This window comes from Ethanoligenens harbinense YUAN-3 (genome assembly GCF_000178115.2).
Lineage (GTDB): Bacteria > Bacillota > Clostridia > Oscillospirales > Ethanoligenentaceae > Ethanoligenens > Ethanoligenens harbinense.
Genome location: NC_014828.1, coordinates 2,883,619 through 2,980,000 on the forward strand (window position 1 = coordinate 2,883,619; position 96,382 = coordinate 2,980,000).

Annotated in this window: 80 protein-coding genes, 1 tRNA gene and 1 rRNA gene; 47 read left to right on the forward strand and 35 right to left on the reverse strand. The window is 59.0% G+C overall.

Translation table 11 applies throughout. The features are described 5' to 3' along the window. The first annotated feature begins 169 nt into the window (after positions 1–169). Positions 170–688 carry a DUF2127 domain-containing protein gene (locus ETHHA_RS13585; protein ID WP_013486532.1) on the forward strand — a complete coding sequence of 173 codons (519 nt, stop codon included), beginning with the start codon at positions 170–172 and terminating at the stop codon, positions 686–688. 5 nt (positions 689–693) lie between these two features. On the opposite strand, the gene ETHHA_RS13590 is transcribed toward ETHHA_RS13585, so the two are convergent. Together ETHHA_RS13590 and ETHHA_RS13595 are read right to left on the reverse strand one after the other, a co-directional pair. Continuing rightward, on the reverse strand, positions 694–1,101 hold the full coding sequence (locus ETHHA_RS13590) for a VOC family protein (protein ID WP_013486533.1): 408 nt from the start codon (positions 1,099–1,101) through the stop codon (positions 694–696). A 60-nt stretch (positions 1,102–1,161) separates the two neighbouring features. Further along, positions 1,162–1,665 carry an acyl-CoA thioesterase gene (locus tag ETHHA_RS13595; RefSeq protein WP_013486534.1) on the reverse strand — a complete coding sequence of 168 codons (504 nt, stop codon included), beginning with the start codon at positions 1,663–1,665 and terminating at the stop codon, positions 1,162–1,164. Positions 1,666–2,084: 419 nt separating this feature from the next. Between ETHHA_RS13595 and gltB the strand changes: the two genes are divergently transcribed. The 5 genes from gltB to ETHHA_RS13620 all read left to right on the forward strand — a co-directional run bounded on the left by gltB (position 2,085) and on the right by ETHHA_RS13620 (position 9,233). Next, a complete protein-coding gene (gene gltB / locus ETHHA_RS13600; RefSeq protein ID WP_041686915.1) occupies positions 2,085–6,662 on the forward strand; it encodes a glutamate synthase large subunit in 4,578 nt (1,525 codons plus the stop codon). A gap of 13 nt (positions 6,663–6,675) precedes the next feature. Continuing rightward, positions 6,676–8,160, forward strand: coding sequence for a glutamate synthase subunit beta (locus ETHHA_RS13605; RefSeq protein ID WP_013486536.1), 1,485 nt, complete (start codon positions 6,676–6,678; stop codon positions 8,158–8,160). Between the two features lie 38 nt (positions 8,161–8,198). Then, entirely contained in the window at positions 8,199–8,399 is a 201-nt protein-coding gene (locus ETHHA_RS13610; protein WP_013486537.1) for a hypothetical protein, read from the forward strand. 80 nt (positions 8,400–8,479) lie between these two features. Then, complete coding sequence (locus tag ETHHA_RS13615) at positions 8,480–8,683, forward strand: hypothetical protein (RefSeq protein ID WP_013486538.1); 204 nt, start codon at positions 8,480–8,482, stop codon at positions 8,681–8,683. A gap of 172 nt (positions 8,684–8,855) precedes the next feature. Continuing rightward, the gene (locus ETHHA_RS13620; RefSeq protein ID WP_013486539.1) at positions 8,856–9,233 is read left to right on the forward strand and encodes a desulfoferrodoxin; all 378 of its coding nucleotides are present in this window, start codon (positions 8,856–8,858) and stop codon (positions 9,231–9,233) included. Positions 9,234–9,374: 141 nt separating this feature from the next. Here ETHHA_RS13620 and ETHHA_RS13625 read toward each other — a convergent pair whose 3' ends face one another. Continuing rightward, the gene (locus ETHHA_RS13625) at positions 9,375–10,634 is read right to left on the reverse strand and encodes an Nramp family divalent metal transporter (protein WP_013486540.1); all 1,260 of its coding nucleotides are present in this window, start codon (positions 10,632–10,634) and stop codon (positions 9,375–9,377) included. Positions 10,635–10,901: 267 nt separating this feature from the next. Here ETHHA_RS13625 and ETHHA_RS13630 point away from each other — a divergent pair, with 267 nt between their 5' ends. From ETHHA_RS13630 to fba, 3 genes are all read left to right on the forward strand, one after another. Then, positions 10,902–11,852 carry an L-lactate dehydrogenase gene (locus ETHHA_RS13630; protein ID WP_013486541.1) on the forward strand — a complete coding sequence of 317 codons (951 nt, stop codon included), beginning with the start codon at positions 10,902–10,904 and terminating at the stop codon, positions 11,850–11,852. 33 nt (positions 11,853–11,885) lie between these two features. Then, entirely contained in the window at positions 11,886–12,908 is a 1,023-nt protein-coding gene (namA, locus tag ETHHA_RS13635) for an NADPH dehydrogenase NamA (protein WP_041686917.1), read from the forward strand. Positions 12,909–13,053: 145 nt separating this feature from the next. Then, positions 13,054–13,920 carry a class II fructose-1,6-bisphosphate aldolase gene (gene fba / locus ETHHA_RS13640; protein ID WP_013486543.1) on the forward strand — a complete coding sequence of 289 codons (867 nt, stop codon included), beginning with the start codon at positions 13,054–13,056 and terminating at the stop codon, positions 13,918–13,920. A 261-nt stretch (positions 13,921–14,181) separates the two neighbouring features. Here the strand turns inward: fba and ETHHA_RS13645 are convergent, their stop codons facing one another. The 3 genes from ETHHA_RS13645 to ETHHA_RS13655 all read right to left on the reverse strand — a co-directional run bounded on the left by ETHHA_RS13645 (position 14,182) and on the right by ETHHA_RS13655 (position 16,402). Next, positions 14,182–15,273 (reverse strand): hypothetical protein, encoded by a 1,092-nt coding sequence (locus ETHHA_RS13645; protein ID WP_013486544.1) that lies wholly within the window; start codon positions 15,271–15,273, stop codon positions 14,182–14,184. Between the two features lie 62 nt (positions 15,274–15,335). Beyond that, positions 15,336–15,803, reverse strand: coding sequence for a PH domain-containing protein (locus tag ETHHA_RS13650; RefSeq protein WP_159033382.1), 468 nt, complete (start codon positions 15,801–15,803; stop codon positions 15,336–15,338). Positions 15,804–15,823: 20 nt separating this feature from the next. Then, positions 15,824–16,402: a uracil-DNA glycosylase gene (locus ETHHA_RS13655; RefSeq protein ID WP_013486546.1), complete on the reverse strand. Its 579-nt coding sequence runs from the start codon at positions 16,400–16,402 to the stop codon at positions 15,824–15,826. 160 nt (positions 16,403–16,562) lie between these two features. Here ETHHA_RS13655 and pta point away from each other — a divergent pair, with 160 nt between their 5' ends. Then, entirely contained in the window at positions 16,563–17,537 is a 975-nt protein-coding gene (gene pta, locus ETHHA_RS13660) for a phosphate acetyltransferase (RefSeq protein WP_013486547.1), read from the forward strand. Positions 17,538–17,601: 64 nt separating this feature from the next. After that, a complete protein-coding gene (locus tag ETHHA_RS13665; protein WP_013486548.1) occupies positions 17,602–18,177 on the forward strand; it encodes a PduL/EutD family phosphate acyltransferase in 576 nt (191 codons plus the stop codon). 90 nt (positions 18,178–18,267) lie between these two features. Here the strand turns inward: ETHHA_RS13665 and ETHHA_RS13670 are convergent, their stop codons facing one another. Next, complete coding sequence (locus tag ETHHA_RS13670) at positions 18,268–19,218, reverse strand: S1 RNA-binding domain-containing protein (RefSeq protein ID WP_013486549.1); 951 nt, start codon at positions 19,216–19,218, stop codon at positions 18,268–18,270. A gap of 139 nt (positions 19,219–19,357) precedes the next feature. Next, a complete protein-coding gene (locus ETHHA_RS13675; protein WP_013486550.1) occupies positions 19,358–19,723 on the reverse strand; it encodes a hypothetical protein in 366 nt (121 codons plus the stop codon). A gap of 197 nt (positions 19,724–19,920) precedes the next feature. Here ETHHA_RS13675 and ETHHA_RS13680 point away from each other — a divergent pair, with 197 nt between their 5' ends. From ETHHA_RS13680 to ETHHA_RS13725, 10 genes are all read left to right on the forward strand, one after another. Further along, positions 19,921–20,106, forward strand: coding sequence for a DUF951 domain-containing protein (locus tag ETHHA_RS13680; RefSeq protein WP_013486551.1), 186 nt, complete (start codon positions 19,921–19,923; stop codon positions 20,104–20,106). Between the two features lie 48 nt (positions 20,107–20,154). Next, a complete protein-coding gene (prfA, locus tag ETHHA_RS13685) occupies positions 20,155–21,225 on the forward strand; it encodes a peptide chain release factor 1 (protein ID WP_013486552.1) in 1,071 nt (356 codons plus the stop codon). Between the two features lie 13 nt (positions 21,226–21,238). Continuing rightward, a complete protein-coding gene (locus ETHHA_RS13690) occupies positions 21,239–22,270 on the forward strand; it encodes an L-threonylcarbamoyladenylate synthase (RefSeq protein WP_013486553.1) in 1,032 nt (343 codons plus the stop codon). A 15-nt stretch (positions 22,271–22,285) separates the two neighbouring features. Next, positions 22,286–22,915, forward strand: coding sequence for a dephospho-CoA kinase (gene coaE / locus ETHHA_RS13695; RefSeq protein ID WP_013486554.1), 630 nt, complete (start codon positions 22,286–22,288; stop codon positions 22,913–22,915). After that, positions 22,900–23,475 (forward strand): lytic transglycosylase domain-containing protein, encoded by a 576-nt coding sequence (locus ETHHA_RS13700; protein ID WP_013486555.1) that lies wholly within the window; start codon positions 22,900–22,902, stop codon positions 23,473–23,475. Before coaE ends, ETHHA_RS13700 begins: the two co-directional genes overlap by 16 nt. Before the next feature lie 107 nt (positions 23,476–23,582). After that, on the forward strand, positions 23,583–24,986 hold the full coding sequence (locus ETHHA_RS13705; protein WP_013486556.1) for an aminopeptidase: 1,404 nt from the start codon (positions 23,583–23,585) through the stop codon (positions 24,984–24,986). A gap of 131 nt (positions 24,987–25,117) precedes the next feature. Next, the gene (locus ETHHA_RS13710; RefSeq protein ID WP_013486557.1) at positions 25,118–25,990 is read left to right on the forward strand and encodes a VIT1/CCC1 transporter family protein; all 873 of its coding nucleotides are present in this window, start codon (positions 25,118–25,120) and stop codon (positions 25,988–25,990) included. A gap of 276 nt (positions 25,991–26,266) precedes the next feature. After that, the gene (locus ETHHA_RS13715) at positions 26,267–26,611 is read left to right on the forward strand and encodes a phenylpyruvate tautomerase MIF-related protein (protein WP_013486558.1); all 345 of its coding nucleotides are present in this window, start codon (positions 26,267–26,269) and stop codon (positions 26,609–26,611) included. 134 nt (positions 26,612–26,745) lie between these two features. Further along, entirely contained in the window at positions 26,746–27,828 is a 1,083-nt protein-coding gene (locus tag ETHHA_RS14835) for a GGDEF domain-containing protein (RefSeq protein ID WP_013486559.1), read from the forward strand. Positions 27,829–27,952: 124 nt separating this feature from the next. After that, on the forward strand, positions 27,953–28,480 hold the full coding sequence (locus ETHHA_RS13725) for a TIGR04002 family protein (RefSeq protein WP_013486560.1): 528 nt from the start codon (positions 27,953–27,955) through the stop codon (positions 28,478–28,480). A 187-nt stretch (positions 28,481–28,667) separates the two neighbouring features. Here the strand turns inward: ETHHA_RS13725 and ETHHA_RS13730 are convergent, their stop codons facing one another. The 3 genes from ETHHA_RS13730 to ETHHA_RS13740 all read right to left on the reverse strand — a co-directional run bounded on the left by ETHHA_RS13730 (position 28,668) and on the right by ETHHA_RS13740 (position 32,261). Beyond that, a complete protein-coding gene (locus ETHHA_RS13730) occupies positions 28,668–30,806 on the reverse strand; it encodes a heavy metal translocating P-type ATPase (protein ID WP_013486561.1) in 2,139 nt (712 codons plus the stop codon). Between the two features lie 6 nt (positions 30,807–30,812). Then, positions 30,813–31,190, reverse strand: a complete 378-nt coding sequence (locus tag ETHHA_RS13735) for an ArsR/SmtB family transcription factor (RefSeq protein WP_013486562.1) — start codon at positions 31,188–31,190, stop codon at positions 30,813–30,815. Positions 31,191–31,490: 300 nt separating this feature from the next. Next, positions 31,491–32,261, reverse strand: a complete 771-nt coding sequence (locus ETHHA_RS13740) for an IS256 family transposase (RefSeq protein ID WP_013486563.1) — start codon at positions 32,259–32,261, stop codon at positions 31,491–31,493. 353 nt (positions 32,262–32,614) lie between these two features. Between ETHHA_RS13740 and ETHHA_RS13745 the strand changes: the two genes are divergently transcribed. From ETHHA_RS13745 to hemL, 3 genes are all read left to right on the forward strand, one after another. Further along, on the forward strand, positions 32,615–33,328 hold the full coding sequence (locus ETHHA_RS13745) for an LbetaH domain-containing protein (RefSeq protein WP_013486564.1): 714 nt from the start codon (positions 32,615–32,617) through the stop codon (positions 33,326–33,328). Positions 33,329–33,348: 20 nt separating this feature from the next. Then, the gene (locus tag ETHHA_RS13750) at positions 33,349–33,771 is read left to right on the forward strand and encodes a GNAT family N-acetyltransferase (RefSeq protein ID WP_013486565.1); all 423 of its coding nucleotides are present in this window, start codon (positions 33,349–33,351) and stop codon (positions 33,769–33,771) included. A gap of 503 nt (positions 33,772–34,274) precedes the next feature. Next, positions 34,275–35,573 (forward strand): glutamate-1-semialdehyde 2,1-aminomutase, encoded by a 1,299-nt coding sequence (gene hemL, locus ETHHA_RS13760; RefSeq protein ID WP_013486566.1) that lies wholly within the window; start codon positions 34,275–34,277, stop codon positions 35,571–35,573. Positions 35,574–35,862: 289 nt separating this feature from the next. Here hemL and ETHHA_RS13765 read toward each other — a convergent pair whose 3' ends face one another. Both ETHHA_RS13765 and nifJ read right to left on the reverse strand, forming a co-directional pair. Further along, the gene (locus ETHHA_RS13765) at positions 35,863–36,468 is read right to left on the reverse strand and encodes a GNAT family N-acetyltransferase (protein WP_013486567.1); all 606 of its coding nucleotides are present in this window, start codon (positions 36,466–36,468) and stop codon (positions 35,863–35,865) included. A 113-nt stretch (positions 36,469–36,581) separates the two neighbouring features. After that, complete coding sequence (gene nifJ / locus ETHHA_RS13770; RefSeq protein WP_013486568.1) at positions 36,582–40,124, reverse strand: pyruvate:ferredoxin (flavodoxin) oxidoreductase; 3,543 nt, start codon at positions 40,122–40,124, stop codon at positions 36,582–36,584. A 430-nt stretch (positions 40,125–40,554) separates the two neighbouring features. Here nifJ and ETHHA_RS13775 point away from each other — a divergent pair, with 430 nt between their 5' ends. The 4 genes from ETHHA_RS13775 (at position 40,555) to ETHHA_RS13790 (ending at position 45,502) form a co-directional block, all read left to right on the forward strand. Beyond that, positions 40,555–41,922, forward strand: coding sequence for a hemolysin family protein (locus tag ETHHA_RS13775; protein ID WP_013486569.1), 1,368 nt, complete (start codon positions 40,555–40,557; stop codon positions 41,920–41,922). Between the two features lie 29 nt (positions 41,923–41,951). Next, positions 41,952–42,722 carry an exodeoxyribonuclease III gene (locus ETHHA_RS13780; RefSeq protein WP_013486570.1) on the forward strand — a complete coding sequence of 257 codons (771 nt, stop codon included), beginning with the start codon at positions 41,952–41,954 and terminating at the stop codon, positions 42,720–42,722. 363 nt (positions 42,723–43,085) lie between these two features. Then, entirely contained in the window at positions 43,086–44,132 is a 1,047-nt protein-coding gene (locus tag ETHHA_RS13785) for a phosphodiester glycosidase family protein (RefSeq protein WP_013486571.1), read from the forward strand. Between the two features lie 47 nt (positions 44,133–44,179). Beyond that, positions 44,180–45,502 (forward strand): hypothetical protein, encoded by a 1,323-nt coding sequence (locus ETHHA_RS13790; RefSeq protein WP_013486572.1) that lies wholly within the window; start codon positions 44,180–44,182, stop codon positions 45,500–45,502. A 74-nt stretch (positions 45,503–45,576) separates the two neighbouring features. Here the strand turns inward: ETHHA_RS13790 and ETHHA_RS13795 are convergent, their stop codons facing one another. From ETHHA_RS13795 to ETHHA_RS13830, 8 genes are all read right to left on the reverse strand, one after another. After that, on the reverse strand, positions 45,577–47,298 hold the full coding sequence (locus ETHHA_RS13795) for a phospho-sugar mutase (RefSeq protein WP_013486573.1): 1,722 nt from the start codon (positions 47,296–47,298) through the stop codon (positions 45,577–45,579). Positions 47,299–47,386: 88 nt separating this feature from the next. Next, positions 47,387–48,040 carry a hypothetical protein gene (locus tag ETHHA_RS13800; protein ID WP_013486574.1) on the reverse strand — a complete coding sequence of 218 codons (654 nt, stop codon included), beginning with the start codon at positions 48,038–48,040 and terminating at the stop codon, positions 47,387–47,389. A 74-nt stretch (positions 48,041–48,114) separates the two neighbouring features. After that, entirely contained in the window at positions 48,115–48,411 is a 297-nt protein-coding gene (locus ETHHA_RS13805) for a TIGR03905 family TSCPD domain-containing protein (RefSeq protein ID WP_013486575.1), read from the reverse strand. A gap of 44 nt (positions 48,412–48,455) precedes the next feature. After that, complete coding sequence (locus tag ETHHA_RS13810; RefSeq protein ID WP_013486576.1) at positions 48,456–49,343, reverse strand: PHP domain-containing protein; 888 nt, start codon at positions 49,341–49,343, stop codon at positions 48,456–48,458. Between the two features lie 173 nt (positions 49,344–49,516). Beyond that, the gene (locus ETHHA_RS13815; protein ID WP_013486577.1) at positions 49,517–50,275 is read right to left on the reverse strand and encodes an ABC transporter permease; all 759 of its coding nucleotides are present in this window, start codon (positions 50,273–50,275) and stop codon (positions 49,517–49,519) included. Then, on the reverse strand, positions 50,272–51,252 hold the full coding sequence (locus tag ETHHA_RS13820) for an ATP-binding cassette domain-containing protein (RefSeq protein ID WP_013486578.1): 981 nt from the start codon (positions 51,250–51,252) through the stop codon (positions 50,272–50,274). Before ETHHA_RS13820 ends, ETHHA_RS13815 begins: the two co-directional genes overlap by 4 nt. Positions 51,253–51,278: 26 nt before the next feature. Beyond that, positions 51,279–52,064, reverse strand: a complete 786-nt coding sequence (locus ETHHA_RS13825; RefSeq protein ID WP_013486579.1) for a polymer-forming cytoskeletal protein — start codon at positions 52,062–52,064, stop codon at positions 51,279–51,281. 22 nt (positions 52,065–52,086) lie between these two features. Further along, positions 52,087–52,716, reverse strand: coding sequence for a YhbD family protein (locus ETHHA_RS13830; RefSeq protein WP_013486580.1), 630 nt, complete (start codon positions 52,714–52,716; stop codon positions 52,087–52,089). Positions 52,717–52,927: 211 nt separating this feature from the next. Between ETHHA_RS13830 and ETHHA_RS13835 the strand changes: the two genes are divergently transcribed. From ETHHA_RS13835 to ETHHA_RS13845, 3 genes are all read left to right on the forward strand, one after another. Further along, positions 52,928–53,539: a TetR/AcrR family transcriptional regulator gene (locus tag ETHHA_RS13835; protein WP_013486581.1), complete on the forward strand. Its 612-nt coding sequence runs from the start codon at positions 52,928–52,930 to the stop codon at positions 53,537–53,539. A gap of 36 nt (positions 53,540–53,575) precedes the next feature. Continuing rightward, a complete protein-coding gene (locus tag ETHHA_RS13840; protein WP_041686925.1) occupies positions 53,576–56,578 on the forward strand; it encodes a YhgE/Pip domain-containing protein in 3,003 nt (1,000 codons plus the stop codon). Positions 56,579–56,834: 256 nt separating this feature from the next. Beyond that, positions 56,835–59,147 (forward strand): SpoIIE family protein phosphatase, encoded by a 2,313-nt coding sequence (locus ETHHA_RS13845; protein ID WP_137143926.1) that lies wholly within the window; start codon positions 56,835–56,837, stop codon positions 59,145–59,147. Positions 59,148–59,196: 49 nt separating this feature from the next. Here the strand turns inward: ETHHA_RS13845 and ETHHA_RS13850 are convergent, their stop codons facing one another. Then, the gene (locus ETHHA_RS13850; protein ID WP_013486584.1) at positions 59,197–59,790 is read right to left on the reverse strand and encodes an amidase domain-containing protein; all 594 of its coding nucleotides are present in this window, start codon (positions 59,788–59,790) and stop codon (positions 59,197–59,199) included. Positions 59,791–60,080: 290 nt separating this feature from the next. Here ETHHA_RS13850 and ETHHA_RS13855 point away from each other — a divergent pair, with 290 nt between their 5' ends. Then, positions 60,081–60,887 carry a glycoside hydrolase family 25 protein gene (locus ETHHA_RS13855; protein WP_013486585.1) on the forward strand — a complete coding sequence of 269 codons (807 nt, stop codon included), beginning with the start codon at positions 60,081–60,083 and terminating at the stop codon, positions 60,885–60,887. Positions 60,888–60,974: 87 nt separating this feature from the next. Here the strand turns inward: ETHHA_RS13855 and ETHHA_RS13860 are convergent, their stop codons facing one another. The 3 genes from ETHHA_RS13860 to ETHHA_RS13870 all read right to left on the reverse strand — a co-directional run bounded on the left by ETHHA_RS13860 (position 60,975) and on the right by ETHHA_RS13870 (position 72,267). Further along, positions 60,975–63,014: a transglycosylase domain-containing protein gene (locus tag ETHHA_RS13860; RefSeq protein ID WP_013486586.1), complete on the reverse strand. Its 2,040-nt coding sequence runs from the start codon at positions 63,012–63,014 to the stop codon at positions 60,975–60,977. Positions 63,015–63,241: 227 nt separating this feature from the next. Beyond that, positions 63,242–70,855, reverse strand: a complete 7,614-nt coding sequence (locus ETHHA_RS13865; protein WP_013486587.1) for a SpaA isopeptide-forming pilin-related protein — start codon at positions 70,853–70,855, stop codon at positions 63,242–63,244. 260 nt (positions 70,856–71,115) lie between these two features. Beyond that, the gene (locus ETHHA_RS13870) at positions 71,116–72,267 is read right to left on the reverse strand and encodes a response regulator (protein ID WP_013486588.1); all 1,152 of its coding nucleotides are present in this window, start codon (positions 72,265–72,267) and stop codon (positions 71,116–71,118) included. Between the two features lie 603 nt (positions 72,268–72,870). Between ETHHA_RS13870 and ETHHA_RS13875 the strand changes: the two genes are divergently transcribed. From ETHHA_RS13875 to ETHHA_RS13895, 5 genes are all read left to right on the forward strand, one after another. Then, complete coding sequence (locus tag ETHHA_RS13875) at positions 72,871–74,634, forward strand: PTS mannitol transporter subunit IIBC (RefSeq protein ID WP_013486589.1); 1,764 nt, start codon at positions 72,871–72,873, stop codon at positions 74,632–74,634. 106 nt (positions 74,635–74,740) lie between these two features. Next, complete coding sequence (locus ETHHA_RS13880) at positions 74,741–76,792, forward strand: BglG family transcription antiterminator (RefSeq protein WP_041686931.1); 2,052 nt, start codon at positions 74,741–74,743, stop codon at positions 76,790–76,792. A 47-nt stretch (positions 76,793–76,839) separates the two neighbouring features. Next, positions 76,840–77,280, forward strand: coding sequence for a PTS mannitol transporter subunit IIA (locus ETHHA_RS13885; RefSeq protein ID WP_013486591.1), 441 nt, complete (start codon positions 76,840–76,842; stop codon positions 77,278–77,280). Continuing rightward, positions 77,280–78,476, forward strand: coding sequence for a mannitol-1-phosphate 5-dehydrogenase (locus ETHHA_RS13890; protein WP_013486592.1), 1,197 nt, complete (start codon positions 77,280–77,282; stop codon positions 78,474–78,476). Before ETHHA_RS13885 ends, ETHHA_RS13890 begins: the two co-directional genes overlap by 1 nt. Positions 78,477–78,497: 21 nt before the next feature. Beyond that, on the forward strand, positions 78,498–78,767 hold the full coding sequence (locus ETHHA_RS13895) for an HPr family phosphocarrier protein (RefSeq protein ID WP_013486593.1): 270 nt from the start codon (positions 78,498–78,500) through the stop codon (positions 78,765–78,767). A gap of 303 nt (positions 78,768–79,070) precedes the next feature. On the opposite strand, the gene sigK is transcribed toward ETHHA_RS13895, so the two are convergent. Continuing rightward, on the reverse strand, positions 79,071–79,757 hold the full coding sequence (sigK, locus tag ETHHA_RS13900) for an RNA polymerase sporulation sigma factor SigK (RefSeq protein ID WP_013486594.1): 687 nt from the start codon (positions 79,755–79,757) through the stop codon (positions 79,071–79,073). 442 nt (positions 79,758–80,199) lie between these two features. Between sigK and ETHHA_RS13910 the strand changes: the two genes are divergently transcribed. The 5 genes from ETHHA_RS13910 to ETHHA_RS13930 all read left to right on the forward strand — a co-directional run bounded on the left by ETHHA_RS13910 (position 80,200) and on the right by ETHHA_RS13930 (position 83,752). Beyond that, positions 80,200–81,585 carry an MATE family efflux transporter gene (locus tag ETHHA_RS13910; RefSeq protein ID WP_013486595.1) on the forward strand — a complete coding sequence of 462 codons (1,386 nt, stop codon included), beginning with the start codon at positions 80,200–80,202 and terminating at the stop codon, positions 81,583–81,585. A gap of 83 nt (positions 81,586–81,668) precedes the next feature. Next, positions 81,669–82,265: a DedA family protein gene (locus ETHHA_RS13915; protein WP_013486596.1), complete on the forward strand. Its 597-nt coding sequence runs from the start codon at positions 81,669–81,671 to the stop codon at positions 82,263–82,265. Between the two features lies 1 nt (position 82,266). After that, positions 82,267–82,848: a 5'-deoxynucleotidase gene (gene yfbR, locus ETHHA_RS13920; RefSeq protein WP_013486597.1), complete on the forward strand. Its 582-nt coding sequence runs from the start codon at positions 82,267–82,269 to the stop codon at positions 82,846–82,848. Positions 82,849–83,019: 171 nt separating this feature from the next. Next, a complete protein-coding gene (gene gloA2, locus ETHHA_RS13925; protein WP_013486598.1) occupies positions 83,020–83,412 on the forward strand; it encodes an SMU1112c/YaeR family gloxylase I-like metalloprotein in 393 nt (130 codons plus the stop codon). A gap of 112 nt (positions 83,413–83,524) precedes the next feature. After that, positions 83,525–83,752, forward strand: a complete 228-nt coding sequence (locus tag ETHHA_RS13930; RefSeq protein WP_013486599.1) for an RDAC family protein — start codon at positions 83,525–83,527, stop codon at positions 83,750–83,752. 216 nt (positions 83,753–83,968) lie between these two features. On the opposite strand, the gene ETHHA_RS13935 is transcribed toward ETHHA_RS13930, so the two are convergent. The 4 genes from ETHHA_RS13935 to ETHHA_RS13950 form a co-directional block, all read right to left on the reverse strand. After that, the gene (locus tag ETHHA_RS13935; protein ID WP_013486600.1) at positions 83,969–85,180 is read right to left on the reverse strand and encodes an aspartate kinase; all 1,212 of its coding nucleotides are present in this window, start codon (positions 85,178–85,180) and stop codon (positions 83,969–83,971) included. A 200-nt stretch (positions 85,181–85,380) separates the two neighbouring features. Continuing rightward, on the reverse strand, positions 85,381–86,277 hold the full coding sequence (gene thrB, locus ETHHA_RS13940; protein WP_013486601.1) for a homoserine kinase: 897 nt from the start codon (positions 86,275–86,277) through the stop codon (positions 85,381–85,383). A 13-nt stretch (positions 86,278–86,290) separates the two neighbouring features. Continuing rightward, the gene (locus ETHHA_RS13945; RefSeq protein WP_013486602.1) at positions 86,291–87,532 is read right to left on the reverse strand and encodes a homoserine dehydrogenase; all 1,242 of its coding nucleotides are present in this window, start codon (positions 87,530–87,532) and stop codon (positions 86,291–86,293) included. A gap of 60 nt (positions 87,533–87,592) precedes the next feature. Beyond that, positions 87,593–88,036 carry an ACT domain-containing protein gene (locus ETHHA_RS13950; protein ID WP_013486603.1) on the reverse strand — a complete coding sequence of 148 codons (444 nt, stop codon included), beginning with the start codon at positions 88,034–88,036 and terminating at the stop codon, positions 87,593–87,595. 307 nt (positions 88,037–88,343) lie between these two features. Between ETHHA_RS13950 and ytvI the strand changes: the two genes are divergently transcribed. Next, positions 88,344–89,417 carry a sporulation integral membrane protein YtvI gene (gene ytvI / locus ETHHA_RS13955; RefSeq protein ID WP_013486604.1) on the forward strand — a complete coding sequence of 358 codons (1,074 nt, stop codon included), beginning with the start codon at positions 88,344–88,346 and terminating at the stop codon, positions 89,415–89,417. A 43-nt stretch (positions 89,418–89,460) separates the two neighbouring features. On the opposite strand, the gene ETHHA_RS13960 is transcribed toward ytvI, so the two are convergent. Continuing rightward, positions 89,461–90,108 carry an HAD family hydrolase gene (locus ETHHA_RS13960; protein ID WP_013486605.1) on the reverse strand — a complete coding sequence of 216 codons (648 nt, stop codon included), beginning with the start codon at positions 90,106–90,108 and terminating at the stop codon, positions 89,461–89,463. A 320-nt stretch (positions 90,109–90,428) separates the two neighbouring features. On the opposite strand from ETHHA_RS13960, the gene ETHHA_RS13965 reads away from it, so the two are divergent. After that, positions 90,429–91,319, forward strand: coding sequence for a DivIVA domain-containing protein (locus ETHHA_RS13965; RefSeq protein WP_013486606.1), 891 nt, complete (start codon positions 90,429–90,431; stop codon positions 91,317–91,319). Positions 91,320–91,425: 106 nt separating this feature from the next. Here the strand turns inward: ETHHA_RS13965 and ETHHA_RS13970 are convergent, their stop codons facing one another. After that, the gene (locus ETHHA_RS13970) at positions 91,426–91,971 is read right to left on the reverse strand and encodes a glutathione peroxidase (protein WP_013486607.1); all 546 of its coding nucleotides are present in this window, start codon (positions 91,969–91,971) and stop codon (positions 91,426–91,428) included. Positions 91,972–92,175: 204 nt separating this feature from the next. On the opposite strand from ETHHA_RS13970, the gene ETHHA_RS15950 reads away from it, so the two are divergent. The 3 genes from ETHHA_RS15950 to dcd all read left to right on the forward strand — a co-directional run bounded on the left by ETHHA_RS15950 (position 92,176) and on the right by dcd (position 95,413). Next, a complete protein-coding gene (locus tag ETHHA_RS15950) occupies positions 92,176–92,349 on the forward strand; it encodes a hypothetical protein (protein WP_013486608.1) in 174 nt (57 codons plus the stop codon). A gap of 158 nt (positions 92,350–92,507) precedes the next feature. Next, complete coding sequence (locus ETHHA_RS13975; RefSeq protein WP_013486609.1) at positions 92,508–94,886, forward strand: YfhO family protein; 2,379 nt, start codon at positions 92,508–92,510, stop codon at positions 94,884–94,886. After that, positions 94,883–95,413, forward strand: coding sequence for a dCTP deaminase (dcd, locus tag ETHHA_RS13980; RefSeq protein ID WP_013486610.1), 531 nt, complete (start codon positions 94,883–94,885; stop codon positions 95,411–95,413). Before ETHHA_RS13975 ends, dcd begins: the two co-directional genes overlap by 4 nt. 50 nt (positions 95,414–95,463) lie before the next feature. On the opposite strand, the gene ETHHA_RS13985 is transcribed toward dcd, so the two are convergent. From ETHHA_RS13985 to rrf, 3 genes are all read right to left on the reverse strand, one after another. Further along, a complete protein-coding gene (locus ETHHA_RS13985; RefSeq protein WP_137143928.1) occupies positions 95,464–95,805 on the reverse strand; it encodes a hypothetical protein in 342 nt (113 codons plus the stop codon). Between the two features lie 184 nt (positions 95,806–95,989). After that, positions 95,990–96,065 (reverse strand) — tRNA-Asn (locus ETHHA_RS13990). Positions 96,066–96,112: 47 nt separating this feature from the next. After that, positions 96,113–96,229 (reverse strand): 5S ribosomal RNA (rrf, locus tag ETHHA_RS13995). Positions 96,230–96,382 lie beyond the last annotated feature (153 nt).

Genomic DNA, 96,382 nt, shown 5'->3' on the forward strand with positions numbered 1-96,382 from the left:
AGTATAACAAGCGCCGCGGTCCTCTGTAAAGTGCATGGAAAACTTCTCCGTACAAAAGAAACTATATCCATTGTAATATGGCTTTATGCGGCACGCGCGCCGCAGTTGACAGGGTGGGCGGCGCGGCGTAACATGAAGGGAAACCAGCAGGACAGGAGGGGGCATCTGTTTGGCAAACCGAATCGGAAAATATGGCGAATCGCTGCCGGCCGGCGATTTTGTGGATGTGGGGTTCCACATCGCGGTACTGTGCAAAGGACTCGGCGGCCTGTTTGAGCTTGTCGGCAGCGTGCTGCTGCTTTTTTTGAATCCCGCACGGATGGGCCGCCTGCTCACATTCGTGGCGCGCCGCGTGCTGTGGTCGTGGAAACCTGTGAGCGGCCTGCTGCTGCAGTTCGGCGCGCATTTTTCCACCGGCGCGCAGCTCTTTGGGATGCTCTACCTGCTTTCGCACGGGGCCATCAAATGCATGTTGATGGTACTTTTATGGAAGAAAAAGCTTTGGGCCTATCCACTTGCCGTCCTGTCCATCCTCCTGTTCATCGGCTACCAGGTCTACCGGATTGCTGTGCACCCCACATTTATGATGATAGCGCTCACGGTGTTTGATGCCGCCATGATCGCGCTGACCGTGGCGGAATACTTACGGGTGCGCCGGACATTCGCCGCGCAGAAGCAGCGCGCCTGACTGGTTTATTCCGACAGGCAGAGGCAGAACGGATGCCCCGCCGGGTCGAACAGCGTAATCCACTGTTTCGGGTTATACTGTTTGGCGCTTTTGACCGCGCCAAGGCTTACGGCATAAGCCGCAGCTTTATCCAGATCGTCCACGGTAAAGTCCAGATGCATCCCCTTCTGCTGTCTGCCGGGCTCTTCCGGCCAGACGGGCGGCACATAGCCTTCATCCTCGCTGATGAGCAGCCGGAACGAAGACGCGCCCCCACTCACGCAGTAAAGGCCGTCGAACCCTTTTTCAGCCTGCCATCCGAGCAGTGCGGCATAAAAATCCGCCAGTTCACCGGCATTCGTACAGTCGATCACCACACTTCTCGGGCGAATGAGCCATTCGGTGGCCTGCGGGGCACTTTTTTCCTGTTCCATATTATATGTAACATCCTTTTGTGGCGCGCCGCCGGGTCTCTGCATCCTGCGGGCGACGGCTCATTTGCGTTTGCGCGCCTCGTATTTTTCCTGCTCGTGTTCAAAATCCTTTTTTTCCTGTTCGGTCTGCGGCAGCAGCGGCGGCACCATGACCGGGCGATCGGTCTCATCCAGCGCCACAAAAGTGAAATACGCCGTGTTGGTCAGCTTGGACTGGTGCGTCTTGAAATCCTCGGTGCCCACCACGATGCGCACTTTCATGGACGTGCGCCCCACCCAGACGAGCTTGGACGTCACGGTGACAACCTCCCCCACATGGATGGGGTAACGGAACTCGATGCGATCCACCGTTACAGTAGCGACCTCATGGCCGGAATGACGGCGGCAGGTGAGCGCGCCTGCGATATCCATGTAATGCATAAGCTGCCCGCCCTGCAGGTTGCCCAGCAGGTTGGCCTGTGCGGGCAGAATCAATTCGGTCATTATGGCCATAGACTCCGAGGGGGTGCGGCCCGCGAGGGCGGCTTTCTCCTGCGTTCCCGATGTGACGGCTGTGTTTTCCATAATCTGTTGCATCTCCTTTTTCACGCGGCGGCGGGGCAGCCCGTCCTCCGACAGGGATCGGTCTTCGTTTTATGCCTATAAGTATACCAAAACACTGTCACTATTGCAAGTTTTACATGCATTTTATGCAAATTTTACACGTTTGCGCAGGCATTTCTTTTGCGTAATTCCTTGCATATGCGCACGCGGGATGCTATAATGAAAAAACAACGCAACAGCCATGTCCCTGTTTCGCCACAGTCTGCCGCCCTCCGCCGGAGGATGCGCGGCCTGTGGCCGTCGGCGACTGCGCGCGCGGCTGCATACCGGCGGCCTGCGGCACACGTCCTGCAAAGCGCGCAATTCGCGGTTACAGATAAAAAACGATATGCCCGCCCCGGCGGGGGAGGAACGGTTTGTAAATGAGGGATGCAAGTCACATGAAAAATTTCATCAACATTCAAAAGCAGGGCCTGTATGACCCCGCTTTTGAGCATGACGCCTGCGGCATCGGCCTGCTTGCCAACATCAAGGGCAAAAAGTCCAACGAGCTGCTGCGCCAGTCGCTCTCCGTGCTGTGCAACCTTGCGCACCGCGGCGGGGTGGGCAGCGAGCCGAACTCGGGCGACGGCGCGGGCGTGTTGCTGCAACTGCCGCACGCCTTTTTCAAAAAGGTCTGCACCGGGTTCGAGCTTCCCGCCGCCGGTGATTACGGCGTGGGCATGCTCTTCATGCCGCGCGACGTGGAGACCCAAAAGGGCATCTCGGGGCGGTTTGAGACCATCACGGCCGAGGAAGGGCTTTCCCTCCTTGGCTGGCGCGACGTGCCGGTGGACCCCTCCACGCTGGGCGAAACGGCCGTAGCCAGCATGCCGTTCATGCGGCAGGTGTTCGTGGCGCGCGGAAAGGTCGCGCCGGGCATGGCGTTTGAGCGCGCGCTCTACATCGCCCGCCGCCGCCTGGAGAAGGACGCCGCGGCGGCTTATCCCGGCCAGGGCTTCTATGTGGCCAGCTTTTCCTCCGCCACCATCGTGTATAAGGGCATGCTCACGCCCGAGCAGGTGGGCGCGTTCTACCCCGACCTGCACGACGACGCGATGGAGACCGCCATCGCCCTCGTCCACTCGCGCTACAGCACCAACACCTTCCCCAGCTGGAACCGCGCACATCCCAACCGTTACCTCATCCACAACGGCGAGATCAACACCCTCTGCGGCAACGTCAACTTCATGAACGCGCGCGAGTCCATGCTCCAATCGGACGTGTACGGCGGCGCGCTGCCCAAGGTGCTGCCGATTATCAACCCCGACGGCAGCGACTCCGCCATGTTCGACAACACGGTGGAGTTTCTGCACATGGGCGGCATGCCGCTGCACCGCATCATGATGCTGATGATTCCCGAACCGTGGGACGGCCATGAAAGCATGAGCGCTGAGAAAAAGGCGTTTTACGAATACCAGAGCTGCCTGATGGAACCGTGGGACGGCCCGGTGGCCATGGGCTTTACCGACGGCGTGCGTGTGGGCGCGGTGCTCGACCGCAACGGCCTGCGCCCGGCGCGCTACACCGTCACCACCGACGATTTCATCGTGCTTTCCTCCGAGACCGGCGTGCTCGACATCCCGCCCGAAAAGGTGGTCAAAAAAGAGCGCCTGCATCCGGGCCGCATGCTGCTCATCGACACGGAGGCCGGCCGCATCCTCACCGACGAGGAGATTAAAAACGAGGCCGCGCGCGAAAAACCCTACGCCGAGATCCTCGCGGAAAACCTCGTGAAGCAGGACGCGCTGCCCAAAGCGGAGACCTCCCCGCAGGCGCTGCGCTTTCCGCTGGAACAACTGCAAAAAGCATTCGGCTATACCTATGAGGACCTGCGCACCATCATCACCCCGCTCGCGCGGGACGGTGCCGATCCCGTGGGCGCCATGGGCAACGATATTCCGCTGGCGGTGCTCTCCGAAAAGCCTCAGCTTTTATATGAATATTTCAAACAGCTCTTTGCGCAGGTGACCAACCCGCCGATCGACGCGCTGCGCGAGGCGGTCATCACCTCTTCGAAGGTGCTGCTCGGCTCGGAAGGCAACCTGCTCGACCCGACACCCGCCAGCGCCCGACGCGTGCAGCTTGATTCCCCGTTCATCGACAACGCTGCGCTGGCTTCGCTGCGTGAGCTTTCGGTGGACGGCCTGCGGGCCGTCACGCTGCCGATCGTGTTCCACGCGGCCGAGGGCGGCGCGGGCTTGAAAACAGCGATGGACAACCTCTGCGAAGTGGCCAAAGACGCCGTGCGCAAGGGTGTAAACATTCTCATCCTCAGCGACCGCGGCGTGAATAAAAAGCACGCCGCCATCCCGGCGTTGCTGGCCGTAGCCGGCCTGCACCACTTCCTCGTGCGGGAAAAACTGCGCTGCAACACCAGCATTGTGCTGGAGTCGGGCGAGCCGCATGAGGTACACCACTTCGCCACGCTGCTCGGCTACGGCGTGAGCGCCGTCAACCCCTATCTGGCGCTTGAGTCGGTCGCCCATCTGGTGGAAAGCGGCTTCCTCACCGGCAAAACGGTGGAAGAAGCGCAGGCCAAATACCTCAAGGGCGTGACCAAGGGTGTCATCAAGGTGCTCTCCAAAATGGGCATCTCCACCATCCAAAGCTATCAGGGCGCGCAGATCTTTGAGGCACTCGGTCTGGAAAAACCGTTCATCGACCAATATTTCACCGGCACCCCCTCCCGCGTGGGCGGCATCGGGCTGGACGGTGTGGCCACCGAGGCGGCCGCACGGCACGCGTTCGGCTTCCCGGCGGGCGGCGTGCCCGACGACGGGCTGGAAAGCGGCGGCAAGTACCAGTACCGCCATGACGGTGAATACCACTTGTATAATCCTCTCACCATCCACGCGTTGCAGGAAGCCTGCCGCGCGGGCGATTTCAAGAAGTTCAAGGAATATACCGCACTCATCAACGGCGAGGCGGAAAAACTCTGCACCCTGCGCGGGCTGCTCAAATTCAAGCCCGGCAAACCCATCCCGCTCGACGAAGTGGAATCGGTCGAGTCGCTCTGCGCCCGCTTCAAGACCGGCGCGATGTCGTTTGGCTCCATCAGCAAAGAGGCGCATGAAGCCATGGCCGTCGCCATGAACCGCATCGGCGGCAAAAGCAACACCGGCGAGGGCGGCGAGAACCCGGCCCGCTTTATCCCGGAAGCAAACGGCGATTCCCGCTGCTCCGCCATCAAACAGGTGGCGTCCGGCCGGTTCGGCGTGACCAGCAACTACCTTGTGCATGCTCAGGAGATCCAGATCAAGATGGCACAGGGCGCCAAGCCCGGTGAGGGCGGACAGCTCCCCGGCCGCAAGGTCTACCCGTGGGTCGCCAAGGTGCGCTATTCCACACCGGGCGTGGGCCTTATCTCCCCGCCTCCGCACCATGACATCTACTCCATCGAGGACCTGAAAGAACTGATTCACGACCTCAAGAACGCCAATCCGGACGCCCGCATCAGCGTCAAGCTGGTGGCCGAGACCGGCGTGGGCACCGTGGCCGCCGGCGTGGCCAAGGCCCTGGCCGACGTCATCCTCATCAGCGGCTACGACGGCGGTACCGGCGCCTCGCCCCGCACCAGCACCCGCCACGCGGGCCTGCCGTGGGAACTGGGCCTTGCCGAAACGCACCAGACGCTGGTGCTCAACGACCTGCGCAGCCGCGTGGTCGTTGAGACCGACGGCAAGCTGATGACCGGGCGGGACGTGGCCATCGCCGCGCTGCTGGGCGCCGAGGAATTCGGTTTTGCCACCGCGCCGCTGGTCACGCTCGGCTGCGTGATGATGCGCGTGTGCAACCTGGACACCTGCCCCGTGGGCGTGGCCACCCAGAACCCGCGCCTGCGCGCCAAGTTTGCCGGCGACCCGCAGCATGTGGTCAACTTCATGCGCTTTATGGCAGAAGACCTGCGCGAGATCATGGCGTCGCTCGGCTTCCGCACCATCGAGGAAATGGTCGGGCGCACCGACATGCTGGAAATGGACCAGACGCGCGGCAACTGGAAGACCCGGAACCTTGATTACGACGCCATCCTTTTCCGCCCGAAAGTGGATGAGAGCGTGGGCGTTTATCATCAGATGAATCAGGATCACGGCCTGGATGAATCGCTCGACCGCCGCAAGTTGCTGGCGCTCTGCGCGCCCGCCATTGAAAAGGGTGAGAAAGTGGACGTGCGGGTGGCGATTCAAAACATCGACCGCGCGGCCTGCACCATCCTCGGCAGCGAGATCACCAAAGCGCACGGCGGCGAGGGCCTGCCGGACGACACCGTGACCATCCATCTGAACGGCTCCACCGGGCTGAGCTTCGGCGCGTTTGTGCCGCACGGCGTCACGCTCGACCTGGAAGGCGACGCGAACGACTACATCGGCAAGGGCCTCTCGGGCGGCAAGATCATCGTGCGCAAGCCCGACGCGGCCACTTTTGTGCCGGAAGAAAACATCATCATTGGCAACGTGGCCTTCTACGGCGCAACCAGCGGCGAAGCCTATATCGGCGGCGTGGCGGGCGAACGCTTCTGCGTGCGCAACAGCGGCGTGACCGCCGTGGTGGAAGCGGTGGGCGACCACGGCTGCGAATATATGACCGGCGGCCGGGTGGCCGTGCTGGGCAAGACCGGGCGCAACTTCGCGGCGGGCATGTCCGGCGGCGTGGCCTATGTTTATGATGAAAACGGCGGCTTTCCGGCACGGTGCAACACCGAAATGGTGGACCTCGGCCCGGTGGAGGGCGAGGACGCCGATACCCTGCGCGGCATGCTCGAAAAACACGCAGCCTTCACCGGCAGCGCCCGTGCCAAAGCCATGCTGGCCGACTGGGATGTGGCGCTTGCCAAATTTGTGCGCGTGATGCCGCGCGACTACGAGCGCATTCTGCTCGCCATCAAGAAAGCGGAGGCCGACGGTCTTTCCGGCGACGACGCAATGATGGCCGCTTTTGAAGCCAATTTTAAAGCCCCCGCAAAAGCGGGCGTGAAATAAGGGGGAAGCACACATGGCCAAACCGACTGGATTTCTGGAATACGAACGGGCCCTTTCCCCCGATCGCGCGCCGCTTACGCGCATCAAGGACTGGGAAGAGTTCCACACCGCTTTTTCGGCCGAGGAGCAGCGGGTGCAGGCCGCGCGCTGCATGGACTGCGGCACGCCGTTCTGCCACTCCGGGCTGATGATCGGCGGCGGCGCTTCGGGCTGCCCCATCAACAACCTCATCCCCGAATGGAATGAGCTGGTTTATCGCGGGCTGTGGAAGGACGCCATCGCCCGTCTGCTCAAAACCAACAATTTTCCCGAATTCACCGGGCGGGTCTGCCCCGCGCCGTGCGAAGGCTCCTGCACATTGGGGCTGATCGACCCGTCGGTTTCCATCAAGGCAGACGAGTGCAAGATCATCGACTATGCGTTTGAGCAGGGCTGGATCAAACCCTGCCCGCCCGAATCGCGCACCGGCAAAAGAGTGGCGGTCGTCGGCTCCGGCCCGTCCGGCCTCGCCTGCGCCGCCCAGCTCAACTATGCCGGGCACAGCGTCACCGTGTTCGAGCGGGCGGACCGCCCCGGCGGCCTGCTGATGTACGGCATCCCCAACATGAAGCTGGACAAAACGCGCGTCGTGCTGCGGCGCATTAAACTCATGGAGGAAGAAGGCGTCGTCTTCCAAACCGGCGTGGAGGTCGGCAAAGACAAAGATGCTCAGTCCCTGCTCGCGAATTTTGACGCGGTGGTGCTCTGCACCGGCGCGACCTTGCCGCGCGACCTTGCCGCCGAAGGGCGCGAGGGAGCGGACGGCATCCACTTCGCAGTGGATTTCCTCCACGCCAACACCAAGAGCCTGCTGGATTCCAAACTGACCGACGGCAGCTATATCTCCGCCAAAGACAAGCACGTCATCGTCATCGGCGGCGGCGACACCGGCACCGACTGCGTGGCCACCTCCGTGCGGCACGGCTGCAAGAGCATCACGCAGTTTGAGATCATGCCCAAGCCGCCCAAATCGCGCACGCCGGGCAATCCGTGGCCTGAATGGCCGAAGATCTTCCGCACCGACTACGGTCAGGAAGAAGCGGAGGCCGTGTTCGGCCATGATCCGCGCGCCTACGGCGTGATGACCACGCAGGTGGAAAAGGACGAAGCCGGACATGTGCGCGCCCTGCACACCGTGCAGGTGGAATGGAAAAAGGACGCAAAAAGCGGCCGCTTCGCCCCGATGCCCGTCGCCGGCAGCAAAAAGATCTGGCCAGCCGATCTGGTGCTCATCGCCATGGGCTTTCTCGGGCCGGAGCAGGCGCTACTCGACGATTTCGGCATCGAGCGCACCGCACGCAGTAACATCGCCGCCTCCGAGACCGACTATGCCACCAACATCCCCGGCGTGTTTGCGGCCGGCGACGCGCGCCGCGGCCAGAGCCTGGTGGTGTGGGGCATCCACGAAGGGCGCGCCGCCGCCGCCGCCTGCGACCGCTATCTGATGCAGACCGCCTGATTTCTCTCGTTTTGACCGTCTGACAGAGGGACAGCGCCATGAAACCGCCGCGTAAATATTCTGTTGTGCTCTCTTTTATCTATGTCGGAATCATGACCGGGTGCGCGCTGACTGAGTTCTTTGTGCAGCACAGTACACTTACCGGCGTTTTGTGGGGTATTGCCGCTTTGATCTGGCTCATAAAGGGACTGGTGAACCTGCACCGCTGGCATGCATTCTCCAAAAAGGAAGACGCATAAACGGATTGTGTGGTTGATAAAAGCGCAGAAAAAACGCCTGGCTTTTCATCTTTTGACCGTCTGACGGAGGGATAAGCGCAATGAAAAAGCCGATCCATATATTCAACATCGTATTTGAATTTATACTCACCGGCTTATTCGGCATTTGGGCTGTCTACTATTTTGTGACCGGCCATAGCCTCCCGGATGTCTTGCTGATGGCAGGAGTAGCCTCTCTGTCTCTTTTTCTGGGCATCTTTGCTCTTTGCAGGCGACATGCTTTTCTCAAAAACAGCAGGCCCTGAAGCCTTTTACGTTTGCAAAACCTGCCGGAACGTCTTTTTTCGGCAGGTTTTTTTAGCCGTTTTAAATATACCTATTTTATCTACTTGACAAAATGCAAAAATGCGGTATTATGGATATGGTACATGCAGGACTATAGAAAAAACCAGTTGCAAAACGAAAGGCGGATTGTTTATGAGCGAGAGCATCTTTTACCGTTGTTCAAAATGCGGCAATGTCGTCGCGCTGTTCAAAAGGGGCGGCGGAACGCTCGCCTGCTGCGGGCAGGACATGGATAATCTGGTTGCCAACTCCACCGACGCGGCGCAGGAGAAACACGTGCCGGTCGTCACCCGCGACGGCGATACGCTCACCGTCAAAGTCGGCGCGGTGCCGCATCCGATGCTGGAAGAGCACTACATCGAGTGGATCGCCATCGTGACGGGCGGCCAGGTCGTCATCAAATACCTCAAGCCCGGCGATGCTCCGGAAAAGACCTTCTCTATTTCCTGCAAATCCGGCACGGCATATGCATACTGCAATCTGCATGGACTCTGGAAAGCAGATTTTTAAGGAACCGCGGATTCCCACGTCCACGCGGGATCTGGCATCGGCTCCCTAAGACTCCGGACTATACGTAGAAACACGTTCCATTCTCACAAAAACAGACGGCCGGCAGCGGGTCTTCCCCACTGCCGGCCGTCTGTTTTCCGCTCACATCACCGTGGTGACCAGCAGTGCAATATTCAGCACGGTGACAATGATGCCGATGGCCCAGAGCATGACCCTGTCCGCCGCAGAGTTGGCGTATTTGCCCATCACCTTTTCGGACGAAGTGAGATAGATCTGCGTGAAAACGGTGATCGGCAGTTGGATGCTTAACAGCATCTGCGAATAGACCAGCCCGTCGAACGGCGAAGAAACGAAGAAGATGGCGGCCACCCCGGCCAGCAGCGTGATGAGCACGCCGGCGCAGGTGTGGCTGTCTTTAATGTCGTACGGTTCGCCGAAGATGCCGGCAAAAATGCTGCCACCCGCCATCCCGGCCGTCACGCTTGAAGAAAGCCCCGAAAACAACAGCGCCACCGCGAAAATGAGCGCCGCACCGTTGCCCAGCAGCGGCCGCAGCATCTGCTCGGCCTGCGACAATTCGCTCACCTGCACATGGCGGGTGAAAAAGGTGGCCGCCGCCACCAGAATCATAGCGCTGTTAATGCCCCAGCCGATGATCATGGAAAACAGTGTATCCGCAAATTCATATTTGAGCTGCCGCTTGATGACGGCATCGTCCTCCAGGTTCCATTGGCGGCTCTGGATGATCTCGGAATGCAAAAACAGGTTGTGCGGCATCACCACCGCGCCCAACACGCTCATGATGATCGGCAGCGAGCCGTGCGGTATCACTGGGGCGACCCACGACACGGCGGCCGTGTGCCAGTCCACATGCACCAGCGTGAGCTCGAGCACAAACGCGATGCCGATGACCGATACAAAGCCGATGATCCATTTCTCGATGTGGCGGTAAGAATTGGAGAACAGCATCCAGATGTCGGCCGCCAGCACGATGAGCGCCCCTACCCGCAGCGGCAGGCGGAAGAGCATGTTCAGCGCGATGGCTCCGCCCAGCAGCTCGGCCATGGCGGTGGCTACACTGGCCGCCATGGCGCTGCCGAGGATGACCCAGCGCGGCACGACACGCGTATATTGACTGGTGGCCTCCGAGAGGCAAAGCCCCGTGGCGATGCCCAGATGCGCCGCGTTGTGCTGGAGGATGATGAGCATAATGGTGGAGAGCGTGACCATCCAGAGCAGCACGTAACCATACCCCGCGCCGGCCGAAAGGTTGGACGCCCAGTTACCCGGGTCGATGAACCCCACGGTCACGATCATGCCCGGGCCGATGTATTTGACGAAATCCAGCGCAGCAAAACGCGGGTGATGCACCGTTCCACCCCGCTTGATCAATGGCTCCATATGTAAACCGCCTTTTTCCGATAGAATGCCGGAGAAACCGGCGGACACGCCGCCTGCCCCCTCTGGTATTATAAAGTGCCCGGCGTTTTTTTTCCAGTGCCTTGCTTTTTTTACGGAAAGTCTTGTCTTAACAATACCAAAATGGTATAATTAAAGCAAGGATAATCTCCCCTGCCCGTGCGGATACTAAGGCGTGTGCACAGCCGGGCGGGAGGCACACGCGATTCGTATTGATTTGACAACAACCAAACAAAAGGAGCGATCTTTATGTGCACCGACAACCGCAAAGTCGTGCTGGTAGGCACCGGACTGGTGGGCATGAGTTTTGCCTACGCCCTGCTCAACCAGCACGCATGTGACGAACTGGTCCTCATTGATATCAACAAACAGCGTGCTGAGGGCGAAGCGATGGACCTCAACCATGGTCTGGCGTTTTCCGGCACCAACATGAAAATCTACGCGGGCGATTACAAGGACTGCGCCGACGCCGACATCGTGGCCATCTGCGCGGGCGTGGCGCAGAAACCGGGCGAGAGCCGGATGGATCTGCTGCAGCGCAACACCGCCGTGTTCAAATCCATCGTGGAGCCGGTGGTGGCTTCGGGATTTTCCGGCGTGTTTCTTGTGGCCACCAATCCGGTGGACATCATGTCCTACGTCACATACAGGTTGTCCGGCTTTGCAAAAGGCCGCATCGTGGGCACCGGCACCACGCTGGACACCGCCCGCCTGCGCTACCTGCTGGGCGACTATTTCAAGGTGGACCCGCGCAACGTGCATGCTTATGTGATGGGCGAGCACGGCGACAGTGAGTTTGTGCCGTGGTCGCAGGCGCTTATAGCCACCCGCCCGGTGATGGAGCTTTGCGTGGAAAACCACGGCCCGGACTATAAAGCCGGCATGCTCCACATCGGTGAGGAAGTCCGCACCGCTGCCTACCGCATCATCGAAGCCAAAAAAGCCACCTATTACGGGATCGGCATGGCCATGGTGCGCGTGGCCCGCGCCATTCTCGGCGGCGAAAACAGCGTGCTCACCGTTTCCTCGCTGCTCGACGACGACTACGGCACCCCCAAGGTCTATGCCGGCGTGCCGTCCATCGTCAGCCGGCGGGGCGTCAGCCGTATCATTCGGCTTTCGCTCACACCGGAAGAAAATCAGCTGATGCAAGATTCCTGTGCCAAACTGGAGCAGGCCGTCTCCGGGTTGACATTTTAACAATGGCCGATCTTTGTCTGTGAGGTGTTGATGATGAAACTGTTCGAACCGTTCAACATCCGGGAGCTCACGCTGAAAAACCGCATCGTGATGCCGCCGATGTGTATGTATCAGGCAGGCGGCGACGGGTTGGCCACCCCGTTCCATGTGCTGCACTACGGTACGCGCGCGCAGGGCGGCGCGGGGCTGGTCATCGTGGAATCCACCGGCGTGCTGCCCGAAGGGCGCATCAGCGACCACGACCTCGGCCTGTGGAACGACACGCAGGCAGATGCGCTGCGCGAAGTGGCCGACGCCGTCCACCAAAACGGGGCAAAGATCGCGGTGCAGCTCGGCCACGCGGGCCGCAAAAGCACCTGCGCCGTACCCGAAATCGTCGCCCCCAGCGCCCTTGCATTCAATGAGAAAAGCCGCACCCCGGCGGAGCTGACCGTCGAACAGATTCACGGCGTGGCTGACGCGTTCGCGGCGGCGACCAAGCGCGCCGCAGACGCGGGGTTTGATGCCGTGGAGGTCCACGCGGCGCACGGCTATCTGCTGCACGAATTTCTCTCCCCACTGACCAACCGGCGCGAGGACGCATACGGCGGCACCGACGAAAACCGTGTGCGCCTGCTGCGCGAAGTGCTGGCGGCCGTGCGGGAAGTCTGGGGCGGCCGCCCGCTGTGGATGCGAGTTTCCGCCTTCGACTACGCGGACGGCGGCATTGACGGGAATCTCATGGTTATCTATGTGAACGCGGTGCGCGACCTCGTCGATCTGGTGCATGTGAGCACCGGTGGGCTGCTGCCCGTGCCGGTGCGGGATTATCCGGGGTATCAGGTGCCGTTCGCGGAGCGGATCCGAGCCGCGAGCGGGCTGCCCACTATCGCGGTGGGAAAGATCACCACGGCGGACATGGCCGAGGAAATTTTGCAGAACGGCCGCGCCGATCTGGTGGCAATCGGGCGGGAGCTTCTTCGCAACCCGTACTGGCCCGTTTACACCGCGCAGACGCACGGCGTGGAGGGCTATGTGCCCGAGCCTTATGCGCGCGCGTTTCCCCGGCATACATAATACGGCTACCGGCAAGCAAAGCGGTCGCGGGCTCTTAAATTTGACAAAACAACTTCCATTTTTATGCGATATCGCTTATAATAAAGATTGTCAAGGCTGTGACAATCAGCCCTTTCGTTCTGAAACAATTATTGGAGGTAATGTTATGTCTTTGGTTTCCGCAGCAGAAATGACCAAAAAAGCACTTGCCGGCAAATATGCCGTCGGCCAGTTCAACATCAACAATCTGGAGTGGACAAAGTCGATCCTTCTCACCGCGCAGGAACTGAAATCGCCGGTTATCCTCGGCGTTTCGGAAGGCGCCGGCAAATATATGACCGGTTATAAAACGGTCACCGCCATGGTCAAAGCCATGATCGAAGAACTGGGCATCACCGTGCCGGTGGCTCTGCACCTCGACCACGGCTCCTATGAAGGCGCTTACAAAGCCATCGAAGCCGGCTTCTCCTCCATCATGTTCGACGGCTCCCACTATCCCATCGAAGAGAACGTCGCCAAAACCAAAGAGCTCGTTGAGAAGACCCACAGCATGGGCCTCTCGCTGGAAGCCGAAGTCGGCGCCATCGGCGGCGAGGAAGACGGCGTGATCGGCGGCGGCGAAGTGGCCGACCCGGCCGAGTGCAAACGCATCGCCGACCTGGGCGTGGACATTCTGGCCGCCGGCATCGGCAATATCCACGGCGTGTATCCGGCCAACTGGCAGGGCCTGCGCTTCGACGTGCTCGCCAAGATCAAAGAGATCGTCGGCGACAAGCCCCTCGTGCTGCACGGCGGCACCGGCATCCCCGAAGACCAGATCAAAAAGGCCATTTCGCTGGGCGTTTCCAAGATCAACGTGAACACCGAGTGCCAGCTGTCTTTTGCAGCCGCCACCCGTAAATACATCGAAGAAGGCAAAGACAAGCAGGGCAAAGGCTTCGATCCCCGCAAGCTGCTCGCCCCGGGCGCGGAAGCCATCAAAGAGACCGTGCGCGAGAAGATCGCCCTCTTCGGTTCCGCCAACAAAGCCTAAGGTGGGCACAACCCACATCTCGGTTCAAACAAGTTTGAACTGAAACCTTGGGTGCATGGCCTGAACGGTGGGCACAGCCCGCGTTTCGGCTCATTAGCCTACACGATTCACGCACAGCCTGAAAAAGGGAACCTGCACCGCAGTCCCTTTTTCAGGCTGTGTGTTTCTTATGTCTTGAAAATCTGCCGGAACAGAACGCCGGGCTGTTTACCCGACAAGGCTGTGCGGCCTGCCCAAACAGAAACTGAGCCGCGCCCGGCTTTATTCCGGGTTGTGCCGGGCGGACAGAATCTCTGCGGCCATGTGCTCGGCCAGCGCGTCCAGCACATGGGGCTTGATCGCCGCGCTGTAAAGTTCCTCCACCATGCGGCGGTTTTCACGTGCCTCCGCAAGCAGCAGCGACGCCTGCTTGATGAGTTCGCGCGCAGCCTTGCGGTTGAACGACGCCCGCACGCGGCCCTTGGCCAGAACCGTATTGTCCAGAAAACGGCGGATATGGATATGGCGGTAGCCTTCCACCGGATGGAACCGACAGGATGTGAAAAACGCCGTGGAAACCCCCGGCAAAAGCAGATGCTCCGGTCGGTCCTGCGAAAACAGCGGACACGGACAGGAAACCACATTCTGCCCGGCCTTGAGGGCGGCGTCCCGCAGGCGGCCCAGAAACAGACTGCCGACCCCGTATTCATCCTCGAGAATATACACATTGGAAAACGGCTCCGCCGTCTGCGCGCAGAAACTTCGGATTCCGTCCGCAGTGACTGCCGTGAGCAACCGCACGCTCTCCTTCCCCTGCCGGCGGCCCTGTGGAAACAGGCGATGCGCCAGCCGGGCCGCGCTGGCATCCATTTTCTGCAGGTCCACGCATTCCAGCGCAAGGCGGGTGTTGTCGGTGAGAAGGTCGCCCGCCGCCGTCAGAAACCGGCTCGCCCGGTCTTCAGCCGCCAGCCGCCTGGCGTGGAAAATCAGCACGCGCGCACGGTATGGCGCCAGTTTTTCGGTATCCAGTGCATCGTCCAGCCCGACCACCCGCTCCCCAATGCCCGGGCAGGCGGGCAGATAGCCGCCAAAACGCAGGCCATCCAGCACGCAGGCGCGCAGGCCGGGCGCGCGCAGGCCGTCCAGGCAGTCGTCGCCCGGCGTGCTGACAGCCGTCTCAATCGGCTCGCCTGCCGCTTCCAGCGCCTCACCGATCTGCCGGAGCAAGACGGTCTTCATGCCGGATGTCCCGCCTGCAAGAATGTACGCAGTCCAGCCGTCCTGTATGTCGTAAAACCCTTCCGCCTGCGACCCGTTCTCGCCCGGCAGGCCCGGACGCCGGAAAAATGAAGATACCCCGCCGCTTTTCTGCACAGAAATCCCCTCCCGTTTTTTGGATGACAACACGCTATCCTATGCCGGAAGGGGATTTTGCGTTACGCGCGCTTTTTGCGCCGTTTAATTTGGATGGTGGGGTTGTGCGCTTGCAATGTTTTCAAAAATCCGTCTTTATCGCGCACTGCGATGAAGACATCATCTTTTGTAAAGTCGCGGCGGTATTCGATACCCAGCCGGTCGAACGACAGCGCCCCTCTGTTCTTGCAGCCGGGTGATTCCTGCACGGATAAAATCGCTTCATATTGTATATGTATGGAAGACAAGCCCAGGTGAATATAGATTGCGTCGCTTTCCAATATGACGTAGCTATTGAAAACGGCGGGCAACAACCATACGAGAACCAACCCCGTCGTCCCAATACTGATAAGCAAAGGCGCGGGGCTGTGCTGGGTGATACCGACATACGCCGTCTGCATCATCCCCACAAAAAGACCGCCAGCAACAAATAGACCCACCAGTCCACTTTTGCGCGAAAACGGAGGCCCTTGTTCTGTTCCATCCGTCAAGCCCTCTTCGCCGTCGCGTGTCATTCGTCGATAGGCGTATGCGTGCAGATTTCCTTGATTTTATCCCGCAGCGCGAGGAAATCCTTGAACGCCTCGGGTTTTTGGTTGGGGTTGCGCAGCAGCGCCGCCGGGTGCAGCGTGGCCATCATGAGTACATGGCCGCGCTGGAACCACTGGCCGTGCTCTCTGGTGATCTTCAGGTCGGGCTTCATCAGCTTCATCCCCGCGATACGCCCCACGCAGATGATGATCTTCGGCGCCAGCAGCTTCGTCTGCGCACGCAGCCACGGCAAGCAGGCATCTTGCTCCTCCGGCAGGGGATCGCGGTTCTGCGGCGGGCGGCATTTGACGATGTTGGCAATGTAGATCTTGCTGCGGTCGAGCCCCACCGCCACCAGCATCTTATCCAGCAGCTGCCCCGCGCGCCCCACAAACGGCTCGCCTTTCAGGTCTTCCTGCTGCCCCGGCCCCTCGCCGATAAACAGCACCTCCGCCTCACGGCTGCCTGTGCCGAACACCACCTGTGTGCGTTTTTCCGCCAGCCCGCAGGCCGTGCAGGCCTTACAGGCGGCCTCCAGTTCGTCCCAACTTTCCGGCATATTCGATCCCCTCCGTCACGCCTTCGGCGATAATCTCCACACAATTATACCATAATGCCGTCCTGCTTTCCCGCATTTGTTGATTTCTGCGGTGGATTGGTTTATACTTTACTGTGGCTTTGGAAATCCAACATTACTTTACATAGCGGAGGGAACCAACGTGTTTGAGAACATGATCGAACTGCTGAAATCCGGCCCGAAACGCAAGCTCGTCTTCACCGAGGGCGCCGAGCCCCGCATCCTGGAAGCCGCCAGCCGTCTCTACCGTGACAATCTGCTCACGCCCGTGCTGTTGGGCAACCCCGATGAGATCAAGGCCGCGGCGGCCGCGCACGGCCAGCCCATCGACGGCTGCGAGATCGTCGATCCGCTCGCCTATCCCGACATCGAGGCCATGGTGATCAAGATGGTCGAAGTACGCAAAGGCAAAATGACGGCGGACGAATGCCGCGCGGCCTTGAAAAAATCCAACTACTTCGGCACCATGCTGGTGAAAATGGGCGGCGCGGACGGCCTGCTCGGCGGCGCCACCTACTCCACCGCCGATACCGTGCGCCCCGCGCTCCAGATCATCAAGTGCAAACCCGGCAGCAAAATCGTTTCCAGCAGCTTCATCATGCGGCGCGCCACCGACCGCGGCGAAGAGCTCTATGTGATGGCTGACTGCGCCATCAACCTCGACCCCAATGAAGATGAACTGGTTGAGATCGTGCTCGAAACCGCCCGCACCGCCAAGCTGTTCGGCATCGATCCGAAAGTGGCGCTGCTCTCCTACAGCACGCTCGGTTCCGGCAAGGGCGAAACGGTGGACAAGGTCCGCAAAGCGGCCGACCGCCTCAAGGCCATGCAGCTTGATTTCCCGGTGGACGGCGAGCTCCAGTTCGACGCGGCGTTCTCCCCGGTCGTTGCCAAGACCAAGGCCCCCGGTTCCCCGGTGGCCGGCCAGGCGAATACCTTCATCTTCCCGAATATCAACGCCGGCAACATCGGCTACAAAATCGCCCAGCGTCTGGGCCGTTTTGAAGCGTTCGGCCCCATTCTTCAGGGCTTGAACGCACCTATCAACGACCTTTCCCGCGGCTGCAACGCCGACGAGGTCTACAAGATGGCCATCATCACCACCGCGCTGAAATAAGATTACGATAAGCCACACGGCGGCACCGCGGCGAAACCGCGGCGGCAGAACAAGGTGAACAACCATGGCAAACAAAACGGTCACAATCGAAACATCCGCCCGACATGTGCATCTCTCGGCCGCCGACCTTGCCCGCCTGTTCGGAGAGGACTATGCTCTCACCCCCAGGCGCGCACTGAATCAGCCGGGGCAGTTTCTTGCCGAGGAGCGCCTGCATGTGGAAGGCCCGAAAGGCGCGCTCGACGGCGTGGCCATCCTCGGCCCGGTGCGCCCGGCCACGCAAGTGGAGCTCTCGCTTGGCGACGCGCGTGCATTGGGCATCACGGTACCGGTGCGCGCGTCGGGCGACGTGCAGGGCAGCGCGGGCGTCAAACTGGTGGGCCCCAAGGGCGCGCTTGTCCTCAAAGAGGGCGCCATCGCCGCCAGACGCCACATCCACCTCTCACCGGACGATGCCGCGCGCTACGCCCTGCACGATGGCCAGGTCGTTTCGGTGCGGGTGGGCGGCCCGCGCGCGCTGGTGTTCGACGAGGTGGTGGTACGCGTCAGTTCCGCTTACAACACCGTGATGCACGTGGATGTGGACGAGGCCAACGCCGCCGGGCTCACCGGCCCGACCGAGGCGGAGATTTTGGACTGAACGCCCTGCCGCCCACGGCGGCAAAAAATGATATGCAGCGCAATGCCGGCAGCAACTGGGTTGCTGCCGGCATTATTTTGCCGCGCCGTGCTACGCCTGCGCATCGCTCCCGCTGTCGTTGAAAACCGTTTCGATCACCCGCGTGCAGACGGACGGCGAATACTGCCAGCGGTCGATATGACCGGAAGAAATGAAATAATCGGGCGGTTCCGGCTTATACGCGGCGTCAAATGCGTCCACGATGATAAGTTTGACCTTCATCTTTTCAGGGATCAGGTTCTTGATGAACACGCTTGCGCTCTGCCCGGCATGCACGTCCTCGCGCGGCTCGGCCAGCCCCGCGAGATTGGGCGAAAGCTCCACAAACACGCCGTAATTTTCCTGCGACCGCACGATGCCCGCCACCGTTTCACCCGGTGAAAAACGCGCGGCGTTCTCCTCCCAGGTGCCCAACAGTTCTTTGTGCGACAGGCAAACACGCCGGTTCTCCTCAAAGGATTTCACCACGGCCTTGATGTCCTGCCCCACATGGAACCGGTCGCGCGGATGGGAGATGCGCGAGATGGAGATGAGGTCGATCGGAATGAGCGACGGAATGCCACACCCGATGTCCACAAACGCGCCGAACGGTTCCAGATGCGTCACCCGCACGTCGATGACGTCCCCAGGGGTGAGGCGGCTTATGTAATCCGCTTGGGCCTGCTGCTGTGCCGCCCGGCGGGAAAGCACCGCCTGCTGCCTGCCGTCCGGCTGGCGTTTGATGTCGAGTATTTTGAAGCACACCGCCTTGTTCACCCGCGAGATCACGGCGATGTCCCGGGTGGTGCCTTCTTCAAGCCCGAGCGCGCCTTCCTGCCTGGGAATGATGCCTTTCATGCAGTCCAGATCGACGATGAGGTTGTGCTCGCTGTCGCAGACAAGGGCGCGCGCCTCCAGTATACGGTCTTCTTCTTTCGCCCGCAGCAGGCCGCCCGGTGTGCGCAGCGCCTCACGGTTTTCCGCGGTATCCAGAAGCCATCCTTCAGGCTTGATCTCAGCCATGCCATGTACCTCCTCTTTTTCCAGTCCTTTCCCATCTATATGCCGCATCTCCCGAATATATTTACCGATCGGCAACAAAATAAAGAATGCGCAGGCGGCGCGTACCGTCTGCGCAAAAAGGACCGGCCGGGCGGTAGGCTCATCCCCAGGGTGCGTCCGTCCGCACGCCGGCGCCGCCTGCCCGGCGCATGACGGCGGCCGCCCGCCCGGCCGCCGCCTTATCCGGCACCTGCACACGCAGCGCCACCCGCCCGCTGGAGATCGTGCTGTCCGGGCGGTGTTCCGTCGGGTTCCATCCACCCCATGCGTTGGCAAACGAAAGCGGATACGGCGTATAAAGCGCATCGGCGGACCCCACCGCGGGGCTGTCCGCCGGCCCTTCTCCGCGCACGAATGATCTTGTGGGCGCAAACTGTTTCACCCGCGCTCCCGGAACCGTCTGCGCGATCTGCCCGGCGGCCCGTTCCGCCGCATCTTTTCCATCAAAGATTGCATAAACAAACATACGCGCATCTCTCCGTTTCCCGCCGCGCAGGCGTTTCTTCCATCCAAATCTTTCTTTTCAAAGGTAGTATGGACAGGCATGCGCCATCCATACGCAAAAATTTGCCCGGTCCGGCCAAACCATGCTATAATAAGGAAAAGCCGCAGCCTGTATTCTTTTACCGCAGCGGCGGTTTTTCACAAACGGGGGGCAAAACCGTGGATGTCCGGATTGGAGATACCGTCATTCTGAAAAAGCCGCACCCCTGCGGCGGCAACCGTTTTCTGGTGCTGCGCACGGGTGTGGATTTCAAACTGCGCTGCCTGCAATGCGGGCATGAGATCATGGCACCGCGCGTAAAAATAGAGAAAAGCATCCGCGCAGTGGAACACGCCGAGCCTTGAGGGCCGCCGTTTCCTCCGCCGCGCGTTATTTTGGTGGAATCAAGAACGATGTTTGAACAACTGGAAGATACCTGCAGCCGCTACACCGAGATTGCCGCGCGCCTGTCGCAGCCGGATGCGCTGGCCGACCGCGCAGCATATGCAAAACTCATGCGGGAGCACAAGCAGCTCACACCGCTGGTGGAGGCTTATCACGCCTATCAGCAGGCGACGGCCGATGAAATGGAAGCCCGCGAACTGCTCGAAAACGGCGACGCCGACCTGCGCGCGCTGGCGGCCGAGGAACTGGCCGACGCCCGCGCCGAAAAGGAGCGCCTGGAGCAGAAACTGCACCTGCTGCTGCTGCCGCGCGACCCCAATGATGAGAAAAACGTCATCATCGAGATCCGCGCGGGCGCGGGCGGTGAGGAAGCGGCGCTCTTTGCCGCCGAGCTGTTCCGTATGTACAGCATGTATGCCGAGCGGCGCGGCTGGAAGGCCGAAACGCTCAATATGAACGAAACCGAGCTTGGCGGCATGAAAGAGATCAGCTGCATGGTGGAGGGCGAGGGCGCCTACAGCCGCCTGAAATTTGAAAGCGGTGTGCACCGTGTGCAGCGCGTGCCCGAGACCGAAGCCGGCGGGCGCATCCACACCTCCACCGTCACGGTGGCGGTGCTGCCCGAAGCCGAGGACGTGGAAGTGGACATCGCGCCCGAAGACCTGCGTATCGACACGTTTCGCAGCAGCGGCGCGGGCGGGCAGCACATCAACAAAACCGAGTCGGCCATCCGCATCACACACCTGCCCACCGGGCTGGTGGTGGAGTGCCAGGACGAGCGCAGCCAGCATAAAAACCGCGACCGCGCCATGAAAGTGCTTCGCTCCCGCCTGCTGGACCGGGCACAGAGCGCGCAGGACGAGGAGATCGCCACCACGCGCCGCACGCAGGTGGGCACGGGCGACCGCAGCGAGCGCATCCGCACCTACAATTTTCCGCAGGGCCGGGTGACCGACCACCGCATCGGGCTGACCCTTTATCATCTGGATGCGGTGCTCTCGGGCAATCTCGACGAAGTCATCGACCCGCTCATCACCGCCGACCAGGCGGAAAAACTGAAAGCCGGTGAAGCCGTTTAAACGGCATGACGATATGGAAACCCTTCTTCTGAAGACCGACCCGCAACACCCCGATCCCGCCGTCTGCGCCAAAGCGGGCGCGCTGCTTGCCGCGGGCAAGCTGGTGGCCATCCCCACTGAAACAGTCTATGGCCTGGCCGCGAACGCGCTGGATGAAGCCGCCGTGCGCGCCATTTTCGCCGCCAAAGGCCGCCCGCAGGACAATCCGCTTATCGTGCATGTGGCGCACCCGGACTGGCTGCCGCGCTATGCCGCCTCCATCCCCGACGCCGCGCGCAAACTGGTGAATGCATTCTGGCCCGGCCCGCTGACCATCGTGCTGCCGGCAAGCCCGCAGCTTGCGCCCGCGGTATCGGCCGGTCTGCCCACGGCGGGCTTCCGCTGCCCGTCCCATCCGGTGGCCACCGCCGTCATTGAGGCGGCAGGCGTGCCGCTTGCCGCGCCCTCGGCCAACCGTTCCGGCAGCCCCAGCCCCACCGCCGCCGCCCATGTGCTGGCCGATCTGGCCGGCCGCATCGACGCCGTGGTGGACGCCGGCCCCTGCGCGGTGGGCGTGGAATCCACCGTGGTGGCACTGCACGGCGATGTACCGCACATCCTGCGGCCGGGCGGCATCACGCCCGCGCAGCTCAAAGCCGTGCTCGGCGCGGCGGAGGTGGACCCAGCCGTGCTGGAAGGACTGGACGATGCCGCAAAGGCCGCATCGCCCGGCATGAAATACAAGCATTACGCGCCCAAAGCCAGCGTGACCATCCTCAAAGGCCCGCTGGACGTGTTCGTCCGTTATACCCGCGCGCACGCGGTGGATGGTACGTTCGCCCTCTGTTTCGACGGCGAGGAAACGCGCATCGGCCTGCCCTGCGTTTCCTACGGCCCTGCGCGGGACGCCGCCGCGCAGGCACGGGAGCTGTTCGGCGCCCTGCGCGCGCTGGATGAACGGGGCGCACGCGCCGTTTTTGCCCGCGCGCCGGAGGAAACCGGCATGGGGCTGGCCGTTTACAACCGGCTGCTGCGCGCCGCCGGATTTTCCGTCGTCACACTGTAGGAAAGGGACCATACCATGGTGATTCTGGGTCTGACGGGGCCGACCGGGGCCGGAAAAGGCTTCGTTTCACAGCGGCTGGCCGAAAAGGGCTTCGCGGTGGTGGACGCCGACCGCGTGGCGCATGATGTAATGGCGGCGGGCACACCCTGTGTGGCGGCCATCGCGCAGGCGTTCGGCCCGGATGTGCTGCGACCGGACGGTTCGCTCAACCGCCGGGCGCTGGGCGCGCTCGTCTTTTCCGACCCCGAAAAGCTCCGGCAGCTCAACGCGCTCTCCCATCCACCCATCCTAGCGCAGATCAAAGCGGAACTGGACGCGCTCACTGCGGCAGGATATCCCGTGGCGGTGGTGGACGCGCCCACACTGTTTGAATGCGGCGTGGACCGGCTCTGCGACCGCATCACGGCGGTAACGGCGGAAAAAGGCACCCGCCTGGCGCGCATCATGGCGCGTGACGGGCTGGACGAGAGCCGCGCGCGCCAGCGCATCGCCGCGCAGCCGGACACCCCGTTCTATACCACCCGCGCCGACGACATCCTCGAAAACAACGGGAACATCGCGGCTCTGCGGGCGGCGGTAGACGAGCTGGCGGAGCGCCTGCTCACACAGGCCCGCGCGGAGGAACGGCCATGCACAGAAAAGTAAGGATCCGTTCCACCGTTCTGGCGCTGGCCGTGCTGGTGTTCTGCGCGGCACTGCTCTGGCAGTATGTGTTCAAAGAACGCTATATGAAGCTGGCCTACCCCGAGAAATACACCGCCTATGTGCAGCAATACGCGGCGCAAAACGATCTGGACCCCTATCTGGTATTCGCGGTGGTACGCACCGAAAGCGGCTTCAACCCGCGCGCGGTTTCCAACATCGGCGCGCTGGGGCTGATGCAGCTCACGCCGGACACGTTCGCCTGGGCGCAGAGTAAAACGCCTGAGGAAGAGTCGCTCTCCACCGACCGGCTCTACGACCCGGCGACCAACATCCGGTACGGCACCGTGGTGCTTTCGGCGCTGGTGCGCGAATTCGGCCGGGAGGATACCGCCCTTGCCGCCTACCACGCCGGGCGCACCAAGGTGAAATCCTGGCTGGCAGACTCCCGCTATTCACACGACGGGCGCTCGCTCTACCACATTCCCTTCGCCGATACCCGCGCCTACGTGCAGCGCGTGCTGGACACCAAAACCGTCTACCGGCAGCTTTACGGTTCCTGATGCCGGGTGCTTATCCTTTTGATAAAAAAGCAGGCACCACTGGTTTTTTTGCAGCCCCGCAGGTATAATAAACACAGGATATCATTCCAAGAAGGAGTTATTTGACTATGGCTGAAAAAGAAAAAACAGAGGCGCAGAAACTAAAAGACGCCCTGTTCTATAAGCCCCAAAACGGCGCCAAGACCTACACCCCGGAACAGACCGCGCAGGCGGACGTATTCGGGGAACGCTATAAAGCATTTCTGGATGAAGCGAAGATGGAGCGCGAAGCGGTGGCTTACGCCGTGCGGGAAGCACAGGCCAACGGGTTTGTCCCGTTTGAAAAGGGAAAAACCTACGCCCCGGGCGATAAGGTCTATACCGTCAACCGCGGCAAGGCGGCGATTTTCGCCGTGTTCGGCACCAGGCCGCTCACCGAGGGCGTGCGCATCGCGGCCGCGCACATCGACTCCCCCAGGCTCGACCTCAAGCAAAACCCGCTGTATGAGGACACCGACCTTGCGCTGTTCAAAACGCATTATTACGGCGGCATCAAAAAATACCAGTGGACGGCGATCCCCCTCGCCCTGCATGGCGTAATCGTGAAGAAAGACGGCGCCGTGGTGCAGGTGAAAGTGGGCGAGGACGCGGGAGAGCCGCTTTTCTGCGTGACCGACCTGCTGCCCCACCTGGCCCGGGAGCAGATGAAAAAACCGATGACCGAGTTCGGTGCGGAAAAGCTCAATGTTCTCATCGGCAGCCGCCCGTTCAAAGACGACAAGGAGAGCGAACTGGTTAAGCTGAACATCCTGCGCCTGCTCAACGAAAAATACGGCGTCGTCGAATCGGATTTCCTCTCGGCGGAGCTGGCGATGGTGCCCGCGTTCAAATCGGTGGACATCGGGTTCGACCGCAGCCTCATCGGCGCCTACGGCCACGACGACCGCGTCTGTGCCTACACGGCCTTCACCGCGTTGCTGGACAGCTCCGCTCCCGCGCAGACCGCCGTGTGCGTGCTGGCGGACAAAGAGGAGATCGGCAGCGAGGGCAGCACCGGCTTGCAGTCGGCGTTCCTGTCCTATTTCATTACCGACCTCGCCGAGCTCTCCGGCCTAGAGGGGCGTGACGTGCTTACGGCGTCGAAATGCCTGTCGGCGGATGTGAACGCCGCATTCGACCCCACCTACCCCGATGTGATGGAAAAGAAAAACGCCAGCTACGTTAACCACGGCGTGGTGCTCTCCAAGTTCACCGGGCACGGCGGCAAATATGACACCAACGACGCCTCTGCGGAGTTCACCGCCGAAGTCATCCGCCTGCTGGATGCAAACGGCATCCTCTGGCACATGGCGGAGCTCGGCAAAGTGGACCAGGGCGGCGGCGGCACGGTAGCCAAATATATCGGCGACCTAAACGTGGATGTCATTGATGTGGGCGTACCGGTTTTGTCCATGCACGCACCGTTTGAGATCGTTTCCAAAATCGACGTATACGAAGCATACCGCGCGTTCTCCGTTTTCTATACCGCCTGAGTCGGCGGTGGGCGACGCACATTTTATCATGTGATCCGGGTGTTTCCCCGGTCCGGCGGGGAATATCCCCGCCGGTTTTTTTATCTCCGCGTCATCTTTGCTCATTTCAAAACAGGAAGGAGAGCGTATCCATGTCCACTCATGCGGAAAAATCATTTCTGCGCCATACGCAACAGCAGGAATGCAACAGCAGCGTGCTGTATGCAAAACTTGCGCGTCTTGTGCGGGAGCCTTCGGAACAAAAAAAACTGCTCGCGATCTCACGCGACGAATCCACCCACGCCGATACATTCGCCCGCTATTCCGGCAAAAAGCTGCGCCCCAACCGCCTTCTTATCCTATTCCAACTGGTTTTGGCGCGTCTTTTTGGCTACACGTTTCTGATCAAATTGATGGAAAAAGGAGAAGACAAAGCACAGGAGCTCTACCGGCAACACCAGGGACTTCTGCCGGAGCTGGACGCCATTCTGCGGGATGAAGCGCGCCACGAAAACGAGCTGATCGCCATGCTGGACGAAGAACGTCTGAACTATGTGGGCGATATGGTGCTGGGCATGAACGACGCGCTGGTGGAGTTGACCGGTTCGCTGGCCGGCTACACCCTCGCGCTGCCCGACACCCGTGCCATCGCCATGGCGGGCCTCATCACCGGCATCGCGGCCACGCTCTCCATGATGTCCTCGAGCTACCTGTCCTCGCGGGCGTCCGGCGCCTCCAACGCGCTCAAGTCCGGGATGTACACCGGCGTGGCCTATATCATCACGGTGGCATTGCTCATTCTGCCCTATCTGCTGCTGCCCGTGCACGCCTATTTGCTGGCGCTGCTCATCACGCTGATCATCACCGTGGCCATCATCGCGCTCTTCAATTATTACATATCGGTCGCACAGGGCCAGCCGTTCCGGCGCAATTTCGCCACCATGGCCGTCATCAGCCTCGGCGTGGCGGGCGTATCGTTTTTGGTGGGCCTGCTGGTCAAGCAGCTTTTGGGTGTCAATCTGTAAAAAAATTGCTGTGCATAGAGAGCGGGCGCGCGCACATACTATATGCGGCAGAGATAGAAACCCATTGTGACAGGAATTCTCTTGAATCTATGGGTTCGACTCTGCAAGGCTGCCCGTTCATCGGGCGGCCGTCGTTTTTTGCGGGGAAATCCATCGGACGCAATTGCCAGACACCCGCGGGCATGTTACAATAGAATGGACACGTCTCTTGCCGCAGCCTTGGCCAAATCCACCCCTGCCGTACCCACCGCCGACAGAAAACAGGAGGTCATCCATATGCCATGTATCCAAACCAAAACGACAGTGAAACTGACCTCGGCGCAGGAAGATCTGCTCAAGGTCAAATTCGGCAAAGCCATCGAACTGCTTCCCGGCAAATCCGAAAACTGGCTCATGCTCACGTTTGAAGGCAACTGCCATATGTATTTCAAAGGCCGATCCGAACCGGACATGGCTTTTGTAGAAGTCAAGCTGTTCGGCAAAGCCTCCAGGCAGGATTACAGCAAGCTGACGCATGAGCTCACCAGCATTCTGCACCGGGAACTGGACATCAACCCGTCCCAGATCTACATAAAGTATGAAGAAGTCTCCCACTGGGGTTGGAACGGAAACAATTTTTAAATGCTCCACTTTCCAGAATGCCCACCGCCCTCGATCACGGCAGTGGGCATTCTTTGTTCCCGGGCCATTCCCGCACGCGCCACCGAAAAAACGATCCGCCGCCTGTCGGCTTGAGAAAACGAGGAGATACCTCGATGTTTAAATTTGTTGACCGCATCATCCAGCGCGGTTTATCTTTACGCGACGTGCTGGCCAGCAGCGACCTCTACCTCCGGCTGGCGTTGCAGAACGCATGCCTGTGCGCGCTCGTCACCCACCTGCTGTTCCTGATTTTTTTCGCATGCACGCAGGTCTGGAGCCTGCTGCTCGTCAATGTGGGGAGCGTCGGCTGCTATGCGCTCTGTCTCCTGCTAACCCTCAAAAAACGTTACGCGCTCGCGGGCAGCATCCTTTCCATGGAAATCGTCCTGTATACGCTCATCGCCTGCCTGGTAACGGGAAGCGGGGATTATCTGCTCCTGTGCATGTTTCTGGACCTGATGGTGCAGTTGATGATCCCCTACCGGTCCATCCGCTTCCGGGCAATCCTGACATGCCTGTTTTTACCCTACCTGATTTTTCTGCTGTTTCTGAACGAACGCATCCAGCCGCTGGTGGATCTGGGCCGGGCGCATGTATATCTGAGCGTGGTGCTGGTGGCCTGCACGTTTGTCGCCATCTGCATCGGGGGTCTGCTGCTCCCGCGGGTACAGTCATCCATCAATTACCGCATCCGACGGCAAATCGCGGAACTGCAGAACGAAGCGTATCTCGACCCGCTGACCCATCTGCACAATCGCCGGTATGCGGACATCGTCTTTAAAAAACTGCTGGAATTCAACGACGGCGGCAACTGGTATGCCGCACTTCTAGACATCGACGATTTCAAGGTCATCAACGACGTTTACGGCCACCTGGCGGGCGACCTGGTACTGAAAACACTGTCCGACGTCGTGCAGCAGAAACTGCGTGTCAGCGACTTTGCGTTCCGCTGGGGCGGTGAGGAATTCCTGCTGCTCGTGAAAGGCAGCGCCCCCGAGGAAACCGCCCACATCCTCGAGCGTATCCGCCAGGCGATGGAGGACACGGAGGTCCTCTTCGAGCAACATCCCATCCGTTTCACCGTGACCATCGGCGCGGATGCGTTTGATATACGCGACCCTCTGTCCAGCATCAACCACTGCGATCAGAAAATGTATATGGGGAAACGCGGCGGCAAAAACCGGGTCGTTTTCTGAAAAGCGCGCCGGGCAGCCGCTTTTTGTTTACAAAGCACCGGAGATCCGATATACTGATAGATAAAATATAATAATCCGATAGGTTTAATGAACCGCATCAAATACGCCACAGAGGAGATCTTGCATGAAAACCGCAAACCAGAAAACCAGACTGTATATCGTGACCGCGCTGTTTCTCGCGCTCACGTTCCTTGTAACCTCCTATCTGCTGCACATTCCCGTGCCGGCCACCGGCGGCTATGTCCACCTGGGAGACACCCTGCTCTACCTTGCGGCCAGCCTGCTGCCCGCCCCATTCGCCGTTGTCGCCGGAGGCATTGGCGAAGCACTCTCCGACGCGCTGACCGGCAGCCTTATTTACGCGCCCTTTACGCTGGTCATCAAGTCCCTCATGGTGCTCTGCTTCACATCCAAACGGACGACCATCCTCGGCAAACGCAATACTGCCGCCATTTTTACGGCGGGCGGCATCTGCGTCGCCGGCTATTATCTGACGGAAGTCATCCTGCTCGGCAATTTTGTCTCTCCGCTTGCCGAGATTCCGGCCAACCTGATCCAGGCCGCCGCCAGCGGCGCCATCTATCTGATTGTGGGTGCCGCGTTTGACCGCGCGCACATGAAAAACCATCTTGCCGCCGTCCTGCGCCACTGAACCGAAACAATATCCGCCACCGAAAATCCACACCCGGCGCGAATTGTTTTCCACGGTTTCCACAGAGGTCTGTGGAAAACCATATCAAATCCGGCCGAAACAGGGGAAAAATCTCCTTTTCAGCCGGTTTTGGCGGTGAATAAACAGTGGAAAGCGTTAAAAACACGTTTTTTATATCGGTTTGGCTTCATTCAGCCCGCAGGCGCGGAGCAAACCGTTTCCGCCGGAGCAGGATGCGCATGGAATTGGCCACCGCCAAAAGCGCCACGCCCGTGTCGGCAAATACGGCCGCCCAGATGTTGGCATACCCCAGCGCGCCGAGCAGGATGACCACCGCTTTGACCCCGAGTGCAAACACGATGTTCATCCCCACAATCAGCCGCACATAGCGGGCAATGCGGATGGCCGTGGGGATACGGGACAGCCGGTCGTCCATTACGACGATGTCGGCCGCTTCCACCGCCGCGTCCGAACCGATGCCGCCCATGGCGATGCCCACATCGGCGCGGGCCAGCGACGGCGCGTCGTTAATACCGTCGCCCACGAATGCCGCGGCACCTGCCGCGCGCGCGGCCACCCGCTCAAATGCCTCCACCTTCTGGTCGGGCAGCAGGTTCGCATGCACCTCGTCGATACCAAGCGCCTGCGCGACCCGCTCGGCCGCTTCTTTGCGGTCCCCGGTCAGCATCGCGGTCCGGGCGACACGCAGAGTGCGCAGGCTCTGTACGGCGGCGGCCGCATCGGGTCGGTTTACGTCGGAGATCGCCAGCGCACCCAAAAAGCGCCCGTCTCCAGCCACATACACGATCGTCCCCGGTGCGTGGCAGGGAACGAACGCTACACCCTCATGCGCCATCCAGCCGGCATTGCCCGCCAACAGGGTATGCCCCCCCGCCCGGGCCCGCACGCCCATCCCGACGATTTCCGCGGCCTCATCCGGCGGCGCGTCGACCTGCACGCCATCCGCTGCGGCGGCCTGAAGAATGGATATCGCGATGGGATGACCGGACCGTTGCTCCGCCCGCGCGGCAGCCGCCAGCAGATCCGCTCGGGACGTTCCCGCCGTGGGGAACACGCCCGTCACCTCAAACACGCCTTCCGTCAGCGTGCCGGTCTTGTCAAACACCACCGTGTCCACCCGACTGAGCATCTCCAGATAGTTTCCGCCCTTAACCAGAATGCCGTTGGCGGATGCCGCACCAATCCCCGCGAAAAACGCCATCGGCACCGAGACAACCAGCGCGCAGGGGCAGGAAACCACCAGAAAAATCAGCGCGCGGTAGATCCACGGGGCAAACGGCTGGTGCAGCAGCAGCGGCGGCAACACGGCAAGCAGCAGCGCGCCGCCCGCGACGGCGGGCGTGTACCAACGGGCAAACCGGGTGATGAAGCGGTCCGCTTTCGCCTTGCGGCTGCCCGCGCTCTGCACCAGTTCAATCACCCGCGCAACGGTGGATTCGCCGAATATGCGCGTTACCCGCACCGTGAGCAGCCCATCTTTGTTGATATATCCGGATGCCACCGCACAGCCCGCCGACACCACACGCGGCGTCGGCTCCCCGGTCAGGGCGGACGTATCCACGAACGAGCGGCCGCCCACCACCTCACCGTCCAGCGGCACGCGCTCGCCGGGACGCACCTCGATGAGCTCGCCCACCGCCACATTCTCGGGCGGCACGGCCTCCACACCCTCCGGCGTTTTGCGGTTGGCCACGTCGGGGCGCAACCCGAGCAGTCCCGCGATGGAGCGCCGAGAACGCTCTGCGGCCAGATCCTGGAGGAATTCACCCACCTGATTGAACAGCATGACCGCCGCGCCCTCTTTATAATCCCCAATGGCAAAGGCACCGATGGACGCCACGCTCATCAGCAGGTTTTCGTCAAACACCTGCCCATGCCGGATATTGCCGAGCGCCCGCAAAAACACCCCTCCGCCCGACACGAGCAGCGCCACCGCAAAAAATGCAAATGTGACCGCCTGGCCCGCGCCGAACAGTACGGCGGCCCACCCCGCGGCATACACCGCCGCACCCGCAATCAGCCGGATGCGGTCACGGCGGGCGTCCGCATCGCCGGTATCCGTATCATCCCCGTCATGCGCGCCGTCCTCCAGCACATCCACCTGCGGCTCAATGCGTTTGACCATTCGGTAAAGATCCTGCCCTATGTCCCGGGAAATAAGCGTCTCATCCGCATCCAGATACAGCCGCCGGCTCATGAGGTCCACCGTGGCGTGCCGCACGCCCGCCATGTGGGAGGCACTCTCTTCGATGCTGGCAGCGCAGTGCGGACAGGTCAGGTTCTCCAGCACATAGACCTTTTCCATACCGCATCATCTCCTCTCCTCTTTTTCCTGCACATGGATGCGCCCTTGATAAAAGATGCCGCCGATATGATCGTCGCAAAGGGAATAGTACGCCATCTTCCCCTGCCGGCGGAACTGGATGACACGTTCCTGCCGCAGAATCTTGAGATGATGCGAGATAACCGACTGGCTCATGCCGGTGACAGCGGCGATGTCACAGACGCACATCTCCGAAATGATCAGCGCACCGATGATCTTCAGCCGGGTAGGATCGTCAAACATATGGAAAAATTCCGACATATAGTAAAAGGTCTCATCGTCGTCAAGCGCGTTTTTCACCCGCTCCACCACATCCTGATGCACAACGGTTACGCCGCACAACCCGTCGTCTTTTTCCTGCGCCATCCCATCCACCTCTTTACATATTTTCATATGAACAAACGTCTATTTGTGTGTTCATAGTATAGCATATGCGGCAAAAAGACACAAGGAATTTTCAAAACGGCACAAAAAAAGAGCGGGATCGCTCCCGCCCAAAAAGACCCGCCGTGCCCTGCCGGAAGCACCGCCTGATACAAAACTTCGATGAACGTCGGAAAAGTATTCCGGACGCTGCGCCGTTCCGAAACGGCCCGGGCGGCTTTCGGCCGCCTGAAATGCAATCCTGATCTTACAAAAACGCCCCAGCGTTCTTGCTCCCCAGGCTTACGCCTTGGTAGCCACAGCCTCCGGCGCGCCGAGTGCGGGCGCAAAACCGCGCCGGGCCTGCGCCGCCGGAAACAGGGTGCGCACCGCCTGCCTGAAACCGGCTCCCCCGCCCACACAAAACAGCGGCGGCTGTGCGGTGCCGCGCGCGCGCAGATCGGCCAGCGCCTCGACCCAGAAGCGGAACGACGGCCTTGCCGCCAGACGAATGCCCAGCACCTCGCGCCGCCCGTCGGGCAATTCGCCCAGCAGCATTTGCGCGGTACGGGCCGCGCCGTCCTGTTCGCGCACGATTTCCAGTGCGATAAACGGATAATTGCTCTCCAGCCGCCGCATCTGCCATGCACGCACCGCAGGCAGCAGGTGCGCCGTGATATGCCGCATCTCCTCCGCGGAGGGCGGCGTTTCATACAGCGCACAGACCTGCCCTGCAAAGGTTTCGGTGTCGGCATCCTGCGCGAACAGAAACAGCAGCTTTTCCTCCAGGCCGCGCGCATCCCGCGCATAACGGCTGAGGATGCGCGGCGCATAGGCGCCGCCGCGGTCACGCGGGACCGCCAGCGGCACTGGGCCAAACGCCGTGCGCAGCGTGCGCGCCGAATAGCCGTTTCGGAAGTTTTTCTCCCCGGTTTCCAGATGCCGACGCTGCGAACGGTCATACCCCAGCGTGGCGTCCAGCTCCCCCTGCATGATCGCCTGCAGCGCTACCTGCAACAGTCTGGCGGCTCCTTCTGCGGCCGGCACGCGGCGTCCCGTCTTTTTTTCTTCCATTTGAATTCATCCTTTCCGTTGTGTTCTTATCCATATTTTGGCCATTTTTCACGGGCTATACACAAAAGGTCCGATTTTTGGGAAAAATTTTTGAGACCCCGCCCGGCACCGGCGGTCGCTGCCGAAAATCAGCTCTGCCCACCACCTTGACAATGGACAGGCCTAACGCTATAGTGTTAGGAAAGAAACACCGCGCGCCGCCAGGCATCCGCACACCTCAGGGACCCACGGCAGCGGCGGCAAAGCTCACCAACACAGGCGGCGTTCCCGGCCTTTTCCGCGCACAAGTCGGCGCGGCGGAAACTTACCTGAGATTCCATGTTCATCACACGGGCAAAAAAGGAGACGTCTCTATGCATGAGCACCAGACCGCACATAATCAGCCGGAACAAACCGGCAGCACCTTTAACCTTAACGCGCATTTTATCGGCCCAAACCCACCCACATCGTTCAATCCGAAAAGCGTGATGCCCACCGTGGCACCCACTGCCTCCATCGGGCCTTTTTCATCCGTCATCGGTGACGTGACCGTCTGCGAAAACGTCTTCATCGCCCCAAACGTGAGCGTGCGCGCCGACGAGGGCAGCCCGTTTTATATCGGCGCCCACACCAATTTGCAGGACGGTGTCATCGTCCACGGCCTGGCGGGGGAAAAGGTGGCGCATAACGGCAGGCAGTATTCCATCTATATCGGCGAACACGTCAGCTGCGCACACGGCTGTATCGTTCACGGCCCCTGCAAGATCGGCGACCGTGCCTTCATCGGTTTCCACACGGTGGTGATGAACTGCATCATCGGCGAGGGCTGCGTGCTCTCGCCCAACGTGCTGGTGACCGGCGGTGTCAAACTGCCGCCCGACCGTTTCGTGCCGGCGGGCACCATCGTGGATACGCAGGAAAAAGCCGACCGGCTCCCGCCGGTGCCAAACAACCAGGTGGAATTCGCACAGGGCGTTCAGAACGTCAACAACGCTTTCCCAGCCGCCTACGCTCTGACATTCGGCAGTGTCAAATGCAGCTGCGGCCTTGCCTGCGACCGCGGCACGCTGAAATGCATCCCGGAATAACGCCCGGAGGAGGAACACCGGTGGGAACCATCACATACGGCCGCACGCTTACCGTGGCGGATTACAACCGTCTGCGCCGGGCCGTGGGATGGGATAAAATCCGAAAGCGGCAAGCACAGGCCGGCCTTGCGCATTCCGCACTGGTCGTGGCCGCCAGAGACGCGGAGCAGACCGTTGGCATGGCCAGACTAGTCACCGACTACGGATACGTCGCGTATATCGCAGACGTGGTGGTGTCGCCGGAATATCAAGGCCGGGGCATTGCCAAAGCCATGCTCGGCATGATCCTTCAACACATCAAAGACCAGTTGGAGGACGGCGAGCAGGTGATGGTCTTCCTGCTGGCGGCAAAGGGACGCGAGGCATTTTACCGTCCGTTTGGATTTCTCGACCGGCCGAACGATACCTATGGCGCCGGGATGTCCATGTGGCTGAAAAAGTGACCGGATTGATATGCAGCGGAAACGAGAGGGCCCATCCCGGCAAGCGCCGTGGCGCGGGGCCGGGGTTTATCCACCTGCCGCCGTTCGGCTGCCATATGCCCGGTTCGGCCCCTCGTTCATCTGTGCAGTAAAAATGCCGCGCTCCCCGAACATTTGCACCGCCTGCGCCGGACGGGCCTTCTGCACGGCACGGTACGTGAACCCCGGCTTTCGCCTCGCGCGCTGATCCGGCCCCTGTTCATCGTGGAAGCGTCGGGCATCCGGTGGGAGATCCCGTCACTGCCCGGGCAATCTACACCCGCACAAACTGCCCGCCGCAACGGAAGAAGCCCTCAGGGCAGGTGCGCAGACGTTCTTGCTGTTCGGCTTGCCCGTACTGAAAAACGATACATAGCCGCGCTCTGCGAAAGCGCGCTGGGCGCATCCCTCGCGGGAGCGGATCTCTACATTACCTGCTATGCCAAAGAAACGGCGCAGGCCATCCGGAAGGGAGACATCGGATAATGGGAAACACCGAGACGTTGTTTGAACGGGCAAAAAAGGTCATGCCGGGAGGCGTGAACCACCCGGAGTGCGCGTTCGGCGCGGTGCATGGCATCCCGCGTTTCATCGAAAAAGGCGAGGGTTCGCAGATCTACGATGTGGACGGCAGCGTCTGCACCGATTATGTCTGCTCGTGGGGATCGCTCATCCTCGGGCACAACCACCCCGATATCCGCCGAATGGTTGCGGAAACCATTCAAGATGGGTTGAGTTTCGGCGCACCCACCCGGTTGGAAGTGGCGATGGCCGAGCTCATGGTGCATATGGTGCCCAACGTTGACAAGGTGCGGATAGTCAACAGCGGCACCGAAGCAGTGATGAGCGCGCTGCGCCTGGCGCGCGGATTCACCGGGCGGGAAAAACTCATCAAATTCGACGGCTGCAGCCACGGGCACTGCGACTCGATGCTGGTCAAGGCCGGTTCCGGCGTGTTGGCAACCGGCCAGCCCGACAGCCCCGGCGTACCGGCAGGCACGGCCAAAGATACGCTGGTCGCCACGTACAACGATCTGACGGAGGTGGAACGCCTGTTTGCCGAACACAACGGGGAGATTGCCGCCGTCATCGTTGAACCGGTAGCGGTCAATATGGGTGTCGTCCCACCCGAGCCGGGATTTCTCGCCGGCTTGCGCGCGCTCTGCGACCAAAACGGCGCGCTGCTTATTTTCGACGAGATCAGCACCGGTTTCCGCATCGCACCAGGCGGTGCGCAGGAAGTGTTCGGCGTGCGCGCGGATATGGTCACGTTCGGCAAGGTCATCGGCGGCGGCATGCCCGTGGGTGCCTACGCCGCCCGCGGCGAGATCATGGATGATGTCGCGCCCGCAGGGCCGGTGTATCAGGCCGGCACGTTCTCCGGCAACCCCGTAGCCATAGCGGCCGGCCTGGCGCAGCTGACCCTCCTGCATGAGCATCCGGAAATTTATGTGTATACCGGCGCGCTGGGCAAACAACTGGAGCGCGGGTTCCGCTTTCTGGCGCAGAAGCACCGCATTCCGGCCACGGTAGGGCGCTTCCATTCGCTGCTCACCCTCTTTTTTCACAATGGCCCGGTCACCTGTGGAAAACAAGCGCGTGAAAGCAGCACCGAAGCCTATGCCGCGTTCTTCAACGGCATGCTCGCGGGCGGATCGTATTTCGCGCCGTCACAGTTCGAGGCGGCATTCCTCAGCTCCGCGCATACACAGGCCGAGCTGGAACAGACGCTGCTCACGGCGGATACAGTGTTGGCCGAAATGGCACCTGTTTACGCGGAATGAACGGCAGCCACAAGTCACAGGCGGCACCTGGTGCCCAATAGGATACCGGCATGGCAAGAGGCGCACCCAAATGGTGCGCCTCTTATTAGTTTCCCGCGTTCGGGGAAGGCCCCGTGTTCGCTTCAAGATGGGTACCCGTTATCGCAGTTTAACTTCCCCGAACGGAACGTGGGCTGTGCCCACTGCCTGCTTCAGGCTGGGCACCCGTTATCGCAGTTTAACTCCCCCCCGAACGGAAACGTGGGTTGTGCCCACTGCCTGCTTCAAGCTGAGCACTCGTTATCGCAGTTTAACTCCCCCGAACGGAAACGTGGGTTGTGCCCACCCATTCGGATTCCAGAATAGAATAGACGCACATGCTGTACCAGCCGCCGTCGGCCTGCCGCCCGAAGTCCCGCAGAGTGCCTTCGTGGGTCATCCCCACCTTTTGCAGCACCCGGCCGGACGCCGGATTACCCGCATGATACAGCGCCTGCACGCGGTGCAGGCCCACTGTTTCAAACAACAGTTCCAGCACGGTCCGCAGGGCTTCGGTCATATACCCATTGTTCCAAAACGCATTGCCCAGGCAATACCCGATTTCGCAGGAACGGTTTGCTTCCCGCATCGCCTGCACGCTGATGCTCCCGATAGCCCGCCCGGTTTCTTTTTGCGCCACGGCCCAGTGGTAGACCCGTTTGTCCGCATATTGTTCCTGCCAAGCCTCAATGCGTCCGCGGGTTACCTCCACGCCGGCATGGGGCTGCCAGGGCAAATGACGCGTTACTTCCTCCCGACTCGCCCAGCGGTCGAACATATCCTGCGCGTCCCGCACTTCAAACCGGCGCAAAAACAGGCGCGGCGTCGCCAGCCGCATCGTCCCCACATGATGGAGCACATTCTCCCCGTTTTTCATGTAAAACATTCTCCTTTTTGTATAAATTCAATCCGCTATTTGCACAAAAACGCCCACGGCGCTTGCCGTGGGCGTTTTGATTCCCTTTCGGGAGATATGGGTCACAAATCGACTTAATCTTTGTCGGCCAGTTTGACCAGATGCTCGTATTTCTCCTTCGCATCCTTTTCGGATTCCGCAAAGAGTTTCTCGGCACGTTCCGGGAAAGAGCGGAGCAAGGAGCTGTAACGCACCTCGCCGCGGATGAAGTCCTGATACGAGGCGGACGGCGCTTTGCTGTCGAGGGTGAACGGGTTCTTACCCTCATCGGCAACGCGCGGATCAAAGCGGAAGTTGTTCCAATAGCCGGCTTGCACCGCTTTTTTCTCCTCGGTCTGCGAAATGCCCATGCCGCCGCGGATACCGTGGTTGATGCAAGGCGCATACGCGATGATGACCGACGGGCCGTGGTAGCTTTCCGCCTCGTTGAAGGCTTTCAGGCACTGGTTGTAGTCCGCACCCATGGCGACCTGCGCCACATACACATAGCCGTAGCTCATGAGCATACCGGCAAGATCCTTCTTACGGGTGGATTTACCGGCCGCCGCAAACTGCGCAACAGAACCGGCCGGGGTGGATTTGGACGCCTGCCCACCGGTGTTGGAATACACTTCGGTGTCGAAGATGAGGACGTTGATGTCTTCACCGGAAGCCACCACATGATCCAAACCGCCGAAGCCGATGTCATAGGCCCAGCCGTCACCGCCGAGAATCCAGACGGATTTCTTGGCGAGGAAATCTTTGCCGTTCAGCACTTCTTTGGCCAGTTCATTATCGCCGGCTTTTTCAAGCGCGGCAACCAATGCATCGGTCGCTTCGCGGTTGGCAGTGCCGTCCTCTTTGGTCGCTTTCCAGTTCTCGATGGCGGTGCTCACCGCTTCGCCCGGATTCTGGGCGGCAAGCTCGTCAATCTTGTCGGCAAGACGGTCGCGCAGCTGCTGCTGGCCGAGGAACATGCCGTAACCAAACTCGGCGTTGTCTTCAAACAGGGAGTTCGCCCACGACGGACCATAGCCGCGTTTGTTGACCGTGTACGGGGTGGACGGCGCGGAACCGCCCCAGATGGAGGAGCAGCCGGTGGCATTGGCGATATACATCCGGTCACCGAAGAGCTGGGTGGCCAGCTTGGCATACGGTGTCTCACCGCAGCCCGCGCAGGCACCCGAGAACTCGAGCAGCGGCTGTTTAAACTGGCTGCCCTTGACGGTGGTTGGTTTGAACTTCGCGGCCACTTCCGGTTTCTCCGGCAGCGAAATACCGTACAGGAATCCGTCTTCCTGATCCATCTGGCTGGAAAGCGGTTTCATGACCAGCGCCTTGTTGCCTTTCAGGCCCGGGCAGACGTTGGCGCAGGAGCCGCAGCCCGTGCAGTCGAGGACGGAAGGATTGATGGAAAACTCGAAACCGGCAAGCGCGGTCGCGGGTTTATGTTTCATGCTGGCCGGCGCTTTTTCCGCTTCGTCCGCAGTGAGCACGAACGGACGGATGACGGCGTGCGGGCAGACATAAGAGCAGAAGTTACACTGGATGCAGTTTTCCGGCTGCCATTCGGGCACGTCCACGGCGATGCCGCGTTTTTCATAGGCAGCGGAGCCCTGCGGGAAGGTGCCGTCTTCACGACCCTTGAATGCGGAAACCGGCAGAGCGTCGCCGCGCTGCGCATTCATCGGGGTGAGCAGGTCTTTGACAAAGCCGACCAGTTCTTCACGGTCGCCGGTCACGACGACTTCTTTCGCTTCGTCGGTGGCGTCCGCCCAAGCGGCCGGCACGGCCACTTTCTTGACAGCGCCGGCACCGGCGTCGATGGCGTCGTGGTTCATTTTGACGACTTTTTCGCCCTTACGGCCGTAAGAAGCGGTGGCGGCGTCTTTCATGAACTTGACGGCGTCTTCGGCCGGAATGATGCCGGTCAGTTTGAAGAATGCGGACTGGAGGACGGTGTTGATGCGCCCGCCCAAGCCGATGTCTTTACCGATCTGGATGCCGTTGATGATGTAGAAGTTGATGTTGTGCTGCGCGAGGAAACGTTTGACCTTCGCGGGCAGATTGGCTTCGAGCTCGTCTTCCGTCCACTGGGTGTTCAGCAGGAAAGTGCCGCCGTCTTTGAGATCCTCGACGATGTCATATTTATCGACATAGGAGGGGTTGTGGCAGGCGACGAAGTCGGCCTTGCTGACCAGGTAGGTGGATTTGATCGGCTTTTTGCCGAAACGCAGATGCGAAATGGTGACGCCGCCGGACTTCTTGGAGTCGTAGGCGAAGTAGCCCTGCGCATACATATCGGTGTGGTCGCCGATGATCTTGATGGAGTTTTTATTGGCGCCGACCGTACCGTCGGAACCCAGACCCCAGAATTTGCAGGAAGTGGTGCCTTCGGGCGTGGTGTCCGGATTCTCGCCGAGCGGCAGGGAAAGGTCGGTCACATCGTCTTCAATGCCGATGGTGAAGTGTTTTTTCGGAGCGGCTGTGCCGGCGTTGCTGTAGACGCTGATGACGTTGCCCGGAATGGTGTCCTTGGAACCCAGACCGTAGCGGCCGGAGTAGACCGGCACGTTCGCAAACTGGGTGTCGCGCAGGGCGGCGACCACGTCGAGATAGAGCGGCTCGCCCAGGCTGCCCGGCTCTTTGGTGCGGTCGAGCACGGAGATGGATTTGACGGTGGACGGAATGGCTTTCAGCAGGTGCTCCACCGAGAACGGACGGTAGAGGCGCACTTTGACAAGACCCACTTTTTCGCCTTTGGCGTTGAGGTAATCCACCGTCTCTTCGATGGTGTCGCAGACGGAACCCATGGCAATGATGACCTTTTCGGCATCCGGGGCGCCGTAGTAGTTGAACAGCTTGTAGTCGGTGCCGATCTTGGCGTTGACCTTGTTCATATATTCTTCCACGACGGCCGGCAGCGCATCGTAGTAGGTGTTGCAGGCTTCACGGGCCTGGAAGAAGATATCCGGGTTCTGGGCGGTGCCGCGCAGGGTGGGATGCTCCGGATTGAGCGCGCGGGCGCGGAAAGCCGCGACCGCGTCGTAGTCGACCATATCGGCCAGATCTTCATAATCCCAGGCTTCGATCTTCTGAATCTCATGCGAGGTGCGGAAACCATCGAAGAAATGGAGGAACGGCACGCGGCCCTTAATGGCGGAAAGATGCGCCACAGCGCCGAGGTCCATAACTTCCTGCACGTTGCCCGCGCAGAGCATGGCAAAACCGGTCTGGCGGCAGGCATACACATCGGAGTGGTCACCGAAAATATTCAGCGCATGGGAAGCGACACAGCGGGCGGAGACGTGGATAACGCCCGGCAGAAGCTCACCTGCAATTTTGTACATATTGGGTATCATAAGCAGAAGGCCCTGCGAGGCGGTGAACGTGGTGGTCAGCGCACCGGCATTGAGGGAGCCGTGGACGGTGCCCGCGGCGCCGCCTTCAGACTGCATCTCCACGATGCGGACCTTCTGCCCGAAAATGTTCTTGCGGCCGGCGGCAGCCCACTCGTCGGCATGCTCCGCCATAACGGACGACGGCGTGATCGGATAGATGCCCGCTACGTCGGTAAAGGCGTAGGATACATGGGCAGCAGCCGCGTTGCCGTCCATGGTTTTCATTTTTCTTGCCATGGATTGAAATCCCCCTTGTTCTACATTAAAAAATGGAACGAGTCTTGTATGAAGAAAATGGATCGCGTCTCAAAGCATATAGTATCACGTTTGCGCATTTATGTAAACAACAATGTCTAAAATCCTGCTAATTTTTTAACAAACGCGCACCGTTTTTTCACAAAACGCGCGCAAAGGGGCACGCCCCCTTTCCGGATACCGCCTGCACGGGCGCCCCGGCATGGTTTTTGCCCGCCCTGCCGTGCGCGGCGGGATTTGACAAGCACGCATAAAGCCGATATGATAAGGGTATAGTGTGCGGAACTAGACCTGTTTTTCCAACGCCCGCTGCCGAAGCGCACGGCGCGCGGCCCGCACTACCCCTTTCCGGGGCTTTCCGTCATCATCGGCAAGTCAAACCTGCGCTTTTATTTTTGGAAGGAGTTTATCCATGGACCCGGACGGTGGCATGTTGTTGCTGCAGTTGCTCCTCATTGTGGTTCTGATTCTGGTCAACGCGTTTTTTGCCGCGTCGGAAATGGCGGTGGTCACGGCCAACGATCAGAATATCGAGCGGCTCGCCGACGAAGGCGACCCCAAGGCCAAACGCCTGCTGCAGATGCTCTCGCAGCCCAGCAATTTTCTGGCGTCCATCCAGGTGGGCATCACGTTTGCGGGACTGCTGGCCAGCGCCGCGGCCAGCGAAAGTTTCTCCAACCGTATCGCGCAGGCGCTGTCGGGCTCCCCGCTGCCGCCTTCGCTCATCAAAGTCATCTCCGTCGCCATCATCACCCTCGCCCTTTCCTATTTTCAACTGGTGCTGGGCGAGCTGGTGCCCAAGCGGCTGGCCATGCACCAGGCGGACAAGGTGGCCCTGCATGTTACCGGCGTACTGCATTTCGTATCGGTGGCGTTCCGCCCGTTCGTCTGGATGCTGGCGGTGTCCACCAATGCCATCACCCGGCTGTTCGGCGTGAGTGAGCAGCCCGAAGAGCGCAAGGTGACCGAAGAACAGATTCGCATGATGGTGGATATGGGCGAGGAAAAAGGTACCATCGGCGAAAGTGAAAAGGAAATGATCAACAACGTCTTCGAGTTCGACGACCGCATTGCCGCCGATATCATGACGCACCGCACCGACATTTCCGCCGCCGAAATCACCGCCCCGCTGGAGGAAGTGATGCAGATTGCTTTGGCGGAAGGGTATTCCCGCATTCCCATCTATGAGGACGACCTCGACAACATCGTGGGCGTCGTCTATGTCAAGGACCTGCTGCGCTATGTGGGCAAGCCGCTCGAAAAGGCTTTGGCGCCCAAAGACGTGATGCGCCCGCCGCTTTTCGTGCCCGAAACCAAGAAATGCCGCGAGCTGTTCAGCGCGCTCACCGCGCGCAAGCAGCACATGGCCGTGGTCATCGACGAATACGGCGGCACCTCCGGCATCGTCACCATGGAGGACCTGGTGGAGTCCATCGTGGGCGATATTCAGGACGAATACGACCACGAAGAGGAAGAGTTCTCGGTCATCGACGAATCCAACTTTTTCATAGAAGGCACCGCCAACCTCGAGGAAGTCAGCGACCTGCTCGAGGTCGAGTTGCCCGAAGGCGAATACGACACCGTCGCGGGCCTTATCATCGACCGGCTCGGCCATATCCCTTCGCCGGGCGAACATCCCAGCGTGGAAATAAACGGCGTGGTCTTCACGGTGGAGGAAGTCGACGAGCGGCGCATCGAAAAGATACGCGCGCACAAGCTGCCGCACGAGACCGTGACGCCCGACGGCGGAGCGCCGGGCGGAACCGCTTCAAAAGAATGAAAAGCCCGCGCACATGAGGAAAACAGAAAATGAAACTGATCTCCTGGAATGTCAACGGCCTGCGGGCCTGCATGCAAAAAGGCTTCGCCGACTTTTTCAACCGGGAAGAGGCGGATATCTTCTGCGTACAGGAAACCAAAATGCACCCGGAGCAGGCGGATTTCGCATTCGACGGCTACCAAAGCTTCTGGAACAGCGCGGAGAAAAAAGGCTATTCCGGCACGGCGGTCTTCACGCGCGTGCCACCGCTTTCCGTGCGGTATGACATGGGTGAGCCCGAGCACACCGGCGAGGGGCGCGTCATCACCGTCGAATCCGAGGCATTCTTCCTGGTGAACGTCTACACGCCCAACTCCCAGCGCGACCTCGTGCGGCTGGACTACCGCATGCGCTGGGAGGACGCCTTCCGCGCCTATCTGCTCACACTCAACCGGGACAAGCCCGTGGTCGTCTGCGGCGACATGAACGTGGCGCACAGGGAGATCGACATCAAAAACCCCAAGTCCAACATCCACAACGCGGGGTTCACCCCCGAGGAACGGCAGAAGATGACCGATCTGCTGGAAGCGGGCTTCATCGATACGTTCCGCGCGCTCTATCCCGAGCAGAAAGACGCCTACACCTGGTGGTCCTATATGCGCAAGGCCCGGGAACGCAACGCCGGCTGGCGCATCGACTATTTTCTGGTGTCGGACAGGCTGCGCGGCCAGGTCGAAGACAGCACCATCTACGCCGATGTGCCGGGCAGCGACCACTGCCCGGTGGGTCTTTTGCTGCATACCGGCGGCTCTCCGGCATAAAAATCGGATTTTCACGTTCTATTCATAAAAATCGCCCGAAAAATTGATATAATACATACTATATGACAAAAGCGGCGCCTGATTGGGGAGACGCCGTGCCGGACCGCGTTTCCGTGCGCTGCACAAGCGGGCCGGTCCATACGACAACCGACACCGACAGGGTCTGTTGAAAAGCATATCCAGGACGGAATCAAACGGGATTTTTTCGTCAGATAAAGCGGGAACCGGCGCGAACCCTCGCTGGATTCACAAGGATTCTTGCGAAATATGACGAAATAGAGCGCCGCAGATTTCAAAACGGCGGCTTTTTCAACATGCCCAGATAGAAAATCATTGAAAATCATGGCGTGAAAGGGTGCGTATATGGACGCGCAGATCAATCCGGGCGGTCAAAAACCGCCCCTGTTTTCCCATCGGCTGGCAGCCCGTGTGCTGCGCATCGCGGCGGTCGTGCTGGCGGATATCGTGGTGGCGGCCGGTATCGGCGTGGTGCTCCTGCGCTATGGCCCGTTTGAAAACACCCGCCAGTTCATCATCGGCTCGGCCATGTCCAGCTTCCAGCATCAGTACATTGCCAAATGGATCTTCACCCAGCCGGAAATCGACCGGGTGATCCACAAATCCACCGCTTCCTCCACCCAGAAGCAGGATCTTTCCGCCGTCAATCCCACGGGCACGACAGACAGCAGCATCGTGCTCAGCAAGATCGGCGACGGCCTGCAAGGCTATGCGCTGGAAATCAAAAATCCGCTGCGGGTGCACGTGGCCTGCACGTCCTATATCGGCACGCGCGGCGAATTCGTGAGCGCGCTGGCCGAAAAGAACAATGCCGTGGCGGCCATCAACGGCGGCGGGTTCAGCACCGGGGCCGACACCACCGGCACCGGGGCCATCCCGTCGGATTTTGTGTTCTCAAACGGCAAGCTGATCTGGAAAGACGACGCGCTCAAGACCAGCAAGCTGCCCGCCACCGACGACCATGAATCGGTGAACGTGGTGGCGCTCAATGATAAAGGCGTGCTGATCGTGGGAGACTACACCATTGACCAGTTGCAGAGCATGAACGTGACCGAAGCGGTGGACCTGCACGGCTACAAGCCCCTTGTGCTCGACGGCAAGGTGCAGTATACCGACGACGGCGGCAAGGGCGTGCAGCCGCGCACCGCCATCGGCCAGAAAAAGGACGGCACCATCGTGCTGCTGGTGATCGACGGCAGGCAGGCGGGCACATCCGGCGCGCGCCTGAACCAGCTTGCAAACCTGCTCGCCAACCAGTACGACTGCTGGACGGCGGCCAATCTGGACGGCGGCGCGTCTACAGCGATGTATTACCAGGGCAATATCATCAACAAACCCAGCGCCATCTTCGGCGAGCGCACGGTCGCCACCGCCTTTTACGTGAGCAAATAAACCGCGCAGGCTGCCGCCGCGGCACAGGCGCAGAGGGAGGAACCTGTTTGCACTTCAATCTGCATATCAAATTGGATAAGAAAAAACTGTTCCGGTACGGCGCCCTTTTCCTTGCGGGGCTGGCTGTGCTGGTCGGCGCGGAAGCCGGCGTGTTATATTATCTGAACAACGTATATCTGCACGAAAACGACCACTACCAGGTGACCCGCCTGTCCTCGTCGTCTTCCCAGTCGCAGAAGCATCACGCGCTGACACTGAGCAGTGCCGCGCAGGACATCAGCGTTTCACACGACGGCAACTATCTGGCCTATCTGGAAAACGGCACCATCCAGATCGCGGATATGACGAGCGGGCAACTCACCACCGTACCCGCGCAGAAAAACCGCGTCGTTTCTTACTTCAAATGGGTCTATGACCACGACCGTCTCATCATCGTGGAAAAGAACACGCCCGGCAGCGGCAGCGCGGACGATTCCGTCTCATCTTCCTCGGGCACGAAATCCTCCCGTTCAAGCTCTTCGGATGATTATTTTGCGGAGTTTTACAGCTTCGACATGTCGGACAAGTCCATTCAGCTGGTGCGCGACTACATGAACGACAATGACGTGCGGATTTCCCTGAATAGCGCGAGCGACAGCATCACCGACATGGATATGTCGACCGAGACCGTGGTCACCTACCTCAAGATCACCAGTTCCGCCGGGCGCAGCCGCCTGTGGGAAGCCAACATTACGGTACGCAACGCGGCGCTCTCCGACCTGCCCACCCACAACATCGGCAAAATCCAGTCTCTCAAATCCAGCGACGGCCTGCTCTACGAAGACAGCGACACCGGGCATGTCTACCTCTACAGCGCCAAAAAGGAAACCAGCACGATCTTTTCCGTGAACGGACAGAAAGATCTGCGACTGCTGGGCTTCGACCAGAGCGACAACCAGTATTTCGGCATCGTGCAGAACAATCTGGTCACCTCCATCGCCTACGGCAACCCGCTCACCCAGACCTGGCAGACCATCTCCCTGCCCGTCCCGACCGACCCCGCGGCGATCCTGGTCGCATACAACGGCACCGTTTATGTGAACGACCCGTCCGCGTACACCATGAAAGAACTGGCGGACGGGAAGGCCACGGCTTACACCGGCAGCGTCGCCGGCATCTACGACAGCGGATTTTACACACTGGACAGCGGCGTGGTGACAGATCACCCGGTAAGCACCGCAGCCTCCTCCGGCGTATCGTCGGCCGCCTCAGGCTCCACCGCCTCCGGAACACCTTCTGCCGCCGCTTCGTCCTCCAAAGGCAGCATCTCGCTTTCCGTGGCGTCGGCCACGTCCGAACGATACAAAAGCTCTTCCGCCTCGTCCAAATGAATGCAACATAAAAAGGCCCGCGCCGGACAACAATCCGGCGCGGGCCTTTTCGACTGCCGCAAAACGGCTGGATTTTATTTCAACAGTTCCCGCATCGCATGCTCATACCGATCGAGCAACGCGTTTGCCGCGTCGGCGCTTTCCCCTTTGACCAGCAGATACAGCTTCACTTTCGGCTCGGTGCCCGACGGCCGCACGATGACGGTATTGCCGTCTTCCAGTTCATAATACAGCACGTCGGATTCCGGCAGCCCGGTGGGTTCGGATCTGCGCTTGCCCACCACCTGGCGGGTGCCTTTGAGGTAATCGCGCTCGGCCACCACCTTCACGCCGGCAATCTCCTCCAGCGTTTCGGAGCGCAGGTGCTTCATCAGTTCTTCCATGCGCTCGGTGGCGTTGAACCCTTCCATTTTGATGCTGACGGTGCGTTCGGCATAATTGCCGTATTTCGCATACAGCGCCTGCAGGGCTTCAAAGAGCGTCACGCCTTTGTTTTTATACCAGGCGGCCATCTCGGCGATGAGCATGGACGCAACCACGGCGTCTTTGTCGCGCGCATAGGTACCCGCGAGGTACCCATAGCTCTCCTCAAACCCGAGCAGGAACGTGTGCGCGCCCGAGGCCTCGAATTCCTTGATCTTTTCGCCGATGAATTTGAAACCGGTGAGCACGCGGAACAGGGTCACGCCGCTCTGCGCGCAGATGGGGTTGATCATAGCGGTGGAAACGATGGTGCTCACTACCGCGCCGTTTTCCGGCAGAGTGCCCTTTTCCTTTTTCGCGGAAATGATATAGTCTGTGAGCAGGATACCAACCTGATTACCCGTCAGGCTGACATATTCGCCTGCGGCGTCCCGCACGATGATGCCCACACGGTCGGCGTCCGGGTCGGTACCGATGATGAGATCAATATTCTCTTTCTTGGCCAGCTCGATGGCGATGGAAAAGCCCTCTTTTTCTTCCGGGTTGGGCGACTTCACAGTGGGGAAATCTCCGTTGGGCTGCATCTGCTCGGCCACCGGCAGAATATGCTTGAACCCTGCCCGACGCAGCACTTCCGGCACCAGGCGGTAGCCGGTGCCATGAAAGGGTGTATAGACGATCTTGAACGTATCGGCCACGGCGGCCACCGCTTCGGGGCAGGCCGCTTGCTCCAGCACATGCGCCATGAATTTTTCGTCGATCTCGGCGCCGATGGTGCGGATGAGCCCCTGCGCCTGCGCGGCGGCATAGTCCGCCACATGCACATCGTTGAAAATATCATTTTCCCGAATCTGCTTGAGCACCTCGGCCGCCTTTTCGGGACCCAACTGCGCACCGTCTTCCCAATAGACTTTATAGCCGTTGTACTCCTTGGGATTGTGGCTGGCGGTGACGTTGACCCCCGCGATGCAGTTGAGCTCGCGGATGGCAAACGAAAGCTCCGGCGTGGGACGCAGCTCGTCGAACACATAGCTGCGGATGCCCGCGGCGGCCAGCACGCGCGCCGTTTCCATCGCAAACTCGCGCGAGTGGTTGCGGCAGTCGTGCGCGATGGCCACGCCACGATCCTTCGCCTCCTGCCCTTCGGCGGCAATCACATTTGCAAGGCCCTGCGTGGCCTGCCTGACGGTATAGACATTCATCCGGTTGAGTCCGGCGGCCATAATGCCGCGCAGCCCCGCCGTGCCAAACGCCAGCATAGAGCCAAACCGGTTCTCCACCTCGCCGGGACGAGCGGCGGCAGCCAGCAGTTCTTCTTTGGTCGCCGGATCTGTTTGGGAAAGCCAACGCTCATATTCAATCGTATAACTCATGATATGTCCCTCACTTTCAATTTTGAACAGGACCGTGATCTGTGGGAAAAACCAGTGAATCGGGCAAAAACGGCATGCACGGCAGCCGTCACAGTCTCAGGCCGCAGGCATCCACCGCCCGATCTACGGCGGCCGCAAACGTACGGTAGAGACGTGCGCCGTCCCTGGCAGCGGCATCATTCCCTTCTCTGTCCGTCAGCCTGGCGAACGTCCGGCCGAGCTCATCGGCCGGGTCGTCCGCGCCGCGCAGGCTGAGCGTATAGAACGACTGTGCGCCGGAAGTGGTCATCTGTTTATAAAAATTGGGGTATTCCCCTTCCAGCGTCTCATTAAACGCGCTGCGCGCCACATCCGCCAGCACCTTGCCGGGCAGACGGGCGGCCAGTTCGTCGTACACCGCGCAGGACAGAACCAGCCGACAGTGCAGATGCACCCTGCCGGCCACACTGCCGGCGCAATAGGCCGCGATGTCTTCGGCCATCACCTGCCGAGCCAGTTCCCCGCCCAATGCACGGGCACGCTCCAAGTCGCCGTTTCGCCTGCGGTGCTCCAATTCCTCCGCCGCACGCAGCGCTTCTTCTTCCGGCTGGTTTCTGCGCTCCTGCCCGGCGATCTTGATGTCGCTGTCGTCTTCTTCAAGCGCCATGCAAAACAGGCCGCCCGGCACGGCGGCCGTGCGCGGCCGCCGCATGGCCGCCCACAGGGCCGACAGGCTCATCAGGATAACAAACAACCACAGCATGCCGCTCCCCTCCTTTTCCCCCGGCGGGCCGGGGTTCCGCCCGGCCGTCCAAAATTTTTCTGCACTGTCCGGAATCAATCCCCCGTGTGTTTCTCCGCGGTGTCTTTCGCCGAATCGTTCTCTTCGGACAGCGCCTGCTCCAGCGCCTTTGCCAGTTCCGCCGGGCAGGATGTGCTCCGGCCGCCGCACGGCACATGCTGCAGCCGGCCGATCACATCTTCGACTTTCATGCCCTTCGCCAAACCGGCCACGCCCTGCGTGTTGCCCGGGCAGCCGCCCACAAACTGTACGCTCCGGATAATTCCATTCTCGATCTCCAGGATGATGCTCCTTGTGCAGACCTCATCGCTTGGGGTATATACATAACGCATGATCCAAAAAACTCCATTCCGCCGTTTGACGGCACCTGTTTGCTTCACCAAATCATCGGCGGATCTGCCGCGCCCCCCCCGCCGGGCCTTTGCGCCCGCGCCCCGCTTTCCAACGCGGCCAGAAAACGATCCAGTTCGTCGCCTTCCAGCCCTTTTTTGAACAGGGGGTTGACGCGCGACCGGTAATACCCGTGGAAATCCGAGCCGCCGGTAACCACCAGACCGTGGTGCGCCGCCGCTTCCAGCGCCGTCTGCTCATCGGCTTCGCTGTGGAACGGATGGTGCGCCTCGATGCCGTCCAGCCCCAGCGCGCAGAGTTCGTCCAGAATGTCGAAGTTGCGGTAAAGCCCGGGATGCGCCAGCACCACCAGACCGCCGCTGCTTTTTGCCACCCGGACAGCATCACGCGCGTCGGGATAGTGTGTTTCCACCAGTGCGAACCCACCCTTGCTGTGGGAAAAACAGGCCGTCCACAGCTCGCCGAACATGGCCAGCGAAAAGCCCATGTCCATCAGCGCGGCGAGGATATGCTGTTTATAGACGGCATTGCTCTCCGCCGCGCAGGCGCGCACCGCCTCTTCCGAGACGGGGTAGCGCGCCCGGACCTTTTCGATCATGGCCAGTGAAGCGCGCTCGCGGTCCCGCAGGGTCTCCGCGCAAAGCGCCAGCAACTCATCCGGTTTGGGCGGCGCATAGCAGAGCAGATGCACCTTTTTGCCGCGCACATGATCGTAGGCCGATATCTCCAGCCCCGGTATCACGCGCAGACCGGTGCCCGCCGCCGCTTTCTGGGCGCGCGCCACGCCGTCCATGCTGTCGTGGTCGGTCACAGCCAGGCAATCCAACCCGATGCGCACGGCGTATGCCGCCAACTCCTCCACGCGCATCGAACCGTCCGATACCCGCGTATGACAGTGCAGATCCCCCCGCATGAGCCCCGCACCTCCTTTTGCGCCGGACGCGCCATCATGTGAAATTTGCTGTTTCTATTGGATATTATAGCGTATTTATATTGTGAATTCAAACGAAAATTTGCCTATTCCGTCCAGAAAAACAAACGCGCCCGCCGACAGGCGGACGCGTTTGAAAATGGAAGCTCGTCCAATCAGGCTGCGGCGCGCTTCATGGCGCGCAGCGCCCACCAAAACGACAGCACCGCCAGCACGATGAGCAGGCCGAACCCCTGCCACACCGACGGATTGGACAGATCGCCGTTGAAGATCGCGCGAGATGCATCCACCACATATTTGATGGGGTTGAACGCGCTGACGTTCTGTAGCCATGCGGGGGCAAACGTCAGCGGCAGCAGTACGCCGGAAAGCAACAGCAGCGGCTGCGCGAAAAAGTTCAGCACGGGTCCGAGCGCGTCTTCCGATTTGAGCGCCAGCGCCAATGCGTAGGAGACCGGCGCCATAAACAGGCCGATGAGCACCATAATGAGCACCGTGAGCAGAATGCCCGCCGCGGAGATGGTCAGGCCCAGCGGCAGCGCCAGCACAATGACCAGCGCCGTCTGCACCAGCAGGGTGACCACATCGCGCATCACCATTCCAAGCAACAGCGCCACCCGGCTCGCGGTGGTCACGCGCAGCCGCTCGATCACGCCCTCGCGCAGGTAGTCGATCATGCCGAACCCGACGAACATCACACCAAACAGGCTCACCATTACCAGCAGACCGGGCGTGAACTGGTTGATGGCACTGACATGCGCGGACGAAAGGCCGGTCACCTTTTTCAACAGCGGCGCGAACAGATACAGGTAGCAGATGGGCTGAAAAAGCGACGCCAGCACCCATGCCGGGTTGCGCAGCAACAGCTTTTCGTAGTGCAGAAACAAAATGCCGGATTCTCTCAATGTTTTCATACCGCCGCCTCTTTTCTGTCTTCATCCAGCAGGGAACGCCCGGTCATTTTCAAAAAGACCTCGTCGAGCGACACCCGCGTCATTTCCACCGTAGTCACCGCGATGTTTTCTTCCACTAGGAGCGGCAAAATCTCCGGCAGGGCCTTCTCGCCCGCTTCCACATAGAGCTTGAGCAGGCCGTCCGCGCGCCGCAGCTCTTTCACGTCCGCACGGGGCCGCAGCAGCGCCTCCGCACGCCCGAACGCATCCGGCGCCATGCCGATGGTGATGATATCGCCCGCCACCTGCCGCTTGAGCTCCAGCACGGTGCCCTGCGCGGCCACCGTGCCGTGGTCCATGATGCAGATGGTGTCGCAGAGCGAATCCGCCTCATCGAGATAATGCGTGGTGAGGAAGACCGTGATGCCCCGCTCGCACAGGCGGCGAATCTCATCCCAGAAGTTGGCGCGCGAGGTCGGGTCCAGCCCGGTGGTCGGCTCGTCGAGGAACAACAGGGCGGGGTCGTGCATCACGCCCATGCCCAAGTCGATGTGACGGCGCTGGCCGCCTGAATATGTCTTCACCTTGCGGTGGCAGTATTCCTCCAGATGGAGAACCCGCACCAGCTCATCGGCTTTTTTCACCGCCGCCGCTTTGGACAGGCCGTACAGCCTGCCCTGGAGCACAAGGTTTTCATAGCCGGTGGCCAGGTCGTAACAGCCGCCTTTCTGGCTGACATACCCGATTTTCTGCCGGATCTTCCCCGCCTCGCGCGCCAGGTCATACCCCACCACGCGCGCCTTGCCGCCGCTGGGCGGCAGCAGTGTGGTCAGCATCCGCATCGTGGTGGTCTTGCCGGCGCCGTTGGGTCCCAAAAAGCCGAAGATTTCCCCCTGTTTTACCCGCAGGTTCACGTGCTTTACCGCTTCCACCGGGCCGCCGCGCCCGCTGCGGCCCGGAAACGTTTTGCACAGGTCTTCCGTAACGATCATATCCATGTCTGCAATCCCCCGTCTATTCGTGTTCACAGCTTGCGTTCTTCGCCCACCGTTGCGCCGTCCAGCTTGGTGAGCGTGCCGGAATATTCCACCAGTTCCACGTCGCAGCCTTTTCCGAGTGTGATGTCTCTGCCACGCACCACACGGGCATGTGTCTGCTCCAGATAGATGTCGTCGCCCTCCAATGTGTCGGTCTCCAGCAGGACCGCATCGCGCCCGATGAAGATGGAACGGATGAACATCGTGATGGCGCCTACCAGCGCAACGCGTACGTCAATACGCCCGCCGCCGATCTCCTTGGCACGGCTGCGGGCATGCACCAGATCAATCTGGATGTCGTCGGCGTTGAGCAGACCGTCCACCGTGAACGAGCCCCGCGCATGGAAACGCGCGCTTTCGCAGTTGCCGCCGATCTGCGCCGCGCCGTCAAGACGCACCTCTTCGGCTTCACAGTTGCCTTCGATCTTGGCGCTCCCCTCAATATGCACCTCACGCATGGAAACCATGCCGTCCACTTTGCCCGACCCGTTGATGCGCAGCGTGCCGCCGTGCACGTCTGCGGCCAGATGCCCCGAGCCGGAAATGGTGAACGTGTCGGCTTCCACTGCACCGGTCACCTTGCCGGACCCGTTGATATGCCCCGTATCGGTTTTCAGGGCGCCCTGCACGGTGCCCGACCCGTTGATGGCAAAGGAATCGCAGACAACGTCCCCGATGATCTTGCCCGAGCCGTTGATACGCACCTTATCGAACGTGCCGCCGCCCGCCGTGCCGGACCCGTTGATGATGAGCGAACTTTTTTCCGCAGTCATGATGAAAATCTTCCTTTCTCCGTTAAAGCAGCAACAGCTTGAGCTCCTGACACTGGGCGGCAAGGTCGATACGCGCCAGCACCTGTGCTCCTTCCTCAAAAGCGGCCTCAAACGGCGCGCGCACCAGAAAACCTATGCACACGCCCAGCTTGCGCACCGCCACCAGCTCGCACGGCGCGCCGCGAAACGCCGGATACTGCGCGCAGAACAGCGCATAGAGAGCGCGGCCCTCCTCCACGCCGATCTGCTTGAGCAGCTGCCCCAGCACCCGGACAAACAGCAGTGTATCAAAATCAAACAAGATCTCCGGCGCGGGCGGCGTTTCGTGATAGGACGCAAACACCTCAAACACCGCGGCGGGCGCCACGCCTCTGGCGCAGGCTTGCCCCGCCGTCAGGCGCACCTGATCGGGGCTGGGCGAAAAAAGATCCGCCAGTTCCTGCAGGGACGCGCCGTCCTTCATCTTCAGGATCTTTTCCAGCCTGGCCAGTATCTTCTCACGCGGAAAGAACGTCTCCTGCCCGGTATAAGTCGCCCTGCGCACAAACCAGTCCTCCGGGATGAGCCCCATGCGCTTCCAGCGGTACAGCTGGCCGTAGGAAATGCCCGTGAGCGCAAGCAGATCCTTTTTGGATATCATATCCTCCTCCATGCCGTCCACCTCCTGCCAATATTGTAACATAACACTGTTATATTGTAAAGAGATTCGACCCATGTTCTTCACAAATTGCAATACTGCCTGTATCTTTCACAAAATTCCTGCGAAATTTTGTGCATCTGCCCATTGCCGAAACGAAAAATGCACGGTAATATATAAATGACCCATTTGGTCATATGGTCATTTTTTAGGAGGGACCCCGCTGATGACGAAGGAAACGGAAAAGCAACAAAAACGGGAACAGATCGCTGCTGCCGCGCGCGACCTGTTCACCGAATTCGGATATCGCGCCGTCAGTGTGGCGCAGATCGCGGAACAGGCCAACGTGGCCAAAGGCACCGTATACCTCTATTTCAAGGACAAAGAGGAACTGTTTCTCTACTTGGTGCAAGAGTTCATCGACGAGATGGGCCGTTTTGTTCACGAAGTGGAAAAGCAGAATCTTTCCATTGACGAACAGTTCCACACCGTCATCTACAACCTGCTGAAATACCGGCGGGAGCAGAAATTCCTCTACCGCGTGGTGCGGGAAGCCCACGAAATGCATTTTGCCCTTGCGCGGCGTGTCACCAACATTCTGGACAGCGACATCACAAGCTACATCGAGAAGCTCCTTGAGCAGGCTGTGCGGAACGGTAAAGTTCGCCCGTGCAACCCCAAGGTGCTCAGCTTTGTCATCGTGCACATCTATTCCGCCCTCGCCTTTGAATGGGAGGAAAAACACGAACCCCTGGACGAAGGGCAGGTGGCGGAAGCCGTCCGCAATTTTCTGCAACACGGGCTGATCCTGCCCGATGGCGAAAAGCAGCCGTCGTAAACCACGCCCGCGTATCAACCGAACGAGGTGAGTCTTTTGCGCAAACACATCCCATATCCCCGCATCGTCGTCATCCTGTTGGGGGTCACCATCATCCCGATCCTGTACAGCTTTTTCTACCTCTGGGCCTTCTGGGACCCATACGGCAATCTGTCGAAAATACCCGTGGCCGTGGTGAACGATGACAAAGGCGCATCCATCAACAACGAACAGCGCAATCTGGGCGGCGAAATGGTCCGGAACATGAAAAAAAGCGACGACCTGAAATGGGTCTTCCTGGATAACGACGCCGACGCCCGCGCGGGCGTGGAAGCGGGCAACTACTACTCGGCAGTCTTCATTCCGGAGACCTTTTCGGCCGACATCGCCTCTGCCTCCACCACCGACAAGAAAACCCCTGTAATCCAATACCTCAGCAATGAAAAAAACAACTACACCGCATCCAAGATCATCAGCAGCGCCATGACGCGGCTGGAAGAACAAACGCGGATGAGCGTGGACCAGAGCATCACCGCATCGCTCTCCGACAAGCTGCGCGCCACGCCTGCCAGCCTGCAGACCCTGCACAACGGGCTCAGCCAGCTTTCCGACGGTGCAAACGCCCTGTCCTCCGGCATCGGGCAGGCACAGAGCGGCGCGGCGCAGGTCGCAAGCGGCGCATCCACGCTGGGCAGCGGCCTGCAAACACTGGGCAACGGCGCAAACAGCCTTGCCTCCGGCGCGAGCCAGGCGGCAAGCGGCGCGGCACAGGTCGCAAGCGGCGCGGCCTCGCTCAACACCGGCCTGCAGGCGCTGAACACCGGCGCGCAGAGCCTTTCTTCCGGTACGAACCAGGCGGCGGGCGGCGCGGCACAGGTCGCAAACGGCGCGGCCTCCCTCAACACCGGCCTGCAAACGCTGAACACCGGCGCACAAAGTCTTTCCTCCGGTGTGAATGACGCGGCGGGCGGCGCGGCACAGGTCTCAAGCGGCGCGGCGGCGCTGCAGCAGCAATTTGTCAGCCAGTTTACACCCGGCGTCAACCAGTTGTCGGATGGGCTTGCCCGGCTTTTGGCGGCCCTTCAAATCACCGGCTCCACGTCCAACCCCACGCTGGCAGACAGCATCACCCAGCTCGACAACGGCCTTGCACAACTGCAAAGCCAGTTCCAAACCACCGGCTCCACCACCAGCCCCACGCTGGCGGACAGCATCGGCCAACTGAACACCGGCGCACAGTCCTATTCCTCCCTTGCGGCAGGCACGCTGTATGCCGGCACCGCCTCCACATTCGCGGCACTGCAAAGCGCCTCGAACGGCAACACCGCCCTCGCGCAGCAGCTCACGGCGGGCGTGCTGCAATCTTACCGCCAACAGGCCGCCGCCGCCCTTTACACCTATGCGACCACGAACAGCACCGACGCACTCAACAACGCGGCCGTTTTCGTGAGCCTGTATGATGCGGCCGCAGTCATCGCCGGTAACCCTTCCATTTCCGAAACCGATTTTGTCTCGGCACTGGCCAAGGGCGGCAGTTATACGTTCAGCGCAAGCGACCTGCCCGCCGACGAACAGGCGGCCGGCGCGCAGATCGCCGGGACCGTCAACAGCCAGATTGTCCCCTCCCTCAACCAAAACAACGTTGTTGCGGCCGGGCAAACTCTGGCCGCCGGCACATCCAAATTGGCGGCGCAGTTCCGGACCAGCGGCAATCCGTCCTCTCCCTCGCTGTATGACAATATCAACAGCCTGAAGGCCGGTATGGACGCATTGGCCGCGCAGCTGAAATCCGGCGGCAACACCGCCACGCTGTACGACAATGTCAAAAATCTGTCCGACGGAGCCGCTGCCATCGCCGCGCAGACCAAAACCAGCGGCGATGCATCCAACCCCACGCTTTACGACGGCATCAGCCAGCTGGCTTCCGGTTCCTCCAGCCTGAACGGCGGCCTGATTTCCGCAGCATCCGGCGCAAGCCAACTGGCGGCAGGCACTGCAAGCGCGGCCTCCGGCGGTTCTTCGCTCTCTTCCGGCGCGGCGCAGCTCTCCGCCGGCATGCCCGCTCTTGCTTCGGGCGCGAACCAACTGGCCGCAGGCCTGTCTGGCGCGGCCGCGGGCAGCGCGTCGCTCTCCTCCGGCGCGGCGCAGCTCTCCACCGGCATACCCGCTCTCGCTTCGGGTGCGAACCAGCTGGCCGCAGGCACCGCAAGCGCCATTTCCGGAAGCGGCAGCCTGACCACCGGCGCTCAGCAGCTTCTCGCCGGCTTCTCTCCCCTGCGCAACGGCGTCGCAGAGCTCGCAAACGGGCTTTCCTCCGCTACACAGGGCGTGAGCGACAGCCTGGCTGACGCCAACATCCAGATCCAGTCGCTGAACGGGCTGGACCGTTATGCCTCCGCCCCGCTCAAAGTGCAGTCCGCCAGTGTCTACCATGTACCCAACTACGGCATCGGCTTTGCACCTTATTTTATCTCCATCTCGCTCTGGGCGGGCGCATTGATGATGATCGCCGGGCTTCAGCTCGGCAAAGGTAAGCCGGGCAGTCCCCTGGAAATGCGCCGTTTCGCTATGCTGCGCGTAGCGTTCTATTATGTCATGGCCTTCCTGCAGGGGGTGGTGCTCTCTGTTGTTCTGCCGCTCACACTCCATTTTCAGGTGCAGAACATGCCGCTGTATATGCTCACCAATATTCTGGTCGCTTTCACATTTGTTTCGGTCATCCTCTTCTGTGTAACCTCCCTGGGCATTTTCGGCAGTTTCATTTCCGTTGTGTTGCTGGTGCTTCAACTCACCTCCAGCGCCGGCACTTTTCCGCTGGAGACCACGCCGAAGTTCTTCCAGGTCATCAGCCCGCTGCTGCCCATGACCTATTCGGTGCGACTGCTCCGCGAAGTCATCAGCGGCTTTCACGGCAACTATGCCGCCTATGACGTTGCCTATCTGCTGGCGGTGCTGGCGGCAATGTTCTCCCTGATCGTCATCGTCACCCATTTCAAGACCTCCAGGGAAATCTCCCGCGCGGAGGATACCCGGGAAGCAGACATGGAACTCCCCTCCTGACCGCCTGCACAACAACCTATTGATTTCCGTCCACTTTTTCCATATACGCAGGGCCCGCCCCCGCAGCCAGCGGAAGGCGGGCTTTGTGTTGCCCGAATATTCCAAAATATTCCATTCTTTTCGTTCTTGTTATTACAATATTTTCCACATTCATCCTGTATACTCGAGAGTGCACACCGCCCGTTTTTTTGCCGGGGAGACGGACGACCGGCTGGAACGCACCGCACAGGCCGTTGCACACAGGAAGGTGGATCAGATGTTGAAAAAATCAGGATTGCTGCAAATTTCCGGGACATGGGCCGCAGGACTGGAAGGAGATCTCCCGCATGGGCTGGCCTTTGCGGCGGCTTGCTTCGGGGCGGGCTTCATGGCGTCGCGCGCGCTGGTGTTCGGCGACCTGGCACCCTTTGGCATTGCCGCCGTGACGGCAGCGAAAAAAAAGGCGTTACCGTTCATTCTGCTGGGCGCAGTGTTCGGCACAGTGCTACCGCACGGCCCGGCCTATCCGATACGCTACATAGCCGCCATGGGCGCGGCTCTGGTATTCCGCCTGCTCTGTGCGGGCATGGGCGGCCGCAGCGCCGTTTACGCGCCGGCGTGCGCGGCCGCAGCCTCAGGCCTCACGGGCGCAGCGGTGGTGCTTGCCAACGGCATGCAGACCCACGACGCCGCGCTCTGCTTCGCGGAGATGATCCTTTGTGGATGCAGCGCGTATTTCTTTGAAAAGGCGGCGCCGTTCCTCAGCCAGCCCTCCAAGCTGTGGGGGCTTAGGCGGCGCGATCTCGTCAGCGTGCTTATCAGCTTCTGCGTGCTGCTGCTGGCGCTCCAGCCGCTTGCAGTGCACGGCATCTCCCTCGGGCGAATCGCGGGCGTGCTGGCCATTCTGATCGCGGCGCGGTTCGGCGGCGCGGGAGCGGGCTGCGCCGCAGGCGCTTCCATGGGGCTGGTGCTTGGGCTTGGCGGGCAGGATATGGCGCCTGTGCTTGCCGGGTATGGCTTCGGCGGACTGATTGCAGGTTTCTTCGCGCCGCTGGGCCGCTTTGGCTGCGCGCTGGCGTTCGTGCTGGCCAATGCGGCGGCCGGCGCCAACATGGGCGGCAGCTCGCAGGTAACCGCCGATATCGTGGAGGTCATCGCAGCTTCCGTCCTGTTTCTGCTGCTGCCGGACAAACTACTCTGCCGCCTTTCGGCGCTATTTGTGGCCGCTGATGAGCGCGTCAGCTCGAAAAACACCGCGCGTTCACGCCTGATGGAGGCTTCGCAGGCCCTGCGCGACGTTGCGGACACCATCTCCCGCGTGGGAGAGCGTCTGGCAACCATGCGGAGCGACGATACCCTACAACATGTATTTGACGAAGCCTCCGACCGCGCCTGCCATCGCTGCGGCATGCGGGCCTATTGCTGGAACACCGCCTACAACGACACGATGGACGCCATGAACCACCTGGGCGTTGCCCTGCGCGCCTCCGGCACCGCCACGCGCAAGGATGTACCCAAACATTTTTCCGGGCGGTGCTGCCGGCTGGGCGAACTGCTGGAGGCAATCAACCGCTGTTACAGCGAATACACCGCACGCAATGCGGCCCGGAGGCAGATCAACGGGCTGCGGCGCATGCTCTCCGAGCAGTGGAACGTGATCGCCTCATTTCTCTCCGAGCTGGGCGAGAGCGCCGTAACCAAACAGGTGGACCTGGCCCCCGAGCCGGTGCGCGCGGCATTCGCCACCTGCGGGCTTGCCGCCGAGCAGGCCGCCTGTCGGCTGGATGAAAAGGGGCATATGTCGGTGGAAGCCCGCGTGAGCACGTACCCCAAATCTCCCATCAACCGCACGGAACTGGCCGCGGAGCTGTCGGTTGCCTGCGGCCGCAGGCTGGATGGGCCAAAGGTCTCCCTTTCCGGGCGGGAAACCGTCCTCCGCTTCCGGCAGAAAGCGCTTTACCAGATCGAATACGGACAGTATTCCATCCGTAAAAGCGGTGAGAAGCTCTGCGGCGACGCGGCTTTCGCATTCGAGGAAAACGGGCGGGCCGTTCTCCTGCTCAGCGACGGCATGGGCGTAGGCGGCAGCGCGGCGGTGGACGCGAACCTCGCCGTGGATCTTATCTCCCGCCTGCTGCGCGCCGGGTTCGGGTTCTCGGCGGCGCTGCGGGCGGTCAATTCCGCGCTGATGCTCAAATCGGAAGACGAATCGTTTGCCACACTGGACATCGCCGCCGTGGACCTTTACGCCGGCGCGGTGGAGCTGTTCAAGGCGGGGGCGCCGCCCACCTACCTGCGGCGGCGCGGCCGCGCCGAGCGCATCGTACAGCACTCGCTGCCGGTGGGCATTCTGGAAAACACCGGGTTTGCACACTCCGACATCCGGCTGGGCCACGACGACCTATTGGTTCTGGTTTCGGACGGCGCCGCCGTGGGCGACGATGTGTGGCTGATGCGGGCCATCACACAGTTCGAGGGCGGCTCCATGACCGTTTTCGCACGGGACCTTGCCTTGATGGCAAAACGCCACCGGGACGACGGGCATGATGATGACATCACCGTGCTGGCCGCGCGCCTGGAACAGGCTTGACATATAGATCGCAAACGGGCCGCCCTTACCGGGCGGCCCGTTTGCTGTTTCACCACACTGCCGACGAAAAACGCAGCACCCGCAGGCGCGTATAGACCTGCGGATACAGCGCAAACGATGACATCGGCGCGTCCAGCCGGTCGTAACTCTGGCAGCAGACGCGTACACCATCCCAGCTTGTTCCCGGTTCGGTGACATACAGGCCGTGCCCGAACCGGTCCGGCATATAGGTCGCCACCACCAGTTGCACCACGTCGCCCCGCCGCAGCACGGAAGGGGCGACCGTATCAAACGTTCCGGCCGCAATCTGCACTGCCGCCGGGCCGCGGGGTTTCGCCGCCGTGGCATATGTGTAAAATTCTTCCACACGGCACCAGCGGGTGGACTCGATATGCCAGTAGGAGCCGTACCACACACCGGTGACCATCCGCACATCCTCACGGATGCGGGAGGCATTCACCGCCGTTGGCGCGTATGACAGCCAGCCGCTATACGCGGCCCAGACACACTGGCTGATGAAATTGGTGCAGTTGTCGCCCTGGCTGTAATAAAACAGGCGGTTTTCTTCGGGCACCTGCTCGTGCAGCGCGAACCGGCGCGCGTATTGCACACCGTTTTCCGGCAGATAGGGCACCATCGGCATAAGCGCACGCCCCCTTTCCCGCAGGCGGCTTTATCCGGGAAAGCCGCCTGTTACAAGATATGCGCCGCACCGCCGTACTGCACCGGTCCGATACACGCACCTCTTCCCTCCCGCCCGCATATGCCGGCCAAATGGTTTTCGTGTATATTTCCCGGCACATGGCATATACATGACAGGGGTGGATGCTCTCTGTTCCGGGTGCGCGGGTCCTCCGAAAGATCTGCGGCCGCCGCGCCGTCCCCCTCATATCCGGTATCAAAAAGCGACAGGACAAAACGGAGGGTGGACCGATGAAAAAAATCGTGCGGCCGCTGCTGCTGTCCGTCGGCTTTTACGCGGCAGCCTGTGGTATCGTGCTGCGGGTCATCCCCGGCAACATGACCCGCGCAGAAACGGTAAACACCTCGAATCCGAGCACCATTTCCTCCCCGGCCGTTCTTCCAAGTTCCTCCGCTTTGCCGGCAGCGCCCACCAAAGCCGTCGCCGCTCCGCAAAGCGCCCGTTTTGAAGTGGTGGACATCTCCCACCACGACACCATCGCCGACTGGACGTCGCTCAAAACTGCCGCGGCCGGCCTGTATATGAAAGCCACCGAAGGTGCCACCTATGTCGACCCCATGTTGGGCCCGTATACGGATGCGGCGGCAAAGGCGGGGCTGCCTATCGGTTTTTTCCATTATTTCTGGCCCTCGAGCGACTCGCAGGACGCCGTCCGGCAGGCCGATCATTTTTACCAAACCATCAAGGCATACAGCTACACGTTTTTCCCCGCGATTGACGTGGAGGAAAACAACAACCTTACTCCTGCGGCGCTTACGACTTCGGTGCTGGCGTTCAACAAGGAGTTTGAAAAGCTGTCCGGCCAGTCGTTGCTGATCTACTGTTCCAGAAAGTTTGCGGACAAGTATTTGTCCGATCCCGCTTTATCAAAATACGGGCTGTGGGTTGCCGATTACAACGGACCGGTACCAACGCAGGCCGGCGCCTGGAAAACACATGTGATGTGGCAGTACACCAGCACGGCTGCCATCCCCGGCGTACCCAACCCCATGGATGCCGACCACGCCACTGCCGCCATCATCCTGCCCGGACACTGACAAACGCAGAGAAAGCCGCCCCCACAACGCACGCCATGCGCGTTGTGGGGGCGGCTTTCTCTGAAGGATGCCCTGTAGTCTATCCGATTACTGAGGCTGTGTGCCGGCTTTGTACCAGCCGCCGTCCGCCCCCTGCACCACATCCCCCCAGACGGGGAAGGTCTTATACGGCAGGGCGGACTGAATCTTCTGCATCACGGCGTGCCATGCAATAACCGATGGGTTGTCTCTGGTGTACATTTCCTTGTTGTCATCATAACCACACCATGTGGCCCCGACATAATCGGGTGTGATGCCGACAAACCAGCGGTCCCAGCCGTTATCGGTGGTACCGGTCTTGCCGCCCACCGTAGTGCTGGAAAGCTGCGCTTTCACGCCGGTGCCGTTGGTAACATCGTTTTGCAGCAGCCGGTTGACAATGGTGGACGTTTCCTGGGAGAACGCGCGGGTGCCGGTCGCCTTATTCTCCAGCAGCACGTTGCCGTTGCTGTCGAGCACTTTGGTGTAAGTATAGGGTTTGTTGTACAGCCCGCCGTCGCCAAACGGCTGGTAGGCCGCCGCCATGGTTTCCACCGAAACACCCTTGGTAAGCGAACCGATTCCCACGGCCAGGCCCATATCGCTGTTGCCGTTTTTATCCGCCTTTGTCACCAGTGTGGTGAAGCCCAGCTTGTTGGTGAGGAAATTGACCGTAGTAGCCGGTTTGACCAGTTGTTCGATCCGTACGGCGATGGTGTTCTTGGACTGTGCCAGCGCTTCCGGCACCGTCATGGTCTGATAGGACCAGGAATCGTCGTTGTGCGGCCACGGGGAACCGTTGAGGGTGATAGGCGGCGAATCCTGGAAGGTGCTCGACCAGGAAATGAGCCCCTGTTCAATCGCCGGGCCATATACCCCAATGGGCTTGATGGAAGAACCCGGGGAGCGCAGCATATCGGTCGCGCGGCTGAACCCGAGGTTGGTGGTCTTGGCTCCGCGTGCGCCCTCAAGGCCCAGCACCGCGCCGGAATAATCCATGATGACCATGGCGGACTGATACGTACCGTTTTTGCCGGCCAGCCAGATGTCGCTGCTGTTCGCGTTCGTCTGGTAGACATTGTCCATCGCGGTCTGCACGGTGGGATTCAGCGTGGAATAAATCTTCAGCCCGCCGTTGAGCACCATGCTCGTCGCCCGGGTACGCATATAGCCCTTCTGCGTCACCAGATCGTCAATGACGTCGTTGATCACCTGGTCCACGAACCAGCTGCGGATGGCGGGCTGCTGCCCCACATAGGTGAGCGGCTCGGCCAGCGCCTGGTTATACTGCGCCTGTGTGATCATCTTCTGGTCAAGCATATTTTTGAGCACATAAGCCTGCCTGGTCTTGGCCTTGTCCGGATGTTTGAGCGGGTTGTAGCTGTTGGGCGCCTGTGTCAGCCCCGCAAGCACGGCGCACTGCGCCAAGTCGAGATCCTTGGCGCTTTTGCCGAAATACGACTCCGACGCCGCCTCCACGCCGTAACTGCTGCCGCCCAACGGGATGGTGTTGAGATAGCTCTCGAGGATCTGGTCTTTCGAAAACTTTTTCTCGAGATTGAGCGCGGTGACGATTTCGGCGATCTTCACGCCCGGCTTGCGGTTATACGTATCGCCGTTGATGTTTTTGATAAGCTGCTGCGTGATGGTGGAGCCGCCCTGGTCGGTGCTGTAAAAGTGCAGAAAAAAGTTGGCGAAGGCGCCGATGGTCCGCTTCCAATCTACGCCCTCGTGCTCATAAAAGCGCTGGTCTTCGGTGCTGATGAATGCGTTCTTCAGATTGTCCGGCATCTGGTCGATGCTGACCCAGATGCGGTTTTCGCCCCCGTTGATCTGAGAGACCAACTGCGGATTGCCGCTGCTGTCGTTCGCATAGATCATGCTGGTGAATTTGAGCTGTGCGTTTGTCAGGTCAATATTTTCCGGCTTAACAAACACTAAAATATATACGGCGAGCGTGCCCACCACGATTGACCCCGTGATGACCACTAAAAGGAAAAGTGTCAGGAATACCTTGCCGATCTTGTTCGCAACATGCCGCTCCGTCTTTTTGGAGCCGGACGCGGCTTTTTTAGAAGCGGGCGGCCTGTTGTTCCCTGCTGCTTTCATAAACAGGTGATCCTCCTTACAAGAAAATGACCCGCTCTTATCCCCGGAGAGCAAACCCCGGCCCACGATGGCCCGCAGGCTTCAAATCAGTATACCATGAATGCACACGGCTGGCAACATGAATTCCATTATTTACAAGTTCAAGTCTCGTCCGGACATAAAACAGGGCCGCCATTGAGTGGCGGCCCTGTTCAGTCTTCCCTGCCGGAAGATTGGCATTTTATTGATTATTCATGTTTCCGCCGGCGCTTCAGGGCCAGCGTCGCGCCGCCCAGAGCCAGCATCAGCGCACCCAGCGCCGCGTAGGGAGGCAGATCTTCGCCCGTCATACCGGTGTATGGGTTTGCCGCAAGATCCACGTTGGCTGTCGGGGAGTTGAGAGCTACCGGGACGATCTTGTCGCCGATTTTCACCACGTAGCTGCCATAGGGCACATCGTGGAACACCACATTGCCGTTCGCATCCGTTACGCCGGACGCAATCGGGTTGCCGTTCTGGTCATAGATCGTAACGACCTGACCCGGCGTTTCGCCGCCATCGTGGACCACAACATCACCGGTCTTGATCGTGTCAGTCACACGCCCCAGATCCAGAGTGCCGCTGTGGATGGATGTATTACCGTCATGCAGTGAAACGGAGATGGGGCTGACCGCCACATAGTTGGCGGGCACGCCGGTTTCGGTGATTACATAGTCGCCATAGGGCACATCCGTGAACTTTACCACGCCGTTTTGGTCGGAGGTGGCGGTCTTGCTGACCGATCCGCCGGTCAGCGTAAAGGTCGCTCCGGGCAGCACACCGCCGTTCTGCGCCCACTTCGTAAACTGGATGGTGCCGGTCTTGAGCGCGTCCACCATGTCGTGCATGGTGAGCGAACCGGTGCCGTTCGTCGTGCTGTTGTGCAGCGAAACCGCCACCGGCGCCACGATGGTGTAGTCCGCCGGCGCGCCCGTTTCTGTCAGTGTGTATTCGCCATAAGGCACATCCGTGAATTTCACCAGGCCATTTTTATCAGAGGTCACCTGCTGCGAGTAGCCGCCCGCGCCCGTGAGCGTGAACGTCGCGCCCGCGAGATTGCTGCCGTCCGCCGCTTTCTTGGTAAACTGGACGGTACCGGTCTTGAGCGCGTCCACCATGTCGTGCATGGTGAGCGAACCGGTACCGTTCGTCGTGCTATCGTGCAGCGAGACCGCCACCGGCGCCACGATGGTGTAGTCCGCCGGCGCGCCCGTTTCCGTCAGCGTGTATTCGCCATAAGGCACATCCGTGAATTTCACCAGGCCGCTCTGGTCCGAAGTCACCTGCTGCGAGTAGCCGCTCGCGCCCGTGAGCGTGAACGTCGCGCCCGCGAGATTGCTGCCGTCCGCCGCTTTCTTGGTAAACTGGACGGTGCCGGTCTTGAGCGCGTCCACCATGTCGTGCATGGTGAGCGAACCGGTGCCGCCCGTCGTGCTGTCGTGCAGCGAAACCGCCACCGGCGCCACGATGGTGTAGTCCGCCGGCGCGCCCGTTTCCGTCAGCGTGTATTCGCCATAAGGCACATCCGTGAATTTCACCAGGCCATTTTTATCAGAGGTCACCTGCTGCGAGTAGCCGCTCGCGCCCGTGAGCGTGAACGTCGCGCCCGCGAGATTGCTGCCATCCGCCGCTTTCTTGGTAAACTGGACGGTGCCGGTCTTGAGCGCGTCCACCATGTCGTGCATGGTAAGCGAACCGGTGCCGTTCGTCGTGCTATCGTGCAGCGAGACCGCCACCGGCGCCACGATGGTGTAGTCCGCCGGCGCGCCCGTTTCCGTCAGCGTATATTCGCCATAAGGCACATCCGTGAATTTCACCAGGCCGTTCTGGTCCGAAGTCACCTGCTGCGAGTAGCCGCCCGCGCCCGTGAGCGTGAACGTCGCGCCCGCGAGATTGCTGCCGTCCGCCGCTTTCTTGGTAAACTGGACGGTGCCGGTCTTGAGCGCGTCCACCATGTCGTGCATGGTGAGCGAACCGGTGCCGTTCGTCGTGCTGTCATGCAGCGAGACCGCCACCGGCACCACGATGGTGTAGTCCGCCGGCGCGCCTGTTTCCGTCAGCGTGTATTCGCCATAAGGCACATCCGTGAATTTCACCAGGCCGTTCTGGTCCGAAGTCACCTGCTGCGAGTAGCCGCCCGCGCTTGTGAGCGTGAACGTCGCGCCCGCGAGATTGCTGCCGTCCGCCGCTTTCTTGGTAAACTGGACGGTGCCGGTCTTGAGCGTATTGGTAACCGCATTGAGCTGCAAGGTATCGTCCGCATCCACTTGGCCGTCGTGCAGGCTCACCGGGATGGCTGCGGTGTAGGGGAGATAATCCGCCGGCGTGCCGGTTTCCCAAATCTTATAGTTCCCATACGGGATGTTGGTGAACCGCACTACGCCCGCCTGCCCGTTCTGGCCGGACACCGCCGTGATCGCTTTGCCATTGCTGTCGGCAATGGGGTGGACGCCGTCCGCATCGTAAAGCGTGAAGGTCACGCCGTCCAGCGGTCCGCCTGCCCCGTTCTTCGTAAACTGGATGGCGCCGGTCTTGAGCGCGTCCACCATGTCGTGCATGGTGAGCGAACCGGTGCCGTTCGTCGTGCTGTCGTGCAGCGAGACCGCCACCGGCGCCACGATGGTGTAGTCCACCGGCGCGCCTGTTTCCGTCAGCGTGTATTCGCCATAAGGCACATCCGTGAATTTCACCAGGCCGTTCTGGTCCGAAGTCACCTGCTGCGAGTAGCCGCCCGCGCCCGTGAGCGTGAACGTCGCGCCCGCAAGGTTGCTGCCGTCCGCCGCTTTTTTCGTAAACTGGACGCTGCCGGTCTTGAGCGTATCGGTCACATCCGGAAGGGTCACGGTGCCGCCGGATGCGTCGTGCAGGCCAACGGAGATTTCAGCGCTGCTCACCGTATAATCCGCCGCCGGAGTACCGCTCTGGGTGCCGGTCTCTTCTATGATATAGTCGCCGTAGGGCACATTGGTAAACTGCACCAGGCCGTTTTGACCCGACGTGACAGGATTGGGGCGCGTATCGGTCGCGGCCAGCGCGCTTCCTTTGCCGCCGGACGCGGTCTTGGTGTAGAGCGTATAGACCGCTCCCTGCAGCGCGACGTCTCCGGTGCCGCGCTTGGTAAACTGGATGGTGCCGGTCTTGAGTGTGTTGCCGACCGGCTGGGTCACGTCAAGATTGGACAGATTGGCCTTGCTGTTCGCGTAATTCAAAACCACCTGCGTATCGAGCGTCAGCAGAGCATAGTCGGCCGGCGGATTGAGTTCATGCAGATAAAAGACCGTATTGCCGGTCGCGTTCAGTCTCAGGTTGCCGAATACCAGCAAGCCGTAAGCATTGGTCGAGCCGGTGGCAAGTACGTTTTTATTGGCGTCCAGCAGTTGGAACGCGGCGCTTTGCAGCACGCTGCCGATCTGGGCATCTGTTTTCCGCACCGTGATGCTGCCCTGCGGGGCATCCGCCACATTGCCGTTTGCGTCAAACGGGGAGACGCCGCCGCTCAATGCCGACGTGTTGGTTTTGGTCAGTTGCACCGCGCCGTTGCTGACGCCGAGCGTATTGTCGTTGAGATAGAAGGAGAACGAAGCCGCCTTCTGGTAATGCGCGTCGTCCGGGGTGCTCAGTTCCTGCACGTAGTACGGGCTGTCGCTGTACGGCACATTGCCGAACGTGACCTTGCCGCCGACGGATGTCGCCATCCCGATCTGGTGGGTCATTCCGGCGTCGGTATACAGCCCGAAGGTCGCGCCGTCCAGCGCGGAAGCGCCGTCTGTCTTGGAAAACCAGACATTTGCCGTTTTCAGTGTGTTGATAAACGGGTTGGGGCTCACGTGATTCGCCGTATTCAAGGCGTCCAGATCCAGCGACGGCTGATGCAGACTGAACGTATACGGCTGCGCCATCATGGCATGGTTGCGGACGCCCGTGACCTCTTCGATCGTATACCCGTCGCCATATGGCACACCGGTAAACGTGACCTGCCCGAGCGTCGCCGGGTCCGAACTGGACGTAGCGTCTGCAACCGGTGTTCCGCCGGAGGTGCGCAGCCGGAACACGGCGCCGCCCAGCCCGTTTCCGGAACCGTCCACTTTCTTAAACGTGACCGTGCCGGTCAGTTTCGCATCGGTGGCGGTATAGGTCAGATTGCGCTGCGCCAGCGGCTTGGTTCCGTCAATGGTAAATGTATAATCGGCCGCCGTGCCGTAATCCGTCGGCGGTGTCTGCTCATGCAGGGTATAGGTGCCGGATGCGAGCCCGGTGAACTTCGCCACGCCGTTCTGGCCGGTCGTCTGCGGCGAGCCCACCTGCGAACCGTTTTGCATCAGCACAAACACTGCACCCGTCAGCGTGGTCGAGGGGCTGCTCTGGTCCACCTTGGTGACGGTGATCGAGCCGCCGGCCGCGTCTGTGCGGGCCGACGCGGCCAGCACATGCGTCCCGTCATAGGTGCCCGTATCCAGATTCAGCGTGTTGCCGTTGGCGGTGTCGATGCTCGCGTTGCTGTCGAGCAGCTGCACGCCACCGATCGTAATGGGAAGATAGCCGTCCGGCGTCGCGGTCTCCTTGATGACATAGGTGCCGTACGGGATATTGTCGAACTCCACCTGTCCATATTGGTTGGAGGTGGCGGTAACGTTCACGTTGTTTTTGGTTACCGGAGTCGTCCCGTCGGCCTGATAGAGCGTAAAGACCGCACCCGCGAGACCCGTACCGTTATCGCCGAGTTTGGTGAACTGGATGGTGCCGTTTTTCAGCGTATCCGTTTTGGTATAGGTCACGGTTGGGGTCGTGCTGCCGACCGTCACCTGGAACGGCGTACTGTCCAACTGGTAGTTGTCCGGGGCTTTCGTTTCCGTGAACGTATAGGTGCCAAAGCGCAGCATGCCGAAATTCGCCTGCCCGTTGCTGTCGGTCGTGGCCGTACGGGTGGAATAGCCGTCATTCATGGTAAACGTAGCACCGGGAAGGATTTTGGTATTGGAAGTATCTTTTTTGAGGATCGTGATCGTGCCGTACGTACCGTCGGCGCTGCCACTCGCGCCGTAATACCGCGTACCGCCGGATGTCGTGTTGCTGGTCTGCGTGAAACCGGTGCCATTAAATGTGACGTAGTTGCTGAACGTTGCCGTCTTGTTGTAATAGCTGGAGCTGATATACGTGCGGAACGTGAGCAGATAGGGCGATGTGATCGACGCAGGCAGCGTGAAGACAAAATTGCCGGAAGTGGCGTCATACGTCATGGAATAGTTGCTTTGATTAACCTGCGTGGGATTCGCGGCATACGTGCCATCGGTCTGGAGCGTCTGCTGATACAGCTTGACGCTGGAGGTGTCGAGCGTCAGCCCGGCGGGCAGCGTATCGGAAATCACGCCGTTGGAGATCTGCACGGCGTTCTGGTTGATCTGCACGCTCCAATCGATGTAATCCACATTGCTGCTTGTGGATGTCGAGCCGCTCTTGCTCACCACCGTGTTGCTGATCTGCACCTGCGCGGTGTTGGAGGTGACAGTGTGGTCCGGCCAGGTGTCGGTGGTCATGGTGGCCTGGTTGGAGGTGCTGATCGTCTGGTTCGCGTTGTTTGTTACAAAATAGGTGAACGCATCCGGGGTCAGCTTGGTGCTGAACGTGATGGTGATCTGATCGCTGATATTGCCCAGATTGACCGTAAGCCCATTGGTAAAATCATCGGTGAAGGACACCGGGTTGCCGTGGCTGTCCGTAGCCTTCACGGAGCTTTGATCCAGCGCGAAGTTGGACATGCCCGTGCCGTTGAGCAGGTCTTTGACGACAACATTGTCAAGCTGCGTTTTGTCCTGGTTGACCGTGACGGTCCAGTTGATTGCACGGTTTACATGGTCGTATGACCCCGATTTTTTCAGTGTGTTGCTGGTGACATACGCCGTCGCGGTGGACGAGCTGGTATTGCTGCTGTTATTGGGGTTGAGCACCGCAGTGTTGGGATAGGCCTTGTTGACGACATTGTTGGCGTAAACAGCCGGGTCGTTCACCACCGTGGTATAGGTAATCGCATACTGATCGGTAAAGGCACTCCCGAACGTGTACTTTATCGCCCCGGCCGAATAGACGGCGCCGTCGCCCGAAGCGCCGCTGTCGTACACCACGCTGTTGCTTTGCGTGACGTCCACCAACTTAAATGTACCCGGCACATACGAAAGCCCGGTGGGGATGGTATCGCTGACAAACGTGCCCGCCGGCAGGGTCTGGCCGGTCTTGTTAATCAGAATCTTCCACTGAATCTGGTGTGTAGAGGGATCGTATTGACTCAGCACCGATTTTTGGATGACATTGACCCCCGTGCCGACCGATGCGCTGCCGGAGGACACACCGCCCGCGATATAGCCGTTGTCGCCGGCCCAGATCGTCGCGGTGTTGCTGTAGCCCGGGTCGTTCACCTGGTTGTAGTTGGGGTTGTCGATGGCGGTGACCAGCTTCAGCGTCTGCTGCGAGGTGATTTCCCCCGCGTTGTAAACAAGGGTTTTGCCGCTGCTGGTTGTGATGACGCTGTATTTTCCGGGCGCGGGCAGATAGCCCGTGCTGTTATAACCCGCGCTGCCGTTTGAAACAGCTGCCGGGCTCGAGTCCAGCGTGAGCGGCGTGGCGCTGCCGTTCAGATAAACATTTTGCAGCGTCGTCCCGGCCGGGATCGGGTCGGTGATGACCACGTTGTGCAGATCCTCGGGGGTGCTGTCGTTGTCGTACTGGATGGTCCAGGTGACCGCTCCGCTGCCGTATGAACCGGTTTTGGTGATATAGTTCGGCTTGGAAATCGTGACACCGGAAGCCGTCACCTGCTGATCGGACCAGCCCGCGTGCTTGAATGTCAGCGTGTTGCCGATCTGCGAACCGCTGAAATACTGCGACGGGTCGGTGATATGCGTCTGATAGGTCACGTCATACTCGTCGTTGTCTGTAAATCCGTTCGCAAACGTATAAGCAAGCGTGCCGGTCACGGCATTCAGCCCGGTGGGCGTGCTGCCCGCCGTATAGACGCTGCTGTCGGTCGCCGCGCCGCTGTCAAGCACCGTGGTTTTCTTGGTCGCGTCCGTAATCTTGAACGTGCCCGGCACATAGGTCTGGTAGCCCGTGATCGGGTCGGAGATGGATGAACCCGCCGGTATGGTATTGCCGGAGGTGTTCAGCCGCACCGTCCAGGTGATGTTGCCGTTCGCGTCGGGAACGGAGCCGCTCTTCTGGTTGGTCGGCGCGCTCTGCGAAAATACGGTGTCGATGGTAAACGGCTGTGCATAACCGTCCACCTGAAACTGGACAGGCACCGTGGTGCCGTTGGAAATATTCGATTTGTTAAACGTCGAGTTAAACGTAAAGGTGCCGGTCAGGTTGGAATGGTCGTTGACATAATCCGAAAATGTCAGCGTGCCCACACCGGCCGGTGTGATATTGACGGTGGCGACCTGATCGCCGTTTCCGTCTTTCAGAGGATAATTGCTCAGTCCGGCATACCCCGCCATAATGAGCTGGGACGGGATGGTGAACCCGTATGTATCGCCGCTGTTGACCCGCTGGGTGGTCGTGGTGTTTGCAATCGTGAAATGATAGGACAGGCTCACGCTGTCGTCGGTACCGATCAGGTTGGCCGCGCTGCCGAGCGTCGCGGGGCTGCCCGTATCGTTGACCGTTACACTGAGGTTTTTCGAGGTATCGGTCAGCGTGATCTGATCGAAGATTGGGAACCCGATGGTTGCCGCCTCTGCCGTCAGTGACGGCGCGATGGCCGTCAGCCCCACGGCCGCGGCCGTGATGACCGCCATCATGGAGAGCAATTTCCTTTTGACTGCTTTTATCATGCTTTCCCCTCCTGCACATTTGCCCCGCATCTTATGAAAATACACGGAGTCCATTTGCGTCGGCCCCCGCGGCCGGACGCAGCGAGGCGGCATGTCCGGATAAACCGCCTAATGCAACGCTATGCACAGCACAGGCCATGTATGACCCGCGCGCCGAAGCACATAGTGGACAAGGAAAGTATACAAAATACATCTAAATATAATCTAAAACAATTCTGAGAAAAAAGTGAATTTACCGGTTTTGGAGAGCCGTATACGCACTAGGCGTCAAGCGGCTTATGTACATTGCGTGCGGAAGCGCCGGCTTTCCCGAGAATTTCGTCCAGTTCCCGCGGCGTTACGGCAAACTCGTTCTGCATCATCTTGCAATACCGCATATAGCACTGGCGCGTTTCGGCAACATCGCCGGCAACAGCATGCGTGCGTATCAGCAGGATATAGGCGCCCTCACAGCAGGGGTCGCGCAGCAGCAGGTACTGGAGGATCTCCTGCGCTTCCCGCCAACGGTTTTTACCCAGCAGGCGGTTGGCGAGCCGCATCCCGTGCTTTTGGAAAAGTTCCAGCAGAAAAGCCTGTGCGCCATGCGCCCAAGCATAGTCTTCTGCGCCGAACAGGTTTCCGGTATAGAGCGACATCGCCTGTCTGTAGCGCCGCAGGTCTTCTTCAAATTCACCCTGTCCCACTGTTTTCAGCAGCTCCTCGATGCATTCGGCATCGCTTTTAAGCGTGGTGAAAAGCTGGTAACCACCGCTGCTTTTGCTGATGGCCACTTCCTCGCCCACAAACCGGCCCAGTTCCTTTTTCAGATTATAGATCGTCGTATACAGGTTGTTGCGGGCGCGCACATTGTCCAGCTCGGGCCAAAGCGTTTCCGTCAGCACAGAGGTGCCGACCGTCCGCCCGCGGTTGCGCCAAAGGAAAGCCAGCAGCTCCTGTGTCTTCTGGGTCGGCCAGTGCAAAAAGCCGTTTTCGCCGTCGTACAGGTTAAATTCGCCCATACACCGCAGTTGAAAGCCGGACGGAGGCTCCAGGGCCTCTCCCGTGCGCAGCCTGCGCCTTTCGCACAGCCGCTCCACGGTCCGCATCAGCCGCCCGATTTGCACCGGCTTGAGCAGATAGTCCACCGCGTTGAGATCGAATGCGTCCAGCGCATACTGCCGGCAAGCCGAAACAAACACCGTGTCGGTTTCGGGTGAAACCTTCTGCAGCTCCCGCGCTGCCGCCAACCCGCTTTTTTCCGGGGGCTCCACATCCAGGAACGCCACATCCGGTTTTTGGTTCCGCGCCGCATCCATGAGCCCGCTATAGGTCCGATAGGCGCCAAGCACCTGCACGCGGCCGGTATCGCGCAGGTACCGCTCCAACATGAGAAAATCCGGTTTTTCATCGTCAAACAAGATCGCTGTCAGCATAGTTGCTCCCTTTCCTAATCTATCTGTGCGCACCGCAAAATCCCGTTCGGCACGGCGTTTCCTTTATGTAAAGCAACCGGTCTCTAACATCATAAAATAAAAAACGGCGTGAAGCAAGTCCATATTCACATGCGGCCGTTGCCATGAACCCCGCGCGGCCATGAAAACGGCTTCCATATATGCTGTGTGCCCCATTTTCAAGCAGGCCCTGATCTTTCACGATAACATTCGATGAATCACCTTTGGATTGGCAGAAACATCGCCGGCCACAATATACAAAAGCGGTTGAAAGGAAAATCGTCATTCTGGCGGAAGGATTTGGCTCACGCATCAGCGAGGTCTCCGGCCTGAAACCCACCCGGTGAGAAACCCATTCTTTTTATAATCTACGGGAATTCCGTCCACGGTCCTGTGCCGTTACATTTTTGTTCAGATCATCCAATGAAATGAATTTGTGCATTTGCAATAAATTGTTTTTTAGGTGTGCTTATTTTTTGTCATTCATTTTCAACGACAACTCTAAAGTGCTCGTTCTTGTAAACCAAAGCGGCGGATGATATATTAAAACCACACCAAAAACATAAACAATAGGAGGATGATTTTATGGAGAATATTAGTTCTGCCGTAGCCGCTTCCGGAGCCCAAAAGCACGGCAGCGCAAAAGCCCATGTACAAAAATTCGGCGGATTTTTGGCCGGCATGGTGATGCCAAACATTGGTGCTTTTATCGCCTGGGGGCTTATCACCGCCCTGTTCATTCCGACCGGCTGGCTGCCGAACCCATCGTTCAACAAACTGGTCACACCCATGATCACCTATCTTCTGCCTCTCCTGATCGGATATACCGGCGGCAAGATCATTTACGGCACCCGCGGCGGCGTAGCCGGAGCGATTGCGACTATCGGCGTGATCATCGGCTCCCCCATCACCATGTTTCTGGGAGCCATGATCATGGGACCGTTGGCCGGTTACATCATCAAGCGCTTCGACAAAGCGATCGACGGAAAAATCCCGGCCGGCTTTGAAATGCTGGTGAACAACTTCTCGATCGGCATTTTTTCAGGCATTCTGGCACTGCTTGGTTTTTCTTTCGTCGGGCCTTTTGTGACCACCGTTTCGGATGCGCTGGGCGCCGCGGCGCAGTGGATTACCAACATCCACATGCTGCCGTTGATTGCCATCCTGGTCGAACCGGCAAAGGTTTTGTTCCTGAACAACGCCATCAACCACGGCATTTTCGATCCGATCGGCATCGCGCAGGCCAAAGCCGTGGGGAAATCCATCTTCTTCCTGCTGGAAACGGACCCCGGTCCAGGCCTTGGTGTTTTGCTTGCCTATGCCTTCTTTGGAAAGGGCACGGCCAAAACTTCGGCACCCGGCGCCGTTCTCATCCATTTCTTCGGCGGTATCCATGAGATCTATTTCCCGTATATCCTGATGAACCCGCTCCTGCTCCTCGGCGTGATCGGCGGCGGCATCGCGGCGGATTTCACTTTTGTGGTAACGGGCGCAGGCCTGGTGGCCACCTGCTCTCCGGGCAGCATCATCGCGGTAATCCTGATGAGTCCGAAGGGCGGCCTGTTCCCCATCCTGTTCGGCATTGCGGTAGGCTCGGTCGTATCGTTCCTGATCTCCTCGGTCATTGTCAAACGCTCCGCCTATACGGAAGACGCCGACCAGGCGCTTTCCGACGCACAGAGCAAAGTTTCCCAAATGAAAGCGGAAAGCAAAGGAAAGGCCGCCGCAGCAACAACCGCAACGGTTTCCAAAATGCCCTCGCTCATCATCTTCGCGTGTGACGCGGGCATGGGCTCTTCCGCAATGGGCGAGACACTTCTTCGGAAAAAACTGAAAGACGCCGGGATCACCGAGATCGAAGTGCGGCACTCGCCGGTGAACGAGATCCCCGCAGACGCGGAAATCGTGTTCACTCAACAGAGCCTGGCCGAACGGGCGGCAAGCGTGGTGCCAAATGCGACCATCATCACCGTCAACAACTTTTTGGATAACAAAGCATACGACAACTACATCGCCACCCTGCCGGCTCAGCAACCCAAAGACGCCCCTGTCAAAATCCCCGATCTGATCGTTTTTGCCTGTGACGCGGGCATGGGGTCCTCGGCGATGGGCGAAACGCTCCTCCGGAAAAAACTGAAAGACGCCGGTCTGACCGGCATTGAAGTCAAACACGCCCCTGTCAATGAGATTCCCGCAAACGCCGAAGTCGTGTTCACCCAGCAGAGCCTGGTCGAACGGGCGGCCGGAACCGTACCGAACGCGACGATTATCCCGGTCAATAATTTTCTGGACAATAAGACATACGATGCATACATCGTTTCTTTGAAAGAACACATGGTGCACGCTTAAAAAACAGCATGTTCTTTCCGGGTCCGCGAAAACCGTCACATGCGCGGTGCCTTGGCAACCATTCTTCGGTTACCATTCAGCGTTTGTGAAATAAATGGTGAGGCTTATGGTGAAATTCAGCGCACGACAAAAATATATACTGACTCTGCTGACCGATACTCGTCTGGTGGACATCAGACAATTATCAAAGCAGATGGAGATCAGCGAGCGCACCATCCTGCGCGAAATTTCCGCCATCAATCACATGGCAGAAAACCATTCCGTCAAACTGGTCTTCAAGAATCCGCTTTTGCACATGGAAGGGACGGAGCAGGCCGTCGAACAAATCAAAAAAGACCTGGGCGACATTTGCAAGCCGCAGTTGCTTACCACGGAGCAGCGGCTCCTGTTCATCACGGCACAGCTGCTCATGGCGGATGCACCTTATAAATCCGCATTCTTCAGCTACCAGATGGATGTGACGGAAGCGACCATCAGCATGTACATGGAAAAAATCGAGAAACGGTTGCCGGAGCACAATTTGTCCATGGACCGGCAGCGCACATTCGGCATCCAGATAAACGGCACCGAATGGGACAAACGCAATGCTCTGGTCGATGTGATTTACGCGTATAAACCGCCGGAAAACCTGCTGTCTTTCATCTACCAGACCAAGCACGAGCTGACCACAAAACTGCTGTTCGATGTCTTGTTTGGAAAAAAAATCATCGGGCACACGCGCGATATGCTGGACTTTGTCGCGGATATGCTGGCCGATGAAGACGACATGGAATATCTGAAAGCATTCCTTTACATCGCCCTATCGCTCAAAAAATCGCTTGACGGAGCTTCCCTGCAGCTCTCGGCGGCGTTCAAACAGGACGCACGCTCGAATAACCCGGCGCTTTTCAACCGCCTACAGCAGTTCTTCCGGCAAGAGCAGATGCAGGTGCCGGAAGACGAGATGGTCTATATCTTCATCCATCTTCCGGGCAACCAGTACCAGCACAGCATGGACCAGAAGATTAAAGCCCTTGGTATCCCGCTTGAAAAACTGAGCGAAGAAGTCCTCTATGAAATCCGGAAAAGAGAAGGCGCAGCCTTTCAGAACGACCGGCAGTTGATCGACGGAATGGCCCGTCAATTAAATGCCTCCATTTGCAGGGCCTACTTGGGCATCCAGCTTCAAAACCCGCTGCTTGGCCAGGTGCACAGCTATTATGGAACTCTGTACGACGCCGTAAAGCACGCGTGCAATCTGGTTTTTTCAAAATACAATATCCGCCTGTCGGAAAACGAGATCGGAAACATCACCATGTATGTCGGGTATATGCTCGACAGCGGAGAAAACTTTTACAACGATATCTCCATACTCATCATTTGCCCCAACGGCATGGGCGCGGCACGCATCCTTTCCGCAAAAATCCAAAAGCTGTTCCCCACCATTCAACATATTACCGTCAACTCGCTGAAAGGCTGGGAAGAAAACAGCCAGCCTTACGACCTGATCCTTTCGACCGTAGACATCAAAGACCTCAAGCGAAACCGCAAAGACCGGGTCTTTGTCGTTTCACCGTTCCTGAGCACGGAGGATATCCAACGGATCAGCCAAACGATTGATTCCATCAAGCAGGAAACAGAAAAGCGCGCCGAAGTGGCTCCCCTTTCCCACGCGCCGGATCCTGTCGGCAACCAGGTATCGGAATCCATCGGGAAAATGTTCGAGACCCTGCGGATCGAAACGGTGACCGCCACGAATATGCCTGGCCTGATTCATACCATTGCCTCCCGTCTGCTCGAAAAATCCGTGGTGACCGACCGGGAAGAAATCGAACACCGGATTTTAAAACGCGAGAAGATCGGCAGCGTTGTGATTCCCAACTCCCGCCTGGCTTTATTGCACACGCGCTCGGAAACGGTGGCCGAACCGTATATCGGCATCTACCGGCTGCGCGGGCAGATGCTGCTGCACAATCCCCACTCCAACGACGAACCGGTGGATACCTTCGTGGTGCTTCTGGCAAAGGAAACCGCACATCCGCTGGTTCTGGAAAGTTTGGGCAACCTCAGCATGTCGCTGGTCGACCGCCCCGCACTGATCGAAACGCTTCGCACCGGCTTACCGGAGGAGGTGAGGCAAAAAATCGGCAAAATCTGTCTGTGCCCGACCACCCGCTGAACAACCATCGCCGCATACCGCAACGACACACGAAGGAAGGATTGAACATGAATAAACAAATTCTGGCTCCCACCTATATTCAATTACACCTGAAACCCGAATCGAAAGACGCCGCCATTGAGCGGGTCGGCAATCTCCTGGTGCAGGGCGGGTATGTGCAGCCCGACTATATCCAGGGCATGAAGGCCCGCGAGGCGGAATTTACCACCTATATCGGGAACGGGATCGCTATTCCTCACGCCATCAACGAATACAAAAAGGACATCATCAACACCGGCATCGTGATCGCGCAGTATCCGGACGGTGTGGATTTCGGCGCAGGCAACGTCGCTTATCTGGTGATCGGCATCGCGGGCAAAAACGACGAGCACCTTGAGATCCTCTCCAAGATCGCACTGACCATCCAGGACGACGCAAATGTCCAGAAAATGCGCCATGCCACCGATACGGAAGAAATCCTGGCAACCATCGAGGAGGGGATCATGTAATGAAAGCACTGCATTTCGGGGCCGGCAACATCGGCAGAGGATTTATCGGTTATCTCCTCTCGAAATCCGGGTATACGGTCACGTTCGTCGATATCTCCCAACCGCTGGCGGACCAGATCAATCAGTTCAAACAGTATCAGGTCATCACCTTGAGTACGAGTTCCGCCAAGGAAACGATCCCAAACGTCCGGGCGATCCATCTGCGCGCGGCGGAAGAACTGGAAGACGCGGTGGTGCAGACCGATCTGATCACCCTGTCGATTGGGGCAAACAATCTTAAAAGCACCGGCAAATTGCTGTATCCTTTGCTGAAAGCGCGACAGCAGAAAAATCCGGAAGCACCCCTGGACATCATCGCCTGTGAAAACGCCCTGTTTGCGACCGACATCCTCAAACAGTCCATTCTGGACGGCGCGGACGCAGATTTCCATGCGTATCTGGAAAAAACGGTCGGTTTTCCAAACAGCGCGGTGGACCGGATCGTGCCAAACGTCACTCTCGCTAAGGATTCCCCCATCGACGTGGCTGTAGAAGATTTCTTTGAATGGGATGTGGAAGCCGGAAAAGTCAAACACAATCCGGATATACACGGCGTCAGCTATGTCGAACATCTGGAACCGTATCTCGAGCGGAAACTATTTTTGCTCAACGGCGCGCATGCGGCGATTGCATACATCGGCTTTTTAAAAGGCTACCGATACGTCCACGAAGCCATCCACGATGAGTTTATCCGCAAGACGGTCTGTGCGTATCATCAAGAGGCGCTGGAAGCGCTCCATCAAAAGCACCATATGGATAAACCCGCACTGGAGGCGTATGCACAGAAACTGCTCCGCAGATTTGAAAACCACTATCTGCAGGATGAACTGTACCGCGTGGGACGCGACCCCGTCCGCAAACTGTCCAACAACGACCGCTTGGTGTCGCCGCTGAAACTCTGCAACGACCTGCACCTTCCTTACGACGCGATCGCCTGCGCCATTGCCGCAGGATTTGCCTTTGATTATGAGGGCGACCCGAAAGCCATGGATATCCAGATGGATATTCTGGACGGGGGCATCAAATATGCGATCAGGCGGATTACGGGCCTAAACGAAAGCAGCGAGATGGTCCGGAACATCGTTGAAAATTATAAGAAACTGCTGCATCTGAAACGCTCTTGCCTGGTAGCGGTCCATGCGCTTGCGGCTGTGTAACCGGACGGCGAAAGGAATGAAATGATGATTACAAAAGAATTTACGATCACCGGTGCGCACGGCTTCCATCTGCGACCCGCTCAGGTTCTGGTTAAGACGGTGACGAAATTTCAATCCAATGTCATTATGGAAAAAGCGGACGGCACACAGGCCAACGCAAAAAGCCTGCTTAATGTGATGACATTGGGGCTGGAACAGGGCCAAAACGTCACCGTCAAAGTGCATGGCCCGGATGAGAACCAGGCCATGCAGGCCATTGGAGAACAGTTTGCCTGCAATTTTGGTGAATAACCGCCGCATGCCGGACCAATAAACCCCATACCGCTTGTCGAGGGTTTTGCGTGGATTCATCAAAATCCGTCGGGAAAACCAGCTTGTTTGAATGGGCATTTATTGAATAAATACATAAATAAGTAATTATAAGTCATGCACTCCGGTGCAGAGGGCATTTTGCAAGCACCGCCATCCGTTTTGGATCGGCGGTGCCTGTTTTTGCGAACATCGGATAGATTTTGTTTGAATGGGCGTCTTTCCATACAGCTTCAACGCAGGAACAGCTACGGACGTGCGGCACTTTCGTCGAAGCGGCCGCTTTTATTCGTCTGCAAACAGCCCCCGCAGCTCGCCCAGCGCCCGTTTTTCGATGCGGGAAACATAGGAGCGTGAAATATTCAGCTTGCCCGCCACCTCGCGCTGTGTCTGCGGTTTGGCGCCGTGCAGACCGTAGCGCATCTCGATGATGGCCCGCTCACGCGGCGGGAGCTTAACGATGTATGCACGAAGCTTTTCAGACTTCATTTTCAAGTCCACATCGTCCAGAATGGTGTCTTCGCAGCTCACCACGTCCATCAGTGTCAGCTGATTGCCGTCTTTGTCCGTATCAATGGGATCACTGATGTAAACATCCTGCGCCGATTTTTTCTGGCTGCGGAAATGCATGAGGATTTCATTTTCAATGCATCGGGCCGCATACGTTGCCAGACGCGTTCCTTTTTCGGGCTTGAAGGTGATGACACCTTTGATAAGCCCGATGGTACCCACCGACAGCAAATCCTCCTGATCGCGCGCGTTGGCATAATATTTCTTGATGATATGCATGACGAGGCGCAGGTTGTGCTCAATGAGCATATCCTGCGCCTTTGTGTCTCCCGCCTGCATCCGCGCAAGACACTCACGTTCCTCGGCCGCCGTCAGCGGCTTGGGAAACGACCCGGAATGGTTGACATGCAGTACGAAATAGACCAGCCGGAACACCGCGGCGCCCAAAATGGGAATCAACATCTTGCCACCCCTTTATCCGATGCCTTTTCACGCCTACCGTGTGTACTCTGCAAAACGCACCATGTCACCACTATATGGTGTGATCGGATGAATCGTGCACGTCCCGGGACGCATGGATCCGTGCAGCATGACCAAGATCTCCTGCGGGCTGCTCTTCTGTTTGCATCCGTCCCGCCCCCTTTCTGTTGCCGCTCGTACAGTTCCACCGAAACCGTTTACAGTATACTCCCTAACGGAAAAAGTCAGATTCTTTGCGTTTTCGCCAAAACAACTTCCACTGTTTTAGTCATAGATATGAAAATAAAACAAATGGCCGCTTTGCATTGACTTTCCTTTTTGAAAACTTATAATGGTTCCTTGATTGATCATTTGCATCGAACTTCTGGGAACACCCGCATGCACCGGTTCCCCTTCGATGCCCGAACGGAAAGGCGGTGTGCCCATGACCAGAAATATGAAAACCGGCAGTCCGATCAAACTCATTATCCTGTTTGCTTTCCCATTGATGATCGGAAACCTATGCCAGCAATTCTACGGTATCGCCGACACCCTGATCGTGGGACGCACCCTCGGCATCGGCGCGCTGGCCGCCGTAGGCAGCACCGCCAGCCTTTCGTTCCTGATCATCGGCTTTGCACAAGGCGTGGCGGCCGGGCTTTCCATCATCACGGCGCAGCGGTTCGGTGCAAATGACACCGAAGGCGTACGCAAAAGCGCGGCCGTCTGTTTGGTTGTTTCAGGCACCATCACAGCGATTTTCACCACGTTCAGCGTCCTATTTACGCGCCAGATCCTCCAACTGATGAACACGCCGCCCGATATTCTCGACGACGCCTATCATTTTATCGTCATCATCTTTGCGGGATTCGGCGCGGCGATGCTGTTCAACCTGCTCTCCAGCCTGATTCTCGCGCTGGGCGACAGCCGCACCCCGCTGCTTTTCCTCATGCTCGCATCTGGCCTGAATGTGGGGCTGGAGCTGTTCTTCATCCTCGTGCTACATATGGGGGTGGCGGGCGCGGGCCTGGCGACCGTGCTGGCACAACTGAGCTCCTGCGCGGGCTGCCTGGTCTATATCGTCAAACGCTTCCCCATCCTGAGGCCCCGCGCCGGGGACTGGCAGCCGACCCGCGCGGACCTTGCCGCGCACCTGCGAGTGGGCCTGCCGATGGGGTTCCAGAACTCCATCATCGCGTTCGGTGTCCTCATCATCCAGTTCGTGCTCAATGGCCTTGGCACCACCGCCGTGGCCGCCTACAGCGCCGCGCAGAAACTCGACGTCGTCTGCATGCAGCCCATGATCGCTCTGGGCATCGCCATGGCGACCTATGCGGCGCAGAACTACGGCGCGGGCAAATTGGAACGCATCCGCACCGGCCTGCGTCAATGCTGTGTGCTCTCCCTTTCCACAAGCGCGGCCATCGGCCTGGCAGCCATCCTGTTCGGGAAACAGATCGTGTGGCTTTTTGTCGGAAACGCACCCGCCGTTATCCATTTGGCACAGATCTACTTCAACTGCAACTGCTCCCTGTATTTCCTGCTGGCCGCCCTGTTTGCCGTGCGCTATACCTTGCAGGGGGTTGGAAAAAGCTTCGTGCCCACCGCGGCCGGCATCATGGAGCTGGGTATGCGCGCCGTCGCGGCCGGTGTGCTGGCGCGGTTTCTGGGGTTTGCCGGCGTGAGCCTTTCCAACCCGCTCGCATGGGTCGGCTCACTCTCTATCCTCATCCCGTCCTATCTGCTGGTCAGCCGGCAGTGGAAAAGACAGGCGGCACAGTCCCCTTTGTGTGTCTCTCCGTCTGCGGCACAACCCGAAACCAACAGATAACCCTCCTCACGCCGCGCATGCCGCGCACCCGGACGGCATAGAATAGGACCGCACCTTTTGGCATGAACAGAGGAGGGCTCCGCATGTCCTGGATGAGCGCGGTCGAAACCTATGGGCTCTGGGCCGTTTTTATACTGGTGGCGCTGGAATACGCCTGTTTTCCACTGCCCAGCGAAGTGATTTTGCCGTTTGCGGGGGCGTTTGCCGCCCGTACGGATGTGCCGTTCCAGTATGTACTGCCGGGCTGCTGCGCGGCAGGGCTGCTCGGCTGCCTGCTCTGCTATGCCGTGGGGCGCAGCGTGGGCGGCAAACTGCTCGCGTGGGTGGAAAAGCGCTTCCCCATCGCCGGAAAAGGGCTGTGCGCCACACGTGCGTGGTTTGAGAAGCACGGTTCGGTCTCGGTGATGCTCGGACGGGTTCTGCCGCTCTTCCGCACGTATATCTCCCTGATCGCGGGCATGGCGCGCCAGCCGGTCTGGAAATTCACGCTGCTCTCGCTCATCGGACTCACTGTGTGGAACACCGTGCTGGTGGGGCTGGGATACCTGCTGGCCGGGCAGTGGGAAGCCATCGCCTACGGCACGCGCGGCTATATGCGGGTGGCGCTGCCGCTCGTGGCCGTGGGCGTATTCGTAATCGTCCTGCGCATCCGAAAGTCCGCCAAACGAAAGGAAACTTAATATGGACACCTCTTTTTTTGCCATCCTCTCGCGCATGAAATACATCACCCGCTGGGGCCTGATGCGCAACACCCGCCCGGAAAACCTGATGGAACACAGCTTTGAAACCGCCGTGCTGACACACGCGCTGGCCGTCATCGGCAACACGCGTTTTGGTCGGACCTACGATGTGGGACAGGCCGTGTTGCTCGCTCTCTACCACGACGCTTCCGAGATCTTCACGGGGGACATGCCCACCCCGGTCAAATATTTCAACTCCACGCTGCGGGCCTCCTACCGGGAAGCGGAACAGCAGGCGCTCAGCCGCCTGCTGGCCTGCCTGCCCGATGACCTGCGTCCCGCTTATGCCGCGGTATCGGCGCCCACAGAGGGTCACACGTCGCTTCTCCTGCTGGTGAAAGCGGCAGACAAGCTCTCCGCCCTCATTAAGTGCATGGATGAGGAAAAGGCGGGCAATACCGAGTTCCAAAAAGCGGCTGAAGCCCAGTTGTCTTTCCTGCAGGAAATGCACCTGCCCGAGGTGGACTGCTTTCTGAAAGAATTCTTGCCGCCTTTCCGCCTGACGCTCGACGAGCAGGAGTAAACGCAAAACGCCGCTTCTTTTGGCTTCGGGTCACGCACCCGAAGCGCCTTTTTATGTTTGCAGGATGACGATTGAACAGAACCGGCGCGGATGGTATAATACAGGCAAGGAAATTTCCCAAGGCAGGCTCGAACCGCCGTTTGTTTCTAGAATGGGAAGAGGACGCCGCATATGCTATCTATTTTTAATAAAATTCATCATGTTGCAATCATTTGCTCAGATTATCAGAAGTCAAAAGAATTTTATGCGGGGCTTCTGGGCTTGCCTGTTATCCGCGAAGTCTATCGTCGTGAACGGGATTCTTACAAACTGGATCTGAAGATCAACGATTATTGCAACCTAGAATTGTTTTCATTCCCATCTCCTCCCAAACGTCTGAGCTATCCGGAAGCTGTCGGGTTACGGCATATCGCATTTGAGGTGGAAAACATCGACACCGTTTGTTCGTTTCTGCTCGCACACGGCGTGGAGGTCGAGCCCATACGAATCGATGCATTCACAAACAAAAAATGCACGTTTTTCCGCGACCCTGACGATCTTCCAATAGAAATCTATCAAGGTTGATATTATCTGACATTTTTAGCAAACACGGCAGATTGACAGCAATGTAAACGGCTCATTCTGTTTAGAACGTGTTTTAATAAATGGAAACTTATACTATATGGGAGATGTTGATATGGCTGTACTGTCACTGTTGGAAGTACCGAAGCTGAAAGAGCTTGTCCATCCGTATGGTTATGTCGTGCATGTGCATGACGCCTGCGGTGGCCAGTCGTTTACCCTGGAGCAAGTCGGCGAAAATCCCAACGAACAAGTGTATGGGGTCATCGAGAAATTTTTTTCAGAACACCAAATGGGCGTACATTTCTATGATAACGAAAAGTTGAATTTTGTTGCAACCTAAATCCTGATTCACCGCGCAGACATAGGATACACGAACACAAATCCAACAAAAGCCGCTGTCCCCGACTCACAGGACAGCGGCTTTTGTTTTTCCGTCTGTTGACGTGCTTTTTTCCACGTTCTCGGCATTCGGCAACTACTTTCTTATGCGCTGCGCGCCTGTTTTTCCACAATCATCCCCGCATATGTGGAAAACATCCAGGCATTTCCGCGCCGGTCAGTCGCCGAAATGGAAGGCGTTGTGCACCACTTTCACGGCGCGCTCGGCATCCTCGCGGGCGATGAGCACCGACACCTTGATCTCACTGGTGGAAATCATCTGGATGTTGATGCCCGCCTCATACAGCGCCTCAAACATGGTGGCCGCCACACCGGCGTGAGTCGTCATACCCGCTCCCACGATGGACACCTTGGAGATGTCGCTGTCGTGCGTGAGACAGCAGCCGCCGATGGATGCCAGATGCTCATGGAGGAGGGAAAGCGCTTCGTCCAGGCTGCCTTTGCCCACCGTAAAGCTGACGTCTTTGGTGCCGTCACGCCCGATCGACTGCAGGATCACGTCTACGTTGATCTTGGCCTTGGCCAGCAGCGAGAAGAGGTGATAAGCCGTCCCGGGCTGGTCCGGTAGGCCGATGATCGAAATACGGGCCACGTCGTTATCCCGCGCGACGCCGCGGATCAACATTTTTTCCACCTGAACGACCTCCTTGACTTTGGTCCCTTTGATTTTCTGAAAACTGGAAAGCACTTCAAGATCGACATGATAGCGTTTTGCCATTTCCACCGAACGGTTGTGCAACACCTGCGCCCCCAGCGAGGCAAGTTCCAGCATCTCATCATAGCTGATCTCGTCAAGCTTGTGCGCGTCCTTTACGATGCGCGGATCGGCGGTATAGATGCCGTCCACATCGGTGTAGATTTGGCAGAGATCGGCGTTCAGCGCAGCCGCGAACGCCACTGCCGTCGTGTCCGACCCGCCGCGCCCCAGCGTGGTGATGTCGTCATAGCGGTTGATGCCCTGGAAACCCGCGACGATGACGATCTTGCCTTTGCCTAACTCCGCCTGGATGCGCTCAGTGTCAATACGGCTGATGCGCGCGTTGCCGTATGTATTGTCCGTGTGCATGCCGGCCTGCGGGCCGGTGAGCGAAACAACCGGGAAACCGAGTTTCTGTATAGCCAGCGCCACCAGCGCCATGGAGATCTGTTCGCCGGTGGAGAGCAGCACGTCCATCTCTCTCTTGCTGCCCGCCGGGTTGATCTCGTTTGCTTTTTCGATGAGATCGTCGGTGGTGTCACCCTGCGCGGAAACCACCGCCACCACGCTGTTGCCAGCCTGATAGGTTTCGGTGATGATCTGCGCGACATTGAACACCCGCTCGGCGTTGGCGACCGATGTGCCGCCGAATTTCTGCACAATTAAAGCCATTTTCAAGCCCTCCGAGGGTGGCCAGCCGGCAAAAGCCAAAAGCCCGCACGCGGCCGGCGGCCATCGGCAGAAGCATTCACCCGCTGTCCAGTTCTATTAATCCCCTTGCTGTGTCACACTATGACCGGGGTCTGTTTTGCCTGTCGCTACCAGTTTATTCCTGCGGAACATCCGGCTCCATCGTCGGGAGCACCGCATTGTTATTCTTCTGTGGTTTCCACCGTCGCGCCGGTTTCGTCGCAGTCGAGCATTTCCAGCCGGAACTTCTGCGGCAACTCCTGCAGCGCTTCCTCGGCGCGCGCCTGGAATGAAAGATCGGTCACGTTCACCATGGCCATAAGCGTGGGGCCTGCGCCGCTGATGTAGCAGGCATAGGCGCCCAGCCGTATGCAGAGCGCAAAGACATCCTCCGCACCGGGGATCAGCCCCAGGCGGTAGGGCTGATGCAGTTTGTCTTCCACCGCCACGCGCAGATTATCCAGCCGGCCGGAGAACAGGGATGCGATCATCAGCGCCGTGCGCGAAAGATTGAACACCGCGTCCTTGTGCCGCACCTGCGCAGGCAGCGCGGCGCGGGCCTTTTCAGTCTTGAGCTCAAAATCGGGGATGAACGCCGCAAATTTCAACCGGCCCGAGATGGGCACCTTCACACTGTAGACCCGGCTTTCCTCCAGCACCGCCGCCGTGAGCCCACCCAAGATGGCCGGTGTGGAGTTGTCGGGGTGGCCCTCCAGCACCGCGGCGAGGTTGACGATGTCCGCTTTGGGAAGCGGATTGCCGAGCAGGGTGTTGGCGCCGAGCAGACCGGCCACGATGCAGGCTGAGCTGCTGCCCAGGCCCCGGGTCATGGGAATATTGTTTTCCTGGGAAATACGCAGACCGTGGAACGGCCTGCCGCAAAGCTTATACAAAAATGCGACGGTCTTGTAGATGAGATTGTTTTCGCCGCAGGGTACATCCGAGCCGTCGGTCGTGGAAATGTGGATACCGTCGGCTTCTTCCATCCACACCCGGTTATACAGGCGCAGCGCAAGCCCCAGCGAATCGAATCCCGGCCCGATGTTTGCGCTGGTGGCGGGGATCTGTATCTTGATCATGGTGAGTCAGCTCCTAATAGTCCAGTACCCGGATGGTGGACAGGATGGTGTAATCCAGCGCCTGCAGTGCCTGCAGCGCGCGGGCGATCTCGCCTTCCGGCAACGTGGGCGTGATGAACGCCGCCTCGTTTTCCACGCCGGGGGCGACCACTTCCGTCACACTGCCAAGCAAGCCGTGCACCGAGCGCAGCGCCTCCGCGCGGTTGCGGGCCGCAATGCGCACAAACATCGCGGCGGGCACCTCCAGATAATCGCAGACATAGCCGTCTTTGGCCGGTTCCCAAAAAATATACTTGCGCGCTTTCAGATGTTTGACGGCATCGATCACATCGGCCACCACGGCGCTGGCGGTGGGCAGCTTGCCCGCGCCGCGCCCGTAGAACACCACGTCGCCGAGGGCGTCGCCCCGTACCAGGATGCCGTTGAAAACATCGTCCACGGTGGCAAGCTGGCTTTCCCGGGAAATAAACGCCGGGCTGACCATGGCGAACAGCCGCCCGTCTTCCAGTTTTTTCACCCGGCCGATGAGTTTGATGACCCCGCCCCAGGCATCGGCGTACCGCACGTCTTCCGCGGTGATATGCGTAATGCCTTCGGTGTGCACGTCTTCGGGATTCACATGGCGGCCGTAGGCCAGCGAAGCCAGGATGCACACCTTGCGGCAGGCGTCGCCGCCCTCCACGTCCGCGCTCGGGTCGCGCTCGGCATAGCCGAGCTGCTGCGCCAGCGCCAGTGCGTCCGCAAACGCCATGCCCTCGCGGAACATCTTGGTAAGAATGAAATTGGTGGTACCGTTGAGAATGCCGGCGATCTCCACGATCTGGTTGGCGGACAGGCACTGGCTGAGAGGCCGCAGAATGGGAATGCCGCCGCCTACGCTCGCTTCAAACAGGAAGTTCACATTCTTTTCGCGCGCGATGGCCAGCAGCTCAGCGCCTTTTGCCGCCACCAGTTCCTTGTTGGACGTCACAACGTTTTTGCCTGCCTCCAGACAGCGGCGGACGAAATCATAAGCGGGATTCAGCCCGCCCAGCACTTCCACCACCACCCGCACCTCGGGGTCGTTCAGGATAACGTCGAAATCCTTCACAAATTTGTCGTGGTAAGGCACATCCGGAAAATCTCTGCGGTCCAGCACGTAGCGGATCTCCATATCCTCTCCGGCCTTTTGGATGATGCTCTCATGGTTTTTGTTGAAAACCTCCAGCACCCCCGAGCCGACCGTCCCGTGGCCGAGCACAGCGATTGCAATCATGATGGTAAAACCTCCAAATGGGCACAGCCCTTTTTTTTGGCAAATGAAAACCCGATGCCCTCAGGCGCCGGAAACGATCTCCACATTTTCCACGCCCTCCACCTTGCGCAGGGCCGTGAGCAGCCCCGTGAGCGAAAGACGGATATTATCTATCCGCGCGGTGATGGAAACCGGCGCGATCCCGTCCACCGGAATGTTCTGGTTGATGGTGAGAATGTTGGCGCCGCTTTTGTAAAGCAGACCGATCAGCACGGAAAGCACGCCCGCTTCATCGCGCAGCATGGCGCTGATGGTGACAATGCGGCCCGCCGCGTCGTCGTCATAGGGGCGCACCCGTCCTTTATATTTATAAAATGCGCTGCGCGAGATGCCGGCCAGCCGCGCCGCCTCGTTCACCGAGTGCGCCTGGCCGGTGTGCAGCAGGCGCTTGGCATCCAGCACTTTCAGAAACACGTCTGGCAGCGCTTCGCTGTCCACAATCAGATAACGCGGGGCTTTTTCCATATACCGTCCACCACCGGAATACTTTTGTATTATGAGCAGATACACTATATCATAGATGCGCATCGCGCCACAATCGCCCGTCTTCCGCATTTTCGGATTTTACGCCTTGAAATCTCTTGATTTCTTCTGTTTTCGCTCGCATACTCCGGTTTATGCAAGCAGACTCTTTGAAAAAATTACCAAAACGCGTGCGGGCAGTTGATAATTTCCCCGCTTTTCGCTTATTCTAGTAGCACGGGGATCTTGCACGCACACCCGCAGAACCCGGACGCGTGCACGCACGCGAAAACAGGCACAGGAGGCTGACATGATCGACCGGGATGAACGCAAAAAAAAGTTTCTATTGAATACGGCAACGTTTACGGTAGCTATCGCGCTGGGTGCCGTCCTCGTCAAATTCCTGCTCGGGTGGATCCTTCCGTTTGTTTTCGGTTTCCTCATCGCGGCAGCCGTACAGCCCGCCGTGCGGTTTGCTCACCGGCACTGGCGCCTGCCCAAGCGGGCAGCCGGGCTGTTGCTCGCCCTGCTGCTGATTCTGGGGCTGCTCGGAATCTGTGCCGTTATCCTTGCGCGCCTGATCATGACAGCGACGCCGATGGTGCAGCAACTGCCGCAATACCTGCAGGCGCTTGTCAACCAGGTCAACTTGACGACGGACAGCCTGACCAATTCCGCCAGATCCGTTTCCCCCGTCCTGGCGCAGAACATTTCAAACATGATGGAAGGGCTCTCGACGGAACTGATGAAGGTGAGCACTTATGCCAACCAGCTGCTTGCACTGGGGAAAAGCCTGCTCGCCAGCCTGCCGAACGTGCTGTTCGGCATCGCGGTCACCATCCTCTCTGCGTGCTTTTTCAGCATGGATTACGACATTATCCGCGGTTTCCTGCTGCGCCAGTTGCCCGAACGGTATACGGACATAGCGGTGGAAGTCAAGCGCTACTTTTTCCGGTCGGTGGGCGGCATGGCGCGGGCCTATGCCCTGCTGATGCTCATCACATTTTTGGAACTGACGTGCGGCCTAATGCTGCTGCGCATTCCCAACGCCATTCTCGTTGCGGTGCTCATCGCGGTGGTGGACATTCTGCCCGTACTCGGCACCGGCACCATAATGGTGCCGTGGGCCATCATCACGCTTTTATTCGGCAACATCCCACTGGCTGTCGGCCTAACCGTGCTGTATGCGGTCATTGCCACGGTGCGCACCATCCTCGAGCCGAAGGTGGTGGGCGACCGCATCGGGCTGTATCCGCTTGTCACACTGTTTGCCATCTTTCTGGGGCTGAAATTCGCGGGCGTGGCCGGCATGCTGCTTTTTCCGCTCATCGTTCTGATACTCAAACGCCTGAACGACACCGGGAAGGTCCACCTCTGGAAATAGCGCCGCACTAAGCCGCAAACGGGAACAGACGGCCGTCTGGCTTTTATCCCCGGCTTTCCGCCAGCCGCTCCGCAGCCTCCACGATCTCCAGCGGATGCGCCACGGCATGGTCGGCATCGCGCACTTCGTCCGGCGCGAACCCATAAAGGCAGCCGATGAACGGAATGCCGTTCTCCCTCGCCGCTTCCTTATCGTATTTGCGGTCGCCCACCATCACCGCTCTGCCTGCCTCCACCTTTTTCAGCAGCAGGCGCAGCATATCGACTTTGGTCAGATGCAGTTCCAGCGGGCGCAGCTCATCAATGAGAGGGCGCAGCCGTATGGCCTGCAGTACCGCTTCGATATACCGCACCGAGGCATTCGAGCAGACCGCTGTGTGCCAGCCCTTTCCCCGCAGAGCGCTCAGCATCTCCGCACAGCCATCGAACGCGCGTCCGCATTGGGGCAGCAATTCCTGCTCCAGCTCCGCCACGCGGCCGCCATATTCTGCATATACTTCCTCGGAAAGGCCGGGGGCCAGCAGCGGGAACGTGTCTCGTGCTATCCCGCCAAACATGGAAATGATAAACTCTGCGTCCCGCACAGGCACACCGAATTCCCGTTGCGCCTGCTGGTGTGCCTCCACCGAAACCAGATCCGTGCGATTGAGCGTGCCATCCAGGTCAAAAACGATCCAATTGCCGCCGTTCATACTGTATCTCTCTTTCAGACAGATGTTATCGCCCGGCCGCGCACGTTCCGTGGGAATGGACCGGACCTTTTCCATTATACCGTTTTTCAGGCAAAAAGAAAAATCGGAAGCCCTATCCTATCCGGACGGGCGGTTTGGCGGTTTACGTAGGCACTGCGAATATGGTATACTATATGCATTACATACTGCCCGCGCCTGCACGGCAGACCCGCGAATCCACCCGCCGCGCGAGCGGCGCACAGAAAGCAGGACACCGCCGAAAGCGCATCCGCCTGGCCGCGGACGCCCGGAGCGGAAATACGAGGAAGGATGATCCCTAGATGGAAGGCATGTTCAAGACAGCCGTCAGCGGTTTTAAGAAAGACGAAGTGCTCGCCTACATCGACAAACGCGAAACAGAGGCGCGCCAGAAGGTAGAATCGCTGAATCAGCGCCTGCGCAAAATGACCGCCGACCTGAACGAAGAAAAAACGCAGCACGCCGAAGCCGTTGCACAAGCGGAGCAACTGGAGGCGGAACTGGCCCGCGAACGCGAACGGGCAGACGAGTTGGCCAAAGCCGCCGGCACAGCCGAAGAAGAGAAGCGCGCCGTCCGGGCACAGCTGAACGACGCGCAGTTTGAAGTGGCCCGTCTGCGGCAGGAGCTCGCCGCCGTGCAGAAAGAACAGGAACGCACGCAGGCAGACAAAGAAAAGGCCCTGCTCCAGACAGCCGAGCTGAAAAGCGTGGTGGGCGAACTCAACGACAAAATCCAGAACTCCGCCAATAACGAGGACCGCATCAGCCGCGTGCTGATGGAAGCACAGGCCACGGCGGACCATATCCTGGCGGAAGCACAAGAAAACGCTTCCAAACAGTTGGCTGACGCACAGGGAAAATCCGCGGCTGTGCTGGACCAGGCACGCACCGAGCTCACGGAGCTGCTGCGGCAGACCGCGCAGTTTCGCTCCGAGGTGAGCGACCTGCGGGAAGGCACCCAGCGGGCATTTTCCCACATCGACACGCTGCTGGAAAATGTGGAGCGCTCCGCCGGCCATATCCAAGAAGCCTATCAGAAACCGTTTTCCCCCGCCGTCGAGCCGGATGAACCGCCGGCCGTGGAGGAAAGCGAACTGGCTGCCGACGAACAGGCCGCGGCCAGCGAACAGGATGAAGACGCACCGTCCCCCGAAACCGCCAGTACTTTCAATTTTTCCCGCGTCGCCGAGTAAATAGAACAATAATCAAAAGCCCGGCGCGCGCCCCTGATAGGGGGACGCACGCCGGGCTTTTCGTATGTGAACGAAAGACCTGCCGACCGGTCTACAATACCGCCGGTTACAGCAATCTGTCCAGTTCTTTCTGGAGTTCGGCCGGTGTGATATACGGCTCGAAACGCCCCACCACTTCGCCTTCTTTATTGATAAGAAATTTGGTGAAATTCCATTTGATATCGTTGCCGGTAAGCAGTTCCGGATATTTCTCCTTGAGCACGCCCTCAATCACGCGCGCGCCCTCCACATTCAGATCAAGACCTTTAAACGGCGCCGCATTTTTCAGATAGTTATAGATCGGACTGGCTTTGGGGCCGCGCACATCAATCTTGGCAAAAAGAGGGAATGTCACGCCGTAATTCAGCTTGCAGAATGACTGGATCTCCTCGCTTGTGCCAGGCTCCTGCTCCAGAAACTGGTTGCAGGGAAAACCCAAGATCTCAAACCCTTTATCCTTATTGGCCTGGTACAGGGCTTCCAATCCTTCATATTGCGGGGTGAATCCGCATTTGCTGGCCGTATTGACGACCAGCAACACCTTGCCCTTATAATCCGAGAGCGAGACGGTCTTGCCGCCCAGTGTTTCCGTGCTGAAATCATATATGCTCATAATTCAGACTCCTTTGCATTAAGTTTACCCATTTAGTACAGTTATACGTTACCACATTCACGCACCGCTGTCAACGACTTTCCCTCTTTTTTCACATGAAATCAGGCAGTCTGCAGTTGTTTTCTGCGCGGTTTTTTTGTTACAATAAAACAAAGCCGCCGCTATGGACGGCATTTTCTCCATTTTAAGAAAGGAACGGGTACAATGAATGCTTTTTTGGCTCATCCCCAGGGGTATCTGGTCGGGTGGGGAACCCGGACACTCATCAACGCCGGTCTGGCACAAGGCAAAAACCGCTCGGGAATTTTATGGTTCCTGCTTTCCCTGCTGCTCGGACCGGTGGCAACTCTGCTGATCGTCCTGCTGCCCAAACGGTAACGCCCGCCGCGGTTTTCACACAGCCTTTTGACCCGATTGGCTTTCATTCCCAAAAAAGACCTGCTATAATGGTTGTGTTGCGACCTGCAGCCCCTTGGAGCAGGCGCTGCTTACCGTTTCATTTCTGACTGTATAACAAAAGGCCGAAAAGAGGTTTTATGGAACTGCTGCGACCCAAAAGACGCTATCTGGAAGTCTTCATTATTTCTCTGATAATTGCCCTGTCTTTTTTGTTGCCGTATATCCTCATCGACAAAGGTATCTTCGTCTTTTATGGGGACTATAACGTACAGCAGGTACCTTTTTATATGCTGGTGCACAATGCCATCCGCAGCGGCAACACCGCTTGGAGCTGGACGACCGACCTTGGTGCCAATTTTATCGGCTCCTATGCGTTCTATAACCTCGGCAGCCCATTTTTCTGGCTTACCATGCCGCTGCCGGACTGGATGGTCCCCTATACGTTGGGTCCCCTGCTGGCACTAAAAATGGCAGTGGCCTCCGTGGGCGCTTATGCGTTCATCGGCCGGTTCGTCAAGCGGGATGAATTTGCCGCCATCGGCGGGCTTCTGTATGCCTTTTCCGGCTTTTCCATCTACAATATCTTTTTCAACCATTTCCATGAACCGATGGCATTTTTCCCGTTCCTGCTCATCGGCTTAGAAGAATTCATGAAAAACAACCGCAAGGGCCTGTTTGCGCTGGCGGTGTTCGTCAATGCGATTATCAACTATGAATTCTTCATTGGCACGGTGTTTTTCCTGGTTCTCTATTTTATCCTGCGAGCCGCTTCCGGGGACTGGAAGCTGGGCATCAAAAAGTTTTTTCTTCTGCTGTTCGAATCGGTGGTGGGCGTGGGGCTGGCGTGTGTGCTGTTCATTCCCGCCATCCTTGCGGTGATGGGCAATTACCGCGTGCACCAGCCTTTGCAGGGATGGAACCTGCTGCTATATGACAACAACCAGCGCTACGGCGACATCCTGCACTCACTGTTCTTCCCGCAGGATCTTCCTGCCAGGCCGAATTTCTTCCCGGACGCCAACAACAAATGGTCGTCCATGTCCGCATTCCTGCCGTTTTTCTCCTGCTCGGGCGCGCTAGCGTTCATCATTGCCAGAAAAGGTCACTGGCTGCGGCGTATCCTCTGCATCAGCCTGCTGATCGCGCTGATCCCCGGCTTGAACTCCATGTTCATCCTGTTCAACAGCGACTATTACGCACGGTGGTTCTTCATGCCCACGCTGATGCTGAGCCTTGCCACCTGCATTGCGCTGGATGACCCCGACATCGATTATGCGGCGGGGCTGAAATGGACCTTCGCCATCACCCTCATTTTTGCGCTGGCCATTGGGCTGATTCCCCAAGTGTCCGGCGGCAAGATCACACAGATTGGACTGGAAGCCTATCCCGACCGTTTCTGGGTCTATGTGGCCATTGCGCTCGGCGGACTGGTGCTGCTGGCCGTAATCCTGCGGAGAAACGGCAAGTCCTCACCCCGGTTTTTATACCGGGTAACTATTCTGCTCACGCTCACCATCTGTATCTACGCCAATTTCTTCGTCGCCACCGGCAAAGAAAACGGTGAAGACGGCACGTGGTACAAATCCGTGGCGGTGGAAGGCGCGCAAAAACTTACGCTGAACCGCACACCATTCTCCCGCATCGACGTCTACAACGGCATGGACAATCTGGGTATGTTCTGGAACTGGCCGACCATCCAGGCATTCCAAAGCGTGGTGCCCACCTCCATTATGAATTTTTACCAGAGCGTAGGCGTGCAGCGCGATGTGGCCTCCCGGCCGCAACTGCAGTATATCGGCCTGCGCGCGCTGCTCTCGGTCAAATATCTGGTGCAGCAGAACGCCACCGACACGTTCACTTCTCCGGGGTGGGTATTCGACTCTTACCAGAACGGCATGAAGGTATGGCGCAACACCAACTTCATCCCTATGGGGTTCACCTATACATCCTACATCACCCAATCCCAGTATAAAGTCTCGGAAAACAAAGACCTGCTGCTGCTCAAGGGCATACTACTCAACGACACGCAGATCAAAAAATACAGCCGTTTGCTCACGCCGCTCCCTCTGACGGACATCTACAACACCAGCGACAACCAGCTAGCGGCCGACAGCGCCGCGCGCCGCATGTATACCTGCTCGACTTTTTCTACGGATAACAAAGGGTTTTCCGCTGCCATCACATTACCGCAGGACAATCTCGTCTTTTTCAGCGTACCATATGACAGCGGCTGGAGCGCCACTGTGAACGGCACCCCCGCAACGATCGAACAGGTAAACGTGGGATTCATGGCCGTAAAATGCACCGCGGGCAGCAACTCCATCCGCTTCAATTATAAAACGCCCGGCCTTGCGGCTGGCCAAACCGTCACCGGTATTTTCGCCGTGATCCTCGTCGCTTATCTGCTGTTCGTGCGCTTTGGGCTGCCGCGATGCAAAGAACGATTCCCGCAATTCAATCACATTGGCAAAGCGCGCCCCCTGCAAAATAAGGAAACCAAGGAGAAAACGCCATGATCCTTTCCGGGCTTGAAATTAAAAAAAGACTGCATAAGACCATTGAGATCGATCCGTATGACGAAAGCCGCCTGAACCCCAACAGCTATAATCTGACCCTGCACAATGAACTGTTGGTTTATAAATCCCATCTGCTGGACATGAAGACTAAAAATGAAGTGGAGCACATTGTGATTCCTTCTGAAGGGCTGATACTGGAGCCAGGACGGCTCTATCTGGGCAGCACGGTCGAATATACCGCCGCGGACGACTGTGTCCCCATGCTGGAAGGGCGCTCCTCGATCGGGCGCTTGGGCCTCTATGTGCACGTCACAGCAGGCTTCGGAGATGTGGGCTTCCATGGCTGCTGGACATTGGAGATCAGTTGTATCCAGCCTATTCGTATCTACGCAGGGGTGGAGATCTGCCAAATTTATTTTCATACCATTGCCGGCGCGTACGAGCCATATATCAGCGAGAAATATCAGAATAACCGTGGTGTGCAGCCCAGTCTGCTCTATAAAGATTTCGAGAGAAAACCCAAATAAAAGCGGTCTGTTTTCACATGAAAACAGACCGCTTTTATTTACGATTAGAGTCATGGTTCATCAAGCCAGCCGGAGGGCGAATCCTGTATCACCTGCATGGCATCCTGCCAGCCTTTCTTGTAGAACCAATCGCCATCCCGGTTATATATAGCAATCAGCCTGTCGGTATAGGCATGCAACAAATCCATATGCTGCGTGCCCAGAACTTGTCCCAGTTGCCGCCGTATCTTTTCCAAAATTGCTTTATCGATATCTGTTGTGTGCTGCGATTCATACTGATTATCCAGTTCATCCAGACGCACATCGATCCAATCCGCCCACTTTTCCGCGGATGTATTCGCGTTGGGGTTTTCTTTGCACATATTGTGACGGCTCCTTTGCTCGGTTTTCATAATTTTCATTCCAACTGCACGCTTAATTTACACATACCCTACCCATTGTATTGCACCCAGAACAGCATTGCAAGGATTCCGCCATGTCCTTTTGGCCCAAAAGCAGGCTGCTTGGTCATTAAGGTAAAATATAAACAAAATACCCTCCACCACGTGGAAGGTATTTTAAAACCGGCATGACCGGTGGCTCCCCAAGTAGGACTCGAACCTACGACCCTGCGGTTAACAGCCGCATGCTCTACCAACTGAGCTATTGAGGAATATCTCCGCTGCCGCCATGAGGACAGCAAATCAAGAGATGAAATTGTGCCGGCACCGACCTATTTTCCCAGGAAGCTTCCCTCCAAGTATCTTCGGCACCGATGAGCTTAACTGCCGTGTTCGGAATGGGAACGGGTGGAACCTCATCGTCATTGACACCGGCTGCACTGGCCATGCAACCAGGTTCAGGATACCCAGCAGAAACCAAATGCGGCTCTGCCTAAAACCTTTACCTGTCTGCTGCCCTGTGGTTGTATCTTCATCCGGTTTGAAGTGATCGCGCCGGAAAAAGGCCTATTTAATATAGCACAATCCG

Coding starts and splice junctions, on each gene's coding strand:
- ETHHA_RS13590 (WP_013486533.1), bottom strand. CDS start 1,101: ATGGAACAGGAAAAAAGTGCCCCGCAGGCCACCGAATGGCTCATTCGC.
- ETHHA_RS13595 (WP_013486534.1), bottom strand. CDS start 1,665: ATGGAAAACACAGCCGTCACATCGGGAACGCAGGAGAAAGCCGCCCTC.
- gltB (WP_041686915.1), top strand. CDS start 2,085: ATGAAAAATTTCATCAACATTCAAAAGCAGGGCCTGTATGACCCCGCT.
- ETHHA_RS13605 (WP_013486536.1), top strand. CDS start 6,676: ATGGCCAAACCGACTGGATTTCTGGAATACGAACGGGCCCTTTCCCCC.
- ETHHA_RS13610 (WP_013486537.1), top strand. CDS start 8,199: ATGAAACCGCCGCGTAAATATTCTGTTGTGCTCTCTTTTATCTATGTC.
- ETHHA_RS13615 (WP_013486538.1), top strand. CDS start 8,480: ATGAAAAAGCCGATCCATATATTCAACATCGTATTTGAATTTATACTC.
- ETHHA_RS13620 (WP_013486539.1), top strand. CDS start 8,856: ATGAGCGAGAGCATCTTTTACCGTTGTTCAAAATGCGGCAATGTCGTC.
- ETHHA_RS13625 (WP_013486540.1), bottom strand. CDS start 10,634: ATGGAGCCATTGATCAAGCGGGGTGGAACGGTGCATCACCCGCGTTTT.
- ETHHA_RS13630 (WP_013486541.1), top strand. CDS start 10,902: ATGTGCACCGACAACCGCAAAGTCGTGCTGGTAGGCACCGGACTGGTG.
- namA (WP_041686917.1), top strand. CDS start 11,886: ATGAAACTGTTCGAACCGTTCAACATCCGGGAGCTCACGCTGAAAAAC.
- fba (WP_013486543.1), top strand. CDS start 13,054: ATGTCTTTGGTTTCCGCAGCAGAAATGACCAAAAAAGCACTTGCCGGC.
- ETHHA_RS13655 (WP_013486546.1), bottom strand. CDS start 16,402: ATGCCGGAAAGTTGGGACGAACTGGAGGCCGCCTGTAAGGCCTGCACG.
- ETHHA_RS13665 (WP_013486548.1), top strand. CDS start 17,602: ATGGCAAACAAAACGGTCACAATCGAAACATCCGCCCGACATGTGCAT.
- ETHHA_RS13670 (WP_013486549.1), bottom strand. CDS start 19,218: ATGGCTGAGATCAAGCCTGAAGGATGGCTTCTGGATACCGCGGAAAAC.
- ETHHA_RS13675 (WP_013486550.1), bottom strand. CDS start 19,723: ATGTTTGTTTATGCAATCTTTGATGGAAAAGATGCGGCGGAACGGGCC.
- prfA (WP_013486552.1), top strand. CDS start 20,155: ATGTTTGAACAACTGGAAGATACCTGCAGCCGCTACACCGAGATTGCC.
- ETHHA_RS13690 (WP_013486553.1), top strand. CDS start 21,239: ATGGAAACCCTTCTTCTGAAGACCGACCCGCAACACCCCGATCCCGCC.
- coaE (WP_013486554.1), top strand. CDS start 22,286: ATGGTGATTCTGGGTCTGACGGGGCCGACCGGGGCCGGAAAAGGCTTC.
- ETHHA_RS13700 (WP_013486555.1), top strand. CDS start 22,900: ATGCACAGAAAAGTAAGGATCCGTTCCACCGTTCTGGCGCTGGCCGTG.
- ETHHA_RS13705 (WP_013486556.1), top strand. CDS start 23,583: ATGGCTGAAAAAGAAAAAACAGAGGCGCAGAAACTAAAAGACGCCCTG.
- ETHHA_RS13710 (WP_013486557.1), top strand. CDS start 25,118: ATGTCCACTCATGCGGAAAAATCATTTCTGCGCCATACGCAACAGCAG.
- ETHHA_RS13715 (WP_013486558.1), top strand. CDS start 26,267: ATGCCATGTATCCAAACCAAAACGACAGTGAAACTGACCTCGGCGCAG.
- ETHHA_RS14835 (WP_013486559.1), top strand. CDS start 26,746: ATGTTTAAATTTGTTGACCGCATCATCCAGCGCGGTTTATCTTTACGC.
- ETHHA_RS13725 (WP_013486560.1), top strand. CDS start 27,953: ATGAAAACCGCAAACCAGAAAACCAGACTGTATATCGTGACCGCGCTG.
- ETHHA_RS13730 (WP_013486561.1), bottom strand. CDS start 30,806: ATGGAAAAGGTCTATGTGCTGGAGAACCTGACCTGTCCGCACTGCGCT.
- ETHHA_RS13735 (WP_013486562.1), bottom strand. CDS start 31,190: ATGGCGCAGGAAAAAGACGACGGGTTGTGCGGCGTAACCGTTGTGCAT.
- ETHHA_RS13740 (WP_013486563.1), bottom strand. CDS start 32,261: ATGGAAGAAAAAAAGACGGGACGCCGCGTGCCGGCCGCAGAAGGAGCC.
- ETHHA_RS13745 (WP_013486564.1), top strand. CDS start 32,615: ATGCATGAGCACCAGACCGCACATAATCAGCCGGAACAAACCGGCAGC.
- hemL (WP_013486566.1), top strand. CDS start 34,275: ATGGGAAACACCGAGACGTTGTTTGAACGGGCAAAAAAGGTCATGCCG.
- ETHHA_RS13765 (WP_013486567.1), bottom strand. CDS start 36,468: ATGAAAAACGGGGAGAATGTGCTCCATCATGTGGGGACGATGCGGCTG.
- nifJ (WP_013486568.1), bottom strand. CDS start 40,124: ATGGCAAGAAAAATGAAAACCATGGACGGCAACGCGGCTGCTGCCCAT.
- ETHHA_RS13775 (WP_013486569.1), top strand. CDS start 40,555: ATGGACCCGGACGGTGGCATGTTGTTGCTGCAGTTGCTCCTCATTGTG.
- ETHHA_RS13780 (WP_013486570.1), top strand. CDS start 41,952: ATGAAACTGATCTCCTGGAATGTCAACGGCCTGCGGGCCTGCATGCAA.
- ETHHA_RS13785 (WP_013486571.1), top strand. CDS start 43,086: ATGGACGCGCAGATCAATCCGGGCGGTCAAAAACCGCCCCTGTTTTCC.
- ETHHA_RS13795 (WP_013486573.1), bottom strand. CDS start 47,298: ATGAGTTATACGATTGAATATGAGCGTTGGCTTTCCCAAACAGATCCG.
- ETHHA_RS13800 (WP_013486574.1), bottom strand. CDS start 48,040: ATGCTGTGGTTGTTTGTTATCCTGATGAGCCTGTCGGCCCTGTGGGCG.
- ETHHA_RS13805 (WP_013486575.1), bottom strand. CDS start 48,411: ATGCGTTATGTATATACCCCAAGCGATGAGGTCTGCACAAGGAGCATC.
- ETHHA_RS13810 (WP_013486576.1), bottom strand. CDS start 49,343: ATGCGGGGGGATCTGCACTGTCATACGCGGGTATCGGACGGTTCGATG.
- ETHHA_RS13815 (WP_013486577.1), bottom strand. CDS start 50,275: ATGAAAACATTGAGAGAATCCGGCATTTTGTTTCTGCACTACGAAAAG.
- ETHHA_RS13820 (WP_013486578.1), bottom strand. CDS start 51,252: ATGGATATGATCGTTACGGAAGACCTGTGCAAAACGTTTCCGGGCCGC.
- ETHHA_RS13825 (WP_013486579.1), bottom strand. CDS start 52,064: ATGACTGCGGAAAAAAGTTCGCTCATCATCAACGGGTCCGGCACGGCG.
- ETHHA_RS13830 (WP_013486580.1), bottom strand. CDS start 52,716: ATGGAGGAGGATATGATATCCAAAAAGGATCTGCTTGCGCTCACGGGC.
- ETHHA_RS13835 (WP_013486581.1), top strand. CDS start 52,928: ATGACGAAGGAAACGGAAAAGCAACAAAAACGGGAACAGATCGCTGCT.
- ETHHA_RS13845 (WP_137143926.1), top strand. CDS start 56,835: ATGTTGAAAAAATCAGGATTGCTGCAAATTTCCGGGACATGGGCCGCA.
- ETHHA_RS13850 (WP_013486584.1), bottom strand. CDS start 59,790: ATGCCGATGGTGCCCTATCTGCCGGAAAACGGTGTGCAATACGCGCGC.
- ETHHA_RS13855 (WP_013486585.1), top strand. CDS start 60,081: ATGAAAAAAATCGTGCGGCCGCTGCTGCTGTCCGTCGGCTTTTACGCG.
- ETHHA_RS13860 (WP_013486586.1), bottom strand. CDS start 63,014: ATGAAAGCAGCAGGGAACAACAGGCCGCCCGCTTCTAAAAAAGCCGCG.
- ETHHA_RS13865 (WP_013486587.1), bottom strand. CDS start 70,855: ATGATAAAAGCAGTCAAAAGGAAATTGCTCTCCATGATGGCGGTCATC.
- ETHHA_RS13870 (WP_013486588.1), bottom strand. CDS start 72,267: ATGCTGACAGCGATCTTGTTTGACGATGAAAAACCGGATTTTCTCATG.
- ETHHA_RS13875 (WP_013486589.1), top strand. CDS start 72,871: ATGGAGAATATTAGTTCTGCCGTAGCCGCTTCCGGAGCCCAAAAGCAC.
- ETHHA_RS13880 (WP_041686931.1), top strand. CDS start 74,741: ATGGTGAAATTCAGCGCACGACAAAAATATATACTGACTCTGCTGACC.
- ETHHA_RS13885 (WP_013486591.1), top strand. CDS start 76,840: ATGAATAAACAAATTCTGGCTCCCACCTATATTCAATTACACCTGAAA.
- ETHHA_RS13890 (WP_013486592.1), top strand. CDS start 77,280: ATGAAAGCACTGCATTTCGGGGCCGGCAACATCGGCAGAGGATTTATC.
- ETHHA_RS13895 (WP_013486593.1), top strand. CDS start 78,498: ATGATGATTACAAAAGAATTTACGATCACCGGTGCGCACGGCTTCCAT.
- sigK (WP_013486594.1), bottom strand. CDS start 79,757: ATGTTGATTCCCATTTTGGGCGCCGCGGTGTTCCGGCTGGTCTATTTC.
- ETHHA_RS13910 (WP_013486595.1), top strand. CDS start 80,200: ATGACCAGAAATATGAAAACCGGCAGTCCGATCAAACTCATTATCCTG.
- ETHHA_RS13915 (WP_013486596.1), top strand. CDS start 81,669: ATGTCCTGGATGAGCGCGGTCGAAACCTATGGGCTCTGGGCCGTTTTT.
- yfbR (WP_013486597.1), top strand. CDS start 82,267: ATGGACACCTCTTTTTTTGCCATCCTCTCGCGCATGAAATACATCACC.
- gloA2 (WP_013486598.1), top strand. CDS start 83,020: ATGCTATCTATTTTTAATAAAATTCATCATGTTGCAATCATTTGCTCA.
- ETHHA_RS13930 (WP_013486599.1), top strand. CDS start 83,525: ATGGCTGTACTGTCACTGTTGGAAGTACCGAAGCTGAAAGAGCTTGTC.
- ETHHA_RS13935 (WP_013486600.1), bottom strand. CDS start 85,180: ATGGCTTTAATTGTGCAGAAATTCGGCGGCACATCGGTCGCCAACGCC.
- thrB (WP_013486601.1), bottom strand. CDS start 86,277: ATGATCAAGATACAGATCCCCGCCACCAGCGCAAACATCGGGCCGGGA.
- ETHHA_RS13945 (WP_013486602.1), bottom strand. CDS start 87,532: ATGATTGCAATCGCTGTGCTCGGCCACGGGACGGTCGGCTCGGGGGTG.
- ETHHA_RS13950 (WP_013486603.1), bottom strand. CDS start 88,036: ATGGAAAAAGCCCCGCGTTATCTGATTGTGGACAGCGAAGCGCTGCCA.
- ytvI (WP_013486604.1), top strand. CDS start 88,344: ATGATCGACCGGGATGAACGCAAAAAAAAGTTTCTATTGAATACGGCA.
- ETHHA_RS13960 (WP_013486605.1), bottom strand. CDS start 90,108: ATGAACGGCGGCAATTGGATCGTTTTTGACCTGGATGGCACGCTCAAT.
- ETHHA_RS13965 (WP_013486606.1), top strand. CDS start 90,429: ATGGAAGGCATGTTCAAGACAGCCGTCAGCGGTTTTAAGAAAGACGAA.
- ETHHA_RS13970 (WP_013486607.1), bottom strand. CDS start 91,971: ATGAGCATATATGATTTCAGCACGGAAACACTGGGCGGCAAGACCGTC.
- ETHHA_RS15950 (WP_013486608.1), top strand. CDS start 92,176: ATGAATGCTTTTTTGGCTCATCCCCAGGGGTATCTGGTCGGGTGGGGA.
- ETHHA_RS13975 (WP_013486609.1), top strand. CDS start 92,508: ATGGAACTGCTGCGACCCAAAAGACGCTATCTGGAAGTCTTCATTATT.
- dcd (WP_013486610.1), top strand. CDS start 94,883: ATGATCCTTTCCGGGCTTGAAATTAAAAAAAGACTGCATAAGACCATT.
- ETHHA_RS13985 (WP_137143928.1), bottom strand. CDS start 95,805: ATGAAAACCGAGCAAAGGAGCCGTCACAATATGTGCAAAGAAAACCCC.